A 114,929-nucleotide genomic window follows, 5' to 3' on the forward strand; every position below is an offset into this window, starting at 1 on the left:
TTGCGATCTTCGCCGTCCTCTTCTCCATCTACGGCCGTGCCGTCGCCGATCCGGTCGTCGCTTTCGTGGCGCCGGACAGCGCTGCGGAAAAGGCGGGTGTTCTGCCGGGAGACCGGCTGCTTTCGATCGATGGAAAGCCGATCGCCACCTTCGACGACGTGCGCCGCTATGTCAGCGTCCGTCCGGAGCTGCCGATCACCGTCCGGATCGAGCGCGATGGCACTGCGATCGACCTGCCGATGGTGCCCCAACGCACCGAATCCGTCGACCCGCTCGGCAACAAGATGGAGGAGGGCAAGATCGGGATCGGAACGAACCAGGAAGCGGGCAATTTCCGGGTCGAGACCTACGGACCGCTCGAAGCGGTGGGGCAAGGGGCACTGCAGAGCTGGCGGATCGTAACGGGCACGCTCGACTATCTTTCGAATCTCTTTGTCGGGCGGATGAGCGCCGATCAGGTCGGCGGGCCGATCCGCATCGCCCAGATGTCCGGTCAGATGGCGAAGCTCGGTATTGCCGAGGTGCTGAATTTCGCGGCCGTCCTTTCGGTTTCCATTGGATTGCTCAACCTGATGCCCGTGCCGGTGCTTGATGGCGGCCATCTGATGTTCTATGCGGTCGAAGCGCTGCGCGGCAGGCCGGTCGGTCCCGCCGCACAGGATCTCGCATTCCGTATCGGCTTTGCCATGGTGCTCATGCTGACGGTTTTTGCGGCCTGGAACGATATCAATTGGCTCTTCGGATAAAGCGGAGCCTTGGGCGGGAGAGGACATCGTTAAGGATTCGGAGAGCGAGTGAGTTTCGCCGGCTGCTCGATAACGGTTTGTTTACGATAATAAGAGGCCGTAGTGGCTGTTAAGCCACGGTTGGAATTGAAGTAAACAGAAATTAACGAGCTGACTTGCTTGTATGGGAAAAGCGGTTAAAACGGCAACCGTGACCGGAGTCGGCACGAAACTGCCGCGGGACGTTGGGAAAAGGTAAGATTTTGACATGAAAGCTGGTTCAAGGTTTTTGAACGCGGTGTCGGCGTTTGCTCTGTCAGCAAGCATGGTCGCCACGGGTACCGGGGTAGGACTTGTTGCTGGTACCTCAGTCGCGCAAGCCGCGGTCATCAATCGGGTTGAGGTGCGTGGGGCAACGCGCGTCAGCGCGGAAACCGTTCGCGCCAACATCACGATCGTTCCCGGCAAGAGCTTCAGCAATGCCGATATCGACGCATCCGTGAAGCGGCTCTATGCCACCGGCTATTTCTCCGATGTCAGCATCACGGTTTCCGGCGGATCGCTTGTCGTTTCCGTCAGCGAGAATCAGCTCGTCAACCAAGTCGTCTTCAACGGCAACCGCAAGATCAAGGATGACAAGCTCCAGGGTGTCGTTCGTACCCAGCCGCTCGGTCCCTATAGCGAGGCGACCGTCGAAACGGACATTCAGGCCATCAAGGACGCCTATGCCGCCATCGGCCGCAGCGACGTGACCGTGACGACCCAGGTCGTTCCGATTGCCGAAGGGCGTGTCAACCTGGCCTTCGTCATCAATGAAGGCGAACGCACGAAGATCACGCAGATCAATTTCGTAGGCAACGAGGCCTACAGCGACGGCCGTCTGCAGTCGGTGATTGCGACCAAGGAATCGGGCATCTTCTCGTTCCTCACGCGCAAGGACGTCTACAATCCGGATAAGCTGCGGGCCGACGAGGAATTGCTGCGGCAGTTCTACTACAACCGCGGCTATGCCGATTTTCAGGTGGTCTCGTCCGAAGCGGCGCTCAATGAGGCGACCAACGAATACACGGTAACGATCACGGTCGAGGAAGGTCCTCGATACGACTTCGGTTCGGTCAACATCGAATCGACCGTCGAAGGCATCGACGCCGAGGAACTGAGGGGGCTCGTTCAGAGCCGCGAAGGCACGGTCTACAAGGCCAAGGACATTCAGAACACGATGAGCGAGATTTCGAAGCGCGTCGCGTCGGAGGGTTATCCCTTTGCGCGCGTCACGCCGCGCGGCAATCGCGATCTCGCCAATCACACGATCGCCGTCGACTATCTCGTGGACCAGGGCGAGCGGGCCTATGTCGAGCGCATCGAGATTCGCGGCAACACCCGGACGCGTGACTACGTAATTCGTCGCGAGTTCGACGTCGGCGAGGGCGATGCCTTCAACCAGGAAATGGTTGCGCGCGCCAAGCGCCGCCTGGAAGCGCTCGGCTATTTCTCGTCGGTCAACATCTCGACGCAGCCGGGCAGTGCGGCTGACCGTGTGGTCATCGTCGTCGACGTGCAGGATCAGTCGACCGGCTCGTTCGGCATCGGCGCCGGCTATTCCGCCGGCGACGGCGGCGGCTTCCTCGTCGAAGCTTCGATCGAAGAAAAGAACTTCCTTGGCCGCGGCCAGTATATTCGTCTTGCCGCCGGTAAGGGCGAAGACAGCCAGACCTACAATGTTTCGTTCACCGAGCCCTATTTCCTCGGCTATCGTCTCGCGGCGGGCTTCGACCTCTTCAAGAACGAAAACGACTTCGATGACGACAACTACAGCTACAACGATCAGGGATTCAGCCTGCGCGTGACTGCGCCGATCACGGAAAACCTGTCGACGACGCTGCGCTACAACTACACGGAGCTCGAATATTTCGGCGACGAGGACGAGCTTTCCTCTCCCTATGTTCGCGCAATCGAGGACGGCCCCTGGACGCGTTCCTCCGTGTCCCAGTCGATCACCTACAACACGCTCGACGATGCGCAACTGCCGCACGAGGGCATTCTCGCTTCGGTCACCCAGGAGTTTGCAGGTCTTGGCGGTACGTCGGACTTCTACAAGCTGACGGGTAAGGCCAAATGGTACTATACGCTGCACGACGAGGCCGACATCATCGGCTCGATCTCCGGCAGCGCCGGCCAGCTGTTCAAGACGTCCGGTTCGCTTGAAGTCTTCGACCAGTTCCAGCTAACCAGCAACGATATCCGCGGCTTCGAGCGCAACGGTATCGGTCCGCGGGCAAACAATGGCGATGCCCTTGGCGGCACGACCTATTTCACGGCGTCTGCGGAAGCGACGTTCCCGCTGCCGGGCCTTCCGCGTGACAGCGGCTTCCGCGGTGCATTGTTCGTCGACGCCGGCACGCTCTACAACAATGAGTTGGAGCTGACCGGAGCCGGTGAATCGGTGCGCGGCAACGACGCTTCGCTGCGTGCGTCGGTCGGCGTCAGCCTTATCTGGGCTTCGCCTTTCGGTCCGCTGCGTGTCGATTATGCCGTGCCGGTTGCAAAGGAAGACTTTGACGAGGTCCAGAACTTCAAGTTCGGTATCAACTCGTCGTTCTGATAGAGAGCAGTCCAGAACTGCCAGAGAATCGTTCTGGAGTGTCCATGGAACAGAATTGGTTTTTTCCGCCCCATCAGGGGATTCGTCTGGGCGACCTCGCGAATCAGATTGGGGCGGAGTTGCTGGATATTGCCGCCGCCGATCGCAGCGTGCGTTCGGTCGCACCGGTCTATCGCGCCAAGCCGGGCGACATCTGTTACATGCTGTCGCGCAAGAATCGCGAAGAGTTGCAGAGCTGCCGTGCCGCCGCGATCATCTGCGACAAGGCCATTTCGTCGCTTGTTCCCGATACGATACCCGTGCTGCTGACATCGAAACCGCACACGGCCTTCGCCCTTGCCGGCACCTTGCTTCACGAAAGGGCCATGCGCCCTTCCTATAATACGAGCGAGAGGGGCGTAGCGGCGGGAGCCTTCGTCGATCCGACGGCGCGCCTGGAGGCGGGCGTCGAGGTCGAGCCGATGGCTGTGATCGGAGCCGGCGTCGAGATTGGAAGCGGAACGCGCATCGCAGCAGGAGCAATGATCGGACCGGGCGTGCGGATCGGCCGCGATTGCACCATTTCCGCCGGGGCAAGCATCCTTTGTGCGCTGGTCGGCAACAACGTCATCATTCATCCGGGCGCACGCATCGGTCAGGACGGATTCGGCTATGCACCGGGCCCGAAGGGCGGAATGATCAAGATCGTCCAGGTAGGGCGGGTGATCATCCAGGATCACGTGGAGATCGGCGCGAACACGACGATCGATCGCGGCACGATGGATGACACCGTGATCGGCGAGGGGACGAAAATCGACAATCTGGTTCAGATCGGCCATAACGTCCGCATCGGTCGTTACTGCGGCATCGTCAGCCAGGTCGGCATCGCCGGCAGCACGCAGATCGGCGACGGGGTCATGATCGGCGGAGGCGTCGGGGTCAACGGGCATATCACCATTGGAGACGGAGCGCAGATCGCTGCGATGAGTGGCGTGGCGAGCGATGTGCCGGCCGGCGAGCGCTATGGCGGAATTCCGGCGCGACCGATGCGGGATTTCCTGCGCGATGTGGCCGAAATGGCCCTGCGGTCGAGCGAGAGGCAGAAGAAGAAGGGTGGCAAGGATGAATGAGGCTGCAACGGTCCTCGGCACGGCGGACATACAGGAAATCCTGAGGCTTCTTCCCCATCGTTATCCCTTCCTGCTCGTGGACCGCATCATCGAGATCGATGACGACAATTCGGCCATCGGGATCAAGAACGTGACGGCCAACGAGCCGCATTTCACCGGGCACTTTCCCGAGAAGCCGATCATGCCGGGCGTTCTTCTGATCGAAGGCATGGCACAGACGGCCGGCGCGATCTGTGCGCGCAAGACGGGAATCGGCAGCAATCTCGTGTATTTCATGACGATCGACAATGCCCGCTTCCGCAAGCCCGTCGTGCCAGGCGACCGGGTGGAGTTCCATGTGGTGAAGCAGAAGCAGCGCGGCAATATCTGGAAGTTTCACTGTGATGCAAAAGTTGACGGGCAACTCGTCGCGGAAGCTGATATCGGCGCGATGATTGTCAGCAAGGAAGACGCCTGAGAATGATAGCATCAAGTGCGAAGATCCACCCGTCCTCGGCCATCGAGAACGGTGCGGTAATCGGCGAAAACGTGAAGATCGGCCCGTTCTGCCATATCGGGCCGAATGTCGTTCTTGCAGATGACGTCGAAATTCTGAGTCACGTCGCGGTCATCGGTCATACGAGCGTCGGCAAGGGCTCGAAGATCTTTCCGGGTGCCGTCATCGGCGGCGACTCGCAGAGCGTGCACCACAGCGCCTTGAATACGAAATTGGTGATTGGCGAAAACTGTACCATCCGCGAAGGCGTGACCATGAACACGGGTACGGTGGAGCATGGCGGCGCGACCATCATCGGCAACAACAACCTGTTCCTGGCCTATTCGCACGTGGCGCATGACTGCCGCCTCGGCAACAATATCATCCTTTCCAACAATGTCATGCTTGCGGGGCACGTTACCGTCGAAGATCGAGCCATACTCGGGGGTGGCTCGGCGGTTCACCAGTTTACCCGCATCGGGCGTCAGGCCTTCATCGGTGGCCTGTCGGCGGTGAGCTATGACGTCATTCCCTATGGAATGCTCAACGGCAACCCCGGCGTTTTGAGCGGCCTTAACGTGGTCGGGATGACCCGTGCGGGGATCGAGCGTGCGGCGATTCATCGCGTCCGGCGGTGCTACAAGCAGATATTCGAGGGAGACGGCTCGATTCGCGCGAACGCAGCCGCTATCCGCAACGAATATCTCGATTGCGCGCCGGCTATCGAGATCCTGGATTTCATTGCCGCGGAGAGCGACCGCGCGCTGTCGTCGCCGAATCGCGGCGCCAAGGGCTGATGGCGGTGGCGATTCATCGCCTGCCGCATTCCAAAGGCAGGCTCGCCATCATCGCCGGCGCCGGAACGCTTCCCCATCACGTGGCCGAGGCAGCGCGCTTCCAGGGCGAAGACCCGTTCATCATTGCGCTCTCGCGTGAGGCGGATACCGATTGGACCGGCTTCGACCATGTCGTTTGCGCAATCGGAGACTTTGCCGCGATCAGCCGCACTTTCGAGACCGAGGGAATCGACCGTGTCGTCCTTTCCGGTGCGGTGCGGCGGCGGCCGGAGTGGCGCGATATCCGTCCTACGCTGAAGACGCTGGCCAAGGTGCCGCGGGTTTTCCGCACCTTGATATCCGGCGGGGACGACGCCGTGCTGCGCATGGTGATCGAATTGATCGAGGCGAGCGGCGCCCATGTGATCGGCGCGCACGAGGTCGTTCCGGGGCTTCTTGCCGATACCGGTCCGCTCGGCGCCCATGCCCCGACGGACGAAGATCGGCGTGACATCGAAGCCGGCATCGCCGCAGCCAACGCGCTGGGTGCTCTCGATGTCGGCCAGGGCGCCGTTGCAGTCGGCGGCAGGGTCGTGGCGCTGGAGGGGGCGGAAGGGACGGACGCCATGTTGGCGAGAGTGGCCGGCCTCAGGAAAGACGGACGGATTTCAATTCGTCGTCGCGGCGTCCTCGTCAAGCTCTGCAAGCCGCAACAGGACGAGCGGGCGGATCTGCCCTCGATCGGTCCGTCGACGGTCGCAGGAGCGCATGCTGCCGGCCTCGCGGGCATCGCCGTGGAGGCAGGACGCGCGCTGGTTCTCGATCGCGCGCGTCTCGTGGAGGAAGCCGACAGGAGTGGGCTGTTCGTTCTCGGTATCGAGCGCGATTGCCGCAGGGACCGGAGATGACGGGCAGACCCTACAGGCTGGCGGTTATCGCCGGAGAAGTTTCCGGAGACCTGCTCGGCGCCGACCTGGTGCGGGCATTGCGTGACCGTCTAGACGGTCCGCTCGAACTCGTGGGCGTTGGTGGCGAGGGGCTGGAAGCCGAAGGGCTCCGGTCGCTTTTCGACTATTCCGAACTGTCGATCATGGGCTTCTCGCAGGTTCTGGCGAACCTGCCGAAGCTTCTGTTGCGGATTGGGCAGACCGCCCGCGCGATCGCCGCTGCGCGTCCGGATGCTCTGTTGATCATCGACAGCCCGGATTTCACCCACCGCGTGGCGCAACGCGTCCGCGCCGCATTGCCGGACTTGCCGGTGATCGACTATGTCTGCCCGAGCGTCTGGGCGTGGAAGCCGGAGCGGGCGCCGCGCATGCGGGCCTATGTGGATCACGTGCTCGCGGTGTTACCCTTCGAGCCGGAAGCGATGGGGAAGCTCGGCGGTCCGCCGACGACCTATGTCGGGCATCGGCTCGCATCCGACGGCAATGTTCTCGCGGTCCGGGAGCGCCAACGACTGAGACGGCAGATGCAGGATCGGCGCGAGCCGAAGGTCTGTCTCCTGCTGCCCGGATCGCGCGGCAGCGAGGTCAGCCGCCTGCTTCCGATCTTCCGCGAAGCAGCCGAAGAGCTCGCGGAGCGGCACGAAGGCATTCGGTTCCTCTTGCCGACCGTGCCGCGCCAGGAAGACCGTGTGAGGGCGTTGACGGCATCCTGGAAGGTCCAGCCCGAGATAAGCATAACCGCCGACAGGAAATGGGAGGCTTTTGCCCAAGCCGACGCGGCCATTGCCGCTTCGGGTACGGTGATCCTCGAACTGGCGCTCGCCGGAGTTCCGGTCGTCTCTACCTACTCTGCCGACTGGATCGTCAGCCTCCTGCATTCCCGCATTCGGATATGGACCGCGGCGCTTCCGAACCTCATCGCGGATTTTCCGGTCGTGCCCGAATATTTCAACAAGTCGATCCGGCCGGCCGTTCTGACGCGCTGGTTCGAACGGCTTTCGAGCGATACGGCGCAACGTCGTGCGATGCTCGACGGCTTCGCCCTCGTTCAACAGCGAATGGAAACGAACCGTCCGCCCGGTGAAAAAGCGGCGGATATCGTTCTGGCTTGCCTTCGAGCGGGGTGAGGAGAGGCGAGTGCCTCGAACCGCTGTGGGTCGCCGGGCTAAGCCCCGAGGATGACGGGCAAGAACCTCGCCACAGTCTCTGCAAACCCTTCCACCTGTCATCCTCGGGTCAAGCCCGAGGATGAGGGTTGGCGGAATGGGTTTTTTGCCGAGTTCGTCCGCCGTTTACCGCTTGGAGATCGGCACGTAGTCGCGCAGCGGCGCACCGACATAGAGCTGGCGCGGACGGCCGATGCGCTGTTCCGGATCTTCGATCATCTCGTTCCATTGAGCGATCCAGCCGACGGTGCGGGCGAGCGCGAAGAGCACCGTGAACATCGTGGTGGGGAAGCCCAGTGCCTTCAGCGTGATGCCGGAGTAGAAGTCGATGTTCGGGTAGAGCTTCTTCTCGATGAAGTACTCGTCCGTCAGGGCGATGCGTTCGAGCTCCATCGCGACTTCCAGGAGCGGGTCGTCCTTGTGGCCGAGCTCGGCGAGGACCTCATGCGTCGTCTTCTGCATGATCTTCGCGCGCGGATCGTAGTTCTTGTAGACCCGGTGGCCGAAGCCCATCAGACGGAACGGATCGTTCTTGTCCTTGGCCTTGGCGATATATTCCGGAATGCGGTCGACCGTGCCGATCTCGGCGAGCATGTTGAGCGCCGCCTCGTTGGCGCCGCCATGGGCAGGTCCCCAAAGGCAGGCGATACCGGCAGCGATACAGGCGAACGGGTTGGCACCCGACGAGCCGGCGAGGCGAACGGTCGAGGTCGATGCGTTCTGCTCATGGTCGGCGTGGAGGATGAAGATCCGGTCCATGGCGCGCGCCAGAACCGGGTTCACGACATATTCCTCGCAAGGCACGGCGAAACACATGCGCAGGAAGTTCGAGGCGTAGTCGAGATCGTTCTTCGGATAAACGAAGGGCTGGCCGATATGGTACTTGTAGGCCATCGCGGCGATCGTCGGCATTTTGGCGATCATGCGCAGCGATGCGACCATCCGCTGATGCGGATCGGTGATGTCGGTCGAGTCGTGATAGAAGGCGGAAAGGGCGCCGACGCAGCCGCACATGACGGCCATCGGATGGGCATCGCGGCGGAAGCCGGTGAAAAACCGCGACATCTGCTCGTGGACCATGGTGTGGTGCGTGACGCGATAATCGAAATCGGCCTTCTGAGCCTTTGTCGGCAGTTCGCCGTAGAGAAGCAGGTAGCAAACTTCGAGAAAGTCGCCGTGCTCCGCCAGTTGCTCGATCGGAAATCCGCGGTGAAGCAGGACGCCCTCGTCGCCATCGATATAGGTGATCTTCGATTCACACGATGCCGTGGAGGTGAAGCCCGGATCGTAGGTGAACATCGTCGTCTGCTTGTAGAGCGAGCCGATGTCCACGACATCCGGACCGATTGATCCCGATCGCACCGGCAGGTCCGCGGACTTTCCGCCGAATGTTACTGTCGCGCTTTTTTCTGACATGGGACCCTCCGTTTTTGTGACATCGTGGCATAGCTCTGTGCCGCGAATTTGAGCGTTGCGAATTTGCTATATGATTTATTTTCGACTGCCAAGCAGTACCAAAGGCAAACTTGTGCGATGCGAAAACGCATATGGCAATGCAACAAACGCATGGTACGGCAATTCGTTCGAAGAGATCAATGATCGCTAAGCTGATAATGCGGTACCATTCTATCTAGTCTGCCTCTTTTTTGAGCATCAGCCTTCGAGTTGCAAGATTGCGTGGTTGGTGCAGGATCGAGAAAACAGGCGCGGGCGGAGCGAAATGGGGGAGAGCGGGGCACGAGCGGTCGTGCGCGATGGGGAGCGCAGTGCGTGGCCCCGGAGCGAGGGGACGCGGGTTCTCACCGGCGATTTGCCCGCCATCGGCTCCGGCCGCCGGGCGCCTGCGGGCTGGCATGCGGCAAACATTCGCCGTCGGATACGCTCGGCGGCCACGGCGGTTTCCCTCGGCATAGGTGCTGCAGTTGCGGAAGAGCAGGAATACGGCCACGGCTTCGTCCTGATCCCGGTCATGCTTGCGCTTGGCTCGCTTGCATGGCTCGCAGTGCCCGAATCCGTCGGAATTGCCAAACTTGCAGCGCTGCTTTGCATTTTCGGCATATCTGCGGTGCTTTGCCGGGGAGACCTGCGAAGCTGGCGGCCGCTGTTGATCGCGCCCGCTCTCTTTACGGCGGGCATGCTGCTTGCCGCGGTCGAAACAGCGAGGCTCGATACGATCATTCTCGACACTCCCGTGACGACGACCGTTCGCGGAACGGTCCTCACCCGGGATCCCGACGACAGGGGACGCTGGCGTTATCTCGTTCGCATACAAGAAACATCCGGCCCGCGGCTGCGCCGGGCGCCGGAAAGGGCGACGCTGCTGGCGCGGAGTCGCCACGAACCGTTTCCGGTCGGAGCTATCATCGAAGGCAAGGCGCGTTTGTCGCCGCCCTCCGGGCCGGCTCTCCCGGGTCTCAACGACTTCGCGTTCGGCTCCTACTTCAAAGGCGTAGGCGCGGTCGGGTACTTCTATGGCGCCCCGCGAGCGCCGGTGGATGCCGGCGCTGTCACGGATCGGTCCGAAGCCTCGCTGCCGGCGAAAGCGGCCGCATATCTGGCACTGATCCGCGAGGCGATCGGCAACCGCATCCGGACAGCGATCGGCGGGGATACCGGTGCGATCGCTGCGGCGCTCGTGACCGGCGAGGAGCGCGCGATCAGCCGCGAGGCCGTCGAGATGCTGCGCGCCGCGGGCCTGTCGCATGTCCTGGCGATCTCGGGACTCAACATGGTGTTGGCGGCGGGCACGTTTCTCATTGGCGCCCGGACTCTGTTGAGCTTCGTTCCGGGGTTGGCGGAAAGAGCTTCCGTCAAGAAGATCGCTGCCGTCGGCGCTCTTCTCATGGTGTTCTTCTATATTCTCATTTCCGGAGGTGCGGTCTCAGCGCTCAGATCCTGGATCATGATCTCGATCATGCTGGTCGCATTGTTCTTCGACCGCGTCTCGATCAGCCTGCGCAACGTGGCGCTTGCCGCACTCATCATCCTTGCCTGGACACCGTCGGCGGTAGCCGGACCCGGGTTCCAAATGTCCTTTGCGGCGACGCTGGCCCTCGTTGCGGGCTATTCCCGCTGGCGCGACCACAGGAGAAAGGATACCGAAACCTCGAAGAAGCGGGGGAGCGTGGGGGTCGTGTCCGGCCTCGCCATCGGTACTGTCGCCACCTCCGTCATCGGCGGCCTGGCGACGGCGGTTTACGCGGCTGCCCATTTCAACCGGCTCCCCGGTTACGGGCTGGCCGCAAACGTTCTCACGACGCCTCTGATCAGCGTGCTGATCATGCCTTTCGCGCTGTTCGCGATGCTGCTTATGCCCTTCGGGCTCGAATATTATCCCCTCGTGGTCATGGGGCACGGGCTGGACTGGATGTTGGCCGTCGCGAGATATGTCGCATCGCTCGACGGGGAGTGGATGACCGGCCGCATGGGCGACACGCCATTCTTCCTTATCGCATTCGGCGGCATCCTGGTCTGCGTTCTGAGAACGCGGCTGGCGCTCGTCGGCGCGGGGCTGATCTCTCTGGGTATATGGGCGATCGCGCTCGAGCCGCGGAAAGAGCGCCCATCGATCGCGATATCGGAGGATGCGCAATTGGTCGGCCTGATCGCCGCGGATGCAATCGCGACCAATCGGAGCCGTCCGCCGGAGTTCATCTTCTCGCAATGGCAGCGCGCACTTGCGATCGCTGAACATAAGGCACCGCTCGACCTTCAGGCGGAGCCGGACACCGCCGTCGAGACAGCAGCCTTCCTGACTTCGGCCCAACCCGGCGTCTTCGCCTGCAGAAAGGGAATAGGGTGCGCCGGGCGCAGCCGCGAGGGATGGACAGTGGCTGTTATCGAAAAGGCCGAATCGCTCTCATACCTGTGCGGTCGCGCCGATCTGGTCGTCGTCGCCAGCCGCCGGCCGTATGCAGCCTGCCCGTCCGGCGGATCGCTGGTCATAAGCGCCGAAACGCTGCGGCGGACGGGTGCGGTCGAGATCCATGCCGAGCAGCAGGAACGACCGGGCGTGCCGCCACGCATGCGCGTCGTCACGTCGTTCTCCTCCACCGAGCGCCCCTGGCAGCGTCATCGCCGCTACGACTGGCGGACGGGCAGTTTTTTGCCGCAGGGTTCACCGCCCTGACGACCGCGCGTTCCTCATCGCCCATCTGTCGTGATATTCTTGATTATCGTACTCCACAATCTTGTCATCCCGCCATTGTTTGTCGTAAAGAGCGTTGCGAAAGCGCTTCACCGACAGGGGCGGGCGCGAGCGGCTGCGGTTTGCATCCCGCGCCCACCTGATTGTTGAAATCGATTGCAGGCCCGTGACGCTCGGGCGAATACGGAAAAACGAGGAACGAGATGTCTGATCGGATCCGGCCGAAATTGAACATGTTGCTGGCGGCAACGCTGACTGTTTTCCTTGCCGGCCCGGTCGCGACCGGCCTCGCGCAGACCGCACAACAGCCCTCGTCCGTTTCGGTCGACGCGCAGCCGCCGGCGACAGACGTTCCCGGCGGCGATGATCCGGGCGCGCCACCGGCGCCGGCCGAGGCAACGATGGGCGACGCAACGGCGGGGGAAGCAAATCCCATGCTTCCGCATGATCTTTCGCCGGTCGGCATGTTTCTCGCTGCCGACATCGTCGTAAAGGCGGTGATGGTCGCTCTGGCGCTCGCCTCCGTCGCCACCTGGGCGATCTTCCTCGTGAAGACGCTGGAGCTCATATATGCCAAGTCGCGCCTCAAGCGCGCCGTGGCGGCCCTCGTTTCCGCGAACGGTCTCGCCGACGTGCAGCCAAAGCTCGAGCGCCGCGCTGGCGTTGCTGGGGAGATGATTGCCGCAGCGGTCGACGAAATGACACGCTCGGACGCCGTTTTGGACCTCGCGCCGGCAGTAGGTGTCAAGGAACGCGTTTCCTCTCTGCTCACGCGTATCGAAGTTCGCGCCGGCAAGAGGATGAGCTCCGGTACCGGGATCCTGGCGTCCATCGGGTCCGTCGGTCCATTCGTCGGCCTCTTCGGTACCGTCTGGGGAATCATGAATTCCTTCATCGGCATCAGCAAGGCGCAGACGACCAACCTCGCCATCGTTGCGCCGGGCATCGCCGAGGCGCTGCTGGCGACTGCGATCGGCCTCGTCGCGGCAATACCGGCGGTGGTGATCTACAACTATTTTGCCCGGTCTGTCGGGGGGTACAAGCTCATCCTGGCAGATGCGGCGGCGGCCGTCGAAAGACTCGTAAGCCGCGATCTCGATCATCGCCACGCCCGCAGAGCGCCGCCGCGCCGCCAGGACGGCTTCGTTCACGGCCCCGACTCGATCGCCAGAATCGGATAAGCGAAAATGGCTGGAAGAATTTCCGAGAGCGGCGGCGATCTCGACGAGAACAGCGAGATCAACGTCACCCCCTTCATCGACGTCATGCTCGTGCTGCTCATCATCTTCATGGTGGCTGCGCCGCTCGCGACGGTCGACATGAAGGTCGACCTGCCGCAATCCGTCGCAAAGCCGACGCCGCGCGACGACAAGCCGGTCTTCGTGACGTTGAAAGCCGACCTCACGCTTGCCATCGGCAATGAAGAGGCGCCTCGCGAAGCCTTCGTTTCCGAGTTGAACCGGATAACCGGCGGCAACACGGATACGCGCGTGCTTCTGCGCGCCGATCGCCTGGTCGACTACGGCGAACTGATGACGGTCATGAACCTCATTCAGAATGCCGGCTACGGCAAGATCGCACTCGTCGGCCTGGAGGCCGCTCCCGCCCGCTAGCGGTTTTCCGTCCGCATCCCTCGTCTCGGCAGGGTCCTCATGGCCCGGCCGCCAGCTCCGATGTGGGCTGGCGGTGCCTTTTTGCGTGCACGGAGACGCAGTCGCTTGAAACCGGCCGTGCGGCGATCTATGAGCTTTATGAATGTGTCCGAAAGCGCGGAGCGGTTTCGGACCGACGACAGGCACAGAGACAACAACCTGAGGCGCGACGCATCAATACGGCGCTTCGCGCTTCAGGCAACGGGCTGGCGGCCGCCGAACGCACGATCTTCCCGGCGCCGCGCCCATTCCGACACGAGGCAATATCATGAATTTCGAAGCAGCCCGCATCAAGATGGTGGACAATCAGATCCGGACCACGGATGTGACCTCCCATTCAGTCCTGTCTGCTTTCCTGTCGGTCCCGCGTGAGGAGTTCGTGCCTGCCAAGATGCGGGAGCTGGCCTATATCGACACCGATATCGAGCTCGTCGGCGGTCCTCAGCCGCGTTACCTGATGGAGCCGTCGCCGCTGGCGAAACTCCTCCAGCTCGCGGAGATCTCCAACTCGGATCTGGTCCTCGAAATCGGCTGCGGGACAGGTTACGCCTCTGCCTTGCTCTCGCTTCTCGCCGGTTCCGTCGTGGCGCTGGAGAGCGACGAAGCCCTGGCCGCCACGGCCACGGAGACGCTGGCACGCCTCGGCTACGACAATATTGCCGTGGTGAGCGGCGATCTCACCAAGGGGTATGCGGCGGAGGCGCCCTATGACGTCATCTTCATCAACGGTGCCGTCGAGATGATCCCTGCCGAGTTGTTCGAGCAGCTTCGCGACGGCGGCCGGCTCGTGGTCGTGGAAGGTTTTGGTAACGCATCTCGTGCGAAACTTTACGTGCGCGAATCGGGCATGACGTCGGAGCGAGCTGACTTCAACACCGCCGTGAAGCCGCTTCCCGGCTTCCGCCGCGACCGTTCTTTTGTTTTTTGATGTGCCTCTTATTGAGGTAGCTCAACATATGAGTGTTGAAGCGAAAACTGCAATGTTGCCAATCGGCAACGTATTATTTGTTTCTTTTTGAAATGGCCGTGCAGAGGGTCGGTGCGCAGTTGTCGTAGACCCGAATCCGGAGTTCAAAAGAGCCTGGAAGCGGTGATTTGCCCGCCATGGGTGGCGCGGGGCTTCACTGCAGTGTTTGTGCAGGCCGCCAAGGGCCTGCTGAAAAATGCGGGGTGGCGACGCTGCCCCGATTGATCGGAGGGAAGATGGTGTCGATTGTCCGCAAAGCAGCCTTGTGGGCGGCTGTCTCGACCAGTGTGCTGCTCGCGCCCCACGCCGTTCTCGCGGAGACGATTTTCGGGGCGATGGCCAAGGCCTATGCGAACAACCCGGATCTCAACGCCGCTCGCGCCGGACTGCGCGCGACCGATGAGGGGGTTCCGATTGCGAAGGCCGGCTACCGGCCGCAGATTTCCGCGTCGGCGACCGGGACGCTCTCACGGGTCGACGCCGAACGGACCGGCACCCGCGACTTTCATGCCGGACAGGTCGGGATTTCCATCACGCAGACGATCTTCGATGGATTTCAGACATTGAACAATGTCAGGGCGGCCGAAGCGGAGGTGTTTTCGAGCCGCGAGACGCTGAAGGCCAATGAGATCCAGATTCTTCTTTCGGCCGCGCAATCCTATGCGAACATAGCCCGCGATCAGCAGGTCGTTTCCATTCGCCGTCAGAACCTCGCCTTCCTTCGGGAGCAGTTGAGCGCCGCACAGGCCCGCCTCGATGTGGGCGAAGGCACGCGGACGGATGTGAGCCAGGCGGAAGCCGAACTCGCCAACGCCCAGTCGCTGCTCGTTGCTGCAATCGCGCAGCTGAAACAGAGCGAAGCGGTCTATGTGCAGATCGTCGGAGCAGCGCCGACCGGCATCAGACAGCCTGGACCTGCCACGAAGGCCATGCCGAGGTCCCTCGATCAGGCCGTGGCGACGGGGCTGCGGGAGAACCCGCGAATCCTGGCGGCGCAATATGCCGTCGATTCGGCCGGTTACCAGGTGAAATCGGCGGAAGGCACGATGCTGCCGGGCGTCGTTCTCCAGGGTGCCGTGAGCCGCAACACCGGTAATGCCGGTCAAGGGCTTGATGACACGACGGCGAGCGTCACGGCTCGGCTCGAAGTTCCGATCTATCAGGGCGGTGCGGAATACGGCCAGATTCGCCAGGCCAAGGAAATTCTGGGGCAGCAGCGGATCCTCGTCGACTCCGAGCGGGCCTCGGTGCAGCAGACAGTCGTATCGGCGCATGCGCAGCTCGAATCGGCACTTGCACGAATCAAGGCCAGCCGGTCGCAGATCTCCGCAGCGAACCTCGCGCTCGAAGGCGTGATCGAAGAGCGCAAGGTCGGTCAGCGCACCACGCTGGACGTGCTCGACGCGCAGCAGGACGTGCTGGACGCGCAGGAGTCGCTGGCGGGCGCGCAACGCGATGCGGTGGTTGCAAGCTATGCCTTGCTCGCCGCAATGGGCCACCTGACAGTCAGGAGCCAGGGCCTGCAGGTGGCCGAATATCGGGCCGAGGAACATTACGAGGCCGTCAAGGACAAATGGTTCGGCCTGCGCACCGTCGACGGGCGCTAGACGGCCCTTAGCCAATTCGACACGAAACGCCGCGTCCCCGAGGGCCGCGGCGTTTTGCGCCAAGGCCCGTTGAACTTCGGGCTACCCGCTGCGGCTGTTTGATTTCCTCATTCCCGTGCCTGTCACAGAAATCCAGCCAGACCAAGTCCTTGGGCTGAAAGACCCTTCCCGCGCCGCAGACGCGGCGCTGCTGGATCCCTGTGACGAGCACAGGGATGAGGGTAGAGAGGGTGCGACCCCTCGGAGCGTTTCATTGCGTCACAGGTTGACCATCCCTCGCATATTCGCAGGCGAATGTCGTAGTAGCCGCACATCCCCGGTCCCTCATTCCTGTGCTTGTCACAGGAATCCAGCCAGACCAAGTCCTTGGGCTGGAAAGGCTCTTCCGCGCCGCAGACGCGGCGCTGCTCTCATCCCTGTGATGCGCACAGGAATGAGGAAATCAAACAAGCGGCGGCGGGTGGCCCGAATCTCACCAGGCTTTAGAGCGCAAGTGCCATTGCCCCTGCCGAAAAAAACAAATCTGTGCAAGAATTTACCGAGCTGATTCGCGGCGTTTGTTTCGTCGGCGAACTCACTTAAGGTTTGTTCGAATCGGCACACGGAGGGCTTTTTTCCGTGTTCGTCCGCAGCAAACGGGGATTGAAATGGCGCAGCTCAACGTCGCACGTGAACCTTCGATGGATGAGATTCTGGCATCCATTCGCAAGATCATCGAGAGTAACGAGCCTGGTCCGGCCGGAACCTCCGCGCGGCAGAGCTTCGAGGACGACGCCGGCGACGATGTCGAACTGTCGATGGATCCGGAGATCGAAGCGGATGCGTTCGGATCCGCCGACGACCAATTTTCCTCGGTCAGGACGTCACCATCCGCGGTCGATAACCGTACCGACGCGCCGGTACCGTCGTCTGCGCCGCTTTCGCTTGCCGATGTCGCGGCAAGGGTGAGGGCGGCTTCGGAGCGGCAGGCGGTGCATACGGTTCCGCGGGATCAAGCAGGAGGCGAGGAGGCGCGGTCGCCAGCGGATAGTCCGGCGATGATGTCCCGCATCGCTGCGTTTCCCTCTTCGGCCATTCCGGCGAGTGCGGCAGCGGACGCCGGGTCGGCTCCCGTGGCCGGGGATGTATCGGCGGCCTCGGACGAGGCAACGGAGCCGGAAGGCACGCCTGGAACGATCGTTTCCCCGGCTGTCAGCCGCCAGGTTGCGCGCGCTTTCGACGAATTGGCACATGCCGTCGAGAACGGACCCCGGCGCTCCTTCGACGAGATCGCCGAGGCGATGCTGCGTCCGATGTTGCAGGAATGGCTGGACGACAACTTGCCGACATTGGTCGAAAGACTGGTGCGCGAGGAAATCGAACGCGTGGCACGCGGGCCCCGGCGCTGACGTAAACGGTAGAGGTGCCCGACTTGCGTCTGCCGCCCGTGGACGATTCCAGGAAAATCGCTGCGCTCTTTTGCCAGTAGCGCATTCGAACCTGCGCATTTCCGGACAGAAAAGCGTTACACACTTTTCCCGAAAGTAATCTAAGATGGAAGCCGCATGCACGATGGCTGCGGCTTTTTCCCCGTTCAGGTTGACTTGCCCCGGGCCTTCCGGTTTACAAACGCTGACATCAATCTCCAGAAATCGGCCAAAGAATGCTTGATAAAACCTACGATTCCGCAGCGGTAGAACCGAAGATCGCCAAGGCCTGGGACGAAGCGGATGCCTTTCGCGCCGGTGTCAACGCGCAGCCGGACGCGGAGACCTTCACGATCGTGATCCCCCCGCCGAACGTGACGGGGTCGCTCCATATGGGCCATGCGCTCAACAACACGCTGCAGGACATCATGGTCCGCTTCGAGCGCATGCGCGGCAAGGATGTGCTCTGGCAGCCGGGTATGGACCATGCAGGTATCGCGACCCAGATGGTCGTCGAGCGCCAACTCATGGAACGTCAGCTTCCGAACCGCCGCGATATGGGCCGTGAGGCCTTTATAGAGAAAGTCTGGGAGTGGAAAGCCGAGTCCGGAGGCCTGATTTTCAATCAATTGAAGCGGCTCGGCGCCTCATGCGACTGGTCGCGCGAGCGCTTCACGATGGACGAGGGGCTGTCCGAGGCGGTCATCGAGGTCTTCGTCAGCCTTTACAAGGAAGGCCTCATCTATCGCGACACCCGGCTGGTCAACTGGGACCCGAAGCTGCAAACCGCGATCTCCGACATCGAGGTGGAGCCGGTCGAGGTCAACGGCCATCTCTGGCATCTGCGCTACCCGCTCGAAGAGGGCGTGACCTATCAGCATCCTGTCGCCTTCGATGAGGAAGGCAATGCGACGGAATGGGAGACGCGCGACTATCTTGTCGTCGCGACCACGCGTCCGGAAACCATGCTCGGCGACACCGGCGTCGCCGTGCACCCCGATGACGCCCGCTACAAGGGCATCGTGGGCAAGCACGTCATTCTGCCGATCGTCGGCCGCCGCCTTCCGATCGTGGCCGACGAGTATCCGGATCCGACGACCGGCACCGGCGCGGTGAAGATGACGCCTGCGCACGACTTCAACGATTTCGACGTCGGAAAACGCAGGGGACTGCGGCAGGTCAACGTTCTCACGGCAGACGGCCGGATAACGATCAAGAACAACGAGGATTTCCTCGAGGGGCTCGACCACCCGGCGGCGCTGCACGGCGCCTGGGATCAACTCGAGGGCAAGGATCGCTTCGAAGCGCGCAAGCTTATCGTCGAGATGCTTGAAGAGGCCGGGCTCGTCGATCACATCGCGCCCCACAAGCACATGGTGCCCCATGGCGACCGCGGCGGCGTGCCGATCGAGCCGCGCCTGACCGAGCAATGGTATGTCGACGCCAAGACCTTGGCGAAGCCGGCGATTGCGGCGGTCAAGGAAGGCAGGACGAATTTCGTCCCGAAGAACTGGGAAAAGACCTATTTCGAATGGATGGAGAACATCCAACCCTGGTGCATTTCGCGCCAGCTCTGGTGGGGCCATCAGATCCCCGCCTGGTACGGTCCCGATGGGCAGATCTTCGTTGAACGAAACGAGGAGGAAGCGCTGCACGCGGCGATTCAGCATTACATTGCCCATGAAGGACCGATGAAGGCCTATGTCGAAGACCTGCTGGAAAACTTCAAGCCGGGTGAGATACTGACGCGCGATGAGGATGTCCTCGACACCTGGTTCTCCTCGGCGCTCTGGCCCTTCTCGACGCTCGGTTGGCCGCAGGAGACGCCGGAGCTCGACAAATATTATCAGACCGATGTGCTGGTAACCGGCTTCGACATCATCTTCTTCTGGGTCGCCCGGATGATGATGATGGGCCTTCATTTCATGAAGGATGCGGACGGCACACCCGTCGAGCCTTTCCACACGGTGTATGTTCATGCGCTCGTTCGTGACAAGAACGGGCAGAAGATGTCGAAGTCCAAGGGCAACGTCATCGACCCGCTGGAGCTCATAGACGAATACGGCGCCGATGCACTGCGCTTCACGCTGGCGATCATGGCGGCTCAGGGGCGCGACGTGAAGCTCGACCCGGCCCGGATAGCAGGCTACCGCAACTTCGGAACCAAGCTGTGGAATGCGACCCGCTTTGCCGAGATGAACGGAGCAGTAAGCAGCGACGGCTTTATCCCCGAGGCGGCGTCGCTGACGATCAACCGCTGGATCCTGACGGAATTGTCGCGCACCATCCGCGACGTGAGCGAGGCGATCGAGGATTACCGCTTCAACGAGGCGGCGGGAACCCTTTACCGCTTCGTCTGGAACCAGTTCTGCGACTGGTATCTCGAACTCCTGAAGCCTGTCTTCAATGGCGACGATGAAGCGGCCAAGCGCGAGTCCCAGGCCTGCACGGCCTATGTCCTGGATGAGATCTACAAGCTGCTGCATCCGTTCATGCCCTTCATGACGGAAGAGCTTTGGGAAAAGACGACCGGCCCCGGGCGAGAGCGTACGACGCTCCTTTGCCATGCCGAATGGCCGGCCGCCTTCTATGCGGATGACGCGGCTGCAGACGAAATCAACTGGCTGATCGATCTCGTCACCGGCATTCGTTCGGTTCGTGCCGAAATGAATGTCCCTCCGGCGGCGATGGCACCACTGGTCATCGTCGGGGCGAAGGCGCTGACTAGCGAGCGGCTCGACCGGCACGCCTCTGCGATCAAGCGTCTGGCGAGAGTGGAGAATATCGAGCACGCGTCAGTGGCGCCCCGCGGCAGCGCTCAGATCGTGGTCGGCGAAGCGACGGCTTGCCTTCCGCTCGGCAGTCTCATCGATCTCGCGGCCGAAAAGTTGCGTCTGGAAAAGGCCATCGCAAAGGTCGACGTCGAGCGGCAACGGATCCTCGGCAAGCTCGGCAACGAAAAATTCGTCGCCAATGCCAAGCCTGAACTGGTCGAGGCCGAGCGCGAGCGGCTGGTCGAACTCGACCTGCAAAGAGACTCGCTCGGCGTTGCTTTGTCCCGCGTTACGGAAGCCGGTTAGCTTTTTATCTGCGAGACAAACTCGAAGGCAGACACGATCCGCGGCAGCAATGCCGCGGATTTTGCAATTTCTGACCCCATGCGGCGAATCGGTTTCCTGGTCTGGCTCGGCGGCAACGCAGGTGGGGGCGATCGACAATGCACGCATGGGTTTTAGCTGCCGGCGTTTCAATGGTGCCTCGCAAGGCTGTCGTGTAAAAAGCCATGATGTTGTTCCAGCGTCACACACCACGATTTGGTAGAATTTAATTCCGTTTCGCGACCACAACCGCGATCACACTGGAAAAGAATTCTCTAAGCGCTTGAATTGTGGCGAGAAGTGGGAATTCTTACGTAAATCCCATGACCCGTCTCGCCCGGTAGGCTCCGGGGCTTCCAGTTTGCCATTTCACGCAATCGTGAGGATACTTCCCTCAAGCGCGGCCTCGAGGCGGATGGCCGCAGAATTGGAATGCAGGGGAGGAGCTTGATGGCTCGAATTGGATTGAAGCAGGGTGTTCTGGCTGCGGTGGCCGGAGTGCTCGTGGCCTCGGCTGCGCAGGCGGGAGGGCTCGAGCGCAGCGGCTATAATATCGATCTCTTGTTCGACCCGTCGGACTATGCGGCCGAAGCGACGGCGACCTACGTCAATCCGCAACGTGAGTTGAAGAATGTTACCGACATCAATCCCGCGAACGGGATTGGCTCAAACGGGATCGGTGGGGGAAGCACAAGCGTTCGGGATACGGAAAGTTATTGGGCGCCCCGTATTGGTGTGAAGGCTGGTCTGGGTGACAGTATTGACTGTATGGCGGACTACTCCCAGCCTTGGGGCGCCCACACCAACCCAGGCAAGAACTGGATGGGAGCGAACGACAATATCGAGACGAAGGTCGAAAGCGACAACTATGCGGCTACGTGCTCCTATAAGTGGGAGATGGGTCCGGGTGTCGTTCGCATCATTGGTGGCGGTTTCTACCAGGAAGTAAGTGGCTTCAAAGACAGGCTCGTTGCGCCGCCAATCGCATTTTTGCCTTTGTCACTCACAGGCGTTGGTCGACTTGAGCTTGAGGGTGATGGCTGGGGTTGGCGCGCCGGTGTCGCCTACGAGATTCCAGAGTACGCAATGCGGGCCAGCCTCGTTTACAACAGCAAGGTCGATCTTGATAACTTATCTGGTTTCATCGACTTGAGGCAGTTTGCATTCCCCGGTGGGGTATTGGGCACCAAGTACGATGTTTCCGGTTCAGCTTCGATGCCGGATTCGCTGGAGCTCAAGGTGCAGTCAGGTATTGCCCCTGGGTGGCTCGCTTTCGGTTCGGTCAAATGGACCGATTGGAGCCAACTACAAGTGTTGAGATTTACGCCTGACGAGCCAGCTCCAGGCAGACTGCCTACCACGCTGGACCTCCTTTATCGCGACGGTTGGACCATTTCGGGTGGTATCGGCCACAAGTTCACTGACCAATGGAGCGGGGCGGTCAGTCTGACCTGGGATCGCGGTACCAGCCACGGCTACGGAAGCCAGACCGACACTTGGCTGCTCGGCACGGGCGTCTCCTATACGCCCACAGAAAATGTCGAGCTCCGCCTCGCCGGTAGTGTCGGTATCCTCACCAGCGGTAGTTCCGGTCCGGTTGATTTCGAAGGACAGCCGATCGGCAACGAGGTTACCTACGACTTCGATAATGACTTCGTCGGTGCGATCTCGACATCGCTGAAGGTCAGGTTCTGATCTCCTAAAATCCACTGCTCGAGGCCCGGTCTCCGCCGGGCCTTTTTTATGTCTGGTAACCACGCTTATAAGCGGTTGTGAATGTGACGATTCAGCAACACATTTCCTGCTACGGTTTGCTACTATCCGGGCCGGGTCGATTATGTCCATTTCCCGCCACAAAATGAGAGCAGCGATATAGGGACGAAGGCTAGTCGAGTTCCATGCCCGCGTTGAGGTGAAGTGAGTTTGTGTGCCGTCATGACATCCCGTAGCAATTGGCCTCAGGCGCGCAGCCGGAGCACCGGTGGGCGCAGGAGCCAGTATGTGCAGCATCTTCGCGACGGTGATGGGGTCGGCGTGGCCGGCTCGAACGAAAGAAACTGATTGTTATGCGCGCGGGTGAATTGAAGTCGCTTAGGGTTGCGGTGCTTGGCATGTCGCTGGCGGTTGGCGCAACCGCGGCCGGGCCAGCACGGGCTTTCGATCCCGGAGCCGGCGTGACCAAGGAGTCGGGCCCCTTCGCGCTCTTCAAGTTCGGTTTTTCCGCCTATAAGAGCGGCCGGAAAGACGAAGCGGTCGAGGCCTATCGATATGCTGCCGAAAAGGGGCACACGGGCTCTCGCTGGGCGCTCGCCAATATGTATGCCTATGGCGATGGTGTCGCGGAGAACGATCTCGAGGCGTTCAAGATCTACAGCGAAATCGCGCAACAGGGTGTCGAGCCCGGCTCGGAAGATACCGGCTACTTCGTCAATGCATTGATTTCGCTTGCCGGCTACTACCGGCGCGGCATTCCCGACACCCCGGTAAGGTCCGACCTGTCGCAGGCCAGGCAGTTGTATTTCCAGGCGGCCTCCACCTTCGGCGTGGCGGAAGCACAATTCCAGCTCGCGCGCATGTTGCTTTCGGGCGAGGGCGGAAGCGTCAATGTCCAGCAGGCCAAGAAATGGCTGAACCGGGCGCGCAAGAATGGTCATGCCGGCGCCATGGGCGTTTTCGGCAACGTTATTTTCCAGGAAGGTCAGACCGCTCGCGGTCTCGCATACATGACGGCGGCGCTCGGCCAATGTTCTCCCAAGGACCGGCCCTGGCTCCAGGCGATGCAGGAACAGGCGTTCTCGCTCGCCACCGAAGACGATCGCCGGGTGGCGATAACCATGTCCCAGAACATGCATCTGCAGAACGACGACGATTGAGGTCCTGTGCGGCCTGACCCGAGGATGGCGGCCGCAGGGCAGGAAAGGTCGCCTCGCCTCAGGTCGTCTCGAACGCGAATTCAGCCGTTACGGGCACATGGTCGGACGGCTTTTCCCAGGCGCGGACGTGTTTTTCGATAGAGGTCGACACGAGCTTGTCGGCCGCCTCCGGCGACAGCATCAGATGATCGATGCGGATGCCGAAATTCTTCTGCCAGCAGCCGGCCTGATAATCCCAGAACGAATAGAGCGGCGCCTCGTCGGAGGTCGCGCGCACCGCGTCGGTGAAGCCGAGGTTGCGCAGCCGCCGAAAGGCGGCACGAGTCTCCGGCAGGTAGAGAGCGTCGTTCCGCCAGACCTTGACGTCCCAGCAGTCATGCGCCTCCGGGATGACGTTGTAATCGCCGGCCAGGATGAGCGGTTCCTCCAGCACGAGCCTCTGTTCCGCGAAGGCGGCCAGACGCCGCATCCATGCGAGCTTATAAGGGTATTTTTCCGTCTCTACCGGATTTCCGTTCGGCAGATAGAGGCAGCAGACCCGAAGCGCTCCGCCATTGACGGAGAATACGCCTTCGATGAAACGCGACTGTTCGTCGGCAGGGTCTCCCGGCAATCCGCGATTGATCTCGTCCGGTCTTGTCTTGGAGAGCAGGGCAACGCCATTGAAGCCTTTCTGTCCATGCGTCTCCACATGATAGCCGAGCGCCTCGATCTCGCTTCTCGGAAATGTTTCGTCGACGGATTTGATCTCCTGCAGACAGGCGATGTCGGGGTTCGACTCCCTAAGCCAGGCAACGAGGCCGTCGAGACGCGCTTTGACGCCGTTGATGTTCCATGTGGCAATCTTCATTGGGCAGCCTTGCCTCTCACGACATTTGAGTCCGTTCGGTCGATTCGTTCTAGCGGCTGGAAATTCTTTTGACAAATCCGGGATCCGTCATTTGGGTTCGGGATCGGGCCGCCGCCGGTCCGGCCCATCATCCGCTTCTTCCCCACGTTAGGATTCACCCTTAAGTAGCCGAATTGATTCCGCTCCGCGTCCGTCTATAGTCCCGCGCATGATCGCGTTCATAGAGAGTTACTGGCCGCATTTTCTGGCGCTGCTTTCGGTCGTCCTCGGCGTCCCGGCAATCATCCATGCGGCAATGACGAAAGACGATGTGCGTGCGGCCGCCGGCTGGGTCGGGGTTGTGCTGCTCTCACCGGTCATCGGGGCGGTCATCTACGCGGTCGCCGGCATCAATCGGATGCGCCGCTCGTCTATCGGCCTGCAGCGTTCGCTGCTGCGCTCGACCGAGCGGGACCCGTTCGGGCGCTTCGATGTCACGCATGATCAGGTGGTGGCCCGTTTCGGGCAGCGCTTCGCGGCAATGAAGATGCTTGGAGACCGCGTTGCGCGCTTCACGATGTCGGCGGGAAACCACATCACCATGCTCGAGGGCGGCGACGCGGTCTATGCGGCGATGCTCGACGAGATCGCTTCCGCCCGTCGCAGCATTCTCATCGAGAGCTATATCTTCGACCGCGATCCCATCGGCATGCGTTTCGCAAATGCCCTGATCGCCGCAGTGAAACGCGGCGTCGCCGTACGCGTCCTGATCGATGCCGTGGGTGCGCGCTATTCCGTGCCGTCCATTGTGGGCTATCTGAAGGAAAGAGGCGTGCCGACCGCCGTCTTCAACGGCAATATCATCATGGGACTGCGGCTGCCCTATGCCAATCTCAGGACACACCGCAAGATCATGGTTGTCGACGGTACGGTCGCTTTCGCCGGCGGCATGAACATCCGCGCGGGCTTTGCCGCTGAAATCGCAGGAAAGGCTGCTTCTTTCGACACGCATTTCCGCGTTACGGGACCCGTTGTCGCCGATATCTTTCAGGTTGCTGCGGAAGATTGGCAGTTCTCCAGCGAGGAGGTGCTGACAGGCGACGGCTGGCGGCTCGCCGACCTTCCCGCGGAGCCGGACGAGCGATCGGTGCTGATGCGGGCCGTTCCCTCAGGTCCTGACAACACCAACGAGACGAATCACAAGATGCTTATGGGCGCCTTTTCGATGGCGCGAAAACATATCCGGTTGATGTCGCCCTATTTCCTGCCCGACAAGGAATTGATCAGCGCGCTCGTGACGGCGGCGAGGAAGGGTGTCGAGGTCGACATCGTCGTGCCCTCCGTCAACAATTTGACGCTCGTCGACCGCGCGATGACGGCACAGTTCGACCAGGTGCTGAAAGGTCACTGCCGCGTCTGGCGGGCAAAGGGCGCCTTCAATCATTCCAAGCTGATGGTCATCGACGATCGCTGGGTCTATGTCGGATCGACCAATCTCGATCCTCGCTCCCTGCGCCTCAATTTCGAGTTCGACCTCGAAATACTCGACGAAGCTTTCGCACGCGCAATCGGCGAAAAGGTCTGCGCCATACGCGCGACCGCGGATGAAGTGACCCTTGCGGGGCTCCGCGCGCAGCCGCTCGTAAACCGGCTGGCAAACCGATTGCTCTGGCTCGGATCGCCCTATCTTTAGTGCTGGATGAGGAAAAGCGTGCGCGGTTTTCGGCCCGCATCTCGCTCCAACGTCCTGGAACCGATCACGATGTGGCGCGAGGCGTCAGATCGAAAAGCTCGTTCCGCACCCGCAGCTTGCGACCGCGTTCGGATTGTTGATCTGGAACGACTGTCCGAGAAGATTGTCGACGAAATCGATCTCCGAGCCGCCCATATAGACCAGCGACAGGCTGTCGATCAGGACCTTGGCGTCGTCCTTTTCGAGGATGAGATCGTCGGCATTTGCCGCGTCCACCAAATCGAACTTGTAGGAGAAGCCCGAGCACCCGCCGCCTTCGACGGAGACGCGCATCGCGCTCTTGTCCTTCTCCGCCTGGAGAATTGCGGCAATGCGTCTGGCCGCCGCATCCGAAAGCGTAACTGTTTCCTGCATCTTATTTGCCTCCTGCCGGGGTCAAGAACCGGAGAGATTCGTCTTCGCTCTGACGCTATAATCGCATGCCGTGACAGGCGATCTTCAGGCTGCCGCAAGCCGCTGTTCCGCCCCGAGGGGACGGAGTCGCCGGCCGGCGTCGCTTTCCTGTAGCGCTTTCTATAGGTATGAAGGCTTGAATGTCCCGTCAATGGGATGACGCGCGCAGGTGTGAAATGACAGTCGACAGGCAGGCCCTTGGTTTCGGTTACGGTGAACACGCAGCTTATGCATCGAACCCCTGGGCTTCCCGCGGCAGACTTTATCCCGAGGCATCGAGCCCTACGCGTTCCGATTTCCAACGCGACCGCGACCGCATCGTTCATACCACGGCCTTCCGGCGGCTGAAGCACAAGACGCAGGTCTTCATTGCCGCCGACGGAGACCATTACCGCACGCGGCTCACGCATACGATCGAAGTCGCCCAGATCGCTCGCGCCCTCGCCAGGGCCTTGAAACTGGACGAGGATCTCGCCGAAGGGGTGGCGCTCGTCCATGATTTCGGCCATACGCCGTTCGGGCACACCGGCGAGGACGCTTTGCACGAGGTGCTGGAGCCCTATGGCGGCTTCGATCACAACGCCCAGTCGCTGCGCATCGTCACCAAGCTGGAGCGGCGCTATGCGGAGTTCGACGGCCTCAATCTCACCTGGGAGAGTCTCGAAGGACTCGTCAAACACAACGGCCCGCTGATGACGGCAGACGGGCAGGGCCTTCGCGGCCCCGTTCCGCAGCCGATTCTCGACTACTGCGCGCTTCACGACCTCGAGCTTGCGAGCTTTGCGAGCCTCGAGGCGCAGGTGGCGGCAATTGCCGACGATATCGCCTATAATACCCACGATATCGACGACGGACTGCGTGCCGGCTATCTCACTTTCGAAATGCTGGAAGAGATACCGTTTCTCGCCCGGTTGATGCGCGAGGTTCACGACCGCTATCCGGGCCTTGAAAGCAGCCGGTTCACGCATGAGATCATGCGGCGGCAGATCACCGCCATGGTGGAGGACGTCATCGCCGTGGCGCAGAAAAGGCTCGGTGAAGACCGGCCGGAAAGCGCGAAAGACGTGCGACGCGCGGGCAGGGTAATGGCAACCTTCTCGGATGAGATGAGCGAGACGGACCGCCAGATCAAGAATCTGCTGATGACGCGCATCTATCGGCATCCGGAGGTCATGCGGGTACGACAGGGAGCGGCATCGATCGTAACGGACCTCTACCGGGCCTTCATGCACGATCCGTCGCTGATGAAGGAGCATTACTGGATCGACCAAATCGCCGGTATGGCGGTGCCGGCCCGGGCGCGCCACGTCGGCGATTACCTCGCCGGTATGACCGACACTTTCGCGATAAGCGTGCATAGGCGCTTGTTTGACCATACGCCTGATTTGCGCTAGTGACGCCCCCGCGTGGAGGCTGCAGGTTCTCGATGGACCCGGCCTCCTTTGAATTTGCGCCATTCTCCAGTGTGGCTGGAAAAAGCGGACGGATTAGATGAACCTTTTCACAGACTTCGAAGCAAGAATTAACAGAATTCTGGAATCGATTGAGATCATTCGTGAAAAGCGATCCGAGCTGGACTTCGGGCGCATCAATGTAGAGCCGCCGCGTGATGCAAGTCACGGCGATGTGGCGACCAATGCCGCCATGGTGCTCGCCAAGCCCCTTGGCATGAACCCGCGCGCGCTTGCGGACCTTATCGTCGAAAAGCTCGGGCAGGATCCGGAGGTTGCCGGCGTTTCCGTTGCCGGTCCCGGTTTCATCAATGTCCGCCTGTCCGTTTCCTATTGGCAGAAGCTTCTGGCAGCCATCACGCGTGCCGGCGTCGATTACGGACGCAGCACGTCCGGCGCCGGACGCAAGATCAACGTGGAGTATGTCTCGGCAAACCCGACCGGGCCGATGCATGTCGGCCATTGCCGCGGCGCGGTCGTCGGTGACGCGCTCGCCAACCTGCTGGCCTTTGCGGGCTATGACGTGACCAAGGAATACTACATCAACGACGCGGGCTCGCAGATCGAGGTTCTCGCCCGCTCGGCATTCCTGCGCTACCGCCAGGCGCTCGGCGAGGATATCGCCGAAATTCCGGCGGGGCTCTACCCGGGTGACTATCTCGTGCCGGTGGGCGAGGCGCTCGCGGACGAGTACGGCACGAGCCTCAGGATCATGCCGGAGGACAAATGGGTGCCGCTCGTCAAGGAGCGTGTCATCGACGCGATGATGGCGATGATCCGTGAGGATCTGGCGGCGCTCAACGTCAACCATGACGTGTTCTTTTCCGAGCGCGCCCTGCACGACAACGGTGCGGCGCGGATCCGCACGGCCATTAACGATTTGACCTTCAAGGGCCACGTCTACAAGGGCACGCTGCCGCCGCCGAAGGGGCAGCTGCCGGAAGACTGGGAAGACAGGGAGCAGACGCTCTTCCGCTCGACCGAGGTCGGCGACGACATCGATCGCCCGCTGATCAAGTCCGATGGCAGCTATACTTATTTCGCGGCCGATGTTGCTTACTTCAAGGACAAGTTCGATCGTGGCTTCCACGAGATGATCTATGTGCTCGGCGCCGACCATGGCGGCTACGTCAAGCGGCTGGAGGCACTGGCGCGTGCGATCTCCGGCGGATCGGCGAAGCTGACGGTGCTGCTCTGCCAACTCGTGAAGCTCTATCGCAACGGCGAGCCCGTGAAGATGTCCAAGCGTTCGGGCGATTTCGTGACCCTGCGCGACGTCGTCGACGAAGTCGGGCGCGATCCCGTGCGGTTCATGATGCTTTACCGCAAGAGCTCCGAGCCGCTCGACTTCGACTTCGCAAAGGTGACGGAACAGTCGAAGGACAACCCGGTCTTCTACGTGCAATACGCTCACGCGCGCTGCCGATCCGTTTTCCGCCAGGCTGCGGAAGCATTCCCTGATCTTGATCTGTCTTCCGTGGATCTCGCGGGCGCGGCCGGCGCGATTGTCGACCCCACCGAAATGCAGCTCGTCGCCAAGCTTGCAGAATATCCCCGCGTGGTGGAGGCGGCAGCACTCTCGCACGAGCCTCACCGGATCGCTTTTTACCTGTATGATCTTGCCGCGGTCTTCCACGGACACTGGAACAAAGGTAAGGAAAACCCGGAATTACGTTTTGTTAACGATAAGAATAGAGAATTAAGCATTGCCAGACTCGGGCTGGTGCATGCTGTCGCCTCGGTATTGAAGTCGGGCCTGTCGATCACAGGCACTTCTGCACCGGATGAGATGCGGTAAGTCGTGTCACCAATTCCCCACAATGCACTGGCAATTCAACGCAGGCAGTTGTGAGTGGAGAGTATGGCAGACAAACAATTCGCACGAAGCGGGCCGGCAGAATTCGAACCATTGGCCGATGATGATCCGTTGAGCGAACTTGCCCGCATTGTCGGTTACGATGCTCGGCCAGCCGTTCAGCAACTGCAGGAACTTCAGCGCCACCAGGAGGCGATGCGGCGCGAGCCGGCCTTCGATCTCGAGGAGGAGCTCCTCCGCGCGTTCGATAGCTACGATACGCCCCATGCAGCGCCTGTTCGGCCCGATAGCGGCCTTGTCGAGCATCCGTCTGCCCCAGTATCGACCGATGGCCCGCACTCTGTCTTCGACGAACAGGTCGCTCAGAATGCAGTCGTCACCGATGTCGCTCCGGCCCTCGATGGGGTCGCCGACGTTGCAGCGTCGCCTTCGATCGAGACCCCGGTGGAACGGACGTCGAACGAGGATTTGGCTGCAGTCGCCGTAGCGCCCCATGACGAACCGGCCGCCGACCTGGAGCGCGAGCTCGAATTGTCGCTTGGCTACGATGCATCGCCGGATGCGACCGACGCCGCCCAGCCGGATGTGGTACCTGCCGGCGTAAGCGACGTTCCTGTCTTCTCCGACTGGCAGGAGCCGCTTTCCGCCAAGCTGGCCGTAGCCGGCAAACTCGCCGAGCAGGCCGGGCTTGCAGAGCCCGTCTATGTCGACATGGCCGGCGATCTCGCCGGTGCGGTCGAGAGCAACGAGCTGGCGGACATTGCCGTCGCACCGCCGGAAATGCCGTCGCAACCGTCGGCTTCCACTGACGCCGACCGGCTCCTGACCGATGTCGAGCGTTTTCCGGTGCCTGCCGCCGCAGAAGTCGCTGCCCCGGCCGTGGCCGAAATGCAGGATCGGCCCGCTCCGGCGGCCGTGAAGAAGAACAACTATCCTTTTACTCCGACGTTCAGCCGCGCGACTCCCGTCGCGTCGTCAGGCGGCGTCTCGCAGCAGCGGGCTTTTGCCACGCCGACCGTCGAGACGGCTACCACAAGCGCGGCTGCCACAAGCCCGGCGGTCGTCGTGCAGAGCGTGTCGCCGGAACGAGCGCCCGAGATGCGTGCGGAAGCAGCGCCTCAGGTGCCCGAAAACCGGATGCCGGAAGCGGAAATCGAGCCGAGCTTCGACATCGAGGACTTCGAACTCGAACTGGCCGACATAGCGCTCGACCTCGATCTTACGGACAGCCCGGTCGGCGATGCGCCGGCGAGTATTGTCGCTACGCAGGCCGCCGTAGCGCACCCGGCGCTCGTGGCAACGCCTGCGCAGCCTTATCTGCAGGCCATGGGCGCGCCACGCGAGCCCGAGACATTCGTCCATCAAGCGCCGGTATCGTCGCAGGACATGCCTGTGCCGGTGGAGCCCGAAAAGCCAACCGCCGACGTAGCCTTGCCTTTCGACCCGGCGATGATCGGCGAGACCGAAAGCGGTGTCGCACCGATCGGCGAACTGGACGTTCCACAGCTCCCTCCGGTCGAGGCGGAGGAAAAAGCAGCGGCTTATCCGGCCGATTACGATCTGGATATCGACGCCGAGATGGCGCAGCTTTTCAGCGCGCCGTCGCCTGCTGCCAAGAACGACGCTAACCTCGAACCCGTGGCTGCATCGGCGGACAAAGCGGATCCTGTATTCGCACCGGCCGATGATTTCGACGAGTTCGAGAAGGCGATGGAGGAAGACTTCCAGCGATCGATGGCGGAGCGCCGGAGCCCAACGCAGGAAGCCGAGCGCATGACGGCGATGCCCCATGCTCAGGCCGAGGAATATCGCGAAGACGGTTATGGCCGGCGGTCCCAGCGCTCGATGTTGCTGGCTGCCAGCGTTGCCGGCATCATCATCGTCGGCGGCGCCGCCGTCTACGCCTGGATGGGCGGCAGCAACGCGGTGCTTTCCGGCGATGGTCCGAAGATCATCCTGGCGGACAAGACGCCGGTGAAGGTCGTGCCCGAGGAGAAGGGCGGCAAGACTGTGCCGAACCAGGACAAGGCGGTTTACGACCGCGTTGCCGGCGTCTCGGGCAAGGCGCCGCTTCAGCAGAGCCTGGTCTCCTCGACGGAGGAGCCGATGGACGTGGTGCAGCGGACGCTGACGCCGGAGACTTTGCCGCTCGAGGGACGTGGAGACGTTGAGACGTTGCCGGGTGCTTCGCCCGCCGACGACGACGAGGTCGCCCGCTTGCTGCCGGGGACCGATGCCGGCAATGCCGCCGATGAAGAGGAAGCGGTTCCCGCCGTTGCACCGCGCAAGGTCCGCACCATGATCGTCAAGCCGGACGGTACGCTTGTCCCCCGTGAGGAACCGGCTCCGCAACAGGAAAGCGCGGCGGCAACAGCCGGCGGTCCGGCGCCGATCCCGGCCCGTGCGTCCGGTGAAGCCGTTGCCGCCGGTTCACAAGCCGAAGCAACGGCTGCCGCGCAGCCGGATCAGCTCGCTGCAGCCTCCGAAGGGGTCACGCCCGTTCGAAGCGTAAAGACGACCGCGCTGCCGCAGGCACGCCCGGCCGCTCAGCCGCAGGCCGCTGCCCCCGCGGAAAGCCAGCCTGCAACCGAAACGGCAGCCGCACCATTGGCGACGGCTTCGGTTCCCGCCGGCAGCTACGTGATCCAGATTGCCTCTCTGCCTTCGGAAGCCGAGGCGCAGAAGAGCTACAACAATCTCTCCTCGAAGTACGCGGGCGTGATCGGCGGTCGCGGGGTGGACATCCGCAAGGCGGAGATTGCTGGCAAGGGCACCTATTACCGGGTCAGGATCCCCGTCGGCTCGCGCGAGGAGGCCAATTCGCTTTGCTCTCGCTATAAAAGCGCCGGCGGAAGCTGCCTGGTAACGAAATAAGCCTGAGAAGAGAAAACAAGAAACGGGCGCGGCAGGGATGCCGCGCCCGTTTTCGTTGCGGGATTGCCGCACGTTTATATGGCCAAGTCGGCTACGCTTTAGGGAAACATGCAGTATGCTTTTCGTATGAGCGAATCAAAAGCATTCATATCCGGCTGCAAGGGCCTTACGCTGACGCAGGAAGAACACGATTTCTTTGCGGGCGAGCGCCCATGGGGCTTCATTCTCTTCGGACGCAATATCGGTGAGGAAGAGCAGATCCGCGACCTGGTGGCGAGCCTGCGTGACAGCATCGGCAACCCCCGGGCTCCGGTGTTGATCGATCAGGAGGGCGGTCGCGTTCAGCGCATACGCCCGCCGCTCGTGCAGCAATATCCGAACGGCGCGGCGATCGGCGAAATCTATCGGCGGGACAGGGAACGGGGCTTGCGTGCCGCATGGGTCATGGGGCGTCTGCATGCCTTCGACCTGATGCGCTTCGGCATCACGGTCGATTGCCTGCCGGTACTCGATGTGCCGGTACCCGGCAGCCATGACGTCATCGGCAATCGTGCCTATGGGCATGACCCGGCGACGGTAACCGCGATCGGTCGCGCGATGAGCGAAGGTTTGAAGGCGGGCGGCATGTTGCCGGTGATGAAGCACATGCCCGGTCACGGCCGGACCTTCGTCGATTCGCATCACAACCTGCCGGTCGTCAGCGCCGGTATCGATGAGTTGAAGAGCAGCGATTTTCTGCCCTTCGCGGCAATGAAAGACGAAGCGATGGCCATGTCGGCGCACATGGTCTTCACTGCTATCGACCCGGACAACCCGGCGACGACCTCTGCGAAGGTCGTGCGCGAGATCATCCGGGGCCACATCGGCTTCGACGGCCTGCTGATGTCCGACGACGTTTCCATGAATGCGCTTGCCGGCGACATGACTGCACGTGCCGGCGGAATAATCGCCGCCGGTCTTGATCTCGTCTTGCATTGTCATGGCATTATGGAAGAAATGAAGGCCGTGGCAGATGTCGTTCCGGTTCTCTCCGGCGAGAGGCTCCGCCGGGCGAGGGCTGCCGAGGCTGCTTTCCGGGAACCGGACGACGCGGTCGAAGCTGAACTGCGCGCGGAATTCAACGCAATGTTCGCGCTCGCCTAGGCTCTCGAGCCTGGCGCGCGGGTCCGTTGCTGAAAGGGCAGGGTCGTGAGCAAATCGGACGAAAGGCAGGAAATGCCTTCCGCGAAGGCGCCGATGGAGCCTTTGTGGCAGGACGAGTCTGCCCGTCGCGGATTGCACGAGGACGAACTCGTCGTCGACATCGCCGGCTTCGAAGGTCCGCTGGACCTCTTGCTGCACCTCGCGCGCAGCCAGCGCGTCGATCTTTCCCGCATCTCGGTGCTGGCGCTGGCGGAACAATATATCGCCTTCGTCGAGCGGGCACGGTCTATCCGTATCGAGCTTGCCGCCGACTATCTCGTCATGGCGGCGTGGCTTGCCTACCTCAAGTCGCGCCTGCTCATCCCCCAGCCGGCAAAGGATGAAGGACCGTCGGGCGAGGAGATGGCCTCGGCGCTTGCATTCCGCCTGAAACGTCTGGAGGCGATGCGCGACGCCGCGACGAAACTCGTGAACAGGAACCGCCTCGGCCGGGACATCTTCGTGCGCGGCGCGCCCGAACACATCGTCACGGAGAGGAAGTCCGATTATGACGCCTCGCTCTACGACCTGCTGACCGCCTATGCGACGCTCAGGCAGCGTCAGGCGATAACCCAGGTGACGATCGAGAGGCGGCATGTCTGGTCGCTCGGCGATGCCCGTTTGATCCTGGCGAGAATGGTCGGCAGCCTTGACGACTGGACCGCGCTCGACCATTTCCTGATCCGCTACATGACGAGCCCGAAGGAGCGCGCGACGGCGATTGCGAGCTCCTTTGCGGCCTCACTCGAAATGGTGCGCGAGGGGCGTTTGGAAATTCGTCAGGAGGGCGCTTTCACGCCGATCTATCTGCGGCGCGGGCCAAATCCGATCGATGCGGCAACCTTGGCGGAGATGGAGGCGGCACGTGGCTGAAGCCCAGAAATTCGTGCCGGGTGACGAGGATTACGAGGAAGAATTCTCTTTCGATCCGAGGCTCGAGCAGGAAGCCGAGCGGATCGCCGAGGCCCTTGTATTTGCCTCCGCCCAACCGGTTTCAGAAACCTATATTGCCGGCCGCCTGCCGCGCGGCGTCGACGTCGCAACCGTTATGGCGCGGCTCAAGAGCCGATATGCCGGCAGCGGCGTCAACCTTGTTCAGGTCGCCGATCATTGGGCCTTCCGCACTGCCGCGGATCTGTCCTTCGTCGTCAATACGGAGGAGCAGGAGGTCCGCAAACTGTCGCGCGCGGCGCTGGAGGTGCTGGCGATCATCGCCTATCACCAGCCGGTGACGCGGGCAGAGATCGAGGATATCCGCGGCGTCCAAACTTCGAAGGGTACCCTCGACGTGCTGATGGAGGCGGGATGGGTGCGGTTCCGCGGCCGCCGACGTACACCCGGACGTCCGGTGACCTTCGGCACGACGAGAGACTTCCTCGATCATTTCGGCCTCGAAGAGATCCGCGACCTTCCGGGCATCGAGGAGCTGAAGGGGGCCGGCCTGCTGTCCGGGCGTGTCCCTTCCAATCTGAACATTCCGGTTCCGATCGGCGACGACGAGTTTGCCGATAACGAGGATCCCATCACGCAGATGGACCTCGAAGAACTGGGCCTCTTGACACCGAAGGCTGAAGAAGACGATTAAAAATCCTGAGTATGGATATCGGCTTTAGGTTAGAGCCGGATCTTCGGGTCGAGGAATGCAAGCATGGTTTCAGATGCGCGTAGCGGCGCCGTCACGATGACGAGGCGCTCGGGTGTGTCGTTCGCAGCGAACCTGGCATTCGAGAATATCAGCCATCGGTATCATTCCAAGGAAACGATCAAGGGTGTTACGCTCAAGGCCGAGGCCGGCGAAGTGCTCTGCCTGCTCGGACCTTCCGGCTCCGGCAAGACAACGCTGTTGCGCATCGCCGCGGGCATCGAGAAGCAGACGGGCGGGCGTCTGCTGCTGAATGGACAGGAAATATCCGGCCCTTCCATCTTCATTCCGCCGGAGCAACGCGGCGTCGGCCTGATGTTCCAGGACTTTGCCCTTTTCCCGCATATGACCATCCGTGAGAACGTCTGTTTCGGCTTGACCGAATTGCCGAAGAAGAAGGCATTGCTGCAGGCCGATGCCGCGCTGGAGCGGGTCGGCCTTCTGCATTATGCCGAGCGGTATCCGCATGTGCTCTCCGGCGGCGAGCAGCAGCGCGTGGCGCTGGCCCGTGCGCTTGCGCCGCGGCCGGCGGTGCTTTTGATGGACGAGCCTTTTTCCGGCCTCGATTCCCGTCTGAAGGATTCCATCCGCGCCGACACGCTGGCCATACTGCGCGAGACGCGCGCGACCGCCATCGTCGTAACGCACGACGCCGAAGAGGCGATGCGTATGGCGGACCGGATCGCACTGCTGAAAGACGGCCGGCTGGTGCAGGTCGGCACGGCGGACGAGCTCTATCGCCAGCCCTGCGATCTCTTCACTGCCGGCTTCTTCTCGGAAATTAACGTCTTCGATGCGCGCGTGCGGGACGGCCATGTCGAAACGCCGCTGGGGGTTGTGGCGACAGGGCAATATACGGAGGGGCAGCCACTGAGCGTAGCGGTGCGTCTTTCCGGCATCCGGCTCGACGAGACCGGTGGAGAAATTCCGGCACGCATCGTATCCCGGCGCTTCCTGGGCGTCGTGGAGCTTCTGGAACTCGCCGTACCGCAGTCCGAACGTACCGTTCGCGCCCGCATCCGCGCCGATTTGCTGCCGCAAGGATTGCGTGACGTCACGCTTTCCGTTAACGAGCGCGACATATTGGTGTTTGAAAAAGACGCATCAACACCTTAGGGTCCGCCAAGAGGATGGCGTGCCCGGAGGGTGCGCCTGAAAAATGACAACGTGCTGGGCTCTAATCTGTTTAGGGTCTCGAGGGAGTAAGTGGATGGGTTCCTTTAGTATCTGGCATTGGCTGATCGTCCTGGCGGTGGTTCTGCTGCTGTTCGGCCGCGGCAAGATCCCCGAGTTGATGGGCGACGTTGCCAAGGGCATCAAGAACTTCAAGAAGGGCATGGGCGACGACGAGGTTGCTTCGGCCGACAAATCGATCGACGGCAAGACCGTCGACCACAAATCTGACGAAGTCCGCTGACGGTCGGAGGCTGACGGGACTGGGTGCGACAGCACCCGGTAGCCCGTATCACGGGTTTTTAGGGCGCGTCGGATGCTTGATATCGGCTGGACCGAGCTTGTTGTTATCGCAATCATCTTGATCATCGTCGTCGGTCCGAAGGACCTGCCGCCGATGCTGCGCGCGTTTGGACGGATGACGTCCAAGATGCGCGGCATGGCGTCCGATTTTCGGCGGCAGTTCGACGAGGCGCTGCGTGAAGCCGATCTTGACGACGTGCGCAAGACGATCAGCGATGCGCAAAGCCTCAATCCGACCGCGGCATTGCGGGATGCGATGAATCCGCTGCGGCAGCTCGGTAACGAGATCAAGTCCGATCTGCAGAAGGCGACCACGCCCGACAGGCCGCCAGCCTCCACGACGCCCGAACCGCTGGTCGAACCGGTCAGTACCGACGCCGCCGGCGAAACGGCGGCAGTAGCCACGGATAAGGTGGCGGCGGCAGCGGTGAGCTCGGCATCGAGACAGATGGACCGTGCCGCCGACGCGCCGAAGGCGAGCGAACCGGAACCTGCCGCCAAGTCCAGAGCGCAGTCGAAGAAGTCGGGCGCTTCCGTCACGAAGAAGGCCGCAGGCGAAACGGCGCCGAAGAAGTCGCCGGCGCGCCAGGCGCCGGGCGAAGCGCCGGCTGCGAGCAAGTCGAAGACGCGCGCGGCTTCGCGCAAGAAAGGTGACGCATGAGCCGCGATATCGAGGACCGGCCGCAGCCGCTTATCGAGCATCTGATCGAACTGCGCACGCGGTTGATGTGGGCGGTGGGCGCATTCTTCGTGGCGTTCCTCGTCTGCTTCTATTTTGCCAAGCAGCTGTTCAACCTCCTTGTTCTGCCGTTCAAGTGGGCCGTGAGCTGGGCCGGGCTCAGCCACCGCAACGTCGAGCTCATCTACACGGCGCCGCAGGAGTTCTTCTTCACGCAGATCAAAGTCGCGATGTTCGGTGCGCTGGTGATCGCATTTCCGGTCATCGCCTCGCAGGTGTACAGGTTCGTTGCACCCGGCCTTTACAAGAACGAACGCGCTGCCTTCCTGCCATTCCTGGTCGCTTCGCCACTCCTGTTCCTGCTTGGCGGCGCGCTGGTCTATTTCTTCTTCACGCCGATGGTCATGTGGTTCTTCCTCGCCATGGAACAGGGCGGCGGCGAAGGGCAGGTTGCGATCCAGCTCCTGCCGAAGGTGTCCGAGTATCTCAGCCTCATCATGTCCCTGGTCTTCGCCTTCGGTCTGGTGTTCCAGTTGCCGGTCATCACGACGCTCCTCGCGCGTGTCGGCTTCGTCACCGCCCAGGGCCTCGCCGAGAAGCGCAAATACGCGATCGTGATCGCCTTCGTGGTCGCAGCGGTTCTGACGCCGCCGGATCCGGTTTCCCAGATCGGCCTTGCGCTGCCAGCCATCCTTCTCTACGAAATTTCAATCTACACGGCGCGACTCGTCGAAAGGCGAAGGGCTGCCGAGGCCCTCGAGCGCGAGGCTGCCTCTGAGCAGGAAAGCTCGTCCGAGACGGCTGACCCCGCCAAGGGCTGACCGCGGACGTCTTGCGCCGTTCACGGCGCCCTCGCTCCTCGCACGCGCAAGGGGCGCTGTGGCATTCTGAATCGCTGCAGGATTTCGCCGTAAGCGGCTCCGACGTCCTGCAGCAACTAACGCGTGGAACGACTATGCTCGATATCAAATGGATCCGTGAGAATGCAGACAGGCTCGACGACGCCCTGGCGAAACGGGGTGCGGAGCCGTTGTCGGCGTCCCTGATCGCACTTGACGAACGTCGCCGCGCAGTCCTCCAGTCCCTGCAGGACATGCAGTCGCGGCGCAATGCTGCGTCGAAGGAGATCGGCGCGGCGATGGCCCAGAAGAACAGCGAGCTGGCCGACAGGCTCAAGGCCGAAGTCGCCGACCTCAAGAATGCCTTGCCGGCGGCCGAAGTGGAAAGCCGTCAGATCGAGGCCGAGCTCTCGGACGCGCTGTCGCGCATCCCCAATACGCCGCTCGACGATGTGCCCGTCGGCGCGGACGAAAGCGCCAATGTCGTGACGCGGGTCGTCGGCGCCAAGCCCGGCTGGAATCACAAGCCTCTCGAGCATTTCGAGATCGGCGAGGCGCTGGGACTGATGGACTTCGAGGGAGCGGCCCGGATTGCCGGGTCGCGCTTCACCATCCTGAAGGGCCAGCTCGCCCGGCTCGAGCGGGCACTCGGCCAGTTCATGCTCGATCTGCACACCGGGGAGCATGGTTACATCGAGGTTCAGCCGCCCTTGCTCGTCCGCGACGATGCGATGTACGGCACCGGCCAGTTGCCGAAATTCTCCGACGATCTCTTCCGCACGACCGACGGGCGCTGGCTGATCCCGACTGCGGAAGTGCCGCTGACGAACATGGTGCGGGAGCAGATTCTCGACGGTGAGAAACTGCCGTTGCGCTTCACTGCGCTGACCCCGTGCTTCCGCTCCGAGGCCGGTTCCGCCGGTCGTGACACCCGCGGCATGTTGCGCCAGCATCAGTTCAACAAGGTCGAACTGGTGTCGATCACCGACGCCGAAAGTTCGATCGACGAGCACGAGCGCATGACCGCTTGTGCCGAGGAGGTGCTCAAGCGCCTCGGCCTGCACTACCGCGTCATGACGCTCTGCACCGGCGATATGGGGTTCGGCGCGCGAAAGACCTATGATCTCGAGGTCTGGTTGCCGGGGCAGGACGCCTATCGCGAAATTTCCTCCTGCTCCGTCTGCGGCGATTTCCAGGCCCGTCGGATGAACGCACGTTACCGCGGGAAAGAAGAGAAGGGGACGAAGTTCGTCCACACGCTCAACGGATCCGGCGTCGCGCTCGGCCGGGCGCTGATTGCCGTCATCGAGAACTACCTGAATGACGACGGCTCGATCACGGTGCCGGACGTCCTTGTGCCCTATATGGGCGGCCTGCGGCGGATCGAGAAATCGGCCTAGCACGAATGAAGCGGAAGAAGACCGGCAATGCGCATCCTGCTGACGAATGACGATGGCATTCACGCCGAGGGCCTCTCCGTGCTGGAACGGATCGCCCGGACGATATCGGACGACGTTTGGGTGGTGGCACCGGAAGTGGACCAGAGCGGGCTTGCCCATTCTCTGACGCTTTCGGAGCCGCTGCGTCTGCGCCCGGTTTCCGAACGGCGCTTTGCGCTCCGGGGTACCCCGACCGATTGTGTCATCATGGCGGTCAAGAAAATTCTTGATCGCAAGCCCGACCTCGTCCTTTCCGGCGTCAATGTCGGCGCAAATCTTGCCGACGATGTCACCTATTCCGGAACCGTGGCCGGCGCCATCGAGGGAACGCTGCAGGGCATTCGCTCGATCGCACTCAGCCAGGCCTTTCAATATGCCGTTGGCCGCGACGTTCCCTGGGATGTAGCAGAGACGCACGCACCGGCGCTCATCCGCACATTGATGGGAGTCGATCTGCCGGACGGAACGCTTATCAACCTGAACTTCCCGAACTGCGCCGTCGATGCCGTTGCGGGCGTTGAAGTCACGTCGCAGGGCAAGCTCGAATTCGGTCTCAGCATCGACGAGCGCACGGACGGACGCGGCTTTCCCTATTTCTGGCTCCGTTTCGGCGAGCGTGCCGGCGATTTCCGTTCCGGCACCGACATCAGGGCTCTTCGAGACAACAGGATTTCGGTAACCCCGCTTAAACTGGACATGACCGATCATGCCGCTCAGGAGCGCATCGCGCGGGCATTGCGGGAAGGAAGTGTCGCTTGAGCGGACGAATTTCGCAGCAGGAGGGGTTTGCAGCGATGGCGCTGCGGCTTCGCTCGGGCGGCATCGTCAATCATGAGCTGCTGAAGGCTGTGGAGCAGACGCCGCGGACGCTCTTCGCTCCGCCGCAATACCAGGACGAAGTCTACTCCAAGCGGCTGATTCCGCTCGATTGCGGCTCGTTCATGGAGGGCTGCGACATGGCCGTGCGGCTTCTGCATTGTCTCAATCTCAAGCCGGGCCAGCGTATACTCGAGGTCGGAACCGGCAGCGGCTTTACCGCCGCCGTGATGGGGCGGATCGCCGAGCGCGTACTGACGATCGAGCGGTACCAGACACTCGTCGCATCGGCGCAGAAAAACCTCGAGAAGGCGGGCGTGCGCAACGTCGTCGTCCGCCAGGCCGATGGCAGCGCAGGAGTGCCGGGTGAGGGCACCTTCGACCGGATCCTCATTACCGCCGCGTTCAACAGCCTTCCCCGGACGTTCTCCGATCATCTCGTCTCCGGCGGCACGCTGTTGGTGCCGATCATGATGAGCGAAACGCATTGCCGCATCGTTCGCGTCAACCGCACCGGTAGCCGCTTCGACCGGGAAGACCTGTTCGATGCGCCTTACCTCCCGATCGTCCCACAGGTAGCGTCGTTCCTTTAGTCTAATTTTTTGGAATCGATGACGTTCATGTTTTTAGGCCGACCCGACCTGAAGCATCGTGATCTCGTGCGCCTCCCGGAAGCGGGTTAATACAATCTTAACCCGCTCCAGCCCCGCGCAAGCTTCCCTCTTTAGGTACCCGACCTGAAATCATCGTGATCCAGGCCGGGGCGGCATGAGATGACGCGGAGTACGCATTTGCTCCGCATCGCGGTCGTCATGCGACAGACGGAGACGGCATATGCAGATCGAGAACAGGTTGAACGCTGCCGCTGCGTCCGGTGATGGCTTGGGAAATCTCGCCGGGCGTTCGGCCGACCAGGCCGGTGCCGCAGACAAGGGCGAGAGCGGGGCGCTGGTTGCGCCTGCGGGCTTCGTCGACCCGACACCGCGCATTTCGCTGTCCGCCGACGCGTTGCTCTATCTCGGCCGGGCAAAAAGAACGCCTGAGAAATTGCCGCCGCTTACGAAGGACGAGTGGAACAATCGTCTTTCGCCGCAACTTGCGGCACGCGAGTACCAGGCGTTCGGCAAGCTCGCAGAAACCGGTGACTACAGGGCATATTACCGGGCCTTCATCGACTATTATGACGGCCTTCGCCCGGAGGATCAGAACAGCCTGCGCTATTTCGGGACGCGCGAAGCGGCGGTCGCGGGCCTGCGCTCGCTCGACTATGATGCTGACAGCGGCCTCGACATAGATGCCAAATTCGAGAACCTGGTCAGCGTCTTTCTCGAAGAAGACAAGATTGCCCCTTCGCCGGCCTCGACCACGATGTCGCCGGCAGAGCGCGCCTTTTTCGCCTGGGATGCGTCCAATATCAGCTATGAGGTAAATGCGCCCGAGCCGAGACCGATGACGGAAATCGAACGGCTTTATTCCGAGCTGCTATAGGGTGTTTCACTGTTTCGCTGAAACAGTGAAACGCCCTGCCACTTTTGGAATTGCGCACTTCCGGACGGAAACCGTTACACACTTTTCCCGGAGGCGCTCTGGCGAACCGTATCCGGGTTCCGCAGCGCGCGTATGACCGGAAAACGCCCGGTTCGGCGCGGCTATGGTTAGCATTTCGCCAAAGTGGTGCCGTCTTTAACCGGGCGGTAACTCTAATGCGCTTTAATCCTTCTACAGCGAGTTGCGTTCGGAGTGGGTAAAGCGTCATGCGTAAATTTGTATCTCCCCAGGCAGGCAAGTCCATGATCCGTCTCTGTGCGGCGATCCTGCTTGCGGGTGTAGCGACCGGTTGCAGTTCTGACGCCAGCCGCTTCGGCGGGCTCTTTTCGCGGTCCGACGACATAATGACGGGTGCGATCCCGCAGGGCTCGAGTACGGTACCGAGAGGCGATGTCGCGAGCGGCGGTGCGGCGCCCTCCTACGGGAACAACGCAGCGCTCGGTCAATCCTATCCCTCCGGCGGCGGCAACGGAGGCTACAACACGGCGGCGGCCTCGCCGGTATCCAGCGCCCGTGTCGCATCGACGCCGATGAGCGTTCAGCGAACGAGCCTCGATGAACCATCCTCCGCATCTCGGCAGCCGCAGGTTCAGACCGCCTCCCTCGCGTCGCAGGCTGCTGCCCTCCCGAAGGCGGAGCCGCTGGCGGGGGCTGCCAAGGATATTCCCAGCAAGGGTGGCTGGAGCGCCTCCAACGCGCCGACCATCATGGTCCGTCAAGGCGACACGGTTGCCGTTCTCTCCAGACGCTTCGGCGTCCCCGAGAAGGAGATACTGAAGGCGAATGGCTTGAAATCGGCAAGCCAGGTAGAGCCGGGTCAGCGGCTCGTCATTCCGGCGTTCGGTACGGCAGGCAGCGCCGCAAAGGCGGCCGCGTCGGGTTCGATCGCCGACGTGGAGGGCGGCAAGAAGCGTCCGTCTCCGCTGCCGACCGATCAGCGCGAGGTGGCGATCCTCCCCGGCCAGTCCCAGTCGCGTGAAAAGAGCGAAAGCCGCAGCGATGTCGCGGCGGGCAAGCTCAACAGCGCCGGCGAGGGCGGTGGAGATGGTGCCTATACGGTCAAGCCGGGCGACTCGCTCAACCGTATCGCCAAGGCGAACGGCGTTTCGGTCGCTGCCCTGAAGCAGGCGAACGGGCTTACGACGGAAGCCATCCGCATCGGGCAGAAACTCAACATCCCGAGCGCTTCGGCGAAAACGCCGGCGACCGATGCGGTGGTCACGGCTTCTGTTTCGGCCAAGAAGAACGAGGCCCAGGCGGCTTCGACCGAGCAGGGCAAGCTGACCGAATCCAAAGCGCCTGCCGCCAAGGAAAGCGTTTCGGAGGTCGCCATCCGGTCGGATGGTGACGAGGATCTTCCGAAATCGACCGGAATCGGAAAGTACCGGTGGCCAGTCCGTGGCGCGGTCGTCGCGGCCTATGGCGCCAATGTCGACGGCAACCGAAACGATGGCATCAACATTTCGGTGCCGGAGGGGACGCCCATCAAGGCAGCCGAGAACGGCGTCGTGATCTACTCGGGCAGCAGCCTGAAAGAACTCGGCAATGCCGTTCTGGTGCGCCACGACGACGGTACGGTGACGGTTTACGGCAACGCTGCCGAACTCAAGGTTCAACGCGGTCAGAAAGTCCAGCGCGGCCAGACGCTCGCATCCTCCGGCATGACAGGCAGAGCGACCCGGCCACAAGTTCACTTCGAGGTGCGCAAGAATGCGACCCCGGTCAACCCTGCGACCTATCTGGAATAAGCCGTGGCACCGGTCGCTTCCGGCTTATGCGCAAATCGAAAGCGCCGCGTGTCTGGCAAGACGCGCGGCGCTTTTGCGAGCACGCCGGCAGACGGCAAGTGCGATTACGCAGGAGTGTCGAGCTTTCTGCGCAGACGACCGGCCAGATCCTGAATGAATTGCCATGCGACGCGGCCGGACCTCGACCCTCGCGTCGTGGCCCATTCAAGAGCCTCGGCATGCAGCGGTTCCGGCTCGAGAGGCAATTTGAAGTACTGCGCATATCCGTCGACCATCGCCAGATAGTCATCCTGGCTGCATTTGTAGAAACCGAGCCAAAGCCCGAAGCGGTCGGACAGCGACACCTTTTCCTCGACGGCTTCCGAGGGGTTTATGGCGGTGGATTGCTCGTTTTCCATCATGTTGCGGGGAAGCAGGTGTCTGCGGTTGGACGTCGCATAGAGCAGAACGTTTGCCGGCCGCCCCTCGACGCCTCCGTCGAGCACCGCCTTCAGCGACTTGTAGGAGGTATCGTCGTGATCGAAGGAGAGATCGTCGCAGAAGACGATCACGGGCATCGGCGCCGCCTTCAGGATTTCCATCAGCACGGGCAGGGTGGCGATATCCTCCCGGTGGACTTCGACGAGCTTGAGTGCGCTTCCGGTGTCCTGGGCGACCTTTGCGTGAACGGCCTTGACCAGCGACGATTTGCCCATCCCGCGGGCGCCCCACAGGAGCACGTTATTTGCCGGATAGCCGTCAGCGAAGCGAAGCGTGTTGTCGAAGAGAATGTCGCGGACGTGGTCGACGCCGGTAATGAGCGTGAGATCGATGCGATTCGGGTTAGGGACGGGCTGCAGGTGGCGCGTGGCCGGTGCCCAGACGAAACACTCCGCCTCATGCCAGTCGTTGACGGCATATGCCGGTCCGGCGATGCGCTCCATCGCGGCCGAAAGCTTCTGTATTTCGTTGAGCAGGACGTCGATCTTGCTTTCGGGCATTTCATCTATCTCCGGCAGGCTGGATTTCGAACATGAGCGGCCGACCCGCGCGATAACGGGCGTGCGCCGGCTTAACCCAAATCCTTGAATCGCCGCGACGTTCATCCTCCGGTCGAATCCGTTGAAGCTGCCGCCGGCGGCGTTTTTCTCGGTAGCACGGCGGTTTGCGCTGGAAAAGACCGGCAGCCTGCAACCAGGGGGTTCTCCTGCTGCGGAATTTGTGCCAGAGGCAGGAGAAACGGGGAAGTGTACCGACGATTTGCGTTACGGGACGGCTTGCCTATATTCCGGCAGGTTTGCCGCGGGGGCAAGCGCGCAATTTGAACTCAAGGAGTGATCGATGTTTATTACCGAAGCTTTCGCGCAGACGGCGGCCCCTGGGGGCGGCGGCGCCGATATTCTGATGTCCATCCTGCCATTCCTGCTGATTTTCGTGGTGATGTATTTCCTGATCATCCGACCGCAGCGTGCGCAGATGAAGCGCCGCGAAGAGCTCCTGAAGAACATCCGGCGCGGCGACCAGGTCGTCACCGGCGGCGGCATCGTCGGCAAGGTGACCAAGGTCGTCGACGATACGGAGCTCGAGGTGGAGATCGCCGAGGGCACCAAAGTCCGCGTTGTGCGCAGCGGCGTATCCGAAGTTCGCGTGAAGGGCGAGCCCGTCAAGGAATAACTCCGGCGCGGGAACGTGAAGAAGCGTGCGCGGTTTTGCCCGCATACCGCGCTTGCTATCGGCATCGATCACGGTTTGATTTTGGACCGACGCGAGGCCAAAATCACCGTGGTTAAGGCAAGGGCCGCGACCGGCAGAGACCGGCGGTTGGAGCATTTCGAAATATGCCCAGGTTGTCGCCGTTCAAGAACATTCTCATCTGGCTGGTCGTTCTTGCGGGCCTCGCCTTCGCACTGCCGAATCTCCTTTCCAGAGAGCAGCTTGCCGACTGGCCGACCTGGCTGCCGCATCGGCAGGTGCCGCTCGGGCTCGATCTCAGGGGCGGTTCCCATATCGTCCTGAAGGTCAGCCGCGAAGACATCGTCGCGGAACGCCTGCAATCGACCATCGACACGATCGCCGATGCCCTGAGACAGGCGGATATCCGCTATACGGGGCTGTCCGGAAGCGGGCAGAGCCTGCAGTTTCGTCTCCGCGATGCAACGAAAGCACCAGCGGCACGCGACGCGCTGAAGGCGTTGGTCGCCCCTGTTCGACAGGGCGGATTTTTCGGGAGTTCCATACAGGAACTGGTCTATGAGGGAAGCGCGACCAGCGACACGCTTCGGCTTCGCCTGACGGACGAGGGCATAGATCTCAGGGTCTCAGATGCCGTCGCCCAGTCCATCGAGGTCGTACGCCGGCGGGTCGGCGAAGTCATCGCCGTCGTGCCGATCATAGAGCGTCGCGGAGGTGACCGGCTGAGCGTGCAGGTCCCCGGTCTGGACGAGCCGCAAAGATTGAAGGATCTCCTCGGACAGCGAGGAGATGTCGCCCTGAAGTGGCTGGATTCCTCGATGCCGGCACAACAGGCCGTGGATACGAGGCCGCCTGCCGGGTCCGAGGTCCTCTATTCGCTGGACGATCCACCAATACCCTACCTGGTCGAGAGACACGCCTTTGCTGCGGCACCGGACTTCGTCGAGGCGCAGCCGGGCTTCGATCCGGCAACGAGCGAACCTGTCGTCAATGCAAGGATTACCGCCGGGGCTGCCGCACGGATCGCGCCGGTCCTGCAGTCGGATCCACGGAAGCAGTTCGCGATCGTGCTCGACGGGCAGGTTATCTCGACGTCCGTTCTAGACGGCGCGCTTTCCGGTGATAGCGTCCGGATTGCCGGAAATCTCTCGGAGGACGGGGCGAACGACCTTGCCGCCCTGATGCGCGCCGGCCCGCTTCCCGTTTCGCTGACCGTCATCGAAGAGCGTACCGTCGGTCCCGAGGACGGCGCCGACGCGGTGGCAAACGGCCTCACGGCGGGCCTGATCGCGGCCATTGCCGTCGCCGCCTGTATGATTGGCTTCTACGGCTTCTTCGGTGTCGTCGCCGTCATTGCCGTCATCGTCAACGTCGTGCTGATCATCGCGGTCCTGTCCGTCACCGGCGCCACGCTGACATTGCCCGGAATTGCCGGGATCATCCTCACGATCGGAATTGCGGTCGACTCGAACGTTCTCATCTATGAGCGGCTGAGGGAAGAAGCGCGTACCAGCGGTAAACCCTTGCGAAGGGCGCTGGACGACGGATTCGAGCGCGTCTTGAGGAGCATCGTCGATGCGAATCTGACGATATTCATCGCGGGCGTAATCCTCCTCTATCTCGGGTCGGGCGCTATTCGGGGTTTTGCGGTTACGCTTGCCATCGGCAGCGTCACCACCATTCTGACGGCGCACAGCCTGACACGCCGCCTCATTCGCGGGTGGTATCGCCGCCGCCTGCCGCGGCGTCTGCCGCGCGGCATCCGGACGGGATTTTTCAGTCGGGCGGATTTCCGTTTCATGGCGATCCGCAATCCGATCTTCATTCTGATGACAGCATTGTCGCTCGCTTCGCTGGTTCTCCTGACGAGCCTCGGGCTCAACATGGGAGCAGATTTCAGGGGCGGCTCCGTCATCGAATTGAGGGCACGGACCGGCGTCGCCGATGGTGCCGACATCCGTGCCCGTCTCGATGAATTGAACCTCGGAGACGTTCAAGTCGAGGAACTTGGATCGGCGCGAGACGTTCTCGTCCGTATCCCGTCGCAGGAAGCCGGCGACAATGCCGAGCAGACGGCCGTCGGGCTGGTTCGCTCCGAACTCGAGGATCAGTATGTCTTCCGGCGTGTCGAGGTGGTTGGCCCCGGGGTTTCCGGCGAGTTGACGAGGGCAGGGTCGCTCGCCGTTGCCGTTGCCGTGCTGGCCGTGCTGCTTTACGTGTGGCTCCGCTTCGGCCGGCGATTTGCCGTCGGAGCCATCGTCGCGACCTTGCATGATGTCCTGCTGACGCTCGGGTTCCTCGTCGTGACAGGCATCGAATTCAATCTCGCCAGCATCGCAGCGCTGCTGACGATCGTATGCTACTCGCTGAGCGACACCATGGTGATTTATGATCGAGTCCGGGAGAATCTGGTGCGCTATCGAAGGATGCCGCTTTCCGTCCTGATCGACACGTCGATCAACCAGACCCTGTCGCGGACCGTCCTGACCGCCTTGACGACGCTCCTTGCTCTCGTTGCGCTGTATCTGTTCGGAGGCAGTGGTCTCGTCCAGTCCTTCAGCGCGACACTCATATTCGGTGTGCTTGTGGGCACCGTTTCCTCGATCTATATCGCGGGACCGCTGCTCATCCTCTTCAATCGCCGAAACAATCGTCTTGGAGGCACGGAGGATCCGGCGGACCGGGATGCCTCGTCGGAGACGGAAGCAAAGGGTGCGGTGTGACCATGGCAAAAGGGATCGAAATGCGCGAAGCGCACTTTCCGGGACGCGCGCCTGTCGACGCCTACGGCAATGGCGGCTTCCGCTTCGCCGACATGTCGCATCGCGGGTCGGTTCTGATGTTGCCTTCCGGCATCTACGCCTGGGACGTTGCCGAAGGCGACGTGCTCGCGGTCGCGAAATTCCAGCGCATCTTCGATGAGGCGCGTGACGTCGAGGTGCTGCTCGTCGGCACCGGCCGGGAAATCCGTCCTTTGCCGGGAGACCTGAAGGAGGCGCTCAGGGCCGCCAACATCTCGTCCGATCCGATGAGCACGGGGGCGGCGGTGCGGACCTATAACGTAATGCTGGCGGAATCGCGGGCCGTCGCCGCGGCATTGATCGCGGTGTGAGGCGTTCGAAGGAAACCCTGCGTGCAACAGTCCGATGATCAGATTCTCGCAACCTTGCGGGACACCGACCGCGATCGCTACCTGGCCTGTCTGCTTTCTCCTGCGGAGAAGCGCCACTCGCTCGCGGCGCTCTATGCCTTTTACGCGGAGATCGCCCGCGTCCGCGACACGGTCAAGGAGCCGCTTCCCGGCGAGATCCGGCTGCAGTGGTGGCGTGACATTCTCGAAAACCAGCAGTCGGACGGCGCGGGGCATCCGCTGGCCGAAGCGCTGCTGCGTTGCATCCGCGAGCATCACCTTCCTGTCCGCGTCCTGCAGGATATGATCGATGCACGCATTTTCGATCTTTACGACGACCCGATGCAGGACAGGGCGGCGCTGGAGGGCTATGCCGGTGAAACCGCATCGGCGCTCATTCAGCTTTCATCTCTCATCCTGGACCCCGAAAATGCTGCGAAATCGTCAGACGCAGCCGGTCATGCCGGGGTTGCTCAGACGGTCGCCGGTCTCCTGCTGCTTCTGCCGGTTCATACCGGGCGTGGGCAGGTCTATCTTCCTGCCGAGCTTTTGAGCGCAACGGGCCTCGACCGGGAAACGCTTCTTGCCGGAACCGACGAGAGTGCGATCGAAAGGGCCGTTCGCGCCTTCTGCGGCCTCGGTCGCGATCATCTCGCCAAGGCACGTGAAAGTGCAGGCGCGATCTCCGCCCGGAATTTCTCCGCTTTCCTTCCCGTGGCCCTTGCCGAACCGGTGTTCGATCGCGCGGAGGCCGCCGGAGTACGAATCCTCCGTCAGCCACTGCGGCCGCCGCAATGGCAGCGGCAATGGCGGATGTGGCGGGCGAGCCGGCGCCGGCAGTTTTAGACGAAGGCCCGCTGAGATACCCGCCGCCGCTTGTTGATCGCCTCATCCCTGTGACGAGCACAGGATGAGGGTGGAGAGGGTGCGGTCCCTAGGCGCGTTTCATAAACCATGAAGATAGCGGGGCGGCGCGGAAGGGCCCAAGTGACGCCCGTATACAGCGTCCCGTTTCGCCTCGATGCGAGAATGTAGTAGCCGCTCATCCCGGCCCTCATTCCTGTGCTTGTCACAGGAATCCAGCCAGACCAAGTCCTTGGGCTGAAAGAACGCTTCCCGCGCCGCAGACGCGGCGCTGCTGGATCCCTGTGACGAGCACAGGGATGAGGTGGAGAGGGCGCGCTCCTCGGCGCGTTTCATAAACCGTGAAGATAGCGAGGCGGCGCGGAGGGCCCCAAGTCACGCCCGTATACCACGTCCCGCTTCGTTTGGACGCGAGAATGTAGACGTGACCTTTCATTGCGTGACAGGTTGACCGTTCCCTCGCATATTCGTAACGGAGTTGTATTGGCCGCACATCCCCGGTCCCTCATTCCTGTGCTTGTCACAGGAATGCAGCCAGACCAAGTCCTTGGGCTGAAAGAACTCTCCCCGCGCCGCAGACGCGGCGCTGCTCTCACCCCGTGATGAGCACAGGGATGAAGGAGCAGAGATTACAGTCCTTCGAAAAGTGCTACAGCGCGCGTCTTGGACGAGGATTCATTCGCTAGGCGCTCGCCCGTCACGCTGGCGCAAGTCTCGCGGGATATGACCTTTCTCAATCGAAATCCCGTCGCGATCAAAGGACCCACGCGATGCTTTGGTTACTGCTCCTGGTGGCGATCGCCGCCGTCTGCGTATTTTATATTCGGATGAACGCACGCGCCGAGCGCGACGCCGACAATCCGGATGCCGGGTTGGCGATCGTGGAATTCGGCCGGGCATTCCCGGACGAAGCGATCCGGGCGCTGCATTCGACCGTCGACAGAACGGCGATCTTCCTGCGGCTGCACGATGGCAAGGCCGGATTCATACAATCGCACGGCACGCATTATGTCTGCCACGTCATTCAGCCCGGCAAGGTGCGGGTCAACACGTCCGAGAGTGGGCGCGGGCTGATTGTCCACTTCCCGGATTTCGCCTATCTGGACAACGCGTTCGAGTTTCGGACGGCCGCCGAGGCAGCCGAGGTTTCGCTCTGGCTGCTCGGCACCTTCAGTCCGAAATCGGAGTTGGAAGCACCGGGTGACGCGGCGCAGGGTCTGGACTGACCGGCTGAATCCGCAAAGGAGTTCTCGTCGCTCGTCAGACGGCGTTGCCGAGCCAGCTTGCGCAATCGCTCAGCGCGCGTGACGCCATCGCCTGCTTCTTTGCGAGTGCCTTCTCCTTGCCACGGAAGCGTTTGGCACCCTCCGGCCTCGTCAGGGCGCCCGGTTCGAGCGGCGGAAACAGCCCGAAATTGATGTTCATCGGCTGGAACGAGCGCTTGCCCGGTTCGTCGTCGGAGACGATGTGGCCGCCGGTGATGTGATTGAGGAGAGCACCGAAGGCCGTGGTCACGGGAGGTAGGACGGGTGAGGCGCCTTTGCGTTCCGCCGCGGCGAAGCGGCCCGCCAGCAGGCCGATGCTCGCGCTTTCCACATAGCCCTCGCAGCCGGTTATCTGGCCGGCAAAGCGCAAGCCCGGACGTGTCTTGAGCGTCAGCGAATTGTCGAGGAGCGTCGGCGAGTTGATATAGGTGTTGCGGTGCAGGCCGCCGAGCCTCGCAAACTCGGCGTTTTGGAGCCCCGGAATCATCCGAAAGACTTCGCCCTGCGCGCCGTATTTCAGTTTCGTCTGGAAGCCGACCATGTTGTAGAGCGTGCCGAGCGCGTTGTCCTGCCTAAGCTGAACCACGGCATAGGGCTTGACCGAGGGATTATGGGCGTTGGTGAGGCCCATCGGCTTCATCGGCCCGTGACGCAGGGTCTCGCGGCCGCGCTCTGCCATGACTTCGATCGGGAGGCAGCCGTCGAAATAGGGTGTGCCTTCCCATTCCTTAAAGCCGGCCTTGTCTCCGGCGATGAGCGCATCGACGAAGGCGTCATACTGCTCCTGTGTGAGCGGGCAGTTGATATAATCCTTGCCCGTGCCGCCTGGGCCGACCTTGTCGTAGCGCGACTGATGCCAGCAGATATCCATGTCGATCGTGTCGGCATGGACGATCGGTGCGATGGCGTCGAAGAAGGCCAGGGCATCGGCGCCGGTCTCCGCGCGGATCGCCTCGGCGAGGGCCGGTGCTGTAAGCGGGCCCGTCGCAATGATGGCGAGATCCCAGTCCTTCGGCGGCAGGCCCCCGACCTCTTCCCGCAGAACCGTGATCAGCGGGTGGTCTGCGATCGCTGCGCTGACGGCCTCGGCAAAGCCTTCGCGATCGACGGCGAGCGCACCGCCTGCGGGCACCTGGTTGAGATCGGCGCATCGCATGATGAGCGAGCCCGCAAGACGCATCTCCGCATGAAGCACGCCGACGGCATTGCTGGTCGCATCGTCGGAGCGGAAAGAGTTCGAGCAGACGAGTTCGGCGAGGCTCTCGGTCTTGTGCGCATCCGTGCCGCGGACGCCGCGCATTTCATGCAGGATGACCGGCACGCCCGCTTCGGCGATCTGCCAGGCGGCTTCCGACCCGGCGAGGCCGCCGCCAATGATGTGGATGGGCGAATGGGAGGACGTCGTTTTGTTCATGGGCGGCTTCCTACCACAGGCATCCGTCGCTTCCAAGAAACGAAAACGGCGCCCGAGGGCGCCGTCTTCAAGCCAAGCAATGCTCGATCCGATTAACGGAAGGAGCGAGCCGCAATGTTGCGGATGTCGTAGCGGGTAATGCCGATATCGTTCAGAGCGTGGTTGGAAAGGCTGCCCAGCTCGGCAACGGTACGGCGGTAGTTGATCCAGCTTTTTGCAATGCGAATCGGGTTCATGGTCGTTTCCTCAAGAAGATCGCTCGCGACAGTGATTGTCTGCGTCGTTGAGGTTCTTATACGCTCGTCTAACTGGAAGATGGAGTGCAAAGTAGATGCATCTGCTATGCATTTGTGCAGTGCATCGATCATTTCGTGGGCATGCATCTCGGCCGGTCCGAAAATGCGCCATCGATTAAGTTTCGGTTAAGTTGCTTTTGCAGGGATTGCTGCACGAGATCAGAACGACTCAACAGAATAAAAAAACGCCCGCCGGAGAACCGGAAGGCGTTTGAACGGCCATTATCTGGCGAAAGCTTGATGCTTACTTGATTGCCTGACGGGCAACGTAGGGGATGTCTGCGCGGCCGATGCCAAGGTCAGTCAGCTCACGGTCGCTCATGCGGCCGAGCTCGTTGCAGGTCTGACGATACTTGCGCCAGTTATTGAAAGAACGTGCGAGGTTCATGATCCTATTCCTTTCTAGGTCGTTCGCCAGCGCTCTATCTCTCTTGCTGGCCGTCATCTTATGAACCGGAATATAATCGGTTTGAGCCGGGATTACAGAGCTAATGCTGCATCGCACCCATGCGCGGCGTGCAAAGCTTTTCGGTGGCATTAACCGGAGTTTAACCTTTTGTTGCCGATGCCGGCCTCTTGCGCATTTCCAGACCGTTCCAAAGACCTTGGCGGTCTCTCAGAGAGCGCGGCGCGTAGTGCGATGCTCGGAGCAAGGGAGTTGGCAGAAATAAACAACGCCCGCTGGGGGAGGAGGTCCAGCGGGCGTTGCTTGATCTGATTGGCAACCGGGAGGAGGAGTGTCGCCAATCCGTATCGGGCGCGCTGGGAGGAGGAGTGCGCTGCCCGATCGATGATTGGAATATAGGCCGAACCCCCGGATTCTGCTAGGGGCCGCCGGGAATGGCACCTATGCAAATGGTGCATGGCTCAAGCGTCGGACGATCGCAAAATGCCGAAATAATGGGCAGATGGAGGTGCCGTACGGAATATCTGAGGGGAGAGTGACGCCCGTCGGGGGAGGAGGACCGGCGGGCGTCATAAATGCGATTGGCAACTGGGAGGAGGAGTATTGCCAATCCTATCGAAGCGGCGATGGGAGGAGAAGTGCGCTGCTTCGAATTCTGTCGAGCTCAGGCTCGGATCTTCGCGGGATTTCCCGCTGCGGGCGATCATGCCCGCCGGCGTCCATTCGGCTATCACCGCGGCGCTTCGTTGATCTGGAATATAGTGGCCTTAAATCGATTTGTGCAGTGCAATGTCCACATGGAAGATATGCGGATTGCGCAACGCGGATTGCCGTTCGCCGTCCCGCCGATGGAGGGCGAGGATCCAGTAGCTGTCATGCGGTGGAACGAAGCATCACGTTTCTGCCGGCATGCTTTGCTAAGGAGCCTCGAGCCGCCCGTTCGAAGCCGGGGCTGCGAGCGGGCAACGGGCGCGAGCATTTTCCCTTTGATCCGATGAAAACGAGTGTTATAGAGACGCCGCGCTCGGGAGCCCTGAACCTTTCGCATGGCCCAAGAATATCCGCGGCATTCCGCTGATGAGATCTTGTGAGGAATGCGATTGGGCGGTGCGGTCGTCTGAACGCGGGTATGGTGAAATTGGTAGACACGCCAGATTTAGGTTCTGGTGCCGCAAGGCGTGGGAGTTCAAGTCTCTCTACCCGCACCAGGACGATATAGCAGTCACGCGTCGGTATTCGGCGCTGGGAGGGCCGGCAAGGCGCCATTTTGCTTGCAAAGCGGTCGGAATTGCGTAAAGCCACTCCCGGCAAATGGATCGGCTCACGTGCTCGCCTAGCCTTTCAAGGGAAGAGCACTGTCAACGTGAAGTGAAGGTTTTAACATGCAGGTTATCGAAACGCTCGCTCAAGGGCTGAAGCGCGAACTCAAGGTCGTTATCCCGGCCGACGAAATGCAGGCTCGGATGAACGAGCGCCTCGTCGAAGTGAAGGATCGTGTTCGCATCAACGGCTTCCGTCCCGGCAAGGTGCCGGTTGCGCACCTCAAGAAGGTTTACGGCAAGTCGATCATGGCCGATCTCGTCAACGAGATCGTTCGTGAAAAGCCGACGGAAATCCTCACGAGCCGCGGCGAAAAGTCGGCCACCCAGCCCGAAATCGCGATGACCGAGGACGAGGCAGAAGCCGACAAGATCCTGAGCGCCCAAGCCGATTTCGAATTCACGGTCGCCTACGAAATCATTCCGCCGATCGAACTCAAGGATGCAAGCGGCATCAAGGTCACCCGTGAGGTCGTCGACGTCAGCGAGGATGAAGTCAACGAGCAGATCCAGCGCATCGCCGAGAGCGCCCGCACTTACGAATCGAAGAAGGGCAAGGCTGCCAATGGCGACCGCGTCACGGTCGACTATCTCGGCAAGGTCGACGGCGAAGCCTTTGACGGCGGCAAGGACGAAGATGCGGAGCTCGTGCTCGGGTCCAACCGCTTCATCCCGGGCTTCGAGGAGCAGCTTGTCGGCGTAAAGGCCGGCGATGAAAAGACCATTACGGTCACGTTCCCGGCCGATTATCCGGCAGCCAACCTTGCCGGCAAGGAAGCAACCTTCGACATCACCGTCAAGGATGTCGCTGCCGCTGCCCCGATCGAGATCAACGACGAGCTGGCAACGAAGCTCGGCCTCGAATCCGTCGACAAGCTGAAGGAAATCGTCCGCGGCCAGATCGAAAGCCAGTTCGGTTCGATCACCCGCCAGAAGGTCAAGCGCCAGCTTCTCGATCAGCTCGACGAACTCTATCAGTTCGATACGCCCGAGCGCCTCGTCGATGCCGAGTTCGAGAACATCTGGCGCCAGATCAACACCGACCTGCAGCAGGCCGGCAAGACCTTCGCCGATGAAGACACGACGGAAGAAGAAGCGCGCGCCGAATATCGCAAGCTCGCCGAGCGTCGCGTCCGCCTCGGCCTGGTTCTCTCCGAAATCGGCGAAAAGGCCGGCGTCCAGGTCAGCGATGACGAGATGCAGCGTTCGCTGTTCGAGCAGCTGCGTCAGTTCCCCGGACAGGAAAAGGAAATCCTCGAATACTTCCGCAACACGCCCGGTGCTGCCGCCTCGTTGCGCGCACCGCTCTTCGAGGAGAAGGTTGTCGACCACCTGCTCACCGAGGTTTCGGTGACCGACAAGAAGGTCTCGAAGGAAGAGCTGACGGCTGACGACGAAGCCGACGAAAAGCCGGCCAAGAAGACGGCCTCCAAGAAGAAGGCAGCCGCCAAGGCCGAAGCCGGCGAGGGCGAAGAAGCCGCCGCGCCGAAGAAGAAGGCCCCGGCCAAGAAGAAGGCTGCGGACGAGAGCGCCGAGTAATCGCATCTCTCAAGGATAGGAAGAGGCCGCCTCCGGGCGCCTTCCCGACCGAAAACCGCTGCACACTTCTCCTGGAAGTGCTTAGACCAGCAAAAAGCCCGGCCAAGCCGGGCTTTTGACGTGGCAGGCAGGCGCTTGAACCGCACCCGATCGGATCACATCGTCATTCCGCCGCTTCCGCGTAGCTCTCGATCGGCGGGCAGGTGCAGACGAGATTACGGTCGCCATAGACATTGTCGACACGGTTGACCGGCGACCAGTATTTGTCCACGCGGAAGGCGCCCGGTGGGAAGCAGGCCTGCTCGCGCGAATAGGGCCGGTCCCAGTCGCCGACGAGGTCCTCGACCGTATGTGGCGCGTTCTTCAGCGGATTGTTGATCTTGTCCATCCGGCCGTCCTCGATGGCGCGGGCCTCTTCGCGGATTGCCAGCATGGCGTCGCAGAAGCGGTCGAGCTCGGCCTTCGTTTCCGATTCCGTGGGTTCGATCATCAATGTGCCCGCGACCGGCCAGCTCATCGTCGGCGCATGGAAGCCGCAGTCGATCAAGCGCTTGGCGACGTCGTCGACCGTGACGCCGGCGCGTTCGGCGAGCGGACGGGTATCGATGATGCATTCATGTGCGACCCGGCCCTTCGCCGACTTGTAGAGCACGTCATAAGCACCCTTCAGCCGGGCGGCGACGTAATTGGCGTTGAGAATTGCAACCTTGGTCGCTTGCGTCAGGCCTTCGCCGCCCATCATCAGGCAATAGCTCCAGGAGATCGGCAGGATCGAGGCCGACCCGAACGGCGCGGCGGAAACGGCGCCTTCGTGCCCGTCGGTCTGCGGGTGTCCCGGAAGGAAGGGGGCGAGATGCGACTTGACGCCGATCGGGCCCATGCCGGGGCCGCCGCCGCCATGCGGAATGCAGAAGGTCTTGTGCAGGTTCAAATGACTGACATCCGAGCCGATGTCGCCGGGGCGGGAAAGGCCAACCATCGCATTCATGTTGGCGCCGTCCAGATAGACCTGGCCGCCGTGCTTATGCACGACCTCGCAGACCTCGCGGACGTTCTCCTCGAACACGCCGTGCGTCGAGGGATAGGTGATCATGCAGCAGGAGAGGGAGTCCGCATACTGCTCCGCCTTGGCGCGGAAGTCGTCCATGTCGATCTCGCCGGCGTCGCTTACCTTGACGACCACCACCTTCATGCCGGCCATCTGCGCCGAGGCCGGATTCGTGCCGTGCGCCGATGTCGGTATCAGGCAGACGTCGCGATGTGCGTTGCCGTTGGCGATATGATAGGCGCGGATCGCGAGCAGACCGGCATATTCACCTTGGGCACCCGAGTTCGGCTGCATCGAGATCGCATCATAACCGGTGATCGCGCAGAGCTTTTGCGACAGGTCTTCGATCAGATGCTGATAGCCGAGTGCCTGGTCGGTCGGCACGAAGGGATGGATTTCCGAAAACTCCGGCCAGGTGATCGGCAGCATTTCCGCTGTCGCGTTGAGCTTCATCGTGCAGGAGCCGAGGGGGATCATCGCGCGGTCGAGCGCCAGATCGCGATCGGCGAGGCGGCGCATGTAGCGCGTCATCTCGCTCTCGGCGCGGTTCATGTGAAAGATCGGATGGGTGAGATAGGCGCTGGTGCGCAGCAGTTCCTGCGGCAGGCGGTAGTCCGGTTCGAATTCCTCGACCTTGAAATCGCCGCCGAAGGCGCGCCAGACGGCCTCGAGCGTGACCGGCCGCGAACGTTCGTCGAGACTGATGCCGATCCTGGTCGTTCCGATCTTGCGAAGGTTTACCTCCTCGGCCACGGCGGCTTTGAGGATGATGCCCTGCAGCTTGCCGACTTCGACGGTGATCGTATCGAAGAAGACATCCGGTTCGACGGTATAGCCGAGCTTTTCCAATCCCATGGCAAGCCGCACCGTCTTCTGGTGCACGCTCTGGGCGATCGCCTTCAATCCGTCCGGACCATGGAAGACCGCATACATGGAGGCCATGACGGCAAGCAGTACCTGCGCGGTACAGATGTTCGATGTCGCCTTCTCGCGCCGGATATGCTGTTCACGGGTCTGGAGCGACAGCCGGTAGGCCCGGTTGCCCCGCGCATCGACCGACACGCCAACGAGGCGGCCGGGCATGGAGCGCTTGTAGGCGTCCTTGACCGCCATATAGGCGGCGTGCGGACCACCGTAGCCGACCGGAACGCCGAAGCGCTGGGTAGAACCGATCGCGATGTCGGCGCCCATTTCCCCCGGAGACTTCAGAAGCGCCAGCGCCAGCGGATCGGCTGCGACGGCGGCGATTGCACCCTGCTCGTGGAGCTTGGCGATCAGGCCCGAGAAGTCGCGGACATGGCCGTAAGTGCCGGGGTACTGGAAGATCGCGCCGAAGACGCCAGCAGCGTCCAGATCCTCGAAGGGATCGCCGACGACGATCTGCCAGCCGAGCGGCTCCGCCCGGGTCTTCAGGAGCGCAATCGTCTGGGGATGGCAGTTCTCATCGATGAAAAACGCCTTCGCCTTGGACTTTGCAACGCGCTCCGCAATGGCCATGGCTTCGGCTGCTGCCGTCGCCTCGTCGAGCAGCGAGGCGTTCGCGACGTCCAGCCCGGTCAGATCGCAAACCATGGTCTGGTAGTTGAGCAGGGCTTCCAGCCGCCCCTGACTGATTTCCGGCTGATAGGGCGTATAGGCGGTGTACCAGGCCGGGTTCTCGAGGATATTGCGCTGGATGACCGGCGGGGTGATGGTCCCGTAGTAGCCCTGACCGATCAGGGACACGAGCTTCCGGTTGCGGTTCGCGGTTTCGCGCAGCTTGTCGAGTGCCTCGCGCTCCGTCATCGGCTCGCCCCAGGCAAGCGGCGTCCGCTGGCGGATCGACGGCGGCACGGTGTCGTCGATGAGCGCGTCGAGACTGGGATAGCCGACGACCTTCAGCATCTCGTCCATCTCGGCCGGCGAAGGGCCGATGTGACGTCGATTGGCGAAGTCGTAAGGCTTGTAATCGGTAAAGGTAAAGTCCTTGGGCATGCTCATCAGGCGACGAACTCCTTGTAGGCCGCTTCGTCCAGGAGCGCATTGGCAGCGTCCGGATCGGCGAGCTTCAGTTTGAAGAACCAGGCCGCGCCTTGCGGATCGCTGTTGACGAGCGACGGATCGTCGACGATCGCCTGATTGACCTCGACGATTTCGCCATCAAGCGGACAATAGACGTCCGATGCCGCCTTGACGGACTCGACCGTCGCGGCCGAGTCGCCCTTGGAGAAACTGGCACCCGCTTCCGGCAGCTCCACGAAGACAAGATCGCCGAGCTGGCCCGCGGCATGCTCCGTGATGCCTACGGTCGCGACGTCGCCCTCGATCTTCAGCCATTCGTGTTCCTCGGTGAATTTCAGCATACGCAGGTTCTCCTGATCAGCGTTTGTAGGTTTGTTTGATGAAGGGCAGGGCAGTGACGGCGATGGGCAGGTATTTGCCGCGCACCTCTGCGAACAGTCTGGTGCCGATTTCGGCGTGCTCGGCGGCGACATAGCCCATGGCGACCGGTCCATCCACGCTCGGTCCGAAGCCGCCGGAGGTGACGGTTCCTGCCGCCGTCCTGCCCTCCGCATCGGCAAAGAGATTGGCATTGCCGCGCACGGGCGCCCGGCCTTCGGGCCTCAGGCCGACACGCCGCCTGGAAACTCCGTCGGTGAGCTCGGCCAGTATCCGGCCGGCGCCCGGAAAGCCGCCGGCGCGCTCACCGCCGGCGCGGCGGCTGTTCTGGATTGCCCATTCGAGGCCCGCTTCGATCGGGCTCGTATTCGTGTCGATATCGTTGCCATAGAGACAAAGCCCCGCTTCGAGGCGGAGCGAGTCGCGTGCGCCGAGCCCGATGGGCAGGACGTCGGGATGTTCGAGCAGGCGCTGCGTCACATCCACAGCCGCGTCGGCGGGAATGGAAATCTCGAAGCCATCCTCGCCGGTGTAGCCGGAGCGGGAGATGATACAGCTCACGTCGTGAAGGTCGGCTTCGGCGACATCCATGAAGCGCATCGACGCGACGTCCGCCCACAGCTCGCACAGAACCGCTCCGGCCCGGGGCCCCTGAAGGGCGATCAGGGCACGGTCTGTCAGCATGGTCACGTCGCAGGCGCTGCCGAGACCGTCCCTGAGATGCGCAAGATCGGCATCCTTGCAGGCCGCGTTGACGACCAGGAAGAGATGATCGCCGCGATTGACGATCATCAGGTCGTCGAGAATACCGCCTGCGGCATTGGTGAAGAGGCCGTAGCGTTGCCGGCCCTCCCGGAGTCCGAGCACATCCGCCGGCACGAGCTTTTCGAGCGCCAGCGCCGCCTCCTCGACTTTTCCCGATTTCGGCCGCACGACGATCTGCCCCATGTGGGACACGTCGAAAAGGCCGGCGGCGGCGCGGGTATGCAGATGCTCCTTCAATACGCCTTCCGGGTATTGGACCGGCATGTCGTAACCGGCGAAGGGCACCATGCGCGCACCGAGCGAAAGATGCAGCGCGTGCAACGGCGTGTGTTTCAAGGTGGAAACGTCTTCCAAGTCCGGCCTCCAGGTCTGGCGCGTCTTCGCGCCGGCTCACAATACCGGCGTCATGCGCCGACAAATTCGAGCCCCCTCTGTCCCTTTGCCTGAGATTGTTATCCCTTCGGCGAGCGCGAACGCTTCTCTCCAGAGTCCTACCGGCACCTTGCTGGTCCTTTGGCCTGAGAGTTTCCGGGGCGGTTGCTCCTTCGGCACCGGATCGAACCGGTTTCTCCCAACAAGGTCGAATCCAGATAACGGCGAAGGCCGGATTTTGGCAAGGGCCTATGTCGCGACCAAACATATTTTTGTCGCCCTGGCTTCATCCTCCGCGACCGGTGCGGCAAAATCGGCCTTTGCAATTTTCCTGGGCAGCGGATAGGGAAGACCGAAGAGAGGTGGCCATGACGGGGCGCGAGCGGAAATGGGGAATTGGGGTGCGGCTGCTCGCAGCCTTCGCACTCCTATTCCTGTCCTTCGCTCATAAGCCAGCCCTTGCGAAAGCCATCGGCCCGGCGATCTCCGCCGAATATCTTCTCCCCGACGGCACCTTCGCCGATATCTGCTTCGGCACGGGCGGCGTCGATCATGACACCGGCCACGGCAAGTCGTCGTCATCGGCTCCCGTTTGCGAAGCGTGCCGGCTCGCCGCCTCCGTGCTCCTGCCGGCGGCGCCCGATGAAAGCTCGACGGCCGAAAACGGCAACTGGATTGCCGGAACGCCGATCGTCGCCGCCGAGGCGGTGCTTCTGCCCCTGCGCCTGTTGCCGCCACCGCGCGGTCCGCCGGCCCAACCGTAGATCTCCTCGAATCCAACCCAGAATTTCTTGCGCCGCTATGCGGCATTGACCCACGAAGGCCGCGTTCCGGCACGTGGTTCGGAGATTACGACATGAACAAGATCAGACTTTCCTTGCTTGCCACCGGCCTCACAGTTGCCGTGGCCGGTCCCGCCCATGCCCATGCGACATTCGAGACGGACAGCGCGCCGGCCGAAACGACCGTCAACGCCACCCTTCAGGTGCCGCATGGCTGCGACGGCAAGGCGACGACCGAAGTACGGGTGCAGTTGCCGGAGGGGTTCGTCTTTGCCAAGCCCCAGCCGAAGCCCGGCTGGGAGCTGGAGATCATCAAGGGCGACTACCGGAAGACCTATGACGATCACGGCACCAAGGTTTCCTCCGGTCCGCTGGAAATCCGCTGGAAAGGCGGCAACCTTCCCGACGAACATTACGACACCTTCGTCATGCGCGGGAAACTCGCGGGTTTCGACAAGGAGACCGTGCTCGCCTTTCCGACGACGCAGCTTTGCGGCGCCGACGGCAAGGTGGTCTGGGATCAGGTGGCGGCGGAGGGCCAGGACGCCCATTCCCTCGAGCATCCGGCGCCCACGATCACCGTCACCATGGCGACGGGCGGCGATGAGCACTCCGCTCACGCGGGGCATCATCAGTCCGCGGCCGAAGCGGTCAAGGTCGGCGACCTCGAGATCTCGGGCGGAGCCGTGAAGGCCATGCTGCCCGGTGCCAAGGTCGGCGGCGGCGGCTTCGTGGTCAGGAACGACGGCAGTGCCGACGACCGCCTGCTTGCCGTCGAGAGCCCGGCCGCGGGTCGAGTCGAACTTCACGAGATGACGATGGAGAACGACGTCATGCAAATGCGCAAGCTCGAGGACGGCATCGCCGTTCCCGCCGGTCAGGCAGTCGAGCTGAAGAACGGCAGCCTGCATCTCATGTTCATGGAGGTGAAGAAGCCCTTTGCCGAGGGCGACATGGTGCCGGTGACGCTTACCTTCGAGAAGGCCGGTGAGGTCGACTATGTCCTGCCGGTCGGCACGGCGGCGGGCAGCGCTCATTCCGGGCATAGCCATCAATAGCTGCCGGCGTGATCCTTGATCGGTTCAGGTTCCCTGAATGAACCGGTCGAGCATGTCGGTGAGCGCAACTTGCTCCGGTTCGTCGCCGGCAGGTCCATCTTCCTGCCGGCGATCTTCTTCGCGGCCGTCTTCGTCCTCCGCGTTTTCGAGATAGCGGCGAAGCGTTTCGGCCTGTGTCTGTTGCGGCAGACGGCGCTCTGCGCAGATCAGCATGAGGTGCAGCGGCAGCGCGCTTCTGATCTTCGGGACCGCCGCCTGCTCTTGGCCGCGCGCGGAAAGCAGTGTGATTGCCTCGTCGACAGGTCCATCGCCACGCAGGCGTGTGGGCGGCTTCAATGCGTCCGCCGCATAGGCCGCCGTCGTCGCGGAGATGGTAACGACCTGGGTCATCCTGTCAGTCCTCGGGCACGATAATCCTTTCCTGTGCCAGACTGCGATTGCGAGCAGGTGAAATCGGGTGATCGAATTTTAAGAAAATCGTAACGATTCGAGGGCTGCGGGCTGAACGTTGCGCAATTTTGTGTACCGTCGGTTGAACGGTATGTACAATCGCAGCCGTAACCGAGAACCGGCGCGGCTTCTGCGCCGGCAAAGAATTTAGTTCATAAAAGTCATATTGAAGAAGGTCACTCACGAAAGGACGTAAATCCATGCGCGCGATCGTATTGTTGTTGGCGATCTTTGCTCTCAGCGCGTGCTCGCAAACGGGAAGGCCCAGCGCCGAACGGTATTATGCGGGGGAAGGCCAATACTATACCGGCGTCGTACCCCCGACGCCTTTCTGAAGCATGTCGCCCAGCCCTACAGCGGCTTTAAGAACGACAGCATGAAGCGAAGCCCGAAACGCGGCGCACGAACTCGTTTCACTCGTGTAGGAAGAGGGCTGTCGCGGTGCGCCTCACGGGAGGCGCCCGCGCACCGCATGTCCCAACTTCGGCCGGCAACTGGTCGCAGAAGTTGCAGATCGACAGGTTTGGAATTGATCCGGCGCGAATGGCAGAATATCAATGGCCGTCAAACTTTTAGGAAAGGTATGGGGGGCCTATGCGCAAGATCGTGTTGTTGCTCGCACTCGCCACGCTGGCGGCGTGCTCGCACACCGGGGACCGGGTGGTCGGCGGTGACGGGGATTACTATCACGGTCTAATCCCGCCGAGGTGATCGCCTCCGAGATCATCGTCACCTCTGCGCGGCCAAATCCAATGCGACCCAAGCGGCGGCGGCTCGCAACGGCAAAACGGAGGCGCTGCGACTGTGCCGCCTCCGTCAGGGGAACCGGTTCATCCACACCTTGAAAACATAGGCGGCTGCGAGATTCCGCGAGCTTTCCTGGCCGGTCCAGGTGCTTAATAGCCTACGCGAACACCGCCGGGGCTCGCGGCGCTGAAATTGGGAACCGGATTCGGTCCGTACCATTGAGCATAGGTCGTGTTGTTTCCGCCGGTGCTGGTGCACCCCGACAGGACGGCAAGCGCCAATAGGGCGGTCAAATATTTGAGGGACATGAACTCTCCGATTCTGCTTCGTCAGACGCGCATAAATTGCGGTATCCCGAGGCGGCAGTCCATCGCTTTCACATTGACTCCTTTGCTTTTTCCTTCGTGAGACGAACGCTGCCCGCGTCCCGTCGCATCGATGCCGCGAAAGCCGGCTACATCTTAGGGCGAAATATTCATGCAAGGGGAGAATGCAATGACGGAAAGACCGCGCCTGTTCGGAGCGGACTACAGTGTCTACGTGCGGATCGTGCGGCTGGTGCTGGCCGAGAAGGAGATCGGCTACGAACTCGTTCCCGTCGACATCTTCGCTTCCGAGGGGCCGCCACCGCACTACCTCGAGCGACATCCCTTCGGCCGCATTCCCGCCTTCGACCATGCAGGCTTCAGGCTTTATGAGACCGGCGCGATAGCGCGCTATGTCGACGAGGTATTCGACGGGAGGCAGCTTCAGCCCCTCGATCCACGGGAACGCGCCCGCTGCAACCAGATCGTCAGCATCGCGGACAACTACGCCTATCCCGCTTTGGTCTGGGGGATCTACGTCGAGCGCGTCTCAAAGCCGGCAAGCGGCGCAGTTGCCGACGAAGCGGTATTCGCTGCAGCGCTGCCGAAAGCAAGGACCTGCCTGAAGGCGATGTCCGATCTCATGGGGGCGTCGCCATGGCTCGCAGGCGAGACCATGTCGCTCGCCGACCTCTATGCCGCCCCGATATTCGATTATTTCCTAAGGGCGCGGGAGGGGCAGGAGATGCTCCGGGAACATGAGAATCTGGCTGCGTGGTGGGCGCGGATGTCGGTGAGGCGCTCGATGGAGGAGACGCGGCCGGCCTAGTCCGAGTTTCCTCTTCCGTGAAGCCCGCGGATAGAACAGCTCAATGCCGAACGATTATATTTCGAACGACGCCTAGGACTATTCTCAGCCGCTGCCACTTTGAGAATCCCTCTGCAGAACAGAGATATGGCCGCTTCCAGGGAGGCGGCCATATCTATTACTGCGTCATTTCAGTGGGAGTGCGTCGTAACCAATGGCTGATTACAACTTCCGGCGCCTGTCTCAGCTGCACCCGCTCGTGGCGCCGCATGTGTCGCACTTCTCGCACGTGCCGTTTCGCACCATCGTGAAGTTCTGGCACTCGGAGCACATGTTGCCGGTATAGCCCTGCATGATCGAGCGGGCGCGGCGTTCGGCTTCGACCTTCTTTGCCTCGGACTTTGCCGCAGCGGCCTCTGCCGCGGCCTTGTCGGAGAAGAGGGCAGTCACCTCCTGTTCCGCTTCTTCGGCAATCTCCTCGGCGAGTTCGACGGCCCGTTCCTCGTAATCGCGCTTGAAGGCGACGACTTCGGAGGTGGCGGCGGCGATTGCCGGCTCCAGCTTGCGCACGGCATTGCCGGAGATCGAGGTGACGGAAGCGCCGGCCGAGGCGCGGGCCGGAGTGGTCGTCGAAGCCCCCTTCGGTTCGGAGCGCTCGCCCGTGCCGCCGACGATGGACGGCTTGTAGCCGCGGGTCCAGCCGGTGGAGACGAGGTTGGTCTTTCCTTCCTGAATGCCGCGGCCGAGCGCGGTGTTGCTGAAGTCGGAGGTGTCGACATGAGCAAGGTCGTGGCGGCCGAGATAGGAAACGGCAAGCTCACGGAAGACATAGTCGAGGATCGACGTCGCGTTCTTGATCGCGTCGTTGCCCTGGACCATGCCGGCCGGCTCGAACTTGGTGAAGGTGAAGGCCTCCACATATTCTTCGAGCGGCACGCCATATTGCAGGCCGAGCGAAATGGCGATGGCGAAGTTGTTCATCATCGCCCGGAAGGCCGCACCTTCCTTGTGCATGTCGATGAAGATTTCGCCGAGACGTCCATCACCGAATTCGCCGGTGCGCAGATACACCTTGTGGCCGCCGACGATCGCCTTCTGGGTATAGCCCTGGCGACGGTTCGGCAGTTTCTCGCGGGCGCGCACTACCTTCTCGATGACGCGCTCGATGATCTTCTCGGTGACGGCGACCGCCTGGGCGGCTGCCGGCGCCTGCATCAGCTCTTCGATCGCGTCCTCGTCTTCCTCATCCTCGATCAGCGAGGCGTTCAGCGGCTGCGAGAGCTTGGAACCGTCGCGGTAGAGCGCATTCGCCTTCAGCGCGAGCTTCCAGGAGAGCATGTAGGCGTTCTTGCAATCCTCGACGGTCGCCTCGTTCGGCATGTTGATCGTCTTGGAGATTGCACCCGAAATGAAGGGCTGGGCGGCCGCCATCATGCGGATATGGCTTTCGACCGAGAGGTAGCGCTTGCCGATCTTGCCGCAGGGATTGGCGCAATCGAAGACCGGCAGGTGCTCTGCTTTCAGGAACGGTGCTCCTTCGAGCGTCATCGCCCCGCAGACATGGATGTTGGCGGCTTCGATGTCCTTTCTGGAGAAGCCCAGATGCTCGAGCAGGTTGAAGTCCATTGAGGCAAGCTGCTCGTCGCTGACCTTCAGCGTCGCCTTGAGGAAGTCGGCGCCGAGCGTCCACTGGTTGAAGACGAACTTGATGTCGAAAGCAGCTTTAAGCGCCGCATTGACGGCTTCGACCTTCTCGTCGGTGAAGCCCTTGGCCTTCAATGTCGTCGGGTTGATGGCGGGCGCCTGGTTGAGGTTGCCGTGGCCGACGGCATAAGCCTCCATCTCGGCGATCTGGCTTTCCGAGTAGCCGAGCGTGCGCAACGCCTCGGGAACAGCACGGTTGATGATCTTGAAGTAGCCGCCGCCGGCGAGCTTCTTGAATTTCACCAGGGCGAAATCGGGCTCGATGCCGGTCGTGTCGCAATCCATTACGAGCCCGATCGTACCGGTCGGCGCGATCACGGTGGCCTGAGCGTTGCGGTAGCCGTGCTTCTCGCCGAGCTCGACCGCCTTGTCCCAGGCGCTCTTGGCATGGGCGATCAGGTCCTGGTCCGGGCAATCGCCGTGGACGAGCGCGACCGGGTTGACGGACAGGCCCTCATAACCGGCGGTCTCGCCGTGAGCCGCGCGGCGGTGATTGCGCATGACGCGCAGCATGTTGTCGCGGTTGGGCGCAAAGCCGGGGAAGGGGCCGAGCTTTGCGGAGATCTCGGCCGAGGTGGCATAGGCGACGCCGGTCATGATCGCGGTCAGCGCGCCAGCGATGGCGCGGCCCTCGGGGGAGTCATAGGGAATGCCTGACGACATCAGCAAGCCGCCGATATTCGCATAGCCGAGGCCGAGCGTGCGGTATTCGTAGGAGAGCTCTGCGATCTCGCGGGACGGGAACTGCGCCATCATCACCGAGACTTCGAGAACGACCGTCCAAAGACGGACGGCATGCTCGTAGTCGCCGATATTGATCCGCTTGGTCGCGGCATCCTTGAACTGCATCAGGTTGAGCGAGGCGAGATTGCAAGCCGTGTCGTCGAGGAACATGTATTCCGAGCACGGGTTCGATGCGCGGATCGGGCCTGCAGCCGGGCAGGTGTGCCAGTCGTTCATCGTCGTGTTGAAGTGCAGGCCCGGATCGGCCGAGGCCCAGGCGGCGTGGGAGATCGACTCCCAGAGATCGCGCGCCTTCAGGGTCTTCATGACGCGGCCGTCCTTGCGGGCGGTCAGGTGCCAATCGCCATCCGCCTCCACGGCGCGCAGGAAGTCGTCCTTGATCGAGACCGAGTTGTTGGAATTCTGGCCGGAAACCGTGAGATAGGCCTCCGAATCCCAATCCGTGTCATAGGTCTTGAACTGGATGTCCTTATAACCCTGACGCGCGAACTGAATGACGCGTTTGACATAGTTTTCCGGAACCAGCGCCTGCTTGGCGGCGCGGATCTCGCGCTTCAGCGCCGGGTTCTGCTTGGGATCGAAGCAGGCATCGTCGCTGCCGTCGCAATTGATGCAGGCCTTCATGATCGCCTTCAGGTGCTTGGCGACGATCTTCGAGCCGGTGACGAGGGCGGCGACCTTCTGCTCTTCCTTGACCTTCCAGTTGATATATTCCTCGATGTCGGGATGGTCGATATCGACGACGACCATCTTGGCGGCGCGGCGCGTCGTGCCGCCCGACTTGATGGCGCCCGCGGCGCGGTCGCCGATCTTCAGGAAGCTCATGAGGCCCGAGGACTTGCCGCCGCCCGAGAGCCTTTCGCCTTCGGCGCGCAGATGCGAGAAGTTCGAGCCGGTACCGGAGCCGTATTTGAAGAGGCGCGCCTCGCGCACCCAGAGATCCATGATGCCGCCCTCGTTGACGAGGTCGTCCGCGACCGACTGAATGAAGCAGGCGTGCGGCTGCGGGTGTTCGTAGGCAGACTTGGACTTCGTCAGCTTGCCGGTGAAGGGATCGACGTAGAAGTGGCCCTGGCCGGGGCCGTCGATGCCATAGGCCCAGTGGAGGCCGGTGTTGAACCATTGCGGCGAGTTCGGAGCAACGCGCTGGGTGGCGAGCATGTAGGCGAGCTCGTCACGGAAGGCGCTGGCGTCCTCTTCCGTGTCGAAATAGCCGCCCTTCCAGCCCCAATAGGCCCAGGTGCCGGCCAGACGATCGAAAACCTGGCGGGCATCGGTTTCGGAACCGTACTGCTCTTCCTTCGGCAGCGCCTTCAGCGCGTCGGCGTCCGGAACCGAGCGCCAGAGGAAGGACGGCACGTCGTTTTCCTCGACGCGCTTCAGTTTTGCCGGCACGCCGGCCTTGCGGAAATATTTCTGGGCGAGAATATCGGCGGCGACCTGCGAGAACTGCGCCGGCACGTCGATATCCGCAAGGCGGAAGACCACGGACCCGTCCGGGTTCTTGATCTCACTCGTCGCCTTGCGGAACTCAATCTCGGCATAGGCGGATTGCCCTGCCTTCGTGAAACGACGCTCGATCTTCATTGTCCCGTCCTTTGTTGCCATGCGCTAAAGCGCAGTTAACCTCGCCCGGCCGCGATGGATCTCGCAGCCAGCCTGAAAATTTCTGTCGATGTGAGGAAACCCAGCTCCTGGGTAACCCTGTATCTTGTGATGATGCTGGCTGCAAACACTAAATATAGTATTAACAGGCTCTTTACGCCAGCTCGAAATGCCGCTTTGGCGACCCAAATTTCGCGCAAAATTCCGCCACTGCAGCCGCTCGGGCTCATTCGCCCGGGCCGCATGTCGGAACCGACGATTTGGGGGTGTGAACCGGCCTCTGAACTTCCCGGTCCGCCGCCGTCGCAACGTGAAATCCATTAACCGTGAATCGCCTCGGGGCGTCAAGGGGTGGTTTGTGACGGAAGTTTGGGCGCTATATCTTGTGTGGGTCGACTGTGGAAAACGGGGACATCGATCAATCCGTTGAAAAACAGGGACTTCCACCGCTTGCCTGCGAAGATGAGCTAGCGGCAGGCCGAAATTCAAATTTTTATGGATGAAAAAGCGGGTAAAAGACGTGGCCCAGCGCTACTCGCGATTGCGAATCAGGTGGGTGTGTGAAGCGGCCCGTTTCGGTGATTCGGATGCAGTGATCTTGCTGCCCCCTGGCCTGCCAGAGGGGCTCAACAAGAAGACCTCGGCGATGGCCACGCCTAGCCCACGCGTTTCTGCAGTTCCCTGGCGCCATTCGGCGCGTTGACCTTGCCTGAGGAGATGAAGAAGGCAAAGACGTCGCGAGGCGCCGTCTCGGGCTTGCGTTCCGACGCAGCTTTCTCCAGGTCGTCCGGCTCACCGCCGGCGGCAAAGGTCTTCAGCCGCTCGGCCCAGCGATCGAGATCCTTCGGCGGATAGCAGGTCTTCACCTCGTCGCTGCCCTTCTGCAGCCGTGCATAGACGAAATCACTCGTGACATCGGCGATCATCGGGTAGTCCGCATGCTCGGCAAGAACGACGGCCACCTTGTATTTTTCAATGAGCTTGACGAAGTCCGGAACCTGGAAGCCGGGGTTGCGGACCTCGACCACGTGGCGGAGCTTCAGGCCGTCCTGCTTATCCGGCAGGAGCTTCAAGAATCCCTCGAAATCCTCCGCGTCGAATTTCTTGGTCGGCGCAAACTGCCAGAGAATGGGACCGAGGCGGTCGCCGAGTTCCGTCAGTCCTTGGGTCAGGAACCGCTCCATGGATTCACCGGCTTCGGACAGGACCCTGCGATTGGTCACGAAGCGGCTCGCCTTCAGCGAAAAAATGAAGCCGTCGGGAACCTCCGACGCCCACTTGGCAAAAGTCGCCGGCTTCTGTGAGCTGTAATAGGTGCCGTTGACCTCGATCGTCCGCAATTCCTTGCCTGCGAATTCGAGTTGCCGCTTCTTCGGAAGATCGTCCGGATAGAAGGTGCCTTCCCATGGTTCGAAGTTCCATCCGCCGATGCCGATACGGATCTGTCCCGAATTTGCCATCCTCTTCCTCCTCGATGCTCGCTCAGACGCGCAAAACCGCTGTAGCCGGGGCGAATCAGAGACGCCACCCGATTTCACGAGGCGTCCGGCCCGGCCACATCACTCCGCCGCAACTACCTTCTTTACTGGCCGGCGCTCCAGAAGCTCCTTCAGGAACTGGCCGGTATAGGAGCGCGGCTCCTTCACGACCTCTTCCGGCGTCCCCTGCGCAATGACCTCGCCGCCGCCGTCGCCGCCTTCCGGGCCGAAGTCGATGATCCAGTCGGCCGTCTTGATGACTTCGAGATTGTGCTCGATGACCACCACGGAGTTACCCTGATTGACCAGCTCATGCAGAACTTCAAGAAGCTTGGCTACGTCGTGGAAATGCAAGCCTGTTGTCGGCTCGTCGAGAATATAGAGCGTGCGCCCGGTTGAGCGTTTCGACAGCTCCTTGGCGAGCTTGACGCGCTGGGCTTCGCCGCCCGAAAGCGTGTTCGCCTGCTGGCCGATCTTGATATAGCCGAGGCCCACCTGGTTCAGTGTCACCAGCTTGTCGCGCACCGCCGGAACGGCCGCGAAGAACTCGACGCCTTCCTCCACCGTCATGTCGAGCACATCGGCGATCGACTTGCCCTTGAAGTGAACGTCCAGGGTCTCGCGATTGTAGCGCTTGCCGTGACAGACGTCGCAGGTGACGTAGACATCCGGCAGGAAGTGCATCTCGATCTTGATGACGCCGTCCCCCTGACAGGCCTCGCAGCGGCCGCCCTTGACGTTGAAGGAGAAGCGGCCCGGCTGGTAGCCGCGCGCCTTTGCTTCCGGCAGCCCGGCGAACCAGTCGCGAATGGGCGTGAAGGCTCCTGTATAGGTCGCCGGGTTGGAGCGCGGCGTGCGGCCGATCGGCGACTGATCGATGTCGATCACCTTGTCGATATGCTCGAAGCCGTCGATCCGGTCGTGTTCGGCCGGATTTTCGCGCGCGCCCATGACGCGGCGGGCGGCAGCCTTGTAGAGCGTCTCGATCAGGAAAGTGGACTTGCCCCCGCCCGATACCCCGGTGACGGCGGTGAAGACACCGAGCGGGATCGATGCGGTCACGTTCTTCAGATTGTTGGCGCGCGCGCCGACGACGGTGACTTCCTTCTTCTTCTTCGGTTTGCGCCGTTCGCCGGGCACGGCAACGGAAAGCTCGCCGGAGAGATATTTCCCGGTCAGCGATTTCGGATTGGACATGATATCGGAAGGGGTCCCTTCCGCAATGACCTCGCCACCGTGAATGCCGGCCGCCGGGCCGATGTCGACGACGTAATCGGCCGTCAGGATCGCATCCTCGTCATGCTCCACGACAATGACCGTGTTGCCGATGTCGCGCAGATGCCTCAGCGTATCCAGAAGGCGGGCATTGTCGCGCTGGTGAAGGCCGATCGAGGGCTCGTCGAGAACATAGAGAACGCCCGTCAACCCTGAGCCGATCTGCGACGCGAGCCGGATGCGCTGGCTTTCTCCGCCCGAAAGCGTCCCGGAATTGCGCGAAAGGCTCAGATATTCGAGGCCGACGTCGTTCAGGAAGCGCAGGCGCTCGCGGATCTCCTTGAGGATGCGCACGGCGATCTCGTTCTGCTTCGTGCTGAGATGCTCGGGCAAGACCTCGAACCAGTCGCGTGCGGCGCGAATAGACATATCGGAAACCTCGCCGATATGCAGCGCGTGGATCTTGACGGCAAGCGCTTCCGGCTTCAGCCGGTAACCGGCACAGGCGGGGCAGGGCGCTGCCGACATATAGCGCTCGATCTCCTCGCGCGCCCAGGCGCTGTCGGTCTCTTTCCAGCGGCGTTCGAGATTCGGCACGATGCCCTCGAACGTTTTCGTCGTGTTGTAGGATCGGGCGCCGTCCTGATAGTGGAAGGTGATCTTGTCCTTCGTGCCGTGGAGAATCGCGTCCTGTGCTTCCTCGGAAAGCTCGCTCCAGCGACTGCCGAGCTTGAAGCCGAAAACCGTGCCGAGGGCCTCGAGCGTCTGGTTGTAGTAGGGCGACGTGGATTTCGCCCAAGGTGCGATGGCGCCGTCCCTGAGGGTGCGGTTCGGCTCCGGAACGATCAGCGCCTCGTCGATCTTCTGCTGGCTGCCCAGCCCGTCGCAGGTCGTGCAGGCTCCGAAGGGATTGTTGAAGGAGAAAAGCCGCGGCTCGATCTCGGGAATGGTGAAACCCGAGACGGGACAGGCGAACTTCTCGGAAAACAGCACCCGCTCATGGGTTTCGTTCAGCGACTTGTTGGCCGAGCCGCCGGCGGAGGTCTCTTCCGGAGGCAGGGGGCGGTCGGCGAATTCGGCGATCGCCAAGCCGTCGGCGAGCGTAAGGCAGGTTTCGATACTGTCGGCGAGACGGGTTCCGATATCGGGCCGCACCACGACACGGTCGACGACCACGTCGATGTCGTGCTTGTATTTCTTGTCGAGCGCCGGCACGTCGGCAATCTCGTAAAATTGCCCGTCTACCTTTACGCGCTGGAAGCCCTTCTTCATCAGCTCGGCGAGTTCTTTTCTGTACTCGCCCTTGCGCCCGCGCACGAGCGGGGCCAGCATATAGAGGCGCGTTCCCTCGCCGAACTCCAGCACCCGGTCGACCATCTGGCTGACGGTCTGGCTTTCGATCGGCAGGCCCGTGGCGGGAGAATAGGGCACGCCGACGCGCGCGAAGAGCAGGCGCAGATAGTCGTAGATCTCGGTAACGGTTCCGACAGTCGAGCGCGGGTTGCGCGACGTGGTCTTCTGCTCGATCGAGATCGCCGGCGAGAGCCCGTCGATCTGATCGACGTCGGGCTTCTGCATCATTTCGAGGAACTGGCGCGCATAGGCCGAGAGGCTCTCGACATAGCGCCGCTGGCCCTCGGCGTAGATCGTGTCGAAGGCAAGCGAGGATTTCCCGGAGCCCGAAAGGCCGGTCATCACGATCAGCTTGTTGCGCGGCAGATCAAGGTCGATGCCCTTGAGATTGTGCTCGCGAGCGCCGCGAATGGAGATGGTCTTGAGTTCGCTCATCGGAAGGCCAGCTTTGTATGTCGGTTGAAAGCCCCCTATGTAATGACGGCCGCGCCCATGTCGAGGCGCAATCGGCAAAAGAGGCGGTGCAATTGCGATTCGGTTGACAGGATCATAGAGGAATACTAGAACAAAAAAAGAACAAACTCTGCCATATCCACGCCAAATCAACTGTGGATTATGCGCGATACGGGGCGTATCGGCGGCGGCGGGCCGCTAAGGTGTTCGCACATGAGACATTGGAGAGCCGGCCGAGCGGTCCGGCGGCAGAAACGGGAAAAGCGATATGGCTGGTAGCGTCAACAAGGTGATCTTGATCGGAAACGTCGGGGCCGACCCGGAAATCCGGCGCACGCAGGACGGCCGGCCGATCGCCAACCTCAGAATTGCCACCTCCGAGACCTGGCGCGACCGCAATTCGGGCGAGCGCCGCGAGAAGACGGAGTGGCACACGGTCGTCGTCTTCAACGAAGGCCTCTGCAAGGTCGTCGAACAATATGTGAAGAAAGGCGCCAAGCTCTACATCGAAGGCCAGCTGCAGACGCGCAAGTGGCAGGATCAGACCGGCAATGACCGCTATTCGACCGAGGTCGTCCTTCAGGGCTTCAACTCGACCCTGACGATGCTCGACGGTCGCGGAGGCGAGGGCGGCGGCGCAGGTCGCGGCGGCAGCGACTACGGCGGTGGCGGCTACGAGGAATACGATCAGTCGCGGTCCTCCTCGGGCGGCGCCCGGTCCGGCGGTCAATCCAACCAGCCGAACCAGGGCGGCAACTTCTCGCGCGATCTCGACGACGACATTCCGTTCTGATCGACTGCTCCAGCCAGTCCGAGACCCATCCGGCCCGCTTCGTCGCGGGCCGTTCTCGTTATGCCTTCAGACCTGAAACGCCGAGCGCACGCCGTCCACGACGAATTGAACGGCGAGTGCGGCAAGGATGACGCCGAGGAGGCGGGTAAGGATCGCCCGGCCGGTTACGCCAAGGAACCGGTCGATGCGCTCGGCGATCACCAGCGCCAGGAACAGTATGGCCATCGATGCGGCGATGACGACGATGAGCTGCACCCGATCCAATGCCGAGGGAAAGGAGCTGCCGAGAAGGATGGTTGCCGAGATCGCTCCCGGTCCGGCGATCAGGGGCAGTGCGAGAGGGAAGACCGCGATATTGTGAAGGTGGTCCTTCGTGATCGCCGTTTCCCCGGCCTTCTCCTTTCGCTCCTGGCGTTTCTCGAAAATCATCTCGAAAGCGATCCAGAAGAGCAGCATGCCGCCGGCGATCCGGAAGGCGCCGATCGAGATGCCGAGCAGACCGAGGATGCCGTCGCCAAAAAGCGCAAAGGCGGCGAGGATGAAAAAAGCGATGAGCGAGCCGCGGGTCGCGACCTGGAAGCGCTGCTGCCGGCTCAAGCCGACGGTCAGGCTCAGGAAGATCGGCGCAAGGCCGGGCGGATCAAGCGTGACGAGCAGCGTCGTCAGCGCGTTGATCAAGAGATCGACATCGAGCATCCGTATCCCCTTCCGGATTTCCACCCCGGCTATTCCCGGTGGTGCGGCCCGCATTGTTAGGCAAGCGACGCGAGCTTGGAAAGAGCGGGTAGCCAAGTGCAACGCAATGGCTTAAACCAGCGCCATCCCCGAGGCGCGCAGCTTTCCTTGCGAGCTCCTTTCCTTGCCCTAGAAAAGCCTGTTCCTGCGGCAAAAGACTGTTCAAAACACCGGCCGAAAATTGGCGCTCCAAGCCGCATTCGGCTATAAAAAACCGATTGATTCTGAACAAAGATCGTGATCGCCATTGACTGAGCAAAGCACCCCCGGCGGCGGAAAGAATCCGCCAGGCATCGAGCCGATTTCCATCATAGAGGAAATGCAGCGGTCGTATCTCGATTACGCCATGAGCGTGATCGTGTCGCGCGCGCTTCCCGACGTGCGCGACGGTCTCAAACCCGTTCATCGCCGCATCCTCTACGGGATGAGCGAGCTCGGCATCGACTGGAACAAGAAATACGTAAAATGCGCCCGCGTCACCGGTGACGTGATGGGTAAATACCATCCGCACGGCAACATGGCGATTTACGATGCGCTCGCACGCATGGCGCAGGATTGGTCTCTGCGGCTGCCGCTGATCGACGGCCAGGGCAACTTCGGCTCCGTCGACGGCGATCCGCCGGCGGCAGAGCGTTATACCGAGTGCCGGCTTCAGAAGGCGGCGCATTCGCTGCTGGACGATCTCGACAAGGACACGGTCGATTTCCGCGACAACTACGACGGCACCCTGCACGAGCCCGTCGTCGTCCCGGCAAAGTTCCCGAACCTGCTCGTCAACGGCGCCGGCGGCATCGCAGTCGGCATGGCGACCAATATCCCACCTCATAACCTCGTAGAGGTGATCGACGGCTGTATCGCCCTGATCGACAATCCCGCGATCGAACTGCCGGAGCTGATGCAGATCATTCCGGGGCCGGATTTCCCGACCGGGGCGCTGATCCTCGGCCGTTCGGGAATCCGTCAGGCCTACGAGACCGGCCGCGGCTCCGTCATCATGCGCGGGCGTGCCCATATCGAGCCGATGCGCGGCGATCGCGAGCAGATCATCATCACCGAGATCCCCTATCAGGTGAACAAGGCGACGATGATCGAGAAGATGGCCGAACTCGTCCGCGAGAAGCGGATCGAGGGCATTTCCGATCTTCGCGACGAATCCGACCGCCAGGGCTATCGCGTCGTCATCGAACTGAAGCGCGACGCCAACGCCGAGGTCATTCTCAACCAGCTTTACCGCTACACGCCGTTGCAGACCTCTTTCGGCTGCAACATGGTGGCGCTGAACGGCGGCAAGCCGGAGCAGATGACGCTGCTCGATATGCTGCGCGCCTTCGTCTCCTTCCGCGAGGATGTCGTCAGCCGGCGCACGAAATACCTGCTGCGCAAGGCGCGCGAGCGGGCGCATGTGCTGGTCGGTCTCGCGATCGCGGTCGCGAATATCGACGAGGTGATCAAGCTCATTCGCCAGGCGCCGGATCCGCAGACCGCGCGCGAACAGCTGATGGAACGCCGCTGGCCGGCGCACGACGTCGATGCGCTCATTCGGCTGATCGACGACCCGCGCCACCGGATCAATGACGACGCTACGTATAACCTGTCCGAAGAACAGGCTCGCGCGATCCTCGACCTGCGCCTGCAGCGTCTGACTGCGCTCGGCCGCGACGAGATCGGCGACGAGCTCAACAAGATCGGCGAGGAGATCAAGGATTACCTCGACATCCTGTCGTCCCGTCTCCGTATCATGCAGATCGTCAAGAACGAACTTGCCGCAGTCCGCGACGAGTTCGGCACGCCGCGCCGAACCGAGATTGCCGACGGCGGTCCGGACATGGACGACGAGGACCTGATCGCGCAGGAGGACATGGTGGTGACCGTGTCTCATCTCGGCTACATCAAACGTGTGCCGCTGACGACCTATCGGGCGCAGCGCCGCGGCGGCAAGGGCCGCTCGGGCATGGCCACGCGCGACGAGGATTTCGTTACCAGGCTGTTCGTCGCCAATACGCACACGCCGGTTCTGTTTTTCTCCTCCCGCGGTATCGTCTACAAGGAGAAGGTCTGGCGCCTTCCGATCGGCACGCCGCAGTCGCGCGGAAAGGCGCTGATCAACATGCTGCCGCTGGAACCCGGCGAGCGCATCACCACGATCATGCCGCTGCCCGAGGACGAGACGACCTGGGAAAACCTCGACGTCATGTTCTCGACGACCCGCGGCACGGTCCGTCGCAACAAGCTCTCAGACTTCGTCCAGGTCAACCGCAACGGCAAGATCGCGATGAAGCTCGAAGAGGAGGGCGACGAAATCCTCTCGGTCGACACCTGCACCGAGTTCGACGACGTGGTGCTCACGACGGCACTCGGCCAGTGCATCCGCTTCCCGGTTGCCGATGTCCGCGTCTTTGCGGGCCGCAACTCGATCGGCGTTCGCGGCATTTCGCTCGGTGACGGCGACCGGATCATCTCGATGGCCATCGTCGCTCACGTCGAAGCCGAGCCTTGGGAGCGTGCCGCTTATCTGAAGCGGTCGGCCGCGGAGCGTCGCGCCTTGACCGGTGAAGAAGAGGAAATCGTGCTTGTCGGCGAGGAGGTCACCAATGGCGGCGAACTCACCAATGAGCGCTACGAGGAACTGAAGGCGCGCGAGCAATTCATCCTGACGGTCTCGGTGAAAGGCTTCGGCAAGCGTTCCTCGTCCTACGACTTCCGCACTTCAGGCCGCGGCGGCAAGGGCATTCGCGCCACCGATACCTCGAAGACGGCGGAAATCGGCGAACTCGTCGCCGCCTTCCCGATCGAGCACAACGACCAGATCATGCTCGTTTCCGATGGAGGTCAGCTCATCCGGGTTCCGGTGGAAGGCATTCGCCTGGCGAGCCGCGCCACCAAGGGCGTGACCATTTTCTCCACCGCCAAGGACGAGAAGGTCGTTTCGGTCGAGCGGATCAGTGAGCCGGATGGCGACGAGGAGATCGAAGCCGTAGGTGCCGAAGGCGTCATGGCCGAACCGGAGCTGCCGCCGGACACCACGTCGACACCGGAGGAGTGATCGAAGCACAGGAATAAGTTCAGGCCCGCCGCTTTCCAGCGGCGGGTCTCTTTTTTTGGGAATCGATTTATTGGCGCAGGTAGTCGAGAAGCCCGCGGGCAAGGGCATCGAAAACCACGCGGCAACGTGGCGTCGCACGGAGATTTTCGTGCATTACGAGCCAGGTCTCGAGCTTCAGTTCAAAGGCATCCGCCAGCACGTGCATGAGATCCGGGTCGCGGGCGGCAAGCGTGTTTTGGCAAATGCCGATGCCGAAACCGGCGCGGATCGCCGCGAGTTGAGCAAGGTTGCTATCGGATTTGAAAGCGAAGCGCCCGATCGGCAAGTCCGGTGCTCTTCCTTTGATCGAGCGGATCGCCGGCGTTTCCCGGTCATAGCCAATCACGCTGTGGCGCGAGAGATCCTCAAGCGTCTGCGGTATCCCACGGCGCTCCAGATAGGAGCGATGCGCATGGAAGCCGAGCGGAACCGCACCGATATGGCGCGCAACCAATGCCTCCTGGGCCGGCGCGACCATCCGCACAGCGATGTCCGCCTCCTGGCGAAGCAAGTCTTCGACGACATCCGATGCGGAAAGTTCGACGGAGAGGTCCGGGTAGTCCCTGTGCAATTCGGCGAGGATCGGGGGCAGGACTTCAACGCCGATGACCTCACTGGCGCTGATACGGACCGTTCCGCCGATCGCACCGTGTTGTCCTGATGCGGCACGCAACAGGGCTGCAGCTGTCGCTGCCAGGGTCTCGGCATAGGGCCGCAACTCCAGCGCGGCGTCGGTCGGCATCAATCCGTGCGGCGAACGCGTGAAGAGCGGAAACCCCACGGACGTCTCCAAGGCATCTATGTGCCGGCCAACGGTCGGCTGGGTCAGGCCGAGCTGGCGCGCCGCGGCCGATAGCGAGCGCTCGCGCAACACCATGAGAAAGGTGCGGTAGAAGTCCCAACTCGGCTCAATGAGGTTCATGCATTTCAGTATAGTGGCAAGACCTATTTAGACAATTCCGTTTAGCCGAATGATGGCCGATGCTCCCTTCGTCAAGCGATGGAGAGAATGATGAGCGCGACGAAAGAGAATACAGGAACGGTCCTGGTGTTGGGTGCAACAGGCGGAATCGGTGGCGCCGTGGCGCAAAACCTGAATGCGCGTGGGTGGAAAGTCCGCGCACTGCACCGCAACGCTGCGAAGGTATCCGCAGAAATGCCGGCCCTCGAGTGGATTCAAGGCGACGCGATGAACGCGGAGGATGTTCGTGCCGCGGCAGAGGGAGTGGGGTTCATCGTTCATGCGGTCAATCCGCCCGGTTACCGCGATTGGGAACGCCTGGTGCTGCCGATGCTCGACAACACCATAAGTGCGGCCAGACAGGCTGCCGCCCGCATCGTGTTACCGGGCACGATGTATAACTTCGGTCCCGACGCTTTCCCAATTCTTCGTGAGGATTCACCGCAGCGGCCACTGACGAAAAAGGGGACGATTCGCAAGGAAATGGAGGCCCGGCTGAAAGCTGCCTCTGAGGAAGGCACCGGCGTCATCATCCTCAGGGCGGGGGATTTCTTCGGGCCGAATGCTGGGAACAACTGGTTCTCGCAAGGGCTGGTGAAGCCTGGAAAGCCGCTGACGACGGTAACTTACCCCGGCGCGCAAGGGGTCGCTCACCAATGGGCCTATTTGCCGGACATGGCGGAGACGATGGCACGCCTGATCGAGCGTGCGGAAACCCTCCCGCCCTTCGCCGTCTACCATATGCGCGGACACTTCGACGATGAAGGCACCGGAATGATCGCCGCGATCAGACGTGCGGCGGACAGGCCGCGCCTAAGGGTTCGGACCTTTCCGTGGTGGCTCGTCACGCTCGCGTCGCCCTTCGTCCCGTTCTTTCGGGAACTTAAGGAGATGCGCTACCTGTGGCGGAAGCCGCTTGAAATGCGCAACGATCGCCTTGTCGCGCTGCTGGGCGAAGAGCCGCATACGCCGATCGACCAAGCCGTTGCAACGACGCTTGCGTCTCTTGATTGCCTGCGCAGTGAAACGAGCAACAATTTCACTGCCGGGCATAGCGGCAACGCGCTGGGGCGTGCATCCGTCAGTTCTTGAACACGACGCAGACGCCACCGCTCTTGCGGATGGCGGCGCAAAGCTGGTCTGCCTCGGCGCGCGTCTGCCGGCCGATGCGGGCAGCGTAGCGGCGCCTGGACCCGAAGCTGGCATTGCGCTCCCGCACCAGAACTGCCTTTTCGCTGTTGATCGGAGCGGGCAATTTTTTCACGGCATTCAGGAACAGCCGCTGCGCCATGGATTTCTGATAGTGGGCCGAAAGCTGAACGCCCCAGGGCGCCCAGACGGCTTCATCGGCGATAACCAGCTCGCGCAAGCGCCGCGTATTGGCAAGCGCGACGCAGCCATCGAGGAAGCTTTTGTCCTTGTCGAGTTCGATGTTGAGCGACTTCGGTGGGTTGTCGCGCCAGTCTTCGACCGAATAGGCGGTGATCGCCAGCACGTAATCCCGCGTTTCATAGGGTAGACGGTCCTTTTCCAGGAAGCGCTCCAGGCCTGCTTCGCCGGCATTGTAAGCCGCCGCCGCAAAACCGAGATTGCCGTACCGGGACTTGAGCTCGCTCAGATACTCGGCGGATTTGCCGAGCGCCGCCACCGCGTTGAAGCTGTCCGCCAGGCCGCGCAGCTTTGCCGTCGCGGGCATGAACTGGGCAATTCCTTCTGCGCCCTTGGGGCTGATGGCGTCCGGCTGGAAAAGGCTCTCGCGCCAGATGAGACGGGCGAAGAAAGCGGCGGGCAGATCGTTCGCCTTGGCATAATGTTCGATGATGCCGCAGACGTCGCGGGCGAAATTATCGGGGCTGATACAGAGACGGAGGAAGGGGTTTGCCGTGGACACCCCCGAGTAGAGGCACTTCCGCGGCGCAGCCGGCGCGTCGGTGCGTGCCTCCGCAGCCCCGGAGTGGGCGGAGACAAAACACATGACCACGGACAATATGGCCGCGGCGACGCGTGCCAGACGTCCCTTCAGGGTGCTCCGGATAAAGCTTGTGCCTGCCTTTTCGTACTCGACCATGCGGCCCTCGGCGACCAACGAGTGCATATAGATAGCATCTTCGTTGCGGACGACAAATCGGGCTGCAAAGCTTTCAGTCCGGAGAACCGGTGCGAAGGATCAGTTGCATGAAGGTGAGGTCGAGCCAGCGGCCGAATTTCGTGCCGACCTCCTTCATATGGCCGGTCTCACGAAAACCGAGTTGCTCATGGAGACGGATCGACGGCAGGTTTGCCGACTCTATCCCCGCGACCATCACGTGCTTGCCAAGTGCTTCGGCCCGATCGATGAGCTCGAGCATCAGCGCCCGGCCTATGCCGCCGCCGCGCTGGTCCGTCCGCACATAGACCGAGTGCTCGACCGTGTGCCGGTATCCGTCGAAGGCGCGCCACTCGCCGAAGGAGGCGTAGCCGACGACCTCGCCGTCAGGGGACAGGGCGGCAAGCACCGGAAAGCCCGCAGCGTTGCGTGCTTTCAGCCAGGTTTTCCGATTGGCGACGTCGACAAGGGTCTCGTTCCAGATCGCCGTCGTGTTCGCCACAGCGTCGTTGTAGATCGCGCATATCGCCGGAAGATCGGTTTCTGCGGCATCTCTGATTTCCATACTCTTCCTCCGGGTCCAGCGGACTTGTCGGCTCAACAGCCGAGTTTCTCTCCGTCCACTAGCCGCTCAGCTCCGCGGCGGCAATCGCGGCCACTGCCAAGGTGCTTTCCGGGCTTTCTCCGTCGCCAAGGAACCAAGCCGCCGACAGGCCGGCATAGGCGATGATCCACCGAAGGAGCCTCTTCGGCTCCAGCCGCGCCTCATGGGCAACGATTGCAAGCTGTCCGGATAGCCGCCCCGGAGCGGTTACGACGGGAAGCTCCGGATTGCAGAAGAGATTGGCGTAATCGAAACCGCGATCGCCATAGAGGCCCTTTGGATCTATGGCGAGCCAGCCCCGGGCATCGAAGTCGAGAATGTTGCCGTGGTGAATGTCTCCATGCAGGACGACCGGGACTTCGGGCGCGGATAGGAGATGGTGGGCAGCGTCTGCACAGGTCCTGAGAATACCGCCATGGGCGCGGGCTGCAGGGTCCAGCGCCTGGAACCAGCGCTCGAGCGGTGCGAGGCCCGCCGGCGTGGAGGGCCGTGGTGCATGCAGCGCGGCAACGGTGCGGCAGACGATCCGGGTGGCGTCGTCGTCGCTGCCGGTCATCGCCATATGAAAAAGCGATCGGCGGCTCTCCGACCGTTCGAGGAGGATGGCGCTTTCGGTTGCGGCGTAGACCCGGGCGACGCCGTGGCCATCCCACCATCGCATCAACTGCCCACCAAATCTTTCCTCCGGCTCGTCTGCCACCTTGAGCATCGCCGGCAGGCCGCGCCAGCGAACGGGCAGGAGACGGCTCGTCCGCGTGAGGATAGGGTCGCCTGTGGGCTCGAGAGACCATTCATCGATGAAGGACGTGAACATCGGGGCAGCATAATCGATTCGCTGCGCAAGGAGCCCAGCGCATCGGGCGGGGCTCCTTGGTCTTTATCGATTCAGGCGACGTTTTCGAGCGATGGGTAATCCGTATAACCCTTGGCGCCGCCGCCATAGAAGGTCGCCTGGTCCGGCGCATTCAGGGGCACGTTGTCTCTCAGACGACGAACGAGATCCGGATTGGCGATGAAGGGTTTGCCGAAAGCAACCAGATCGGCTTCGCCGTTTTCGACCGTCTTCAGCGCCAGATCGCGATCGTAACCGTTGTTCGTCATCCAGGCTGCCCTGCCGCCGGCGGCTGCGTAGGCGGCACGGAGGCTTGTGTAGTCGAAGGGCCGGTCACCCTGCTGATGGTCGCGCGCCCCGCCGGTAGCGCCCTCGATCACGTGCACATAGGCGAGCGGATAGCGGGCCAGGCCCTCGGCGACATAGGTGAAGAGCGGCTGCGGATCCGGATCGAAGGCGTCGTTGGCGGGGGTCACGGGAGAGATGCGGATCCCGACCCGACCAGCGCCGATTTCCTTGGTAACGGCATCGACCACCTCGAAGAGGAAGCGGGCGCGGTTCTCGATCGAGCCGCCGTAGGCGTCCGTGCGCTGATTGGACCCGGAGCGCAGGAACTGGTCGATCAGATAGCCGTTGGCAGCATGGATCTCGACGCCGTCGAAACCGGCTTCGATCGCGGCCCGAGAAGCTTTGCGGTAATCCTCGACGATGCCGCCGATCTCCGCCAGTTCGAGCGCCCTCGGTTCGGAGGTTTCGGCAAAGCTGCCGGTCCCATCGGGATTGACGAGATAGGTCTTCGATTTTGCGCGGATAGCGGAAGGGGCGACCGGTTTGCCGCCCTGCGGCTGGAGCGAGTCGTGGGATATCCGCCCGACATGCCACATCTGCACGACGATCTTGCCACCGGCTTTGTGAACCGAATCCGTGACCTTGCGCCAGCCGGCGAGGGCCTCCGGTTTGTAAAGGCCCGGCACGTCGGCATAGCCCTGGCCCTGGTGGCTTATCGCCGTCGCTTCGGTGATCAGCAGGCCGGCGGATGCGCGCTGCTCGTAATAGGCGACGTTCAGATCATTGGGCACGGCCTGGGGTGAACGGTTCCGGGTCAGAGGTGCCATCACCACGCGGTTGCTGAGGCTGATATCGCCGATCGTGATCGGGTCGAAGAGAGAGGCCATGGATTGTCCTTTCCATTGCGGTTGAGACTTGGGAGGAAGTTGGGGAAATCAGAGATCGCCGATGGTCTTCAGAAACGCTGCGATGGTCTCCTCATTGCGCCGATAGAAGACCCACTGGCCGACGCGGCGGGTCGTCACCAGACCGGCGCGCTGCAGCACGGCGAGATGAGATGAAACCGTCGACTGCGACAGGCCGCATCTTTCGAACTGCCCTGCGCAGACGCCCATGTCGAGCGGATGCTCCTGGCCGGAGAAATGCGCCTGGGGCTCCTTCAGCCAGGTCAGGATCTCCATGCGCGTCGGATGCGCCAGTGCTTTGAGAATTTCGTCTCTATCCATCATATTTCGATGTATTTAGTTTCTTCGATATATATATCGCTAAAATTCGATACAGGAAGTCACAACGTCGTGAATACCGAGCCCAAATGACCTGTGAATGCCGGGCAAAACGCGGGCAAAAAAAGAGGGCCACAAGAAACTTGGGCCCTTTCAGTTGTGAAGGTTTCAAACCTCCAGAGGGGAACAGCTGCTGCAGCGGCTGGGGAGGAGAAAGCCGCTAGATGCACCAGCTGAAAGAGATATGGGGAGGGCCGTAGCCGCTTTCAATAGCCGTTCCCAAGATTTTCGCAACTGAGGGCTGTGGGGCTCCCGCAGGCAAAAAAAGAGGGCCACAAGAAAACTTGGGCCCTTGTAGTTGTGAAGGTAATTAAAACCTCCAGAGGGGAACAGCTGCTGCGGTGGCACTGGGAGGAGAAGCCACCAAAGATGCATCAGCTGAGTTTGGTATGCTGCTTTTTTGGGCTGTCGGCAATCATTTAATATGCATGACAGCCATGCCGTTTGCGCATCGCTGCTCATTTTTGCAGCGCACAACGATGCGCTTCGCGAGGAGCTTCGCTCTCGCTCGAAAAGAGACATGCAATAACAAAGGTTTACGCAAGAATCTGGCAATTGCTCACAATTCGGGCAATTGAACGGAACGTCAAAAGTTCCAGTTTCTCGCTTTAGCGACGATGTAATCGCGGAAGACTTTCAGCTTCGCCGCGTTCTTCAATTCGTCCGGATAGCAGAAATAGGTATCGAAAGAGGGGATATCGGCGCTTATCGGCAGTTGAATGAGACCGGGATCGCGGCCGACGATATAGTCCGGAAGCATGGCGATGCCGATGCCGAGCAGGCAGGCGCGCTTGATCGATGTCTGGCTGTTGATCTGCAGATGCGAAATGCGCGGATTGTCGGAATCGCGTCCGGCAATCTCCAGCCAGTTCACGTCGAGCAGATAGTTGGGGGCGGGCTCGCCGAAGGTGATGATCCGGTGATTGTCGAGATCGTCAAGCGACTGCGGCTCGCCATATTTGTTGATGTAGGACGGCGCGGCATAGACATGCATGTGCACGGTGAAGAGCTTGCGCTGGATCAGATCCGACTGTTGCGGCTGCCGCAGCCTGATGGCGCAGTCCGCATGACGCATGTTCACATCCAGCTCCTCGTTGTCGAGGATGAGCTGTACCTGGATTTCCGGATACAAGGACATGAATTCCTGGATCTTGTCGGTCAGCCACCCCTGGCCGAGGCCGACCGTGGTCGTGATCCGCAACTTGCCGCTTGGCTTGTCCGTCGTCTCGCTAAGCTGCGCCTTGACGCTTTCGAGCTTCATCAGCACGTCGTGCGCGGTGCGATAGAGCATTTCGCCCTGTTCGGTGAGGATCAGGCCGCGGGCGTGCCGATGAAAGAGCTTGATACCGACATCCTGCTCGAGCGAACTGACCTGCCGGCTGATCGCCGACTGCGAAAGGTGGAGTTTGTCTGCCGCGTGCGTGAACGAGCCAGCCTCGGCCGCCGCATGGAAAATGCGCAGTTTGTCCCAGTCCAGCGACATAGAATCCCCCATAAAGGCTCAGCCGGAAAAGCTTGCCACTTTTCTCCGGAGACGACCGATGCATCTGTTCCCTAGATCACGATGATCTTAGGTCGGACCGACCTAAGATCATGAACGTGATCGATTCTAATAAGTTGAGACGCGGGATGCGGGCGGAAAACCGCACGCACTTTTCCTCATCCCGCGCTAGCAGAGCCGCGCCCCGATCCCGGCGCGTGCCCTGTTTAGCAGCTTCTATTCGGCTGCAATTGCGACGGGCATATGACCCGCCAGGTATTTCTCCGCTTCGAGCGCAGCCATGCAACCCATGCCGGCGGCGGTAACCGCCTGCCGATAGATGTCGTCGGTCACGTCGCCGGCGGCGAAGACGCCCGGGACGTCGGTCGCGGTGGAATCCGGCGCAGTCCAAAGATACCCGTTCGGCTTCTGGCGAAGTTTGCCCTTGAAGAGCTCGACCGCAGGCGCATGACCGATCGCGACGAAAACACCGTCGATGGCCATGTCGGATGTTTCCCCGGTCTTGGTGTTGCGAAGCTTCACGCCGTTGACCGAGGCCGGCATCGGCGGCTTTGCAGGCGTCCCGAGATATTCCAGAACCTCGTGGTCCCAAATCACCTTGACGTTCGGCTTTGCGAAAAGGCGCTCCTGCAGGATCTTTTCCGCGCGGAAAGCATCCCGGCGGTGAACGACGGTGACGGTCTTCGCCAGATTGGAGAGATAAAGTGCTTCCTCCACGGCGGAGTTGCCACCGCCGACGACGATGACATCCTTGTTGCGATAAAAGAACCCGTCGCAGGTGGCACAGGCGGAAACGCCGAATCCCATGAAGGTCGGCTCGGTTTCGATGCCGAGCCATTTCGCCTTGGCGCCGGTGGCGATGATCAAAGCGTCCGCCGTCCAATCCGTGCCGCTATCCGTCTTGATGTGGAAGGGGCGGACGGACAGGTCGACATCGGTTACGAGGTCGTTGACGATTTCAGTGCCGACGTGGATCGCCTGATTCAGCATCTGCTCCATCATCCAGGGCCCCTGGACCGGATCGGCATAGCCCGGATAATTCTCCACATCCGTGGTGATCATCAGCTGGCCACCCTGTTCCATACCGGCGATGAGGACCGGCGAAAGCATGGCTCGCGCCGTATAAATGGCCGCGGTATAACCGGCAGGGCCGGAACCGATAATCAACACTTTCGTGTGGCGCGCAGTCATGCTTTTGTCCTTCGTCCGCCGGAAAGAGCCGGGAGCGTCCTCCGGTGCAATCCGCCAATGCAAATATTGCCTTACTTTAGGTATTCACAGCGCGCACTTTCAAGGGCGCGTCCTCTGATACACACAAGTGGTTGCGTGGTCAGCGTCGATTTGACACCAGATCGGGCATATTTGCATCGGTTTTGACCCGCGGCACCGGCATAACACGCTCCAGCGCCCGGGCGCACAAGGTTTTTGTGCATGCACCTGCAAGCGCTCTCGTATCGGCATTCGGTTACGTGCTAACCAAGCACGGAGGCAGCCCCGGGGGGCAGCCGCCGCCAAACGCCCTTCTGGTGCGGACGGATAGGCGCTGCGGTTTCGCCTGTGGTGATCGGCGGATAAAATAGGGCCTTCCCCGCAAGGCCGGTAGGGATTGGGGATTTGGGCAATGGTCGTACGCGTCGAGCTCGATGCCATCGATATGAAGATACTGCGCGAACTGCAGGACGACGGCCGAATCACGAATGTGGAACTGGCCGAGAGGGTGGGGATCTCGGCTCCTCCGTGCCTGCGCCGCGTGCGCAAGCTCGAGGAAGCCGGTGTCATCAGAGGCTATCGTGCGCTTCTGAACGCGTCCGCGCTGGGATACGACCTCGTCGCCTTCTGCATGGTCGGCCTCAAGCACCAGTCCGATGCCAATCTGAAGGCGTTTGCCGCCCGCACCGCCTCGTGGCCGCTTGTTCGCGAGGCCTGGATGGTGTCCGGGGAATCGGACTTTCTGCTGCAGTGCGTGGCCGAAAACCTTGCGAGCTTTCAGGATTTCGTTATTGAAGAACTGACCGCCACCGAGAATGTCGACACGGTGCGGACGATGCTGACGATCCGTCAAGTGAAGGACGCATGTCAGGTAGAAATCTGATGTGCAGGGCGGCCCGGCCGCCGAGCATCGCAACCAAACGCCCCGCGGACCGAATGAATTGAGCAATTACCAGGACGAGAGCGAGGGGACCCTGCCGATTTCGGCGACGCGAGACGGCCAAACGACCCCCAAGCTTCCGCTTTCAGCCTTCATCATCTGCTTGAATGAGGAGGCCTATCTCGGCAAGTGCATCGAGAGCCTCGAGCGGTGCGCGGAAATCGTGATCGTCGATTCCGGATCGACGGACGGCACCGCCGCCTTGGTTCAATCCTACATCGACGCGGGATGGCCAATCCGTTTCATGTACGAGCCGTGGCGCGGCTATGCCGGGCAGAAGCAGTTCGCCCTCGAGCGGTGCAGCCAGCCCTGGTGCTTCAACATCGATGCGGACGAAAGATTGGACAAGGCGCTACGGGAATTGCTGCCTGAGCTGCTCGCAGCATCGGCCGAAACCGTCGGCTGGCGCGTGGCGCGTCGTCCCTATCTGATCGGCTATGGCTACACCCCCGAAAACGTCCGCGAGCGGCGGAACTTGCGGCTGATCCGGCGCGGGAAGGGACGTTACGACCTTAGCCAGAAAGTCCATGAAGGCATCGTTCCCGAGGGAAATGTCGACAATGCCCGAACCGGCAGTCTCCTTCATTTCCGCCCGCTGGTCATGGACGAGCAGATCCTGAAGGAGAACAAATATTCGACACTGAAAGCGGACCAGCAGGTCGAGTCCGGAAAACGGCCGCGCTTCTACAAGCTCATCTTCACCCCGCCCATCTATTTTCTCAGGCTCTATTTCCGCAACGGTCTCTGGCGCTGCGGCCTTTCGGGCTTCATCGAGGCCATGACCGGGGCGGTCTATGCCTTCCTGACGGCGGCGAAGATCTACCAGCGGCACGCTCTGAAGGCGCGCCCGAATGTGGATGATGCGCTTTCGCATTGATCGATCAAGGGGTTCGGCATGAAGGTCATGCATATTCACTTCGGCACGGAGGGCGGTGCGGAGCGGTTCTTCGTCAATCTCGTCAATGCGCTGCATGAGAGGGGCGTCGAACAACGCGCACTGATCCGCCCGGGCCGCAGCTGGCGTAAGGACCTGGAGAACAGTGCTACGATCTATGAAGGAGTTTTTCGGCGCATTTCGCTTTCTCGCTTCCTCCTGAAATGGCGGATGAACCGGGTCCTTCGCGAGTTCGAGCCGGACGTCATAATGGCCTGGCAGTTGCGGGCGAGCCGCTTCATGCCGGCTCACGCCAAGGCATTTCGCATTTCCCGGCTGGGGGATTATCCCGAACATCTCGGCTACTATACCAATGTCGAGACACTCGTCTGCATCACACCGGATATGGCCGCCAAGGTTCGCGAACTTGGCTGGAAGCGCGACATCGAGGTGATCGCGAACTTCACCCGCGCAAAGCCGGCACCGCCCGTAGCGCGGGCCGATCTGCAGACACCGGCGGATGCCTTCGTCGTGGTCGGCATGGGCCGCTTCGTCAAACGCAAGGGTTTCGCAGGGCTCATCCGCGCCGTGAAGGAGGTGGACAACACTTATCTCTGGTTGGTCGGGGATGGTCCGGAACGAGAGCAGCTCGAGCAACTGACCGACGAACTCGGGCTTCGCGGTCGCGTCCGCTTCACCGGATGGCAGACCAACGCCTATGGTTTTCTCTCCGCCGGCGACGCCTTCGTCATCAATTCGTCGCACGAGCCTCTCGGCAATGTCTGCTTTGAAGGCTGGGGCGCCGGAAAGCCCACGATAGCCTCTCGCGCTGAGGGGCCATCCTGGGTGATGACGCATGAGAGCGATGCTCTCATGGTCGATCGCGGCGATGACGTGGGTCTTGCGGAGGCCATTCGCCGGCTACGCGACGATCCGGCACTTCGCGAGAGGCTGAGCGCCGGCGGCCGCGAAACCTTGCGCACGCGCTTCTCCGAAAAAGCGATCACCGACGCTTATCTCGACCTTTTCGACAGAGGTGTCGCAAAGCGATGAAAGTCACTCACTTTCATTTCGGCAAGGACGGCGGCGCCGAGCGTTTCTTCGTACACCTGGTCAATGCGCTTGCGGAACGCGGCGTCGAGCAGTCGGCGATCATCCGCCCCGGACGCGGCTGGCGGCGAGACATCGAAGGCGCCGCGACGATCCGGGAAAGCCATTTTCGCAACCTCTCGCTCGATCGGATCCTGCTGCCGCTGAAGGTGAAGCACATGGCGCGGCGCGAGAAGCCCGATGTCCTGATGGCTTGGGCGCCCCGGGCAAGCGAGTTGATGCCGAACTACAAAGGCGCACTCAAGATCTCGCGCCTCGGCGATTATCCGACACGGTTGAGCTATTTCAGAAACACCGACTGCATCGTGTGCAACACGCCGGGAATTGCCGAGCGCGTTCGAGGGCTCGGCTGGAAACGGGAGATAAGGGTCATCTCCAATTTCACCGGCACCGGGCGCGTCGAGGCGATAGACCGGGCAATGCTCGATACGCCAGCCGATGCGCCCGTCGTGATGTCCATGGGCCGCTTCGTCGAGCGGAAAGGATTTCATACGCTGATCGAAGCGGTCGCCGGACTGCCGGGGATCTATCTCTGGCTGCTTGGCGATGGAGAGGAGCGTGACAATCTGCACAAGCTCGCGACGGACCTCGGCGTTTCCAGCCGCGTTCGCTTTGCCGGCTGGCAGGAAGACACGAGGCCCTTCCTGGCTGCGGCCGATGTCTTCGTGATGTCGTCCAGCCACGAGCCGCTCGGCAACGTCATTCTCGAGTCATGGGCCCAGGGAACGCCAGTCGTATCGACCCGTTCCGAGGGGCCGCAATGGTTCATGCGCGACGGCGAAAACGGCCTGATGGTCGATATCGGCGATGCCGAAGGTTTCGCCCGCGCCATCGAGCAGATCGTGGCCGACAATTCCCTGAGCACGCGCTTGGCCGAGCGCGGCCACGAGACGCTTGTCGGTCAGTTCTCAAGGGAAGCGATCACTGACGCCTATCTGCAGCTGTTTGCCTCGAAGCCGTAGCCAGATCAGCGCATCAGGCTTTCGTAAACCGCTCCGATCGCGCGGGCTTCCTGCTCGATGGCGAAGTTTTCGGCGGTCCGTGCCAGACCGTTGGCGCCGGCGGCGGCAAGCCGCGGCAGGTCGTCCATGAAAGCGGCTGCCGCATCGACCATCGCCTTGAGGTCGTCGGCCGCAATGATGAGGCCCGTCTCCTCGGTACCGCTGGTTACCAGTTCCGAAAACGCGCCGACATCGGTTGCCACGACGGGGACCCCGGTCGCCATTGCTTCGAGCGGCGTCAGGCCGAAGCCTTCCCAGCGTTGCGGGGCGATGAAGAGATCGAGGGCGCGGTACCAGTCGGGAATATTCGTGTGTTCGCCTACGAACAGGATCCGGTCGGCGAGACCGGCCTTGGCGACGCGTTCCTTCAGTTCCGACTCGAAGGCGAGGTGAGGGCCGGTGGCCCGCCCGGCAACGATAGCGCCCCAGCCCGGCCGGCAGGGCAGGAGGGCGATCATGCTGTCGACGAAGAGGTCGGTCCCCTTCTGATGTCGTACGCGCCCGAAGCATCCTACGAATTTCTTCGCGGGATCGAGGCCGAGTGCCTTCTTCGCCTCCGCCTTGTCGAAGGGTGGCTGAAAGCGCTTGGTGTCGATCCCGTGCAGGATGACGGTGTTCGGTACATCGAGATAGGCGGCCGTCCTGCCGCTGGTGGCGATAACCGCGTCCATCCGGCGGATGAGGAACTTGCTCCAGCCGGTATGCCGGCGTTGCGAAGCGGAGGTAAAGACGATCCGGATCTTCATGCGCAGCAGGTCGCGCAGAAGGATGGCCGGAAGCATTTCGACGTTTCGACGCGCGTGCCAAACGCGGCAGGGCCGGCCTTCGGGCCTCTTCCAGAGATGAATGAGATCGCGAAAGCGGACCGAAGGAAGGCTTTTGGGAAGGCCCGGTCCGAGAACCGCGATCTTCTGTCCAAGGGCACGCTGCACAGGCACCAGCTGAATGATTGTCGAGGTAACGCCGGACAGGCGCTGCTTGAAATTGGGCGCGATCACTTCGACGTCGCGGATATCGACCACCTGTGCGCTCTCCTTGCGCCTGCGACAATCAATTCAAGGGAGGAGGGGCGGCACGGGGCCGGCGCGCCCCTAAAGGCAGGTCAGCCCCATTGAACGGCGAGAATCTCATATGCCTTGGATCCGCCGGGAGCATTGACTTCGATCGAGTCGCCGACCTCCTTGCCGATCAGCGCGCGGGCGATCGGAGAGGAGATGGAAATGCGTCCCTGTTTGACGTCGGCCTCCTGATCGCCGACGATCTGATAGGTCTTTTCTTCTTCCGTATCCTCGTCGACGAGCTTCACCCTGGCGCCGAACTTGATCTTCGATCCGGACATTTTCGAAAGATCGATGACTTCGGCGCGCGCGATCAGGTCTTCGAGTTCGGAAATTCTTCCCTCGTTATGGCTCTGGGCTTCCTTTGCCGCATGATATTCGGCGTTTTCCGACAAGTCGCCATGGGCGCGGGCCTCGGCGATCGCTTCGATGATGCGCGGCCGTTCTTCCTGCTGGCGCCAGCGCAGCTCCTCCTGCAGATTGACGAATCCACCCTGTGTCATGGGCACCTTGTCGACCATTTCATCATCCTTCATCAAACACGCGGCGCCGCCTTTCGGCGGCGCCAGCGCAAAAGAAAACGGCCTCCGGAGCGCAAGCACCGGAACCGTCCGAACAAACCGAACCGATCTTATAACAGAATCCGAAGTCCGAAAGCCAGATTTTTCGCGATCCTCGCGCGGCACGTCATATCGATCCTCGGCTTCCGGCGGGTTGGGATAAAGGTGAGATTCTGCAGTAAAGCCTCTTTACCTCAACCGCGATTGAGGTCGTATCAGTGCCGGCTCCATACCAACCACACGGGGCCGAATCATGAGTTTAGTCGAAGAGGAATCACAAGTGGCCGGTCCGGCGCCGCAGACGGAGATCGACGTGGAGGAGGGGAGCTGGAGCGAGCTCCTTCGGCCGCGCCATCTCGCCGCAACCGTGACGCTGTGCCTTGGCGTGGCGCTTTTTGCCTTCAATGAGTTCTTCATTTCGACGGCGTTGCCGACAGCCGTCGCGGAATTTGGCGGAGCCGCGCTGTTGTCCTGGGCCTTCACGCTTTACCTCGTTTTCGCCATCGTCGGTGGCGCCTTGGCGGCAAGCCTGAAGGTCCGGTTCGGTGCGCGCAACACGCTGATCGTTGCCGCGCTCGTCTTCGCGACGGGCACGGCCATCGCGACGATGGCGAGCAGCATGCCGCAGGTTCTGGCCGGGAGGGTGCTTCAGGGTCTTGGCGAGGGTATCATTGCCGCCCTGTGCTACGCGCTGATACCGGAGCTCTTTCCACAGCGGCTGGTGCCCAAAATCTTCGGCGCAGAAGCGATCGTATGGGCTGCCGCCGCCTTCGGGGGGCCGCTGATATCCGGCCTGCTCACGGAATATTGGTCCTGGCGCGCCGCCTTTTTCGTCAACATACCGGCAGCCGCAATCTTCATAGCGCTCGTCGTCGCAATCCTTCGTCAGCCAAAACAAGGCCCAAGGGCGGCCGGACCGGTTCCCTTGCTGCGCCTCGTGGCGTTCGGCTTCGGCATAATGCTGATCTCGCTTTCGAATACGGCTGCCGACGGCTACAGGATGTCGACGCTGCTGGCGGCGGCACTCGCGGTCTTCGTCGCAACCGTTCGCTTCGACCGCCGATCGCCGCAGTCCATCCTCCCCTTCGGCGCGTTTTCGTTCGACCGCCCGCTTGGAACGGGGCTTTGGGTCGTGTTGCTGATGCCTCTGGCACAGGCCTCGGGCTCCGTCTATCTCGTCTACACCCTGCAACATCTCTGGGGTTTCGGCCCGACCGCCGCCGGCTTCTCGAACGCCCTGATGGCCATATCCTGGAGCCTGACGGCAATCATCGTCGCGAGCCTTCGCTCTCACGAGACGCGCGTACGGCTGGTCTGGACCGGGCCGTTGTTCCTCTGCCTCGGCCTCGGCGGATTGACGCTCGCCGTCGGCTCCGGCGAATACGGCCTCGTCTTCGTCAGCCAGAGCGCCGTCGGAGCCGGTTTCGGCCTTTGCTGGGGAACGCTGAGCCAGCTGCTGATGAACGTCTCGACCATCGAGGAACGCGACAAGACCTCGGCGCTGCTGCCGACGCTGCAATCCGCCGGCTACGCGATCGGTGCGGCCGTTTTCGGAGCGGTCGCCAATGCCGGAGGATTCGCCGAAGGTGTCAGTGCTCGGGTGATTTCGACTGCAATGCTGAGCGTTTTCGCGCTCGGCTGCGTTCTCGCCGCCGCATCGCTCTTCTTCGGGATCAGGACCCTGCGGCTGGCGCGATGCGAGGGCAGGGCCGCCATCCGGTAGCGGTCACCGAGCCGCAGCCGGCGCAAGGCCGGCTTTGAACGGATGCGGGAACAGGCTGGGGCGGCGGCCGAGCAGGGCTTCCTGTTCGGCGGCGCGGCCCCGTGAAGGCGTGACGGTTGCAAGGAGCGCGCCTGCCTGCGAGCGTATCGCGACTTTCAGGGAACCATAATCCGCGTCGCGGCCGATCCTGTCGGCAATGCGCTGGGCGTAATAGAGCGCCGATCCCTCATCGAAGTGAAGAATGCCCTCGTCATCGGTGACACAATCGTCATCCCAATGAAGATCGAAGAAATATAGCTGCATGTCGTTGCCCCAACCATGCGCGTCACGGGTGATCCGTTTCCGCATGTCGGGGCATGGGACCATGCGGCAATGGAACGCAGCCTGAATCGGACGTTCAGGCTGCGTTCAGAAGGGTAAATCCGCAATGATCAGGCTTCGAAGTAGCTCTGCAGCGGACGCACTTCGAGGTTGCCTGCCTTCAGTGCCTTGATCGCGAGTGCTGCGGCCTCGGCGCCGGCCATCGTCGTGTAATAGGGCACCTTCTGCATCAGCGTCGCACGGCGAAGCGATTTCGAGTCGGAGATCGCCTTGTTGCCGTCGGTCGTGTTGATCACGAGCTGGACCTGCCGGTTGCGGATGGCGTCCTCGACATGGGGCCGTCCTTCCAGGACCTTGTTGATCTTGGTTGCCACGATGCCCTGCTCGCCGAGGAAGCGCGCCGTGCCGCCGGTCGCCATGACCTTGAAGCCGATATCGGCGAGAATGCGGATCGCGGGCAGCACCCGTTCCTTGTCCTCGTCGCGCACCGAAACGAAAACCGTCCCGTCGCGCGGCAGGTCGACGCCGGCACCGAGCTGCGACTTGGCAAAGGCCAGGGCATAATCGGTGTCGAGGCCGATGACCTCGCCGGTCGAACGCATTTCCGGGCCAAGAAGCGTATCGACGCCCGGGAAGCGGGCGAAGGGGAAGACGGCCTCCTTGACGGCGATATGTTTCAGGTTGCGCGGATCCGGCTTCTTTCCATAGGCGGCGATCGCCTCGTCGAGCATTTCGCCGGCCATGACGCGGGCGGCGATCTTGGCGATCGGCGCGCCGATCGTCTTGGCTACGAAGGGAACGGTGCGTGAAGCGCGCGGATTCACTTCGAGCACATAGATGGTGCCGTCCTTGATGGCGAACTGCACGTTCATCAGACCGCCGACATTCAGCGCCCTGGCGAGCGCCCCCGTCTGACGCTCCAGCTCGTCGACCATCTCCGTGCCGAGCGAATGCACCGGCAGCGAGCAGGCGGAGTCGCCCGAGTGGATGCCGGCTTCCTCGATATGCTCCATGATGCCCGAAACGAAGACATCCTTGCCGTCGCAAAGGCAATCGACGTCCACTTCGATCGCATTCGTCAGGTAGCTGTCGAAGAGGAGCGGGTTCTTGCCGAGCAAGGTGTTGATCTGGCCCGTCTTGTCGTTCGGATAGCGCTGCTTGATATCTTCTGGAACCAGCCCCGGAACGGTATCGAGCAGATAGCTCTGCAGCATGCTTTCCGAATGGATGATCTGCATGGCGCGACCGCCGAGAACATAGGACGGGCGCACGACCAGCGGGAAGCCGATTTCGCCGGCGACGAGGCGGGCCTGCTCGACGGAGTAGGCAATGCCGTTATTCGGCTGGTTGAGGTCGAGCTTCATCAGGAGCTTCTGGAAGCGATCACGATCCTCGGCGAGGTCGATCGCGTCCGGCGCGGTGCCGAGGATCGGGATGCCGTTCTTTTCCAGCGCTTCGGCAAGCTTCAGCGGAGTCTGGCCGCCGAACTGGACGATGACGCCGTGCAAAGTGCCGTTTTCCTGTTCAGCACGCATGATCTCGATCACGTCCTCTGCCGTCAGGGGCTCGAAATAGAGCCGGTCGGAGGTGTCGTAATCCGTCGAAACCGTCTCCGGGTTGCAGTTGATCATGATCGCTTCGTAGCCGGCGTCCTTCAGTGCGAAGGCGGCATGGCAGCAGCAGTAGTCGAATTCGATGCCCTGGCCGATCCGGTTGGGGCCGCCGCCGAGGATGACGACCTTTTTCCGATCGGAAACCTGCGCCTCCGACCGGGCGGCACCGACGAAAGGCGTCTCGTAGGTCGAATACATGTAGGCGGTCGGCGATGCGAACTCGGCCGCGCAGGTGTCGATGCGCTTGTAGACGGGGCGCACGTTCAGTGCGTTGCGAAGCTCTGCCACCTCTTTCGGACGCTTGCCGGTAAGCGTCGCGAGCCGGGCGTCGGAGAAGCCCATCGCCTTCAGCATGCGCAGGTTCTCGGCGTCGGTGGGCAGGCCGTGCTCGCGGATGCGCGCCTCCATGTCTACGATCGCCTTGAACTGGGCAATGAACCAGGGGTCGATCTTGCAGGCTTCATGCACTTCGGCTTCGCTCATGCCGAGACGCAGCGCCTGGGCGACCATGCGCAGGCGGTCCGGCGTCGGCGTGCCGAGCGCAGCGCGGATGGCATTGCGGCCGTCGCCGTTGTCGTCGAAATCGGGAACCTCGATCTCGTCAAGTCCGGTCAGCCCGGTCTCAAGCCCGCGCAGCGCCTTCTGCAGCGATTCGGCGAAGGTCCGGCCGATCGCCATGACTTCGCCCACCGACTTCATTGCGGTCGTGAGCGTCGGCTCGGCTCCCGGGAATTTCTCGAAGGCGAAGCGGGGGATCTTGGTGACGACGTAGTCGATCGACGGTTCGAAGGATGCGGGCGTCGCGCCGCCGGTGATGTCGTTCTCGAGCTCGTCGAGCGTATAGCCGACGGCGAGCTTGGCGGCGATCTTGGCGATCGGGAAGCCGGTGGCCTTCGATGCGAGGGCGGAGGAGCGCGAGACCCGCGGATTCATCTCGATGACGACGAGGCGGCCATTCTCAGGGTTGACGGCGAACTGGACGTTCGAGCCGCCCGTTTCGACGCCGATCTCGCGCAGCACCGCGATCGAGGCGTTGCGCATGATCTGATATTCCTTGTCGGTCAAGGTCAGCGCCGGCGCAACGGTGATCGAATCGCCCGTGTGGACGCCCATCGGATCGATGTTCTCGATCGAGCAGATGATGATGCAGTTGTCCGCCTTGTCGCGGACGACCTCCATTTCATATTCCTTCCAGCCGAGGACCGATTCCTCGATCAGGACTTCGGTCGTCGGCGACGCGTCAAGACCGCTGCCCACGATCTCGAAGAACTCCGAACGGTTATAGGCGATGCCGCCGCCGGTGCCGCCGAGCGTGAAGGACGGCCGGATGATCGCGGGGAGGCCGACATCGTCGAGCGCCTGTGCGGCGATCGCCATGGCATGGTTCACATAGCGCTGCTTGCGATCGCCTTCGCCCAGGTTCCACTGGTTTTCGAGTTCGTCCAGCGCCTTGTCGAGTTCGTCACCGGAAAGCTTCGCCTTGAGGGCCGAGCGCTCCGCCTCGTGTGACTTGCGGTCGTGGTCCTTGATGTCCGTGGCGTTCGCCAGCCGCGACTTGGGCGTCTCCAGGCCGATATGCGCCATGGCCTCGCGGAACAGGGCACGGTCTTCCGCCTTGTCGATCGCCTCGGGCTTCGCACCGATCATCTCGACATTGTAGCGGTCGAGCACGCCCATGCGGCGCAGCGACAGGGCCGTGTTGAGCGCCGTCTGTCCGCCCATGGTCGGCAGCAGGGCGTCCGGGCGCTCCTTGGCGATGATCTTGGCGACGACCTCGGGCGTAATCGGCTCGACATAGGTCGCGTCCGCCAGGCCCGGATCGGTCATGATCGTCGCCGGGTTGGAGTTGACCAGGATGACGCGGTAGCCTTCCTCCTTCAACGCCTTGCACGCCTGGGTGCCGGAGTAGTCGAATTCGCATGCCTGACCGATGACGATCGGCCCCGCGCCGATGATGAGGATCGATTTGATGTCTTGGCGCTTCGGCATGGGCAATCATCCGTTTCTAGCTGCGCGAAAAACCGGCCAGGTTGGGAGGTCACCGGCCGGGTCGCGCATTGATGGTCTTTTCAGGCTAGAAGCGGCTTATAGGCAAATGTTTTCGCCAGCGGAACCCCGAAAATTCGGGAATCGACAAGAAAGCGAAGATATTTGTTCCGCCTTTCGAACCCAGGGTTCTCTGATGGAATTGCTACTGCTGCGCCACCCGCTCGGCGGACGGGATCACCAATACCTTCACCTCGCCGGCAGCGGCGGGATTTGAAATGACATCAGGCGCCTCATCGAGCGATATGCGCCGTGAAATCAACGGGTCGATCTCGATCGCGCCTGTCGCAACCAGGTCGGCCGCGCGGCGGTGGACGAAGGGATTGATAAAGGAACCAAGCACGCGGAGCTCGCGGAAAAGAATGTCGAACGGTTCGATTTCGACCTTTTCGCCTTGCGGCAGCACGCCGAGGATCACGACCGTACCGCCCGCTTTGGCGAGGCGCGTCGACTGCTGCACCGTTTCCGCGACCCCGGCGCACTCGATGACGACGTCGACCCCTCCGGGGACGAGACCTGCCGGACCCGAGATCGCCTCGATGATGTCGCCGGCCGACGGGTCGACCGATGCGGTGGCGCCGAGATTCTCGGCCAGACGACGCTTCGCTGCCTGGCGTGTCGAGAGAATGACCGTCGTGGCGCCGGCGAGCCTCGCGAGCTGCACCGTCAGCAGGCCGATCACGCCGCCGCCCAGGATCGCCACCGTCGAGCCCGCCTTGATGCCCGAAAGATCGACACCGTGCAGGCAGCAGGCGAGAGGCTCGCAGAAAGCGCCGTGCACGGGATCGAGAGTAAGCGGAATTTCGAACGCCTGCTTGCGCGGCACCAGGACGTATTCGGCGAAGCCGCCGTCGCGATGGATGCCGATCGCGCGCAGGTTCCGGCAGAGATTGACCCGGCCCGCCTGGCACTGGGGGCAGCGACCGCAGGAGATGTTGGGATCTCCGGTAATCCTCGCACCCGGTGCGATATCTCGAACGCCGCTCCCGGATTCAACGACGATGCCGCAGAATTCGTGGCCGAGCGTTACCGGCGGCGTCGACGGAAATTCTCCATGAAGAAGATGACGATCGGTCCCGCAGATGCCGCAGGCTTCCACTTGGACGAGCAGATCGTCAGGCCCGGGCACGGGAATCTCGACGTTCCGAACGGAGATATTGCCCACCGACTCCAGACGCACTGCCTTCATCTGTTCCTCCCGTCGCCTGCTTTCCATTGGAGCCGAACACGGCGCGAGCGTCAATCCTGCGGCCCTTGCCCTTTGCGCCGGCAGCTCCGCTCGACAAAACGATGCGTCGGATGCAACCGGGTGACGGCGATTGCGTTTTACAAGGATCGCCGCCCCGGCTTATAAAATCACTCAGCGCGCTAAAGTAGAGGCGACGCCTTCTGGAGGACAGATCATGGAATGGAAGGGCCGCCGCCAGTCCGGAAACATCGAGGATCAACGCGGGGCCGGCCCCCGGGGAGGCGGTCCTTTCGGTCGTGGCGGTGGATTCCGCCTGCCCGGTGGTGGCGGCGGAATGCGTCGCGCCGGTGGCGGCATGAGCTTCGGCACGCTCATCTTCCTCGTCATTCTCTATTTCGTCCTGAAGGCGATGGGCATCGACATGCTCCAGGTGCTCGAGGGTGGGGGCCCGGCGAACATGCCGGGCTTCGAGCAGAGCGACGGCTCCGGGGCGCCGCAGGGCACGGCCGAGGAAGAAGAGATGAAGGCCTTCATGGCCACGGTTCTTGCCGAAACGGAGGACACCTGGAACGGCATCTTCCAGGCAAGCGGCGAGCAATATGAAGAACCGAGGCTGGTGCTGTTCAGCGGCTCGGTCCGCTCGGCCTGCGGCTTTGCCTCGTCCGCCTCGGGTCCCTTCTATTGCCCCGGCGACCGCAAGGTCTATCTCGATATGAGCTTCTTCGACGAGCTGGCCCAGAAGTTCGAGGCCTCCGGCGACTTTGCCCAGGCCTATGTGCTTGCGCATGAAGTCGGCCATCATGTCCAGAACCTGATCGGCGTATTGCCCAAGTTCAATGAAATGCGGCAACGCATGAGCGAGGCCGAAGCGAACCAGATGTCGGTCCGGGTCGAACTGCAGGCGGACTGCTTCGCCGGAATCTGGGGCAAGTACACCGAGCAGAAGGGGCTGCTGGAGCGTGGCGATCTGGAGGAGGCGCTGAACGCTGCGACCCAGATCGGCGACGACACGCTGCAGAAGCGCATGCAGGGCTATGTCGTCCCGGAAAGTTTCAATCACGGCACGTCCGAGCAGCGGATGCGGTGGTTCCAGCGGGGCTTCGACAGCGGCAAGATGTCGGATTGCGACACCTTCTCCGGCGCTATCTGATCACAATGCCGGACCGGGCTGCCCGGTCCGGCGTTCCTTCGTCATCTCTGCCGCTCGCTGTCCATGTGCACGAGCTGTGCTTCCGGATAACGCGCCCCGGCGGCGGCGCCTTTCGGCACGGCGCTTTCGATCGCAGACATGTCGTCAGCGTCCAGTCGGACCGCCTGCGCGCCAAGTGCTTCGGCGAGACGGTCCCGCCGGCGCGCACCGACGAGCGGCACGATATCGTGACCTTGAGCGGCGACCCAGGCGATGGCGATCTGGGCGACGGTAACGCCTTTGGCCTCGGCGATGCGTCTGAGCGCCTCGACCAAGGCGAGGTTTCGCTCTACATTTCCTTCCTGAAACCGGGGGCTCATCGCTCGGAAGTCGCCGCCCTTTGCGGCATCTTTCTGCCAGTGGCCGCTGATCAGCCCGCGCGACAGCACACCGTAGGCCGTGACGGCGATGCCGAGTTCGCGGCAGACCGGCAGGATCTCGTCCTCGATGCCGCGCGAAACCAGCGAATATTCGATCTGGAGGTCTGAGATCGGGTGAACGGCTGCCGCCCGCCTTATCGTGTCCGGGCCGACTTCGGAGAGACCGATATGGCGCACATAGCCTGCCTTTACCATGTCGGCAATGGCACCGATCGTCTCCTCTATCGGCGCGTTCGGATCGAGACGGGAGGGGCGATAGACGTCGATATATTCGACACCGAGGCGCTGCAGCGTATAGGCAAGAAAGTTGCGTACAGCGTTCGGTCGTGCATCGTAACCGAGCCATGCGCCGGCCGGATCCCGCAATGCGCCGAACTTGACGCTCAACTGCACCTGGTCTCGATTGCGTCCCTTCAGCGCCTCGCCGATCAGGATCTCGTTGTGCCCCATGCCGTAAAAGTCGCCGGTGTCGAGCAGGGTGATTCCCGCATCGAGGGCAGCATGAATGGTGGCGATGCTTTCCGCGCGATCGGACGGACCGTACATGCCCGACATTCCCATGCAGCCAAGCCCGATTGCCGAGACATTCGGACCGGAATTCCCGAGCGAAACCATATGCATCTCGTTTCTCCTTTGATGAGGCCGTCCCGCGGCCGCTTGCGTCGATGCAATGTTTACTTCGGAAGGCAGTGTGCGATAATCACCCACAAGCCAAACGACTTGTTCTGAATTTTGCACAATGCATGATCTGCCGCTTGCCGATCTCGACGCCTTTGCAGCGGTTGCACGCGACCGCAGCTTTCGTACGGCCGCCCGCAAGCGCGGCGTTTCCGCTTCGGCGCTCAGCGAAGCCCTGCGACGGCTGGAGGCGAGACTCGGCGTCAGATTGCTCAACCGCACGACGCGCAGCGTCACGCCGACGGAAGCGGGCAAGCGCTTGCTCGAGCGGCTGTCGCCGGCGCTCGGGGAGATTGCCGGAGCGCTCGATCAGGTGGCGAGCGAGCGCGACAGTCCGGCAGGTACATTGCGGTTGAACGTTCCGACCATCGTCGCAAGGGTCATCCTGCCGCCGCTCGTCGGCCGATTCATGAAAGCGCATCCGGCGATCACCTTGGAGGTCACCGCCGAGGATGGCTTCATCGATGTGCTTGCCGCGGGCTTCGATGCCGGCGTGCGCTACGAGGAACGCGTCGAGAAGGACATGATCGCAATTCCCATCGGTCCGCGCGTGCAGCGCTACATCACCGCGGCCGCTCCGGACTATCTCGCCCGTCACGGCGAACCGCGGCATCCGCGCGATCTTCTCGACCACGCGACCATCCGCCACCGATTCCAGAACGGCGTTTCGCTGCCGTGGGAATTTGGCGAGGGAGAAATGGCGATGAATATTGCGCCGCCGCCGGCAGTGCTCGCCAACTCGGTCGACCTCGAGCTCGGCGCGGCCGTCGACGGCCTGGGGGTGATACGTACCTTCGAGGAGTTCCTGATGCCGCAGATCGAGGCCGGGAGACTGGTTCGCATACTCGCAGCATGGGAGACCAGCTTTCCCGGGCCGTTCCTTTACTATGCCGGTCGCCGGCACCTGCCGGCGCCCGTGCGCGCCTTCGTGGACTTCCTGAAGTCGGAGCAGCGGCATGCGGGGCAATGATGCACGCGGAGGCTATACGAGCTATCAGCACAACCGATCGGTACCATCTTAAACTTTGACATGTTCACGTATTGTTTCGGATCAGGCAAGCCGTTACACCTATTCTGGTAACGTCGTTCACGTTCTGTCTCCGCTCCGGCGGAAAGCGGGGAGGGAGCTTCATGCTCGACAAGAAATTCGTGAGACGCGGCCTGTTCCTGGTCTTCCTCATCCTCTTCCTCGACATCATGGGTATCGCAATCATCGTCCCGGTGTTGCCGACCTATCTGGAGGAGCTGACGGGCGCGGATGTCGGCGAGGCCGCTATCGACGGCGGGTGGCTGTTGCTCGTCTATTCGGCGATGCAATTTCTCTTCGCACCGCTTATCGGGAATCTGAGCGATCGATTCGGGCGTCGGCCGGTCCTGCTCGCCTCAGTGCTGACATTCGCTGTCGACAACCTGATCTGTGCGCTTGCTACCAGTTATTGGATGCTCTTCATCGGACGCAGCCTAGCCGGCATTAGCGGCGCGAGCTTCGGCACCGCATCCGCCTACATTGCCGATGTCAGCGACGATGAGAACCGCGCCAAGAATTTCGGGCTGATCGGCATTGCCTTCGGCACCGGTTTTGCGCTCGGCCCGGTCATCGGAGGTTTCCTTGGCGAATTGGGCCCGAGAGTGCCCTTTTATGGTGCTGCAGCGCTCTCCTTCGTCAATTTCATCATGGGGGTCTTTCTCCTGCCGGAAACGCTCGCCCCGGCCAACCGGCGCCGCTTCGAATGGCATCGGGCCAATCCGCTCGGCGCGCTCAAGCAGATGCGTCATTATCCGGGGATCGGCTGGGTAGGCCTCGTCTTCTTCCTCTACTGGCTGGCTCACGCCGTCTACCCGGCCGTCTGGTCCTTCGTTGCTTCCTATCGCTACGGGTGGAGCGAAGGCCAGATCGGACTTTCGCTGGGGATCTTCGGCGTCGGCGGCGCAATCGTGATGGCGCTGGTGCTCCCCCGCGTCGTGCCCGCACTGGGAGAAAGGCGCACGGCAGCACTCGGGCTCACTTTCACAGCCCTCGGGATGGCCGGCTATGCGGCCGCCTGGGAAGGCTGGATGGTCTATGCGGTGATCGTCGCGACGGCGCTCGAAAGCCTCGCCGACCCGCCGCTCCGCAGCATAGCCTCCGTCCATGTCCCGCCTTCGGCACAGGGCGAGCTGCAAGGCGCGCTCACCAGCATATCCAGCATCACCACGATCCTCGGGCCTCTGATGTTCACGCAAATTTTCGCCTTTTTCACCGACCCTGCAGCCGCCTATCGCTTTTCAGGCGCCCCCTATGCCCTGGCAGGCTGTTTGATCGTCGCCGCGCTGGTGATTTTCCTTGCCAAGGTCCGCGCCGGCCGGGGAAATGTCATCCGGGATGCCGTTCCGAGCGTGACGGAGGCATAGCGGTCCGTGGCTTCCCTGCCTCCAGATTGATCAATATTCTTGATCGATCGATGAAAAATCGAGCAGTTCGGCCTTTACCGCTGGCGCAAGCCCTGGTGGTGCTCTAATTCGTTCTCTCTTCTTCATTTTTCCCTTTGCCCATTGCCGGTGCAGAGCCAGGATTCCTCATGCTGACCGCGACCAAAGACCTCGTGCTTGCGCAGAGCGACAATTCATGGCCCACGCATTTTCGCGCGAGCCTCTATCTTGGCGTGCCGTTTATCGGCGCCCAGCTCGCCCAGTTGGCGATCAATACGACGGACGTGCTCATGGTCGGCCAGCTGGGCGCCACCCAGCTGGCGTCGATCATCCTCGCGACGCAGGTCTTCTTCACGGTTTTCATCTTCGGCAGCGGATTTGCCAATGCGGTGGTTCCCATGGTCGCTCAGGCGCAGGGCCGGGGCGATCAGGTCTCCGTGCGGCGCTCGGTACGCATGGGCATGTGGGTGGTGCTGCTTTACGGCGTGCTGACTGCGCCGGTCCTCTGGATGGCCGAGCCGATCCTTCTCTTTGCCGGGCAGAAACCCGAAGTTGCTGCGCTTGCGGGAGAATACCTGCGTATCGCCCAATGGGCGATCTTCCCCAGCCTCATTTTCATGGTCCTCAGGGCATTTTTGAGCGGGCTCGAGCGGGCAGGGGTGATCCTCTACGTGACCCTCGTGACCTTGGTTCTGAATGCCGCGCTTTGCTATGTTCTGATTTTCGGCCATTTCGGTTTTCCGGAGCTGGGCATCTTCGGAGCGGCCGTCGCCGCTCTCGGCGTGGCCCTGCTCGGTGCGGCTCTGACGATAGGCTATATCCGCCGGCAGCCGGAACTGCATCGCTACGAGCTGTTCGTCCGCTTCTGGCGGCCGGATTGGCCGGCTTTCGGAGAGGTGGTCTATCTCGGCATTCCGATCTCCGTGACGATTCTCGCGGAAGTCAGCCTGTTTACCGTGGCTTCGCTGCTCATGGGCACGATCGGAACCATCGAACTGGCTGCCCACGGCATAGCACTCCAGTTCGCGTCCATCGCTTTCATGATTCCGCTTGGGCTGGCGCAGGCCGGAACGGTTCGCATAGGATTGGCGTATGGCAGCGGCGACATGGTAGGCGTGAAGCGTGCCGCAATCGCCGTGCTGACGCTCGGCGTCGGCTTCGCTGCCGTCGGCAGCACGATTTTCGCCCTGTTTCCGCGCGAGCTTGCCGGTCTCTACCTCGATACGAGGCGGCCCGATGCAGCCGAGGTTCTCGCCTTTGCAGGACCACTGATCGTCATCGCCGGTGCCTTCCAGCTCGTCGACGGCCTGCAGGCCATTGCCGCCGGCATGCTGCGCGGCCTCAAGGACACGACCATACCGATGATCCTGGCGATGATCGCCTATTGGCCGATCGGCTTTTTCTGCGCCTGGGCGTTTGCCTTTCCGCTTGGTTTCGGCGGCGTCGGCGTCTGGTTCGGCTTCGTCCTCGGTCTTGCGTCTGCGGCGCTGTTGCTCAACTGGCGCTTCTTCCGTCTCCTCCGCAGGGTGAGCGTGGCCCCGGCCGGCTAAGGCCTGTCGAGATCGGATACAAGCGGCGTCTTGTTCGATTACCTCATTCCTGTGCTTGTCACAGGTATCCAGCCAGAAAGGCAGGGCATGTGCGCAAAGAAAAAGCCGGACGGGCAGGGGAGACCGTCCGGCTTGTAGAAGCGATCGCATCAGGGGAAGAATGGGATCGCTTGTGAAACTTCCGGCGAGAAGTTTCCTGGAGGCATTGGTTTCAACTGTGGCAAGCCACGATATTAGAATTCGTCATTTGCGCCTGCGTTTATCGGCCAGCGGCAACAGCACCGTCGCGCGGTCACGGTCCTCGTCTCGCAGCGCATGGATCGTCGCAACGACCATCGCGAAGAACATCGCCATCGAAAATAGAGCAAGTCCCATGGCCGTCTCCTTTCGTGGTTTTAAACGGCAGGTACTGAAAAAAGTTCCCGTCGACTTGGCTCCACACTACGACTTGCGGCGTGAAACCCTCTTGAACGTTGCATTCATCTAGCATTCACCATTTTGCCGCCGCTGTTTCCGGGGGAACAGGAAGCAAGGATCGTACAACCCTTGCGGTCCGCGGCCGTCCGTGACAAAAGGCTTCACCAAACGGAAACAGGCGCGATGACCACGGCTTTCTATCCCGGCTCCTTCGATCCGATTACCAACGGGCATCTCGATGTACTCGTCCAGGCATTGAACGTCGCAGCCAAGGTCATCGTCGCGATCGGCGTTCATCCCGGTAAGGCGCCGCTTTTCACCTTCGACGAAAGGGCGGATCTCATCCGGGCCGCGCTTGAGGAGACGTTGCCGGAGAGGGCAGCCGACATCTCCGTCGTCTCCTTCGACAATCTCGTGGTCGATGCCGCCCGCAAGCACGGCGCAAGGCTGCTGGTCCGGGGGCTCCGCGATGGAACGGACCTCGACTACGAGATGCAGATGGCGGGCATGAACCGGCAAATGGCCCCTGACATTCAGACCCTGTTCCTGCCGGCAGGTACCGCCTCACGGCCCATTACGGCCACATTGGTTCGGCAGATCGCGGCTATGGGCGGTGACGTCAGCGCTTTCGTCCCTGGGGCGGTTCACCAGGCGCTGCAGGCAAAGCGCAAATAGAGCTTTACATCACGCAAGGAGTCCCAATGAAGATTCTCCAATTCGCTGTTGCCGGAGCCCTGGCGCTCGCAACCTTCACGGGAGGTGCGCTGGCGCAATCCGGCGAAAACATTCTGACGGTTCAGCTCAAGGATGGTCCGGTGGTCATCGAACTGCGTCCGGATATCGCACCGAAGCACGTCCAGCAGATCAAGGAACTGGCCGCGGCGGGCGAATATGACAATGTCGCCTTTCATCGCGTCATCAAGGGCTTCATGGCCCAGACCGGCGACGTCGAGTTCGGCGACGTGCAGGACGGCTACCAGCCCGATCGCGCCGGAACCGGCGGCTCGTCCAAGCCCAACCTTCCGGCCGAGTTCTCCGACGTTCCCTTCGAGCGCGGCACGGTCGGTATGGCCCGCGCCCAGGATCCAAACAGTGCCAACTCGCAGTTCTTCATCATGTTCGCACCGGGCGATTTCCTCAACGGCCAATACACGGTCGTCGGCAAGGTGGTCGAAGGGATGGAGAATGTCGACAAGATCAAGCTCGGCGATGACGCCAATAATGGTGCCGTCGCCGATCCAGATCGCATGATCAGCGTTAAGGTCGGCAGGTAAGACTGAAACAGAAGGAGAAGAATCATGGCCGAGATCAAGGATCCGGAAAATACGATCATCATGGAAACCACAAAGGGCAGGGTGGTGATCGAGCTGCGGCCGGACGTGGCTCCGGGCCATGTCGCCCGCATCAAGGAACTGACGCGTGAAGGCGCCTATGACGGGGTGGTCTTTCACCGCGTGATCGAGGATTTCATGGCCCAGACCGGTGACGTGCAATACGGCAAGACCGGCGGCGAGCAATTCAACCCGTCCCGCGCGGGCATGGGCGGCTCCTCGAAGCCGGATCTGAAGGCCGAATTCTCCGACGTTTCACATGTGCGCGGAACGTGCTCCATGGCGCGCAGCCAGATGCCGAACTCGGCCAATTCCCAGTTCTTCATCTGCTTCACCGACGCTCCCTGGCTCAACAAGCAGTATTCCGTCTGGGGCCAGGTCGTCGAAGGAATGGAGAATATCGACAACATCAAGCGCGGCGAACCGGTCCGCGATCCGGATACCATCGTTTCGATGCGGGTTGCCGCCGACGCCTGATCTGCGCTACTGCATGTTTCCCTGGATCGTCCCCGATCCAGGGACGTAACATGCAGTTCGACGTGCTGCGGCGATCTTTGCGCGTCTTGTCAGACGCGCGGCCGCTGTAGCGCACTGACCTGCCCGCCCCGATCGCGCGCGAGCCGCCGGGGCGGGTTTGCTTTTAATTGATACCATAGATGCGCGTAGACCTGTTCGATTTCGACCTGCCGGAAAATTCCATTGCGCTGAGGCCCGCAAGCCCGCGCGACAGCGCCCGCATGCTCATCGTTCGCCCCGACGGCGAACCGGTTCTCGAAGATCGCGGCGTCCTCGATCTGCCGTCATTCCTGCGGCCGGGCGATGCGCTGGTTTTCAACGACACCAAGGTCATACCGGCGCAGCTCGAAGGCGTCCGCTACCGGGGTGAGGACATAAGCACGCCCGTGTCGCTGACGCTGCATATGCGGGTCGCGCCCAGTCGCTGGAAAGCTTTCGCCCGTCCGGCCCGCAGATTGAAGCCGGGTGACCGGATCAGCTTCGGTCATGGCGGCAATGCCTGCCTGCTCGGGTCGCTGGAGGCCGTGGTCGAGGAGAAAGGCGATGCCGGCGAGGTGACGCTTCGCTTCGATCTCTCGGGCCCCTCGCTCGATGAGGCGATCATGGCCGTCGGACACATTCCCCTGCCGCCTTACATCGCATCCAAGCGTGCCGATGATGCACGGGACCGGACCGACTACCAGACGGTCTATGCGCGCGAGGAAGGGGCGGTAGCCGCGCCGACTGCGGGGCTGCACTTTACCGACCGGCTTTTCGCCAGCCTGGACGAGGCCGGGATCGAACGGTATTTCGTCACACTGCATGTAGGTGCGGGAACCTTCCTCCCGGTCAAGGCAGACGATACCGCCGACCACGTGATGCACGAGGAAATCGGTCACGTCGATCCGGTGACCGCTGCGAAGCTCAATGCCGTGCGCGAACGCGGCGGCCGCATCGTCTGTGTCGGCACGACATCGCTTCGGCTGATCGAGAGCGCAGCCGCCGAAGACGGAAGCATCCGTCCCTGGTCGGGCGCAACCGGGATTTTCATAACGCCGGGTTATCGCTTCCGCGCGGTTGATATGCTGATGACCAATTTCCACCTGCCGAAATCGACCCTGTTCATGCTCGTCTCGGCCTTTGCGGGGCTCGAGACGATGCACGCCGCCTATGCGCATGCGATCGCAACGGGGTACCGATTCTATTCCTATGGCGATTCGAGCCTGCTCTTCCGGAAAGATTAGATGACCGAAGCGTTTCAATTCAAACTGCTTGCCAACGACGGCAATGCGCGCCGTGGCGAAGTCGTGACCCCTCGCGGGACGATCCGTACGCCTGCCTTCATGCCGGTCGGAACCGTCGGCACCGTCAAGGCGATGTATCTCGACCAGGTGCGCGATCTGGGCGCCGATATCATTCTGGGCAATACCTATCACCTGATGCTGCGCCCGGGCGCCGAACGGGTCGCCAGGCTTGGCGGACTGCACAAGTTCATCCGCTGGGAGCGGCCGATCCTGACCGACAGCGGCGGCTTCCAGGTCATGTCGCTGTCAAGCCTGCGCAAGCTCAACGAACAGGGCGTTACCTTCAAGAGCCATGTCGACGGCGCGCTCTATCATATGTCGCCCGAACGTTCGATCGAGATCCAGGGCCTGCTCGGCAGTGACATTCAGATGCAGCTCGACGAATGCGTGGCGCTGCCGGCGGAACCCGACGAGATCGAGCGCGCGATGGAAATGTCGCTGCGCTGGGCAGAGCGCTGCAAGGTCGCCTTCGGCGATCAGCCGGGAAAGGCGATGTTCGGCATCGTACAGGGCGGCGATATTCCCAGGCTGCGCGAACGCTCGGCCCTGGCCCTCAGGGATCTAGGCCTCAAGGGCTACGCCGTCGGGGGGCTGGCCGTTGGTGAGCCGCAGGAGGTCATGCTCGGCATGCTCGACGTGACCTGCCCCGTCCTGCCGGCCGACAAGCCGCGCTATCTGATGGGCGTCGGGACGCCGGACGATATCCTGAAGTCGGTTGCGCATGGGATCGACATGTTCGACTGCGTCATGCCGACCCGCTCCGGACGCCATGGGCTTGCCTTCACGCGCTACGGCCGCATCAATCTGCGCAATGCACGACATGCGGAAGACACGCGCCCGCTCGACGAACAGTCTTCCTGTCCGGCGACTCGCGACTATTCGCGCGCCTACCTGCACCACCTGATCCGTTCAAACGAATCGCTCGGTGGCATGCTGCTCAGCTGGAGCAATCTGGCCTATTATCAGGAGTTGATGGCCGGCATCCGCAAGGCGATCGAAGAAGGGCGCTATACCGATTTCATGGCGGAGACCATGGAAGGCTGGCAGCGCGGCGATCTGCCACCGGTGTGATCTTCGCGTGGCCCGCCGGTAACTGCGATCTGCGCGCCCGAAAGTTTGGCTCCCCCTGAACGAGGCCGTCACCGACGGCCTTCCACCGACAGAAACGAAATGGACCCGCCGGCGGCGATGGTTTCATTTCGACAACCCGTAGCTATCAGAACCGATTTTGGAAGGTGGAATCGGAAATTCCGATAGCACAATTCTAATAAATGGGTTTGCGGACTGCGTCCGTTTGTAGAACTATCCCAGCAAAAAACGTCTAGGACGTTGTTGACCGTTCAACGGGGGGTAGGAGAAAACATGAAAAGAATTGCTGCTATAGCATCGGCGTCTCTGTTTATATTTTGCAGCTCGGCAGTGGCGGGCCCTACGCTTGATCGCGTCAACGAGAGAAAAGAGATGGTCGTCGCCACCAATGTCGGCTGGCCACCGCAGGGTTTCCTCGATGAAAACAACGTCCTTGTCGGCTTTGACATTGATGTCGCCAAGGAAATCGGCAACCGGTTGGGCGTGAGCGTGCGTTTCGAAACTCCGGAATGGGCAACCATGACCGGGGGGCACTGGCAGGGACGTTTCGATCTCGGGGTCGGTTCCGTCGCTCCGACCAAGGCGCGCGCAGAGGTCATCGATTTCGCCGGAATCTACTATTACAGCCCTTATGTCTACGTCGTTCATGCCGAAAGCGGCATTCAATCGGAAGAAGATCTGAATGGTAAGGTTATCGGCGTCGAGACGGGCACGGCCTCCGAGACTTCATCAACCGTCGCCTGGAGATCGATGCGCCGGGCTTGCCGCCGGTTCAATACAAACTCGAACCGGGGGAGGTGCGCACGTTTCCCGATTCCATGATGCCCTTCGACGACCTGCGTCTTGGCAACGGTGTTCGGTTGGACGCGGTCATCGCCCCCGAGCAGACCGCAAAAAATGCAGTCAGAAACGACTATCCCGTCCGTATCCTCGAGGATGTCTATCCCTTTCGGTCGCCCGCGGTCGTCATTGCCGATAAAGGCGACCCGAAATGGACTGCCAAAATAGGTGAAATCATCAAAGCGATGAAGGCAGACGGCACACTCGGAAAACTGACGACCAAGTGGTACGGCGCCGACTACAGCAAGGACTGACAACATCACGACGCCGGCGCTCTTCGGAGGTGCTGAAGCCACGACCAGAGCATCCGGTCTTCCAGGATCGGATGCTCTGCTTCTTCCCGTGTCAGGGAAAGGCCGCCCGGCCGTCCATGGGAGCTGATCCTGTGACAAGCACAGGAATGAGGGACCGAGATGTGTGGCCACTACATCGAAGCGAAGCGGGACGCTGTATACGGGCGGGAGCTTCCGCGCCGCCTCACTATCGTCACGGTTTATGAAACGCGCCGAGGGACCGCACCCTCTCTACCCTCATCCCTGTGCTCGTCACAGGGATCCAGCAGCGCCGCGTCTGCGGCGCGGGAAGCGTTCTTTCAGCCCAAGGACTTGGTCTGACTGGATTCCTGTGACAAGCACAGGAATGAGGAGATCAAACAAAAACAAACCGCTGCGGGAATCCCGAATCTTAAACTGGCCTTTGTTAGAGCACTTGCAAGAAAGGTGTGGCGGTTCTCTGTCCGAGAGCGCGTAGTTTCAGAGGGCTATAGCGTCTCACTGTTTCAATGGCACAGTGAAACGCTATAGAGGGGGACTTTGACGATGTCGCTTGATTAACAAGGACATATGGACGCCATTTAATCTGTTTATTCATCGATCGTAGAGGCTCGACCTCATCGGAGAGGCCGGTGTTTCATGATCGCTCGCCACTCCGCGAATACTTCGCTATCGACTCTGCGTGGTGATTCCGAGCGAATTGCTGCGGGCACCGCAGCATGAGGTGAAGCTTTTTCCGGATCCGCAAGGGCACGGATCCTTGCTCCTGCGCTGCAATCGGCCGATCAGGGGCAGCATGATCGCCGACGGGACCAGTGTCGCCAACAGGATCGTCAGCTTGGACGCAATGCCGGGTATGACGAGGCGGCGGCCTGCTTTGTAGCCGCGCCAGGCCTTTTCAGCGACATAGCCCGACTCGAGCTTGGGCAGGATCTTGAACAGCGCGACGCGATTGGCGCCGGAGGTTGCCAGAAAATCCGTCGAGACCGGGCCCGGTGCCACGCATGTGACGGTTACGCCGGTGCGACGCAGTTCCTGATGCAGCGCTTCCGAAAAGGAGCGGACGAAACCTTTGCTGGCATAGTAGAGCGCCATATACGGACCCGGCGTGAAGCTTGCGACCGAACCGAGATTGATGACGCCGCCGCGACCGCGCGCGACCATTGCCGGCAGGAAACGCAGGGTGAGTTCGGTAAGGGCGCGGATGTTGAGGTCGACGAGGCCGAGCTGTTCATCGAGCGGCAGGACCGTCGCCCCTCCGCGCAACCCATAACCGGCGCTGTTGACGAGTACGTCGCAGAACAGGCCGTTTGCGGACAGGAAGTTCTCGAGACCGAGCGTCGCATCATCAGCCAGGAAATCCAGCGGGACCGTGAACGCCTCGCCTCCGGCCTTGCGGATACCGTCGGCGGCGGCCGCCAGTGACTCGGCCGAACGCGCAACCATCACGACCGGCGCGCCATCCCTCGCGGCCACTTCGGCGATTGCCTTGCCGATTCCCCGCGATGCACCGACGACGACTACGGCCGGGCGACTTTGACCGCCCGAAGTCATCGCGCTGCCCCGGAACCTGCCGCAGCGGTCACGTCGCGCCCAAATGCAAGCCCCTCCAGCTCGGCGGTGATCTCGCCGTTCAATATCCTTTCGAACCGCTCGAGGGCGCGCGCGACGTTGGCGCCATCCATGACCCGATGGTCATAGTGGACACGCACCGTGACCGAGCCATCCTTGTCGATCGGGCCGTAATTCAGAAGTGAGGTCAAAGGCGTGAGAGGGTTGAGCGATTCTGCGCCGAGGCCCGAATAGACCGACAGCTGAAATGTACCGAAACGGCGCGCCCTTTGCCGGCCGATATTCAAACCGAGCCACATTAGAAGCCATCTGACAGGGCCGGGGAGGCGGGCGATCTTCAAGGCGCGCCGGAATTCCTTGACCTCCAGCACGGGGCTGGTTCGCGCCGTCTGCATCAAGGAGCCCAGCTCCGTGATCGAACGGCGCTCCGGATTCTTGATCGTCGTCAGAAGCACGATTCGTTCGCCCTCGTACTCCCTTTCATGCGCGATGGAAGCGATGCTTCCCGGATACTCGTAGAGCTGCGGTCTGGGAAACTTGACGTAAGCGCGCCGCAACTCGGGCGTCTCCTGCGCGAGAAGGGCGTATCCTTTGAGGAAGAGCGCCGTCCAGGATGGCCTGCTTTCAAGCGATGTTCTGGCCTTGAGCAACGGCCCGAGATTCATCCGCCGCTGCACGCTCACCCGCGGCACCTTCATCGAAAATCGCATGAGATCCCCGACCAGGCGCCGAGACGCTGAAAGCTTGAGGGCTCGGCCTCGCATCATGCACCTCTAGTAAATGTACGGAATGATCCGCTTGGTGTCCGCCATGTAGTCGCGATACTCAGAGCCGAACATTTCCATCATCATGCGTTCCTCCTTGTCCACCCTCAGAAGAAAGAGGACCGCGAAACCGGCAAGACCCGCCAGCCCTGCGACCCAGTTCGGCAGAAGAAACGCCTGGCCGACGCCCATCAGCAGGAACGAAGTATACATGGGATGGCGGACCAGGGCGTAAGGACCGCGGCGAATCAGTTCGTGCTTGTCGCGAATCTCGAGCGTGATCGACCAGTTGCGCCCGAGTTCCTTGTGGGTTCTGCGAAAGACCCACATGGCCAGACAGAAAATCGCGGCACCGACCACGACGGCCCAGAGCCGGGCAGGGTGGTCGGCTCCTTCCGGGATGCCGGTTGCGACATAAAAAGCGGGAATGATCGCGAGGCCGAGCAGGGCTGCCGCCAGCCCCAGCCTCTCGGAGGTTGAGCGGCGATGGCTGACGACTCGCACGCGCTTGGCCCGGCGTTCATAGGGGCGGCGAATGAAGTACCAGGCAACGATTCCGAGCACCCAGGCGATCTCGCCGATGGAGGATACCGACATGTCTAGTTCCCCAAATCCTTAGCATGCGCCTGGCGTCAACGATCGGGCGGGAACCTTCTTCAGCCGATGCTTCGCAGCGTGATTCTATGTCGAACGGTGACGGCTGGATCGCGAGCTCTGTGCCCGTCGCCTCTCAACCTCCGTTCATCTCCCGAAGCCTTGTAATGAATTCCTGCGGTCGAAGCCAGATGCCGGGCGTCTTATAGCCCATGGAGCGGGCGATTTCGGCCACGAAGGCGTTGCAGTTGTAGAGCGACGCGTGCCAAACCTTCGACCTGGCTTTCAGTTTGTCGATGAAAGCCACGACCTTCTTGTATTCCGCCTCCGTCAGCATGACGCGCCAGCTTGCCGAGCGGTATTCTTCCTCGAGGTCACCGTCGCTCGCGCCGGTTTCGGCGGGAACGGGCACAAAATGGCCGAGGACATACGGCGTCGGATCGAGCGTGGCCGGAGCAAGGCCCGCAACCTGACGCTGGACGACCGCGCCAGACTTGTTCGTGCGCCCGTAGATGACGTAGGTGTGGCCATAGCTCAGCGCGTAGCGGGAGCGAAATTCGATGAAGTAACCCTGCTCTCGCGCTTGAGATTCGAGTTTCGCCGGCGCACTCAGGCTGCTGGAAACGTAGCGCGGTTCGGGATTTTTGTCTTGTGTCTGGCATGCTGCTGCTGCCAGTGCGACCAAGATCACAAAGGATATGCGGCCTCGTGCAAGCGTCATCACACCACTTAGATTGTCTTCCGAGTTCTGACAATCCAGACCTCGGGCCGGCTTGCTGGAGTTCTTGACACGTACTATGCCGTCAGTCTCACAGCCGGTCTAACCCTGAATAACGCGCCGTGGGAGAGCGCTCGTTGAGCTCTCCCACGGCGCAAAGTCACTGTTACTTGTATACCGGCGCCGGCTCTACCGTATCGACGGCAGCAGGCGGCGGGGCCTTACCCTTACCTTTGCCGATCGTATCACACGCGGTGAGGCCGGCAACGGAAAGCAACGCAATCATCACAACTAGAATTCGGCTCATCAAGTA

Annotated in this window: 94 protein-coding genes, 1 tRNA gene, 2 pseudogenes and 1 riboswitch (1 of these 98 running past the window's edge); of the genes and pseudogenes, 60 read left to right on the top strand and 37 right to left on the bottom strand. The window is 61.9% G+C overall.

Annotation, left to right across the window (positions count from 1 at the left end):
• The 7 genes from rseP to lpxB all read left to right on the top strand — a co-directional run.
• Nucleotides 1-746, top strand: the 3' portion of a protein-coding gene (rseP, locus tag AC6CIG_RS22975) for an RIP metalloprotease RseP (RefSeq protein WP_437407774.1). 379 nt of this gene lie to the left of the window's left edge; 746 of the gene's 1,125 nt are visible here — the last part of the coding sequence; its start codon lies beyond the left edge, outside the window; the stop codon is at nt 744-746.
• A 247-nt stretch (nt 747-993) separates the two neighbouring features.
• A complete protein-coding gene (gene bamA, locus AC6CIG_RS22980) occupies nt 994-3,327 on the top strand; it encodes an outer membrane protein assembly factor BamA (protein WP_018097755.1) in 2,334 nt (777 codons plus the stop codon).
• A 44-nt stretch (nt 3,328-3,371) separates the two neighbouring features.
• A complete protein-coding gene (gene lpxD, locus AC6CIG_RS22985; protein WP_437407773.1) occupies nt 3,372-4,436 on the top strand; it encodes a UDP-3-O-(3-hydroxymyristoyl)glucosamine N-acyltransferase in 1,065 nt (354 codons plus the stop codon).
• Nucleotides 4,429-4,893 (top strand): 3-hydroxyacyl-ACP dehydratase FabZ, encoded by a 465-nt coding sequence (fabZ, locus tag AC6CIG_RS22990; protein WP_010969260.1) that lies wholly within the window; start codon nt 4,429-4,431, stop codon nt 4,891-4,893. The genes lpxD and fabZ overlap by 8 nt, the downstream gene beginning before the upstream one ends.
• Complete coding sequence (gene lpxA / locus AC6CIG_RS22995) at nt 4,890-5,708, top strand: acyl-ACP--UDP-N-acetylglucosamine O-acyltransferase (RefSeq protein WP_437407824.1); 819 nt, start codon at nt 4,890-4,892, stop codon at nt 5,706-5,708. The genes fabZ and lpxA overlap by 4 nt, the downstream gene beginning before the upstream one ends.
• On the top strand, nt 5,708-6,595 hold the full coding sequence (locus tag AC6CIG_RS23000) for an LpxI family protein (protein WP_437407772.1): 888 nt from the start codon (nt 5,708-5,710) through the stop codon (nt 6,593-6,595). Before lpxA ends, AC6CIG_RS23000 begins: the two co-directional genes overlap by 1 nt.
• A complete protein-coding gene (lpxB, locus tag AC6CIG_RS23005) occupies nt 6,592-7,761 on the top strand; it encodes a lipid-A-disaccharide synthase (protein ID WP_437407771.1) in 1,170 nt (389 codons plus the stop codon). The genes AC6CIG_RS23000 and lpxB overlap by 4 nt, the downstream gene beginning before the upstream one ends.
• 165 nt (nt 7,762-7,926) lie before the next feature.
• On the opposite strand, the gene gltA is transcribed toward lpxB, so the two are convergent.
• On the bottom strand, nt 7,927-9,216 hold the full coding sequence (gene gltA, locus AC6CIG_RS23010) for a citrate synthase (RefSeq protein ID WP_003537363.1): 1,290 nt from the start codon (nt 9,214-9,216) through the stop codon (nt 7,927-7,929).
• 304 nt (nt 9,217-9,520) lie between these two features.
• On the opposite strand from gltA, the gene AC6CIG_RS23015 reads away from it, so the two are divergent.
• From AC6CIG_RS23015 to exoR, 9 genes are all read left to right on the top strand, one after another.
• Complete coding sequence (locus AC6CIG_RS23015; RefSeq protein WP_437412517.1) at nt 9,521-11,929, top strand: ComEC/Rec2 family competence protein; 2,409 nt, start codon at nt 9,521-9,523, stop codon at nt 11,927-11,929.
• A 221-nt stretch (nt 11,930-12,150) separates the two neighbouring features.
• Nucleotides 12,151-13,128, top strand: coding sequence for a tonB-system energizer ExbB (gene exbB, locus AC6CIG_RS23020; RefSeq protein WP_437407769.1), 978 nt, complete (start codon nt 12,151-12,153; stop codon nt 13,126-13,128).
• Between the two features lie 6 nt (nt 13,129-13,134).
• Nucleotides 13,135-13,560 (top strand): TonB system transport protein ExbD, encoded by a 426-nt coding sequence (gene exbD, locus AC6CIG_RS23025; RefSeq protein ID WP_018097747.1) that lies wholly within the window; start codon nt 13,135-13,137, stop codon nt 13,558-13,560.
• Between the two features lie 307 nt (nt 13,561-13,867).
• Complete coding sequence (locus tag AC6CIG_RS23030) at nt 13,868-14,527, top strand: protein-L-isoaspartate O-methyltransferase family protein (protein WP_018097746.1); 660 nt, start codon at nt 13,868-13,870, stop codon at nt 14,525-14,527.
• A 275-nt stretch (nt 14,528-14,802) separates the two neighbouring features.
• Entirely contained in the window at nt 14,803-16,173 is a 1,371-nt protein-coding gene (gene tolC, locus AC6CIG_RS23035; RefSeq protein WP_437407768.1) for an outer membrane channel protein TolC, read from the top strand.
• A gap of 647 nt (nt 16,174-16,820) precedes the next feature.
• Entirely contained in the window at nt 16,821-17,561 is a 741-nt protein-coding gene (locus tag AC6CIG_RS23040; RefSeq protein WP_437407767.1) for a PopZ family protein, read from the top strand.
• 254 nt (nt 17,562-17,815) lie between these two features.
• Entirely contained in the window at nt 17,816-20,659 is a 2,844-nt protein-coding gene (locus tag AC6CIG_RS23045; RefSeq protein ID WP_437412243.1) for a valine--tRNA ligase, read from the top strand.
• A 468-nt stretch (nt 20,660-21,127) separates the two neighbouring features.
• Entirely contained in the window at nt 21,128-22,372 is a 1,245-nt protein-coding gene (locus AC6CIG_RS23050; RefSeq protein WP_437407765.1) for an OmpP1/FadL family transporter, read from the top strand.
• Nucleotides 22,373-22,743: 371 nt separating this feature from the next.
• Nucleotides 22,744-23,550 (top strand): two-component system ChvIG regulator ExoR, encoded by an 807-nt coding sequence (gene exoR, locus AC6CIG_RS23055; RefSeq protein ID WP_003534542.1) that lies wholly within the window; start codon nt 22,744-22,746, stop codon nt 23,548-23,550.
• Between the two features lie 58 nt (nt 23,551-23,608).
• On the opposite strand, the gene xth is transcribed toward exoR, so the two are convergent.
• Nucleotides 23,609-24,400 (bottom strand): exodeoxyribonuclease III, encoded by a 792-nt coding sequence (gene xth / locus AC6CIG_RS23060; RefSeq protein ID WP_127712575.1) that lies wholly within the window; start codon nt 24,398-24,400, stop codon nt 23,609-23,611.
• A gap of 208 nt (nt 24,401-24,608) precedes the next feature.
• Between xth and AC6CIG_RS23065 the strand changes: the two genes are divergently transcribed.
• Nucleotides 24,609-26,072 carry a phospholipase D-like domain-containing protein gene (locus AC6CIG_RS23065; protein ID WP_437407764.1) on the top strand — a complete coding sequence of 488 codons (1,464 nt, stop codon included), beginning with the start codon at nt 24,609-24,611 and terminating at the stop codon, nt 26,070-26,072.
• Nucleotides 26,073-26,156: 84 nt separating this feature from the next.
• On the opposite strand, the gene erpA is transcribed toward AC6CIG_RS23065, so the two are convergent.
• Nucleotides 26,157-26,486: an iron-sulfur cluster insertion protein ErpA gene (gene erpA / locus AC6CIG_RS23070; protein ID WP_018097738.1), complete on the bottom strand. Its 330-nt coding sequence runs from the start codon at nt 26,484-26,486 to the stop codon at nt 26,157-26,159.
• A gap of 215 nt (nt 26,487-26,701) precedes the next feature.
• On the opposite strand from erpA, the gene AC6CIG_RS23075 reads away from it, so the two are divergent.
• The 15 genes from AC6CIG_RS23075 (at nt 26,702) to AC6CIG_RS23145 (ending at nt 44,035) form a co-directional block, all read left to right on the top strand.
• A complete protein-coding gene (locus AC6CIG_RS23075; protein WP_018097737.1) occupies nt 26,702-27,919 on the top strand; it encodes a deoxyguanosinetriphosphate triphosphohydrolase in 1,218 nt (405 codons plus the stop codon).
• Between the two features lie 97 nt (nt 27,920-28,016).
• The gene (argS, locus tag AC6CIG_RS23080; RefSeq protein WP_018097736.1) at nt 28,017-29,774 is read left to right on the top strand and encodes an arginine--tRNA ligase; all 1,758 of its coding nucleotides are present in this window, start codon (nt 28,017-28,019) and stop codon (nt 29,772-29,774) included.
• A gap of 63 nt (nt 29,775-29,837) precedes the next feature.
• The gene (locus AC6CIG_RS23085; protein WP_437412242.1) at nt 29,838-32,666 is read left to right on the top strand and encodes an SPOR domain-containing protein; all 2,829 of its coding nucleotides are present in this window, start codon (nt 29,838-29,840) and stop codon (nt 32,664-32,666) included.
• A 108-nt stretch (nt 32,667-32,774) separates the two neighbouring features.
• Entirely contained in the window at nt 32,775-33,809 is a 1,035-nt protein-coding gene (nagZ, locus tag AC6CIG_RS23090) for a beta-N-acetylhexosaminidase (protein ID WP_437407762.1), read from the top strand.
• A 72-nt stretch (nt 33,810-33,881) separates the two neighbouring features.
• On the top strand, nt 33,882-34,721 hold the full coding sequence (locus AC6CIG_RS23095; RefSeq protein ID WP_437407761.1) for a segregation and condensation protein A: 840 nt from the start codon (nt 33,882-33,884) through the stop codon (nt 34,719-34,721).
• The gene (gene scpB / locus AC6CIG_RS23100; RefSeq protein WP_437407759.1) at nt 34,714-35,433 is read left to right on the top strand and encodes an SMC-Scp complex subunit ScpB; all 720 of its coding nucleotides are present in this window, start codon (nt 34,714-34,716) and stop codon (nt 35,431-35,433) included. Before AC6CIG_RS23095 ends, scpB begins: the two co-directional genes overlap by 8 nt.
• A gap of 63 nt (nt 35,434-35,496) precedes the next feature.
• Nucleotides 35,497-36,606 carry an ABC transporter ATP-binding protein gene (locus tag AC6CIG_RS23105; protein WP_338283128.1) on the top strand — a complete coding sequence of 370 codons (1,110 nt, stop codon included), beginning with the start codon at nt 35,497-35,499 and terminating at the stop codon, nt 36,604-36,606.
• A gap of 94 nt (nt 36,607-36,700) precedes the next feature.
• Nucleotides 36,701-36,907: a twin-arginine translocase TatA/TatE family subunit gene (locus AC6CIG_RS23110; protein WP_003534564.1), complete on the top strand. Its 207-nt coding sequence runs from the start codon at nt 36,701-36,703 to the stop codon at nt 36,905-36,907.
• Nucleotides 36,908-36,979: 72 nt separating this feature from the next.
• Nucleotides 36,980-37,627, top strand: coding sequence for a Sec-independent protein translocase protein TatB (gene tatB / locus AC6CIG_RS23115; RefSeq protein WP_437407757.1), 648 nt, complete (start codon nt 36,980-36,982; stop codon nt 37,625-37,627).
• Complete coding sequence (gene tatC / locus AC6CIG_RS23120; protein ID WP_018097729.1) at nt 37,624-38,466, top strand: twin-arginine translocase subunit TatC; 843 nt, start codon at nt 37,624-37,626, stop codon at nt 38,464-38,466. The genes tatB and tatC overlap by 4 nt, the downstream gene beginning before the upstream one ends.
• A 134-nt stretch (nt 38,467-38,600) precedes the next feature.
• Complete coding sequence (gene serS, locus AC6CIG_RS23125) at nt 38,601-39,884, top strand: serine--tRNA ligase (RefSeq protein WP_127712582.1); 1,284 nt, start codon at nt 38,601-38,603, stop codon at nt 39,882-39,884.
• Between the two features lie 27 nt (nt 39,885-39,911).
• A complete protein-coding gene (surE, locus tag AC6CIG_RS23130; protein WP_102762919.1) occupies nt 39,912-40,682 on the top strand; it encodes a 5'/3'-nucleotidase SurE in 771 nt (256 codons plus the stop codon).
• The gene (locus tag AC6CIG_RS23135) at nt 40,679-41,332 is read left to right on the top strand and encodes a protein-L-isoaspartate(D-aspartate) O-methyltransferase (RefSeq protein ID WP_018097726.1); all 654 of its coding nucleotides are present in this window, start codon (nt 40,679-40,681) and stop codon (nt 41,330-41,332) included. The genes surE and AC6CIG_RS23135 overlap by 4 nt, the downstream gene beginning before the upstream one ends.
• A 241-nt stretch (nt 41,333-41,573) precedes the next feature.
• Nucleotides 41,574-42,227 carry a hypothetical protein gene (locus tag AC6CIG_RS23140; protein WP_018097725.1) on the top strand — a complete coding sequence of 218 codons (654 nt, stop codon included), beginning with the start codon at nt 41,574-41,576 and terminating at the stop codon, nt 42,225-42,227.
• 266 nt (nt 42,228-42,493) lie between these two features.
• Nucleotides 42,494-44,035, top strand: coding sequence for a LysM peptidoglycan-binding domain-containing protein (locus AC6CIG_RS23145; protein WP_018097724.1), 1,542 nt, complete (start codon nt 42,494-42,496; stop codon nt 44,033-44,035).
• Nucleotides 44,036-44,139: 104 nt separating this feature from the next.
• Here AC6CIG_RS23145 and AC6CIG_RS23150 read toward each other — a convergent pair whose 3' ends face one another.
• The gene (locus tag AC6CIG_RS23150) at nt 44,140-45,015 is read right to left on the bottom strand and encodes an ATP-binding protein (RefSeq protein WP_127712585.1); all 876 of its coding nucleotides are present in this window, start codon (nt 45,013-45,015) and stop codon (nt 44,140-44,142) included.
• 340 nt (nt 45,016-45,355) lie between these two features.
• Between AC6CIG_RS23150 and yajC the strand changes: the two genes are divergently transcribed.
• The 4 genes from yajC to AC6CIG_RS23170 all read left to right on the top strand — a co-directional run bounded on the left by yajC (nt 45,356) and on the right by AC6CIG_RS23170 (nt 49,682).
• Nucleotides 45,356-45,688 (top strand): preprotein translocase subunit YajC, encoded by a 333-nt coding sequence (yajC, locus tag AC6CIG_RS23155; RefSeq protein WP_011975343.1) that lies wholly within the window; start codon nt 45,356-45,358, stop codon nt 45,686-45,688.
• 164 nt (nt 45,689-45,852) lie between these two features.
• Nucleotides 45,853-48,429 carry a protein translocase subunit SecDF gene (secDF, locus tag AC6CIG_RS23160; protein WP_127712586.1) on the top strand — a complete coding sequence of 859 codons (2,577 nt, stop codon included), beginning with the start codon at nt 45,853-45,855 and terminating at the stop codon, nt 48,427-48,429.
• A 2-nt stretch (nt 48,430-48,431) separates the two neighbouring features.
• Nucleotides 48,432-48,818, top strand: a complete 387-nt coding sequence (locus AC6CIG_RS23165; protein WP_003529512.1) for an Mth938-like domain-containing protein — start codon at nt 48,432-48,434, stop codon at nt 48,816-48,818.
• 21 nt (nt 48,819-48,839) lie between these two features.
• Entirely contained in the window at nt 48,840-49,682 is an 843-nt protein-coding gene (locus AC6CIG_RS23170; RefSeq protein WP_018097720.1) for a phytoene/squalene synthase family protein, read from the top strand.
• 122 nt (nt 49,683-49,804) lie between these two features.
• Here AC6CIG_RS23170 and AC6CIG_RS23175 read toward each other — a convergent pair.
• A pseudogene (locus tag AC6CIG_RS23175) lies at nt 49,805-49,882 on the bottom strand (GIY-YIG nuclease family protein); the annotation flags it as partial.
• A 588-nt stretch (nt 49,883-50,470) separates the two neighbouring features.
• On the opposite strand from AC6CIG_RS23175, the gene AC6CIG_RS23180 reads away from it, so the two are divergent.
• The gene (locus AC6CIG_RS23180) at nt 50,471-50,926 is read left to right on the top strand and encodes a hypothetical protein (protein WP_127712666.1); all 456 of its coding nucleotides are present in this window, start codon (nt 50,471-50,473) and stop codon (nt 50,924-50,926) included.
• A gap of 34 nt (nt 50,927-50,960) precedes the next feature.
• Here the strand turns inward: AC6CIG_RS23180 and trmFO are convergent, their stop codons facing one another.
• The 3 genes from trmFO to AC6CIG_RS23195 all read right to left on the bottom strand — a co-directional run bounded on the left by trmFO (nt 50,961) and on the right by AC6CIG_RS23195 (nt 53,063).
• Complete coding sequence (gene trmFO / locus AC6CIG_RS23185) at nt 50,961-52,379, bottom strand: methylenetetrahydrofolate--tRNA-(uracil(54)-C(5))-methyltransferase (FADH(2)-oxidizing) TrmFO (RefSeq protein ID WP_127712665.1); 1,419 nt, start codon at nt 52,377-52,379, stop codon at nt 50,961-50,963.
• A gap of 92 nt (nt 52,380-52,471) precedes the next feature.
• Nucleotides 52,472-52,615, bottom strand: coding sequence for a DUF1127 domain-containing protein (locus AC6CIG_RS23190; RefSeq protein WP_003529520.1), 144 nt, complete (start codon nt 52,613-52,615; stop codon nt 52,472-52,474).
• 304 nt (nt 52,616-52,919) lie between these two features.
• Nucleotides 52,920-53,063 (bottom strand): DUF1127 domain-containing protein, encoded by a 144-nt coding sequence (locus tag AC6CIG_RS23195; protein WP_003529522.1) that lies wholly within the window; start codon nt 53,061-53,063, stop codon nt 52,920-52,922.
• A gap of 1,141 nt (nt 53,064-54,204) precedes the next feature.
• Here AC6CIG_RS23195 and AC6CIG_RS23200 point away from each other — a divergent pair.
• Nucleotides 54,205-54,289, top strand: a tRNA-Leu gene (locus AC6CIG_RS23200).
• A 174-nt stretch (nt 54,290-54,463) separates the two neighbouring features.
• Nucleotides 54,464-55,939 carry a trigger factor gene (tig, locus tag AC6CIG_RS23205; protein WP_018097716.1) on the top strand — a complete coding sequence of 492 codons (1,476 nt, stop codon included), beginning with the start codon at nt 54,464-54,466 and terminating at the stop codon, nt 55,937-55,939.
• A 163-nt stretch (nt 55,940-56,102) separates the two neighbouring features.
• On the opposite strand, the gene gcvP is transcribed toward tig, so the two are convergent.
• From gcvP to gcvT, 3 genes are read right to left on the bottom strand one after another with little or no spacing between them, the layout of a single operon-like run.
• Entirely contained in the window at nt 56,103-58,967 is a 2,865-nt protein-coding gene (gene gcvP / locus AC6CIG_RS23210; RefSeq protein ID WP_127712663.1) for an aminomethyl-transferring glycine dehydrogenase, read from the bottom strand.
• Nucleotides 58,967-59,329: a glycine cleavage system protein GcvH gene (gcvH, locus tag AC6CIG_RS23215; RefSeq protein ID WP_029962390.1), complete on the bottom strand. Its 363-nt coding sequence runs from the start codon at nt 59,327-59,329 to the stop codon at nt 58,967-58,969. Before gcvH ends, gcvP begins: the two co-directional genes overlap by 1 nt.
• Before the next feature lie 16 nt (nt 59,330-59,345).
• Nucleotides 59,346-60,485, bottom strand: coding sequence for a glycine cleavage system aminomethyltransferase GcvT (gcvT, locus tag AC6CIG_RS23220; protein ID WP_437407753.1), 1,140 nt, complete (start codon nt 60,483-60,485; stop codon nt 59,346-59,348).
• Nucleotides 60,486-60,627: 142 nt separating this feature from the next.
• A riboswitch (glycine riboswitch) is annotated at nt 60,628-60,715 on the bottom strand.
• Nucleotides 60,716-60,871: 156 nt separating this feature from the next.
• On the opposite strand from gcvT, the gene AC6CIG_RS23225 reads away from it, so the two are divergent.
• Both AC6CIG_RS23225 and AC6CIG_RS23230 read left to right on the top strand, forming a co-directional pair.
• On the top strand, nt 60,872-61,267 hold the full coding sequence (locus tag AC6CIG_RS23225; protein WP_018097713.1) for a hypothetical protein: 396 nt from the start codon (nt 60,872-60,874) through the stop codon (nt 61,265-61,267).
• 92 nt (nt 61,268-61,359) lie between these two features.
• Complete coding sequence (locus AC6CIG_RS23230; protein ID WP_437407752.1) at nt 61,360-62,343, top strand: DUF1775 domain-containing protein; 984 nt, start codon at nt 61,360-61,362, stop codon at nt 62,341-62,343.
• A gap of 24 nt (nt 62,344-62,367) precedes the next feature.
• Here the strand turns inward: AC6CIG_RS23230 and AC6CIG_RS23235 are convergent, their stop codons facing one another.
• Together AC6CIG_RS23235 and AC6CIG_RS23240 are read right to left on the bottom strand one after the other, a co-directional pair.
• On the bottom strand, nt 62,368-62,733 hold the full coding sequence (locus tag AC6CIG_RS23235; RefSeq protein ID WP_127712660.1) for a hypothetical protein: 366 nt from the start codon (nt 62,731-62,733) through the stop codon (nt 62,368-62,370).
• Between the two features lie 956 nt (nt 62,734-63,689).
• Nucleotides 63,690-63,848 (bottom strand): hypothetical protein, encoded by a 159-nt coding sequence (locus AC6CIG_RS23240; RefSeq protein WP_018097708.1) that lies wholly within the window; start codon nt 63,846-63,848, stop codon nt 63,690-63,692.
• A gap of 187 nt (nt 63,849-64,035) precedes the next feature.
• On the opposite strand from AC6CIG_RS23240, the gene AC6CIG_RS23245 reads away from it, so the two are divergent.
• Nucleotides 64,036-64,674 (top strand): glutathione S-transferase family protein, encoded by a 639-nt coding sequence (locus tag AC6CIG_RS23245; RefSeq protein WP_127712659.1) that lies wholly within the window; start codon nt 64,036-64,038, stop codon nt 64,672-64,674.
• A 222-nt stretch (nt 64,675-64,896) separates the two neighbouring features.
• Here AC6CIG_RS23245 and AC6CIG_RS23250 read toward each other — a convergent pair whose 3' ends face one another.
• The 3 genes from AC6CIG_RS23250 to uvrA form a co-directional block, all read right to left on the bottom strand.
• The gene (locus AC6CIG_RS23250; RefSeq protein ID WP_437407751.1) at nt 64,897-68,688 is read right to left on the bottom strand and encodes a vitamin B12-dependent ribonucleotide reductase; all 3,792 of its coding nucleotides are present in this window, start codon (nt 68,686-68,688) and stop codon (nt 64,897-64,899) included.
• Nucleotides 68,689-69,362: 674 nt separating this feature from the next.
• Entirely contained in the window at nt 69,363-70,166 is an 804-nt protein-coding gene (locus AC6CIG_RS23255; protein WP_437407750.1) for a DUF72 domain-containing protein, read from the bottom strand.
• 99 nt (nt 70,167-70,265) lie between these two features.
• Nucleotides 70,266-73,187, bottom strand: a complete 2,922-nt coding sequence (gene uvrA, locus AC6CIG_RS23260) for an excinuclease ABC subunit UvrA (RefSeq protein WP_127710944.1) — start codon at nt 73,185-73,187, stop codon at nt 70,266-70,268.
• Between the two features lie 286 nt (nt 73,188-73,473).
• Between uvrA and AC6CIG_RS23265 the strand changes: the two genes are divergently transcribed.
• Nucleotides 73,474-73,998 (top strand): single-stranded DNA-binding protein, encoded by a 525-nt coding sequence (locus tag AC6CIG_RS23265; RefSeq protein ID WP_018097703.1) that lies wholly within the window; start codon nt 73,474-73,476, stop codon nt 73,996-73,998.
• Between the two features lie 66 nt (nt 73,999-74,064).
• On the opposite strand, the gene AC6CIG_RS23270 is transcribed toward AC6CIG_RS23265, so the two are convergent.
• Entirely contained in the window at nt 74,065-74,694 is a 630-nt protein-coding gene (locus AC6CIG_RS23270) for a MarC family protein (RefSeq protein WP_127710946.1), read from the bottom strand.
• Nucleotides 74,695-74,980: 286 nt separating this feature from the next.
• On the opposite strand from AC6CIG_RS23270, the gene gyrA reads away from it, so the two are divergent.
• Nucleotides 74,981-77,776: a DNA gyrase subunit A gene (gene gyrA / locus AC6CIG_RS23275; protein WP_100674010.1), complete on the top strand. Its 2,796-nt coding sequence runs from the start codon at nt 74,981-74,983 to the stop codon at nt 77,774-77,776.
• Nucleotides 77,777-77,843: 67 nt separating this feature from the next.
• On the opposite strand, the gene AC6CIG_RS23280 is transcribed toward gyrA, so the two are convergent.
• Entirely contained in the window at nt 77,844-78,737 is an 894-nt protein-coding gene (locus AC6CIG_RS23280) for a LysR family transcriptional regulator (protein ID WP_437407749.1), read from the bottom strand.
• Between the two features lie 90 nt (nt 78,738-78,827).
• Here AC6CIG_RS23280 and AC6CIG_RS23285 point away from each other — a divergent pair, with 90 nt between their 5' ends.
• A complete protein-coding gene (locus AC6CIG_RS23285; protein WP_127710952.1) occupies nt 78,828-79,868 on the top strand; it encodes an NAD(P)H-binding protein in 1,041 nt (346 codons plus the stop codon).
• Here the strand turns inward: AC6CIG_RS23285 and AC6CIG_RS23290 are convergent.
• From AC6CIG_RS23290 to trxB, 7 genes are all read right to left on the bottom strand, one after another.
• Nucleotides 79,858-80,871, bottom strand: coding sequence for a transglycosylase SLT domain-containing protein (locus AC6CIG_RS23290; RefSeq protein WP_437407748.1), 1,014 nt, complete (start codon nt 80,869-80,871; stop codon nt 79,858-79,860). The two genes, AC6CIG_RS23285 and AC6CIG_RS23290, sit on opposite strands and share 11 nt — an antisense overlap.
• Nucleotides 80,872-80,917: 46 nt before the next feature.
• The gene (locus AC6CIG_RS23295) at nt 80,918-81,427 is read right to left on the bottom strand and encodes a GNAT family N-acetyltransferase (RefSeq protein ID WP_437407747.1); all 510 of its coding nucleotides are present in this window, start codon (nt 81,425-81,427) and stop codon (nt 80,918-80,920) included.
• 58 nt (nt 81,428-81,485) lie between these two features.
• Nucleotides 81,486-82,280: an aminoglycoside phosphotransferase family protein gene (locus AC6CIG_RS23300; protein WP_411933943.1), complete on the bottom strand. Its 795-nt coding sequence runs from the start codon at nt 82,278-82,280 to the stop codon at nt 81,486-81,488.
• Nucleotides 82,281-82,351: 71 nt separating this feature from the next.
• Complete coding sequence (locus AC6CIG_RS23305) at nt 82,352-83,473, bottom strand: alkene reductase (protein WP_127710960.1); 1,122 nt, start codon at nt 83,471-83,473, stop codon at nt 82,352-82,354.
• Nucleotides 83,474-83,521: 48 nt separating this feature from the next.
• On the bottom strand, nt 83,522-83,812 hold the full coding sequence (locus AC6CIG_RS23310) for an ArsR/SmtB family transcription factor (RefSeq protein WP_003529553.1): 291 nt from the start codon (nt 83,810-83,812) through the stop codon (nt 83,522-83,524).
• A 643-nt stretch (nt 83,813-84,455) separates the two neighbouring features.
• Entirely contained in the window at nt 84,456-85,352 is an 897-nt protein-coding gene (locus tag AC6CIG_RS23315) for a LysR family transcriptional regulator VtlR (protein ID WP_003529555.1), read from the bottom strand.
• A gap of 234 nt (nt 85,353-85,586) precedes the next feature.
• Nucleotides 85,587-86,561, bottom strand: a complete 975-nt coding sequence (trxB, locus tag AC6CIG_RS23320; RefSeq protein WP_437407746.1) for a thioredoxin-disulfide reductase — start codon at nt 86,559-86,561, stop codon at nt 85,587-85,589.
• Between the two features lie 430 nt (nt 86,562-86,991).
• Here trxB and AC6CIG_RS23325 point away from each other — a divergent pair, with 430 nt between their 5' ends.
• The 4 genes from AC6CIG_RS23325 (at nt 86,992) to AC6CIG_RS23340 (ending at nt 90,465) form a co-directional block, all read left to right on the top strand.
• Nucleotides 86,992-87,462, top strand: a complete 471-nt coding sequence (locus AC6CIG_RS23325; RefSeq protein WP_003529557.1) for an Lrp/AsnC family transcriptional regulator — start codon at nt 86,992-86,994, stop codon at nt 87,460-87,462.
• A 97-nt stretch (nt 87,463-87,559) separates the two neighbouring features.
• A complete protein-coding gene (locus AC6CIG_RS23330) occupies nt 87,560-88,396 on the top strand; it encodes a glycosyltransferase family 2 protein (RefSeq protein ID WP_437407823.1) in 837 nt (278 codons plus the stop codon).
• Between the two features lie 18 nt (nt 88,397-88,414).
• Nucleotides 88,415-89,446: a glycosyltransferase gene (locus AC6CIG_RS23335; RefSeq protein WP_437412239.1), complete on the top strand. Its 1,032-nt coding sequence runs from the start codon at nt 88,415-88,417 to the stop codon at nt 89,444-89,446.
• Nucleotides 89,443-90,465, top strand: a complete 1,023-nt coding sequence (locus tag AC6CIG_RS23340; protein ID WP_437412238.1) for a glycosyltransferase — start codon at nt 89,443-89,445, stop codon at nt 90,463-90,465. Before AC6CIG_RS23335 ends, AC6CIG_RS23340 begins: the two co-directional genes overlap by 4 nt.
• Nucleotides 90,466-90,470: 5 nt before the next feature.
• Here AC6CIG_RS23340 and AC6CIG_RS23345 read toward each other — a convergent pair whose 3' ends face one another.
• Nucleotides 90,471-91,526: a glycosyltransferase family 4 protein gene (locus tag AC6CIG_RS23345; protein WP_437407743.1), complete on the bottom strand. Its 1,056-nt coding sequence runs from the start codon at nt 91,524-91,526 to the stop codon at nt 90,471-90,473.
• A gap of 80 nt (nt 91,527-91,606) precedes the next feature.
• Nucleotides 91,607-92,083, bottom strand: coding sequence for a transcription elongation factor GreA (greA, locus tag AC6CIG_RS23350; RefSeq protein WP_003529568.1), 477 nt, complete (start codon nt 92,081-92,083; stop codon nt 91,607-91,609).
• Between the two features lie 319 nt (nt 92,084-92,402).
• Here greA and AC6CIG_RS23355 point away from each other — a divergent pair, with 319 nt between their 5' ends.
• Nucleotides 92,403-93,845, top strand: a complete 1,443-nt coding sequence (locus AC6CIG_RS23355; protein ID WP_437407822.1) for an MFS transporter — start codon at nt 92,403-92,405, stop codon at nt 93,843-93,845.
• A 3-nt stretch (nt 93,846-93,848) separates the two neighbouring features.
• On the opposite strand, the gene AC6CIG_RS23360 is transcribed toward AC6CIG_RS23355, so the two are convergent.
• The 3 genes from AC6CIG_RS23360 to AC6CIG_RS23370 form a co-directional block, all read right to left on the bottom strand.
• Nucleotides 93,849-94,193 carry a DUF6894 family protein gene (locus AC6CIG_RS23360; RefSeq protein ID WP_437407742.1) on the bottom strand — a complete coding sequence of 115 codons (345 nt, stop codon included), beginning with the start codon at nt 94,191-94,193 and terminating at the stop codon, nt 93,849-93,851.
• Between the two features lie 83 nt (nt 94,194-94,276).
• Entirely contained in the window at nt 94,277-97,768 is a 3,492-nt protein-coding gene (carB, locus tag AC6CIG_RS23365) for a carbamoyl-phosphate synthase large subunit (protein ID WP_100673996.1), read from the bottom strand.
• A gap of 202 nt (nt 97,769-97,970) precedes the next feature.
• Entirely contained in the window at nt 97,971-99,014 is a 1,044-nt protein-coding gene (locus AC6CIG_RS23370; protein WP_437407741.1) for a zinc-dependent alcohol dehydrogenase family protein, read from the bottom strand.
• 214 nt (nt 99,015-99,228) lie between these two features.
• On the opposite strand from AC6CIG_RS23370, the gene ypfJ reads away from it, so the two are divergent.
• The gene (gene ypfJ / locus AC6CIG_RS23375) at nt 99,229-100,164 is read left to right on the top strand and encodes a KPN_02809 family neutral zinc metallopeptidase (protein WP_018097684.1); all 936 of its coding nucleotides are present in this window, start codon (nt 99,229-99,231) and stop codon (nt 100,162-100,164) included.
• Nucleotides 100,165-100,205: 41 nt separating this feature from the next.
• Here ypfJ and AC6CIG_RS23380 read toward each other — a convergent pair whose 3' ends face one another.
• The gene (locus tag AC6CIG_RS23380; protein ID WP_437407740.1) at nt 100,206-101,204 is read right to left on the bottom strand and encodes an aldo/keto reductase; all 999 of its coding nucleotides are present in this window, start codon (nt 101,202-101,204) and stop codon (nt 100,206-100,208) included.
• A gap of 118 nt (nt 101,205-101,322) precedes the next feature.
• On the opposite strand from AC6CIG_RS23380, the gene AC6CIG_RS23385 reads away from it, so the two are divergent.
• The 3 genes from AC6CIG_RS23385 (at nt 101,323) to AC6CIG_RS23395 (ending at nt 105,220) form a co-directional block, all read left to right on the top strand.
• A complete protein-coding gene (locus tag AC6CIG_RS23385; RefSeq protein WP_437407739.1) occupies nt 101,323-102,231 on the top strand; it encodes a LysR family transcriptional regulator in 909 nt (302 codons plus the stop codon).
• 161 nt (nt 102,232-102,392) lie between these two features.
• The gene (locus tag AC6CIG_RS23390; RefSeq protein ID WP_100673992.1) at nt 102,393-103,652 is read left to right on the top strand and encodes a TCR/Tet family MFS transporter; all 1,260 of its coding nucleotides are present in this window, start codon (nt 102,393-102,395) and stop codon (nt 103,650-103,652) included.
• Between the two features lie 167 nt (nt 103,653-103,819).
• On the top strand, nt 103,820-105,220 hold the full coding sequence (locus tag AC6CIG_RS23395) for an MATE family efflux transporter (protein ID WP_018097680.1): 1,401 nt from the start codon (nt 103,820-103,822) through the stop codon (nt 105,218-105,220).
• 243 nt (nt 105,221-105,463) lie between these two features.
• Here AC6CIG_RS23395 and AC6CIG_RS23400 read toward each other — a convergent pair whose 3' ends face one another.
• Nucleotides 105,464-105,595 carry a hypothetical protein gene (locus AC6CIG_RS23400; RefSeq protein ID WP_268815806.1) on the bottom strand — a complete coding sequence of 44 codons (132 nt, stop codon included), beginning with the start codon at nt 105,593-105,595 and terminating at the stop codon, nt 105,464-105,466.
• 225 nt (nt 105,596-105,820) lie between these two features.
• On the opposite strand from AC6CIG_RS23400, the gene coaD reads away from it, so the two are divergent.
• From coaD to AC6CIG_RS23430, 6 genes and pseudogenes are all read left to right on the top strand, one after another.
• On the top strand, nt 105,821-106,312 hold the full coding sequence (gene coaD, locus AC6CIG_RS23405; RefSeq protein WP_018097678.1) for a pantetheine-phosphate adenylyltransferase: 492 nt from the start codon (nt 105,821-105,823) through the stop codon (nt 106,310-106,312).
• A gap of 26 nt (nt 106,313-106,338) precedes the next feature.
• Nucleotides 106,339-106,911, top strand: a complete 573-nt coding sequence (locus AC6CIG_RS23410) for a peptidylprolyl isomerase (protein ID WP_437407738.1) — start codon at nt 106,339-106,341, stop codon at nt 106,909-106,911.
• A gap of 24 nt (nt 106,912-106,935) precedes the next feature.
• Entirely contained in the window at nt 106,936-107,445 is a 510-nt protein-coding gene (locus AC6CIG_RS23415; RefSeq protein ID WP_003529604.1) for a peptidylprolyl isomerase, read from the top strand.
• A gap of 179 nt (nt 107,446-107,624) precedes the next feature.
• On the top strand, nt 107,625-108,707 hold the full coding sequence (gene queA, locus AC6CIG_RS23420) for a tRNA preQ1(34) S-adenosylmethionine ribosyltransferase-isomerase QueA (protein WP_100673989.1): 1,083 nt from the start codon (nt 107,625-107,627) through the stop codon (nt 108,705-108,707).
• Nucleotides 108,708-109,838: a tRNA guanosine(34) transglycosylase Tgt gene (gene tgt / locus AC6CIG_RS23425; RefSeq protein ID WP_018097675.1), complete on the top strand. Its 1,131-nt coding sequence runs from the start codon at nt 108,708-108,710 to the stop codon at nt 109,836-109,838.
• A gap of 291 nt (nt 109,839-110,129) precedes the next feature.
• A pseudogene (locus AC6CIG_RS23430) lies at nt 110,130-110,950 on the top strand (transporter substrate-binding domain-containing protein).
• 687 nt (nt 110,951-111,637) lie between these two features.
• Here the strand turns inward: AC6CIG_RS23430 and AC6CIG_RS23435 are convergent.
• The 5 genes from AC6CIG_RS23435 to AC6CIG_RS23455 form a co-directional block, all read right to left on the bottom strand.
• Complete coding sequence (locus tag AC6CIG_RS23435; RefSeq protein WP_437407735.1) at nt 111,638-112,522, bottom strand: SDR family NAD(P)-dependent oxidoreductase; 885 nt, start codon at nt 112,520-112,522, stop codon at nt 111,638-111,640.
• Nucleotides 112,519-113,304 carry a hypothetical protein gene (locus AC6CIG_RS23440; RefSeq protein WP_127712792.1) on the bottom strand — a complete coding sequence of 262 codons (786 nt, stop codon included), beginning with the start codon at nt 113,302-113,304 and terminating at the stop codon, nt 112,519-112,521. Before AC6CIG_RS23440 ends, AC6CIG_RS23435 begins: the two co-directional genes overlap by 4 nt.
• A 9-nt stretch (nt 113,305-113,313) precedes the next feature.
• Nucleotides 113,314-113,901 carry a protein-S-isoprenylcysteine O-methyltransferase gene (locus AC6CIG_RS23445; protein ID WP_437407734.1) on the bottom strand — a complete coding sequence of 196 codons (588 nt, stop codon included), beginning with the start codon at nt 113,899-113,901 and terminating at the stop codon, nt 113,314-113,316.
• Between the two features lie 133 nt (nt 113,902-114,034).
• Nucleotides 114,035-114,619 (bottom strand): hypothetical protein, encoded by a 585-nt coding sequence (locus AC6CIG_RS23450; protein ID WP_437407820.1) that lies wholly within the window; start codon nt 114,617-114,619, stop codon nt 114,035-114,037.
• Between the two features lie 163 nt (nt 114,620-114,782).
• The gene (locus AC6CIG_RS23455; RefSeq protein ID WP_003529619.1) at nt 114,783-114,923 is read right to left on the bottom strand and encodes a hypothetical protein; all 141 of its coding nucleotides are present in this window, start codon (nt 114,921-114,923) and stop codon (nt 114,783-114,785) included.
• Nucleotides 114,924-114,929: the final 6 nt, after the last annotated feature.

It is taken from the genome of Sinorhizobium sp. GQ132 (genome assembly GCF_059758575.1).

Excerpts from the sequence above, each read along its gene's own strand:
- bamA (WP_018097755.1), top strand. The coding sequence starts at position 994 with ATGAAAGCTGGTTCAAGGTTTTTGAACGCGGTGTCGGCGTTTGCTCTG.
- lpxD (WP_437407773.1), top strand. The coding sequence starts at position 3,372 with ATGGAACAGAATTGGTTTTTTCCGCCCCATCAGGGGATTCGTCTGGGC.
- fabZ (WP_010969260.1), top strand. The coding sequence starts at position 4,429 with ATGAATGAGGCTGCAACGGTCCTCGGCACGGCGGACATACAGGAAATC.
- AC6CIG_RS23000 (WP_437407772.1), top strand. The coding sequence starts at position 5,708 with ATGGCGGTGGCGATTCATCGCCTGCCGCATTCCAAAGGCAGGCTCGCC.
- lpxB (WP_437407771.1), top strand. The coding sequence starts at position 6,592 with ATGACGGGCAGACCCTACAGGCTGGCGGTTATCGCCGGAGAAGTTTCC.
- gltA (WP_003537363.1), bottom strand. The coding sequence starts at position 9,216 with ATGTCAGAAAAAAGCGCGACAGTAACATTCGGCGGAAAGTCCGCGGAC.
- AC6CIG_RS23015 (WP_437412517.1), top strand. The coding sequence starts at position 9,521 with ATGGGGGAGAGCGGGGCACGAGCGGTCGTGCGCGATGGGGAGCGCAGT.
- exbB (WP_437407769.1), top strand. The coding sequence starts at position 12,151 with ATGTCTGATCGGATCCGGCCGAAATTGAACATGTTGCTGGCGGCAACG.
- exbD (WP_018097747.1), top strand. The coding sequence starts at position 13,135 with ATGGCTGGAAGAATTTCCGAGAGCGGCGGCGATCTCGACGAGAACAGC.
- AC6CIG_RS23030 (WP_018097746.1), top strand. The coding sequence starts at position 13,868 with ATGAATTTCGAAGCAGCCCGCATCAAGATGGTGGACAATCAGATCCGG.
- tolC (WP_437407768.1), top strand. The coding sequence starts at position 14,803 with ATGGTGTCGATTGTCCGCAAAGCAGCCTTGTGGGCGGCTGTCTCGACC.
- AC6CIG_RS23040 (WP_437407767.1), top strand. The coding sequence starts at position 16,821 with ATGGCGCAGCTCAACGTCGCACGTGAACCTTCGATGGATGAGATTCTG.
- AC6CIG_RS23045 (WP_437412243.1), top strand. The coding sequence starts at position 17,816 with ATGCTTGATAAAACCTACGATTCCGCAGCGGTAGAACCGAAGATCGCC.
- AC6CIG_RS23050 (WP_437407765.1), top strand. The coding sequence starts at position 21,128 with ATGGCTCGAATTGGATTGAAGCAGGGTGTTCTGGCTGCGGTGGCCGGA.
- exoR (WP_003534542.1), top strand. The coding sequence starts at position 22,744 with ATGCGCGCGGGTGAATTGAAGTCGCTTAGGGTTGCGGTGCTTGGCATG.
- xth (WP_127712575.1), bottom strand. The coding sequence starts at position 24,400 with ATGAAGATTGCCACATGGAACATCAACGGCGTCAAAGCGCGTCTCGAC.
- AC6CIG_RS23065 (WP_437407764.1), top strand. The coding sequence starts at position 24,609 with ATGATCGCGTTCATAGAGAGTTACTGGCCGCATTTTCTGGCGCTGCTT.
- erpA (WP_018097738.1), bottom strand. The coding sequence starts at position 26,486 with ATGCAGGAAACAGTTACGCTTTCGGATGCGGCGGCCAGACGCATTGCC.
- AC6CIG_RS23075 (WP_018097737.1), top strand. The coding sequence starts at position 26,702 with ATGACAGTCGACAGGCAGGCCCTTGGTTTCGGTTACGGTGAACACGCA.
- argS (WP_018097736.1), top strand. The coding sequence starts at position 28,017 with ATGAACCTTTTCACAGACTTCGAAGCAAGAATTAACAGAATTCTGGAA.
- AC6CIG_RS23085 (WP_437412242.1), top strand. The coding sequence starts at position 29,838 with ATGGCAGACAAACAATTCGCACGAAGCGGGCCGGCAGAATTCGAACCA.
- nagZ (WP_437407762.1), top strand. The coding sequence starts at position 32,775 with ATGCAGTATGCTTTTCGTATGAGCGAATCAAAAGCATTCATATCCGGC.
- AC6CIG_RS23095 (WP_437407761.1), top strand. The coding sequence starts at position 33,882 with ATGCCTTCCGCGAAGGCGCCGATGGAGCCTTTGTGGCAGGACGAGTCT.
- AC6CIG_RS23105 (WP_338283128.1), top strand. The coding sequence starts at position 35,497 with ATGGTTTCAGATGCGCGTAGCGGCGCCGTCACGATGACGAGGCGCTCG.
- AC6CIG_RS23110 (WP_003534564.1), top strand. The coding sequence starts at position 36,701 with ATGGGTTCCTTTAGTATCTGGCATTGGCTGATCGTCCTGGCGGTGGTT.
- tatB (WP_437407757.1), top strand. The coding sequence starts at position 36,980 with ATGCTTGATATCGGCTGGACCGAGCTTGTTGTTATCGCAATCATCTTG.
- tatC (WP_018097729.1), top strand. The coding sequence starts at position 37,624 with ATGAGCCGCGATATCGAGGACCGGCCGCAGCCGCTTATCGAGCATCTG.
- serS (WP_127712582.1), top strand. The coding sequence starts at position 38,601 with ATGCTCGATATCAAATGGATCCGTGAGAATGCAGACAGGCTCGACGAC.
- surE (WP_102762919.1), top strand. The coding sequence starts at position 39,912 with ATGCGCATCCTGCTGACGAATGACGATGGCATTCACGCCGAGGGCCTC.
- AC6CIG_RS23140 (WP_018097725.1), top strand. The coding sequence starts at position 41,574 with ATGCAGATCGAGAACAGGTTGAACGCTGCCGCTGCGTCCGGTGATGGC.
- AC6CIG_RS23145 (WP_018097724.1), top strand. The coding sequence starts at position 42,494 with ATGCGTAAATTTGTATCTCCCCAGGCAGGCAAGTCCATGATCCGTCTC.
- AC6CIG_RS23150 (WP_127712585.1), bottom strand. The coding sequence starts at position 45,015 with ATGCCCGAAAGCAAGATCGACGTCCTGCTCAACGAAATACAGAAGCTT.
- yajC (WP_011975343.1), top strand. The coding sequence starts at position 45,356 with ATGTTTATTACCGAAGCTTTCGCGCAGACGGCGGCCCCTGGGGGCGGC.
- secDF (WP_127712586.1), top strand. The coding sequence starts at position 45,853 with ATGCCCAGGTTGTCGCCGTTCAAGAACATTCTCATCTGGCTGGTCGTT.
- AC6CIG_RS23165 (WP_003529512.1), top strand. The coding sequence starts at position 48,432 with ATGGCAAAAGGGATCGAAATGCGCGAAGCGCACTTTCCGGGACGCGCG.
- AC6CIG_RS23180 (WP_127712666.1), top strand. The coding sequence starts at position 50,471 with ATGCTTTGGTTACTGCTCCTGGTGGCGATCGCCGCCGTCTGCGTATTT.
- trmFO (WP_127712665.1), bottom strand. The coding sequence starts at position 52,379 with ATGAACAAAACGACGTCCTCCCATTCGCCCATCCACATCATTGGCGGC.
- AC6CIG_RS23190 (WP_003529520.1), bottom strand. The coding sequence starts at position 52,615 with ATGAACCCGATTCGCATTGCAAAAAGCTGGATCAACTACCGCCGTACC.
- AC6CIG_RS23195 (WP_003529522.1), bottom strand. The coding sequence starts at position 53,063 with ATGAACCTCGCACGTTCTTTCAATAACTGGCGCAAGTATCGTCAGACC.
- tig (WP_018097716.1), top strand. The coding sequence starts at position 54,464 with ATGCAGGTTATCGAAACGCTCGCTCAAGGGCTGAAGCGCGAACTCAAG.
- gcvP (WP_127712663.1), bottom strand. The coding sequence starts at position 58,967 with ATGAGCATGCCCAAGGACTTTACCTTTACCGATTACAAGCCTTACGAC.
- gcvH (WP_029962390.1), bottom strand. The coding sequence starts at position 59,329 with ATGCTGAAATTCACCGAGGAACACGAATGGCTGAAGATCGAGGGCGAC.
- AC6CIG_RS23225 (WP_018097713.1), top strand. The coding sequence starts at position 60,872 with ATGACGGGGCGCGAGCGGAAATGGGGAATTGGGGTGCGGCTGCTCGCA.
- AC6CIG_RS23230 (WP_437407752.1), top strand. The coding sequence starts at position 61,360 with ATGAACAAGATCAGACTTTCCTTGCTTGCCACCGGCCTCACAGTTGCC.
- AC6CIG_RS23235 (WP_127712660.1), bottom strand. The coding sequence starts at position 62,733 with ATGACCCAGGTCGTTACCATCTCCGCGACGACGGCGGCCTATGCGGCG.
- AC6CIG_RS23240 (WP_018097708.1), bottom strand. The coding sequence starts at position 63,848 with ATGTCCCTCAAATATTTGACCGCCCTATTGGCGCTTGCCGTCCTGTCG.
- AC6CIG_RS23245 (WP_127712659.1), top strand. The coding sequence starts at position 64,036 with ATGACGGAAAGACCGCGCCTGTTCGGAGCGGACTACAGTGTCTACGTG.
- AC6CIG_RS23250 (WP_437407751.1), bottom strand. The coding sequence starts at position 68,688 with ATGAAGATCGAGCGTCGTTTCACGAAGGCAGGGCAATCCGCCTATGCC.
- AC6CIG_RS23255 (WP_437407750.1), bottom strand. The coding sequence starts at position 70,166 with ATGGCAAATTCGGGACAGATCCGTATCGGCATCGGCGGATGGAACTTC.
- uvrA (WP_127710944.1), bottom strand. The coding sequence starts at position 73,187 with ATGAGCGAACTCAAGACCATCTCCATTCGCGGCGCTCGCGAGCACAAT.
- AC6CIG_RS23265 (WP_018097703.1), top strand. The coding sequence starts at position 73,474 with ATGGCTGGTAGCGTCAACAAGGTGATCTTGATCGGAAACGTCGGGGCC.
- AC6CIG_RS23270 (WP_127710946.1), bottom strand. The coding sequence starts at position 74,694 with ATGCTCGATGTCGATCTCTTGATCAACGCGCTGACGACGCTGCTCGTC.
- AC6CIG_RS23280 (WP_437407749.1), bottom strand. The coding sequence starts at position 78,737 with ATGAACCTCATTGAGCCGAGTTGGGACTTCTACCGCACCTTTCTCATG.
- AC6CIG_RS23285 (WP_127710952.1), top strand. The coding sequence starts at position 78,828 with ATGAGCGCGACGAAAGAGAATACAGGAACGGTCCTGGTGTTGGGTGCA.
- AC6CIG_RS23290 (WP_437407748.1), bottom strand. The coding sequence starts at position 80,871 with ATGCACTCGTTGGTCGCCGAGGGCCGCATGGTCGAGTACGAAAAGGCA.
- AC6CIG_RS23295 (WP_437407747.1), bottom strand. The coding sequence starts at position 81,427 with ATGGAAATCAGAGATGCCGCAGAAACCGATCTTCCGGCGATATGCGCG.
- AC6CIG_RS23300 (WP_411933943.1), bottom strand. The coding sequence starts at position 82,280 with ATGTTCACGTCCTTCATCGATGAATGGTCTCTCGAGCCCACAGGCGAC.
- AC6CIG_RS23305 (WP_127710960.1), bottom strand. The coding sequence starts at position 83,473 with ATGGCCTCTCTCTTCGACCCGATCACGATCGGCGATATCAGCCTCAGC.
- AC6CIG_RS23310 (WP_003529553.1), bottom strand. The coding sequence starts at position 83,812 with ATGGATAGAGACGAAATTCTCAAAGCACTGGCGCATCCGACGCGCATG.
- AC6CIG_RS23315 (WP_003529555.1), bottom strand. The coding sequence starts at position 85,352 with ATGTCGCTGGACTGGGACAAACTGCGCATTTTCCATGCGGCGGCCGAG.
- trxB (WP_437407746.1), bottom strand. The coding sequence starts at position 86,561 with ATGACTGCGCGCCACACGAAAGTGTTGATTATCGGTTCCGGCCCTGCC.
- AC6CIG_RS23325 (WP_003529557.1), top strand. The coding sequence starts at position 86,992 with ATGGTCGTACGCGTCGAGCTCGATGCCATCGATATGAAGATACTGCGC.
- AC6CIG_RS23335 (WP_437412239.1), top strand. The coding sequence starts at position 88,415 with ATGAAGGTCATGCATATTCACTTCGGCACGGAGGGCGGTGCGGAGCGG.
- AC6CIG_RS23340 (WP_437412238.1), top strand. The coding sequence starts at position 89,443 with ATGAAAGTCACTCACTTTCATTTCGGCAAGGACGGCGGCGCCGAGCGT.
- greA (WP_003529568.1), bottom strand. The coding sequence starts at position 92,083 with ATGGTCGACAAGGTGCCCATGACACAGGGTGGATTCGTCAATCTGCAG.
- AC6CIG_RS23360 (WP_437407742.1), bottom strand. The coding sequence starts at position 94,193 with ATGCGGAAACGGATCACCCGTGACGCGCATGGTTGGGGCAACGACATG.
- carB (WP_100673996.1), bottom strand. The coding sequence starts at position 97,768 with ATGCCGAAGCGCCAAGACATCAAATCGATCCTCATCATCGGCGCGGGG.
- AC6CIG_RS23370 (WP_437407741.1), bottom strand. The coding sequence starts at position 99,014 with ATGAAGGCAGTGCGTCTGGAGTCGGTGGGCAATATCTCCGTTCGGAAC.
- ypfJ (WP_018097684.1), top strand. The coding sequence starts at position 99,229 with ATGGAATGGAAGGGCCGCCGCCAGTCCGGAAACATCGAGGATCAACGC.
- AC6CIG_RS23380 (WP_437407740.1), bottom strand. The coding sequence starts at position 101,204 with ATGCATATGGTTTCGCTCGGGAATTCCGGTCCGAATGTCTCGGCAATC.
- AC6CIG_RS23385 (WP_437407739.1), top strand. The coding sequence starts at position 101,323 with ATGCATGATCTGCCGCTTGCCGATCTCGACGCCTTTGCAGCGGTTGCA.
- AC6CIG_RS23390 (WP_100673992.1), top strand. The coding sequence starts at position 102,393 with ATGCTCGACAAGAAATTCGTGAGACGCGGCCTGTTCCTGGTCTTCCTC.
- AC6CIG_RS23395 (WP_018097680.1), top strand. The coding sequence starts at position 103,820 with ATGCTGACCGCGACCAAAGACCTCGTGCTTGCGCAGAGCGACAATTCA.
- AC6CIG_RS23400 (WP_268815806.1), bottom strand. The coding sequence starts at position 105,595 with ATGGGACTTGCTCTATTTTCGATGGCGATGTTCTTCGCGATGGTCGTT.
- coaD (WP_018097678.1), top strand. The coding sequence starts at position 105,821 with ATGACCACGGCTTTCTATCCCGGCTCCTTCGATCCGATTACCAACGGG.
- AC6CIG_RS23410 (WP_437407738.1), top strand. The coding sequence starts at position 106,339 with ATGAAGATTCTCCAATTCGCTGTTGCCGGAGCCCTGGCGCTCGCAACC.
- AC6CIG_RS23415 (WP_003529604.1), top strand. The coding sequence starts at position 106,936 with ATGGCCGAGATCAAGGATCCGGAAAATACGATCATCATGGAAACCACA.
- queA (WP_100673989.1), top strand. The coding sequence starts at position 107,625 with ATGCGCGTAGACCTGTTCGATTTCGACCTGCCGGAAAATTCCATTGCG.
- tgt (WP_018097675.1), top strand. The coding sequence starts at position 108,708 with ATGACCGAAGCGTTTCAATTCAAACTGCTTGCCAACGACGGCAATGCG.
- AC6CIG_RS23435 (WP_437407735.1), bottom strand. The coding sequence starts at position 112,522 with ATGACTTCGGGCGGTCAAAGTCGCCCGGCCGTAGTCGTCGTCGGTGCA.
- AC6CIG_RS23440 (WP_127712792.1), bottom strand. The coding sequence starts at position 113,304 with ATGCGAGGCCGAGCCCTCAAGCTTTCAGCGTCTCGGCGCCTGGTCGGG.
- AC6CIG_RS23445 (WP_437407734.1), bottom strand. The coding sequence starts at position 113,901 with ATGTCGGTATCCTCCATCGGCGAGATCGCCTGGGTGCTCGGAATCGTT.
- AC6CIG_RS23450 (WP_437407820.1), bottom strand. The coding sequence starts at position 114,619 with ATGACGCTTGCACGAGGCCGCATATCCTTTGTGATCTTGGTCGCACTG.
- AC6CIG_RS23455 (WP_003529619.1), bottom strand. The coding sequence starts at position 114,923 with ATGAGCCGAATTCTAGTTGTGATGATTGCGTTGCTTTCCGTTGCCGGC.